This window comes from Gilliamella sp. wkB292 (genome assembly GCF_001690235.1).
Classification (GTDB): domain Bacteria; phylum Pseudomonadota; class Gammaproteobacteria; order Enterobacterales; family Orbaceae; genus Gilliamella; species Gilliamella apicola_F.
Genome location: NZ_LZGO01000048.1, coordinates 57,672 through 173,014, shown reverse-complemented (window position 1 = coordinate 173,014; position 115,343 = coordinate 57,672). Strand labels below are relative to the sequence as shown.

The following is a 115,343-nucleotide window of genomic DNA, read 5'->3' as shown; positions in this document are numbered from 1 at the left end:
TTTGATTACGGTAAAACTGACAATGAAAATCGCGTAGGGCAAGTTATTGGCCTCGCATGGACAGAAGTTGGTGGTGATTTATTGACAATTGAATCGGTAAGTGTTCCTGGTAAAGGAAAACTAACATATACAGGCTCGTTAGGCGATGTTATGCAAGAGTCTATACAAACGGCATTGACGGTTGTACGTTCTCGAGCAGAAAAATTAGGCATTAATAGCGATTTTTACGAAAAACGCGATATACATGTACATGTTCCTGATGGTGCGACACCAAAGGATGGGCCAAGTGCTGGTATTGCCATGTGTACATCATTAATTTCTACACTAACCGGTAACCCTGTCCGATCAGATGTTGCCATGACAGGTGAAATAACTTTACGGGGTGAAGTGTTACCTATCGGTGGGCTAAAAGAAAAATTACTGGCAGCACATCGCGGTGGCATTAAAACAGTAATTATACCAAAGGATAATGTTAAAGATTTAGAGGAAATTCCTGATAATGTAAAATCAGAAGTTGATATCAGACCTGTCCAATGGATTGATGAAGTGATCACCGTTGCATTACAGAATAATCCATTTGGTATCGAACCACTGAAAAAAAACATTAAATTAAAACCTTCTTCAAAAAAGGCTACAAAAGTAGTGAAAACTAAAATTCCTACACATGCCCAATTGAATTAATAGTCCTTAAAATTAAAAAGATCAACTGATGTTGATCTTTTTTTTATCTCTTATAATTCCGATAATAGCCAATTTAACTAAATATGCTATACTTGCCAAATTAAAACTTAAGGTGTATGGAGAAAAGCAAGAAATGATGGATACAATCCGTAAAGCGGCAAATAATATTGTCGTTAAGATTATTTTTGCAATCATTATTTTATCTTTTATATTTACAGGGATTGGTTTTTTTGGGTTTGGTGGTAGTAACAAAGCTAACGATGCTACACTATATATTGCAAAAGTTGATGGAGAAGGTATTAGTCGAGCTGAATTTGAAGCACGCGCAAAAGAAGTTACCTCAACGTCAATGGGTGATCCTGCATTTATTAAACAACTTCGTCGGAACGTATTTTATTCTGAAATTACTAACTATTTAGCCTATAAATTTTCTCAACAACTTGGTGCAAATATAAGTAATGACCAAGTAAAAGAGTTTATAAGACAGCAAAGAGTATTTTTTGACAATGGTAAATTTAGTAATGAAAAATATTTAGACCTCTTAGCTGCCAATGGTTACACACCAGATACTTATGGTGAAGGTATAAGATCATCTTTACAACAACAACAAGTCATAGACGCTCTAATCAATTCGAGTTTTGTTTTACCTGTGGACTCAGAAATTTCTAAATTGAAGGAGCAAACTCGAACCATTTATACAGCAGCGATTAATCCCAATATTGTTAATCTCGATGATGTGAAAATTACGTTAGAGGATGAGCAAAAATATTATGACGAACACCAAAGTGAATTTTATAAAAAAGAGAGAGTGAAATTTAATTATATTTTAAATGAAGAATATCAATATAATAAAAAAATTCATGTTAGTGATGATGAGGTAAAACAAGAATTTAATCACAATATTAAAGATTATACTTTTCCTGCAAAAAAATCTTATAGTGTTATTTATATCAAAGATAAACAACAGGCTGATGATATTGTTAATGAATTAGCATCAGGTAGCAATTTTGAAAGTGTTGCTAAAACTGTTAATCAAGATAATGCATCTCCATATGGTAAAAATGGTTCATTAGGTTGGTTTGTTGATGATGATTCTTTACCACAGGCATTTAAAGATGCACACTTGGATACAATAGGACAAATATCTAATCCTATTGCTGTTGATGAAGGATATCTTATTGTCAAATTAGATGATATTCAACCCGCTAAAGCAATGGATTTTGATTATGCTAAGTCTATTATCGAATCAAAAATTAAGCATTCGAAAATAAAAAATGCATTTGAAATTGTAGAACAGAAAATCCAAGCTGCAGTTAACAAAAATCCTAATTCATTAGAATTGATTGCTAAAGAGTCTGATTTACCACTATTTAATTCTGATTGGGCCTATTTTAATGATGTATCAACTATTTTACGTTATCCTGAAGTTAGAGATGTTGCTTTTAGTGATGAAATGATAGTTGATGGTAAAGTAACAGGTAAAGTGTCTGAAATGATAACCGTCGGACAAGGTTTAGATTTGTCTGATTTTGTCATTCAGGTGGTTGATTATCGACCAGAAGGTATTGCACCTTTTGATGAAGTTAAAGATGAAATTAATAAAAAATTACATCAAGATATTGCTAATAGCCGTTTCCAAGCTACTGTTAATAGCACAATGGAACAATTAAATGATAAAGGTAGTTCTGCAAATGTGCAATTTTCCAAAAATTATACCCTGCATCGTAATGACAATGATCTCGATGCGCGTGTTATAAATATGGTGTTTGATCTGGTACCATCAACAACATCTAAACGTGTGTATGGCGTAGAATATTTAAATGATAAAAGTGCGACAGTTGTTGTGTTAACGGGTGTTAATACTCCTAGCGAATCGAAAGACATATCATCAGAATTATTACCATTATTCATGAATAATACCTATTATTATTTAGCTGAAGATATCCGTTCTAAAGCTAAAATTGAAATAATGCCGGATGCGAATTTGTGATGTAGTTCGTAAAATTACAGACAATTTGTTTAATTTAGAAAAGTCACTTAGGTGACTTTTCTCATTTTTTAAATGATTAACGCCATATAGTTTTATTCAATGACATAGTAATAAAGCATATTAATTGCATAACTATATTTAAGAGGTTAATCAAATGAAACTATTTTCCCTAGTCTGTCTTTTATTATCGAGTCTAGCATTTTCTAATGTAAGTTTAGCTGATAAGTTACCTAATGAAGCAGCTAAGCAAAATCAGCAACAAATAACTCAAGTCAATATCAATACCGCTTCGGCTGAGGAACTCACAAAAGTATTAACAGGAATAGGCGCAAGTAAAGCTAAAAAAATTGTTGAGTATCGTGAAAAATTTGGGCCTTTTGTTTCAGTAGAACAATTAAAAGAGGTATCAGGTATTGGTCAAGCAACATTGGATAAAAATGCTGGTAAAATAGCATTATAAGTTAATTAGGCAGTCGACGGCCAACCTCGTCGGCTGTTTATCTAGATGGCTTCGATTAATTATCTATAGGATCAACATCTATGCTCCACCTAACTTTGCTTGATTCATTCCATTTTTCTATTGCTATAATCAATTGGTCTAAAATCGTTTGAAGCTTTTGCCGATTAGTATGTTGTACTAATAACTGCCAACGATGATAGCCCGCTTTTTTGGCTTGATTTGCTGGCATAGGACCAAGTAACCATAAAGCAGGATCGTCACAATACATTTTTAACCAGTCATATATACGTTGTAAAAATGTTGGTGCATATTGATTATTACGATCTGCTGCACGAATTAATGTTTGGTAACTAAATGGTGGTAATAAGGTTTTTTGACGTTCTAACAACGTCTGTTTGGCAAACTCTTGATATCCTTGATGAAGCAAAATATTTAATAAAGGGTGATCTGGATGATAGGTTTGTAAAATTACCTCACCCGCTTTGGCCTCACGTCCCGCTCTACCAGATACTTGCGTATAGATTTGTGCAAATCGTTCTGTTGCCCGAAAATCACTTGAAAACAATGCACCATCAACATCAACAATACCAACTAAAGTAACATTCGGAAAGTGATGGCCTTTAGCTAAAATTTGGGTACCAACTAAAATGTGGGCACCACCTTTTTCAATAGTTTGTAAATATGTATCGAGTGCACCTTTTTTAGATACAGTATCACGATCAATTCGACTAATTTTTATTTCTGGAAATAATATTGCTAATTGTTTTTCAAGTTGTTCTGTACCAAATCCAACAGGTACTAAGTGCGTTGAACCACATTTAGGGCATTGTTTAGGTACACCCCTTGGGGTATCGCAATAATGGCAGCTAAGTTTATTTTGCTGTTGGTGAAAGGTATACGGTCTATCACAACGTGGGCACTCAGCAATCCAACCACAATCATGGCATATCAATAAAGGCGAAAAACCTCGTCGATTTAAAAATAACATGACTTGATTGTTATTGTTTAAATGTTTTTTTATTTGTTCAATAAGTGGTTGAGATAATCCTGCCGATAGGACTAATCCTCTTATATCTAAAATAGATTGTTTTGCTAGCTGCGCATTTCCTGCTCGTTTAGTTAACTGTAATAATTGATAACGATGATTTTGGACATTATTTAAGGTTTCAAGTGACGGTGTTGCAGAACCTAGTAATATAGGAATATTATCGAATTTGGCACGAATAATGGCTAAATCTCTTGCATTATAACGCCACCCTTCTTGTTGTTTGTAAGAGCTATCATGTTCTTCATCAATAATTATTATGCCCAGATCTTTAAACGGTGTAAAAATTGAAGAGCGAGTACCAACGACAATGGCATTTTCACCATTCTTACTCCTTAACCAAACGTTCAATCTTTGCTTATCAGTTAATCCTGAATGTAAAATATCAATCGGTGCGTTAAAGCGTTGTTCAAAACGTCTAATGGTTTGTGGCGTTAAACTAATTTCGGGTACTAATACTAAAGCCTGCTTGCCTTTTGCTAAAATGCCAGTAAGGACATTTAAATAAACTTCCGTTTTACCTGATCCAGTGATCCCTTCTAACAAAAATACTGAAAAATGATCATTTTGTTGATTGATTGTATTAATGGCTTGGATTTGTTCATTATTTAAAACAATAGTATTACGATTAGTTGAAAAATTAGATTGCCATGGAATGTTATTTGGTTGTTGACTGATTTGGGTAATCAATTGTTTTTTTTGTAATTGATGATATATAGTCAAGCTTAAGTCTGAATCATGCAACTGGTTATTTCTAAATAAAGATAATAACAATTTTTGTTTTGGTGCTCTTGATAATGTATTTAAATCAATATCTTGACCTAATTGCGTCAGTTGCCATTGTTTAATTTCATCTTGGCAAGCTTTGCGACCTTGACGTAACAAAATAGGCATAGCGTGAAATAAAACTTCGCCAACGGGATAATGATAGTAATTAGCTGCCCAATTTAATAATTTCCAAATTGAATTTGTAAACAACGGTTGCTCGTCAATTATTGAGACAATTGATTTTAAGTGTTCAATTTCAATGTCGGTTTGCTGATCTATTTTAACAATAATACCTATAGCAAAACGTTTACCAAAAGGGACTTTTACCCGCATACCCACTTGAGCAGGAGAGGTTAAAAAATAGTCATAAAGTTGGTAAAGCGGTACCGGTAAGGCTACATGAGCGATCAGCATTAAGTATCACAATTAAAATTAATCAAGGTCAATATTGTACTGAGTTTTTATATAACTCGCAAAAGCTAGCTAACATCATTTGTTTTTATGGATTTTATCTAATAAGTTATCGATTAAACTTTAAAATTTAAACGGTAACCTATTGATTGACATATGGTATCGTTTTATAAAATTTGTTATCCTCAGATTAGAATAAGTAATATTTTTTAAGGAATACAAAATGCCAGAAAACTTTTCACATATTAATCATAATGGTGATGCACATATGGTTGATGTGTCTAATAAACAAATAACGGCACGGGAAGCAAGAGCTGAATCACAGGTTTTGATGAACTCAGAAACACTAAACATGATTATTGAAGGTAAACATCACAAAGGTGACGTTTTTGCCACTGCTAGAATTGCAGGTATTCAAGCTGCTAAAAAAACTTGGGAACTTATTCCCCTTTGTCATCCGCTTTTACTGAGTAAAGTTGAAGTTAATATTGAAGCTGATATTGTTAATTCTTGTGTTAGAATTGAGTCCGTATGTCGATTGCAAGGTCAAACAGGGGTTGAAATGGAAGCACTTGTCGCCGCATCTGTAGCGGCTTTAACGATATATGATATGTGTAAAGCTGTCCAAAAAGATATGGTTATTAGTCAAGTAAGATTATTAACTAAAACCGGTGGTAAATCGGGTGATTTTGCCATCTAATAATAAAATAGTCATAGTATGAATAGAATTATTTTTTTTGCTCAAATAAGAGAGCTCATTGGTGTTGAAAGTATCTTATTAGATGTTAGTCAACTGTCGATATCTGATCTATTACAAAAATTAAGCCAGCAAGGCAATAAATGGTCAATGGCATTAACAGAAAAAACTGTATTATGTGCCGTTAATCAATCATTGGTCGATTTTGATTATATAATACAGCCTGATGATGAAATCGCTTTTTTTCCTCCAGTGACAGGCGGCTAAAAAAATGGATATTATTCAAGTTGGTGATGAACAAATAGATGCCATCAAATTAAATACTTGGTTATCTGAACTATCACAAGACGGTGCGGTTGTAACATTTATAGGTAAAGTTCGTTCAGTTGACGAGCAGCCCCTTAGCCTTTTTTTAGAACACTATTCTGGCATGACAGAAAAAGTACTACGTCAAATTGTTAATCAAGCTCGTGAGCGTTGGCAATTAAGTCGTGTGGCGGTTATTCACCGAGTAGGTGAAATAAGTACTAATGAACAAATCGTTTTTGTTGGAGTCAGTAGTGCCCATCGTGCGGATGCCTTTGCTGCGGCTGAATTCATTATGGATGTGTTAAAAACTCAAGCTCCTTTTTGGAAAAAAGAACGTACAGGTAATGGGGATAATTGGGTCGAGCCTAAAAATTCTGATATACAAGCATTGAAAAAATGGCTTTAATCTCCATTTAATATATAATAGATAGAGTATGTTACATAATATTTTATAAGAGGTAAAGGATGGCAAATTATTCATCTAATAGTTCAATAATTGAAAAATCGACAAGTCGTGTACAAACCTATATGAGTCATGTTTACGGATGGATGACTGTTGGACTATTATTAACAGCTTTAGTTGCATGGTATGCATCAACTAATCTGCAATTATTACAGTTATTATATCGAGGTATGTGGGTATTATTAATTGCTGAGTTAGGGCTAGTTTTTGTTATTTCTGGTTTTATCAATCGTTTATCTGGCGCAGCGGCAACCACATTGTTTATGCTCTATTCAGTTTTAAATGGTTGCACGTTTTCTATCTATTTTATAGTTTATACTTCGTCCTCGATTGCTAGTGTATTTTTTATTACAGCAGGCATGTTTGCTGCGATGGCTTTTTATGGCTATACCACTAAACGTGATTTATCAGCCTTCGGTCGCTTTTTATTTATGGGACTAATTGGTATTGTAATTGCCTCATTGGTTAATCTCTTTTTGCAGAGTGAGCCATTAATGTGGGCTGTAACTTACATTGGCGTGTTTGTTTTTGCAGGATTAACTGCTTATGATAATCAAAAACTCAAAGAGTTAGGCGAAAATATATCTTATGATGATCAAAATGTATTTAGACGCTTTGTCATTTTAGGTGCATTAACTTTATATCTTGATTTCATTAACCTGTTCATTATGCTGCTAAGGATTTTTGGCGATCGTCGATAATGGTATTTTTATAGATTTAAAGGGCTCTATTAAGAGCCTTTTTTTGTTAGTTGTTTATTAGTAATTTATTTTTTAGTTTTTTATATTAAAATTTTCGCAGAAAATACTGTGTTTTAATATAGAATACCTTTTTTTATTTCTTATATACTTAGTATTAAGTTTAATATTAGAGAATTACTGTGAAAAAATTATATTCCTTTGTTCTAATAAACATTTTTATTTCATCAATCATTGCCATTCGTTATTTTGTTGTTCCTGGAGCATTATTTAATTGGGCCGGAATTACCTTTTCAATTTTTGCAGTAATTGGACACTTTTTCTCAGTTTATTTATTGCTTTTACTTATTTGTATTCCGCTGCTTTGGATAAAACCATGTCTTCGTAATCTCATTTTGATAATATTATTTGGTTTTTTCCAAATTGGATTATTTATCGATACTATTGTTTTTCAACAATACCGATTTCACATAAATCTCTCTGTTTTATCAATGGTATTTTCTGGGCAGGTGGTGGATTTCTCTTTATTCACTTATTGCTTAATGTTTGCATTAATCATTGCTTCACTTTGTCTAGAGTACTTTATTCTTTATTGGATTAATAGCAAATTTGCAATAGCACAGACTAAGTCTAAATTTCTACGTTTATCTACTATTTTTCTTATTTTTGCTTTTTTTATTAGCCATATTGTGCACATGATTGCTTTTTATTATGCTTATTCTCCAATTATGGTAGTAAAAGAATATATTCCCTTATATCGTCCGTTTACGTCCAAAAAAATAATGGAATTTTTTGATAAACAAGGGCAACGTAAAGTTATTTATGAAAAAGATGATGAACATACAGGTATTCATTATCCTAAACATACACTTGTTATTAATTCTGATAACAATAAACCTCAAAATATTATGTTTATTGTATTAGACTCCTGGCGTTATGATACGTTTAGTGAGCAAATTTCACCTAATACTTATCGTTTTACACAACAAAATAATGGGGTTATTTTCAATAATCATTATTCAACGGGTAACGCTACTCGGACGGGTATCTTTGGGTTATTTTATGGCATCCCTGGTACTTACTGGGATGCATTTTTGCGTAATAGTGTTCCATCTTTGTTCGTTACGACATTACAAAAAGAAAATTTTAATATTGGTATTTTTACCTCAGCTAAGGTGACTGCCCCAGAATTTGATCGGACAGTATTTGCAACCATTAAAAATTTAAGAATAAGTAGTCACGATGGCCCAGCTTCAAGTCGCGATAAACAGATCACAAATGATTGGTTAGCTTGGTATAAACAACGTGATACCTCTAAACCAAGTTTTTCATTTTTGTTTTATGATGCACCTCACGCTTATGATTTTCCAAATGATTTTGAGGTAAAATTTAAGCCAATTGGCGATCTTGATTATATGACATTAAATAATAATACTGATCCTGTGCCAATTTTTAATCGTTATAAACAAAGCGTCTATTATGATGATTATTTATTGCAAAATGTTTATGATGAACTACTTAAATCAGGAACGTTAGATAATACCTTAATTATTATTACTGGTGACCATGGTCAAGAAATGAATGATAATAAGCTTGGTTTTTGGGGGCACAATGGCAATTATACTGATGCTCAAACCAAAGTTCCGTTTATTATTATTGGCGCTAAAAATTTAGAGCAATTAAAAGATAATGCCGCTAAACTGACTAGTCACGAAGATGTAGTTCCGTCATTAATGAAACATTACTTATATGTGGAAAATGATATAAGTGATTATTCAACAGGGTATGATTTATTTAACCCAATCACTAATCGTAATTGGTTATTGATGTCAAATTATAGTTCCTATGCAGTTCGTACGCCGGATAATATTTATCTTGTTAATAGACTCGGTATTAGTCATTATATGGATTCGCACAATCACGAGATTGATGCAACGCCTAACTATAGCTATATCCAAGCGGCGATAGGTAATATGCGTTATTTTTATCAACCGGCTAATTAGTTAGTTCTCTATCCTTTTATTCAAAAGGATAGAGAAGAATTCTTAACGAACATCAGCGCAGTTTAAACAATAAATATAGCGATTTTGGCTATCGTGAAATTTATTCCATAAAGACACTTGTTGTTTTAACTGTTTAGCTTGTGGTAATTGATCAAAAAATATTTCAGCAGTTGATTTTGGCAGCATTGTTAGCATCTCAGAATAAAAACTATTGAACCAACTTACATCTGGTTTAAGCCAGTCAATTTTATAATCCGTTAAATTAGCTAATGTAACTGCTGTTTCAATAGCGTCATCAAAATCACCAAGTTTATCAACTAAACCAATGTTGCTTGCTTCTGAACCTAACCAAACTTGGCCTTGAGCTATTTTATCCACTTGTTCTGTTGACATATTTCTTGCTTTGGCAACTAATGAAATAAAGGTATTGTATCCATTATCAATATTCATTTGTATTAGTTGGCTCATTTCATCCGGTAGATTTCGAGTAACACTATTATTTGCAAGTGGTGATGTTGTTACACCATCATTGTAAACACCAATGTGAGATAATGATTTTTCAAAGGTTGGAATGATACCAAAAATACCAATAGAGCCGGTGATTGTATTCGGGCTAGCAATAATGTAGTCTGATGCTGTTGATATCCAATATCCACCAGATGCAGCCATTCCGCCCATAGAAACTACTACAGGAATTTGATAACTGCGTAGTGCTTCTAACTCACTACGAATCGCTTCAGAGGCATCAACACTTCCGCCAGGACTGTTAACTCGTAATATAACAGCTTGAACATTTTGATTATCCAAGTTGTTACGGATATTTCTAAGCTGTTCAACAATATCTTGGCTGCCCGCTATATCAGTATTATTTTCACTGTCAGTTATCGTACCATTGACAAAAACAACAGCGATTAATGGTTTATCGTCAGTTTGTTCATCTTTTTCTGTCAATTTATAGTCATAAATACTTAATTGATGTTGATTCTGAACAATATCGAGATCATATTGATAATTGGATGCAACAACGTCTACTAAACCAGTAGATAACGCATATTGACTCATACTTCCTTTAGCTGCTTTTAACTCTGACAACATATCAGTAGGATTTGGAACTAATTGACTAGGGGCTTTTTTACGTTGTACCGAAATATCATTAAGATAATTTTCCCACATAGCTGAAAGCCAGCGCGTCGTATTGCTTTTTGCTGCATCTGACATATCGTCTCGAATGAATGGTTCAATTGCAGATTTGTATGTGCCTACTCGGAAAACATGAGTATTAATTTTTAAGTTATCTAATAAGGTTTTATAATATAAATTATTCGCTGATAGCCCGTATACATTTACTGCACCTAATGGTGTTAAATAAATTTTATTAGCATAACTAGCTAGGTAATATTGGCTTTGGTTAAAATTAGAACCAATTGCATAAATTGGTTTGTTAGCCTCTTTAAATTTGGATAAATATTTACCCACATATTGTAATGAGCTCATATCTGCACCAACAAAATTATCCAATTTTAAAACCATACCATCTATATTAGGATCTGTTGTTGCTTGCGCTATTTTTTGTATTAATTCAAATAAACTATTTTCACGAGAAGTATTTACTTTTTTGCCATATATTTTATTTTGTAATGCATAAATCTCATCGTCATATCGCGTACTATCAACTATAACACCTTCTAAATCAAGTACAAGCGTGCCATATTGTGGAACGACATCCTGTTTTTTCAAATCTTTTATCAGTTCAATACCACTAAAAATAAGAATAATAGCAATAAAAAATATTAGATTTAGAAAAATTTGTCTAAAAACGTTGATGGTTTTCCAAATTAATTTTATGACTGATAATACAGATATCATAATTAGCCCTTTTAGTCGTAATGTTAGCTTTTCGCTTCTATATTTCGTTTTTTGAAATATTTTTTATCTTCAAAACGCAAGCAGGTTAATTTACCGCCCCAACAACAGCCAGTATCGAGAGCATAGATATTATCAGGAGTACCTTTACCATTTAAAGCGGCCCAATGGCCAAAAGCGATACTGTATTGAGCTGGAATTTTTGAAGGTAATAAAAACCAAGGTTTTAGTTTTGAAGGCGCTTGATCTGGTGATTTTTTGAAATAAAAATCAAGTCGTCCATCTTCATAACAAAACCGCATTCGTGTGAGTGCATTAGCAATGTAACGTAACCGATCTAATCCTTGTAAATCACAAGACCATTCATCAGGGAAATTACCGTACATTTTATCGAGAAAAAGTGGATATGAATCACTCGATAACATAATATTTAAATCATTAGCACATTTTTTTAATGTATCGAGATCCCATTGAGGCGAAATACCCGCGTGGGTCATAATCAGTTTTAACTTTTCATCTATTTGAACTAATGGTTGTTTACGTAACCAATTCATTAATTCATCGTAATCAGGCGCATTGATCACACTGTCAAGATTATCTTTCTTTTTTGCTAATGTTACATTGGCATAAATCGATAATAAATGTAAATCATGATTACCTAAAACTAAGCGAATTTGGCTACTTAAATTTTTTACAAATCTGAGCACGTCTAACGATTTTGGTCCTCTGGCAACCAAATCACCGGTTAACCACAAAGTATCAGATGATGAAAAACTCGCTTTATCAAGCAAACGCATGAACTCATCATAACAACCATGAATATCACCAATGATTAGGTTTGCCATAGTATTATTTCCATGCGTTTGCGAGTTTACAATATTGTTGTACTGACAAATTTTCAGCACGTAAATTAGGATCAATATCTAATTCAATTAATTGGTCCGTTGTAAACATATTACTTAAACTATTGCGAATCGTTTTGCGCCTTTGATTAAAGGCTTCTGTAGTGATGCGAGAAAGTATTTTAACATCATCAACTAAATAAGGTTTTTGTTTGTAGGGAATTAACTTGACAACAGCAGAGTTAACTTTAGGTGCCGGTTTGAACGCGGTAGGTGGAACTTCTAACACAGGAATAATTTGGCAATAATATTGTGCCATTACACTTAATCTTCCGTAATCTTTACTATTTGGTGCCGCGACAAGTCGCGTGACTACTTCTTTTTGTAGCATAAAATGCATATCATCAATGATATTGGCATATTCAAATAAATGGAACATTAACGGTGTAGAAATGTTATAGGGTAAGTTACCAAATACTCTTAATGGTTTACCTAATTGTTGATTTAACTCATTAAAGTTAAAGGTTAGAGCATCTTGTTCAATAACAGTTAATTTATTTTTTAACAAAGGATTATCAATCAATCTACTGGCTAAATCTCTATCAATTTCTATAACTGTTAAATGGTCAACATATTTACTGACTGGAACTGTTAATGCAGCTAGACCAGGACCGATCTCTACAAGAGCCTGATCTGATTTAGGTTGAATAGCTGCGACAATACTTTCAATAATATAATCATCATGTAAAAAGTTTTGCCCGAATCGTTTACGGGCAAAGTGACCTTGGTGTACACGGTTAGTCATGTTTTTCTTCACCTGTGATTTTGATATAAGCATCGCCTTTTAATTCTTGGATCCATACTTGCGCTTCTTCACCAAATTTACGGTTGAAAATTAATCGATAGGCTTGATCTTGTTTAACTGCATTTGTACCATCAGTCTGTTTAGTATCGATTAATTGGATCAAATGCCATCCAAACGATGATTTGATTGGTTGACTAATTTCGCCTTTCTTTAATTGAACTAAAGCATTTCTAAAACCAGCGTCATAAACATCGGCTCGACTCCAACCTAAATTACCGCCATTTTCAGCAGAGCCAGGGTCTTGAGAATTAGCTTTAGCAGCTGCTTCAAAAGTTGTCGCTCCACTTACTATAGATTTACGGATATCAGACAGTTTTTGTTTGGCAATTTGGTCTGTTACAAGCACATTAGTTTTAACTAAAATATGGCGAGCATTAAATTCATCAATGGTGAATTTTTTCGGTGCTTCAGAACGTGTATCATCAACTTTTAAAATATGTAATCCAACACCGGAGCGAATTGGACCAATAATACTTCCTTTTGGTGCTCGAATTAATCTTTCTTCAAAAATGGTAGGTAATTCATTGAGTTTATGCCAGCCCATATCACCACCTTTTAAAGCAAGATCATCATTTGAATATGAGGTAGCTAATTTCGCAAAACTTTCACCTTTTTCGGCTCGACGGATAATGTCGGTTGCTTTGTTAGTCGCATCATCTATTTGTTGTTTAGATGCTTTTTCTGGAACGGATATAAGAATATGGCTTACTTTAACATCTATATTGTTAGAAGTTTGTTGAGACATATTTTTAGCTAAGTTTTCGACCTCTTTTTCAGAGATTTTAATTCTTGGTCTGACTTCATTCATTCGGGCTTGGTCTATTAACATATCGTTATGTATACGTTCACGATAAGCGCTATAACTTATCCCCATTGTTGAAAGTTTGCTTCTAAGTTGATCGATTGTCATACCATTTTCTTCTGCAATTTTAGCAATCGCATTGCTAACTTGATCATCACTCACTGTAATTTTAGCTTTAGCGGCTTTTTGCAAGATTAGATTTTCAACAATCAAACGATCAAGAATTTGTTGCCTCAATACTTTATCATTTGGCAAATTACGTGGATCGGTGCTTGCTTTTATGGTTTTTAACATATCATTAACGTCACTTTCTAATATGACATTGTTATTAACTACTGCAGCAACTTGCTCAACGACTTTAGCGGCAGCATTAGCTGATAAAGGATTAATCACTGCTATACTTAAACTTAAGTTTAAAGCGATAAGTAATTTAGATATTTTCATATTATTCAACTCATTTTATTTGCTACAGTTGATAATAACTGTAATTAAGTTAATTAGTTATGTTGTGCGTTACTAATATAATTATTCAAATGCTGTTGTATAAGGTAGTTTACCAAAATTCAACATTTTTGCTTTTACATCACGATTATGGCCTAGACCCATTAACTCAAAATTAACTGAAAGTTTATTTTCATATTTACTATCATGGGATATCCAATCCCAATCTGTCAATTTACGTCCATATTGAACAGTCATACCCCAACAGCAGTCACTATAATGTAATCCAACTGAACCATCTGCGGTTTGCCCTAATTTAATATCATAATAATAAGAACCAACAGCATCTATAGTTTGAGATAATGGCCAAGTAGTCACAATACCTGCTTGGGAAATATCTTGTTTATAGCCTCTATATAACGAACTTTTATCTACCGTATTAATATAGTTATGATTAGCATAACGATAAGATAGCTGTAGTAATTTCTCACTTGAAGGACGATACTCAAGTATCGTGTTGGCTAAAGAAATAGTATCAATACGGGTATCGTATTGTACACCACTTCTAAAAATCACATCGTCAGTAATACGCCAGAAATTATCCGATGCCCAAGTAATACTACCTGTATCAGAATTTTTATCTATTTCGGTATTGTGTTCACTGGTTTTTGATTTAGTAAAATAGGTGATTTGTCCGATTGATAAATTAAATTTTTCTACCTTGCTTTCATCGTAAAAACGAGTCGTCACACCAGTAGCGATATTATTAGCTGATGCAATGCGATCTAACCCACTATAAGGGAGATCTCTAAATAGACCGATATAATCGTATTGTAAGAAAGTAGAATCATAGCTGCCAATATTTGACTGATTGCGATATGGAATATATGTATATTTTACTCGTGGCTCTAAAGTTTGGGTATAACCCTCAATCAGATCAAAATCACGCTCAAAAATCACTTTTCCATCGATACTAAATTTAGGCATAAAACGATTAACACTTTTGTCTAAGTTTTGGTATCTTTCAATAGATTTTTTAATATTATCTTGGTTGTAGTGCGTTGCCATTAAACCACCAGACGCACTTAATGAAGCCCATGTATTGGTGATAGTATAATCAAGAGTAGGTTCAATATGTGCACGCCAAGCTTTCGGGTTATTTTTGCCTGAACTTAAAAAGCGTGATACTTGTGAAAAGGTTTTGAATTTAAATGGACCAAAATCATAATTATAATAGTTCATATTTAATTGTGGTTGAGTTTGGTATAGTGAATCTCTAACTTCATCATGGAATGCTTGGAAGTGTCTATAACCCAGAGTAATATCCCAGCTAGTATCATTGTAGCCAATTTTATAAAATTGAGTTAAATATCCAGCTGTTTGTGATGCATATTTAGAGTTCAAGTCTGTCAAATATTGATTATCACTTACTCGTGTAGCATCTGCCTTAAAACGCCAATTGTAATTAATTAACTCATCGTTTTTCCAGTAGAATAACCAACGATGGCGGTTATCATCATAATTTTGACCATTTAATAATCTATCTCGATCTTCATCGTATTTGTTATCATGTTGTAGCCAGTCAAAGGCTACAGTACCTAAACCTAATTGATTTAAATAGCGGAACTCTGTCTGTAACTGAACGCCTCTACGTTGTAATATTCTTGGGGTAAATGTGGCATCATAGTTGGGCGCAATATTCCAATAAATTGGTAACGAAAAATCAATGCCATCGACACTATCATAAGTTAAATTAGGCATTAGCAAGCCTGAACGGCGTTTATCACCAGTTGGTAACTGTAAATAAGGCGAATATAAAACCGGTACTTTCCCAATACGAAATACTGCATTCCATACTTCAAGTAATTGCTCTTCATTATCATGAATCACTGTACTACCTTTTACACTCCATGTGCTGTCATCGACAGGACAAGATGTAAAACTACCATTTTTCAAAATAACATAGCGATTTTTTTCAAGCTTCATCTCGTCAGCTTTACCGCGGCCTAGTCGGTTAACCAGATGATAATCACTCGGTGTAATATTCGCATCATTATTATCAAGATTCATCAAGGCATCATTGCCTTTAATTCTTATCAAATTATCTTGATAAGTAATATCGCCTTGCAAAGTAACAAGTCGATTATTTTTATCATGAGAATCAATCGTTACTCTATCTGCTTGTACGGTACGATTGCCTTGTTCGACAACTACATCACCTTGATAAATTATTTTGTCTGGATAACGTGCTTCAAACTGGTTTGCTTCGGCATCAACAGGCAGTGTTTGGATATCACCCTCAACTAACGGGCGATCAAATTTAGGCACATCGATGAGGCATTGTGGATTATTAATAACAGCTTTAGGTAATCCGGTAGCATAACTGCTACTATTATATAGACAAAGAGTAACGGTTATTGCAATAAATGAAGGCGCTAATTTTTTCATTAATGATTAAAAGTAATGATGATTATTTTAATTTAAGCATTATAGCGGTTATTTATAAAAGTGCGAATGAAAAATTAATGTTTAGCCCTGCGTTTATTTCTTTTACTCAACTGGTTAACCATGCTAATTCTTTTCTCAATTGAGGTATGTTGAAATTCATCCCACCATTTAGCTAAATCTAATAATTCCCCTTTTTCAATAGATGCCCGCATTTCTAATAAATCATAAGCCGCTCGGAATTTAGGATGTTCTAAAATGGCAAATGCACGTTTACCTTCACGCTTTTTCATGCGTAATTGTAGTCGCCAAATATCACCCATTATCGATGTTAAACGTTTTGGAATAGCAATAATTTGACATTGTTCACTTAAAATATCATTGATAGCCATCGAAAAAGCATCATGGAATTGTAAGCCACTTTCAACACACGTTAATTGTGTTTGTTCCATAATTGGATACCAGAAGAAAGCAGCAAATAAAAATGCTGGATTAATACGTTGATTATGATCAATTCGGTAGTCAGTATTTTTTAAAACCTGTTCAATCATCTTTTCTAAATAGCTATTGTTATTTCCGGTAAATAATCGTTGAATAACTGGAAATAATTGTTCAAACAGATGATACTCTTTCAATAATAGGTAGGTTTTGTATCCATGACCTGATTGCAGTAACTTTAATGATTCATCAAATAAACGAGCTGCAGGAATATTTTTTAATAACGGCGCAAGCGCTTTAATTGGTTCTGCTGTTGCTTGCTCAATTGTCATGTTGAGTTTTGCTGCAAAGCGAATTGTTCTTAACATTCGCACAGGATCTTCTCGATAGCGAATTTGCGGATCACCAATTAAGCGAATAATGCCATTTTGTAAATCTTTTATGCCTCCACAATAATCGCGCAGTGTAAAATCTTTAACACTGTAATAAAGCGCGTTCATTGTAAAATCACGTCGCAAAGCATCTTGTTCAATCGTACCATAGACGTTATCACGTAATAACATACCGGTTTGCGATCGTTTGGCAACATTACTTTGCTCATCTTGAGAACTATGTTCGCCACGGAAGGTAGCAACTTCGATAATCTCTTTACCAAACATAATGTGTGCAAGACGAAAACGGCGGCCGACTAAACGGCAATTTCGAAATGTTTTTTGCACTTGTTCAGGTGTCGCATTTGTGGTGATATCGAAATCTTTTGGTATTTTTCCTAATAAAAGATCGCGAATACAACCACCGACTAAATAAGCTTCATATCCTTGTTTGTTTAAACGATAAAGAACTTTTAATGCATTTTCACTGATATTTTTACGAGAAATATTATGTTCATTACGTGAAATAGAAATATAGCGAGATTGTTTGTGTTCTTCATGGCGAAACATTTTGCGATAAAAGCGAGAGACTTGTTTAAAAATAGTGCACCTCAAACGTGTATGAAACAAAATGGCAATATAGCGCGCGATTATATAATAATTGCTTATAACTTTCCATTTTTCTTATTATCCGAATTTTAATTGGATGAAAAGCAGGTATTTTCTAATTTTAAATGAATATTCTATTTGATTTTTTGGCAATAATTATCAACAATAGCAGTTTATAGAGTAGAATTAGTCAAATAGCTTTAAAAGGCATCAATACCTGTTTATACATATTTCATGCATTATTTAACAAGCTGATTAAGGTTTACTACAACCTATGCTCAAAACTTCTTTTTTAATTCATTGTAGAAAACAATAGATATAGGAAGCAAATTAAACATTTTGCTTAATTTTTGTGAGTAACATGAGTAATAGTAGTTTAACAAATCGCTACTGACAAAAAGTCGATTGAGTATATAACATTAACTGATAACTTATTGGGGGACATTATGAATATTCGTGATTTGGAATATTTTGTTTCGTTAGCTGAATTTCGTCATTTTCGTAAAGCCGCTGATGCTTGCAATGTGAGTCAACCAACATTAAGTGGACAAATCAGAAAATTGGAAGATGAACTTGGTGTAATGTTGCTAGAACGTACTAGTCGTAAAGTACTATTTACACAAACAGGTATGATGCTTGTTGAGCAGGCTAAAGAGATCTTACGCAATATCCAAATTTTAAAAGAGATGGCCAGTCGTCAAGGTGAAGAGATGTCCGGTCCGATGCATATTGGCTTAATACCAACAATTGCACCTTATCTATTACCACATGTAATAACGGTATTACACGAATCTTTTCCGCAACTTGAACTCTATTTACATGAAGCACAAACTGCCAATATAGTTGCTCAACTTGAGAGTGGTAAGCTCGATTGTGCCATTGTTGCACAGGTTAAAGAAACATCACAATTTATAGAATTACCATTATTTGATGAACCTATGTTTTTAGCGGTTCCGGCTACCGACGAATTAGCCAGTAAAAGGACAATTAAACTTTCTAGTTTAAAAGGGCATAAGTTTTTGATGTTAGAAGATGGTCATTGTTTACGTGAACATGCAATGGGATATTGTTTTCAAGTCGGCATTGATGAAGATAAACAATTTAAAGCGACAAGTCTTGAAACATTACGCAGTATGATTTCTGCTGGGCGAGGTATTACGTTGTTTCCTGAATTAGCAGCACCAAATGAACGTATTCGTGATAATATTTGCTACATTCCTTGTACAGATCCTGTTCCAGTGCGAAGCATTGCTCTGATATATCGTCCGGGATCGCCGTTACGTTCCCGTTATGAAACCATTGCTAAAACAATTCGAGATCACATGCCAAAAGTATTTGCTGAGAAAGAGCGTTTGTTAGAAAAAGCGAATTAATGATTGACTAAGTTAAAATTACCAAAATCGACTGAAATAATGAAAAATGCCAAAACTTCGGGGGTTCGTGCTCAGCAAAAAGAGCGAACTCGTCGTACATTAATAGAAGCTGCATTTAATCAACTTAATGCTGAGCAAGGTTTTGCTAGTTTAAGTTTGCGTGAAGTTGCACGTGAAGCAGGTATTGCTGCTACTTCTTTTTATCGGCACTTTCGTGACATGGATGAATTAGGTTTGGCGATGGTTGATGAAAGTGGTTTAACTCTTCGTCAACTTTTGCGACAAGCACGTAAACGTATTGAAAAGGGCGGAAGTGTGTTACGAACCTCTGTAACAACCTTTATTGAATTCATTGATAAAAATCCTAAAGTTTTTTTATTACTACTGCGTGAAAAAGCGGGTACATCATCGGCTTTTCGTTCTGCTATTGCTCGAGAAATTCAACATTTTATTGTCGAATTGGTTGATTATTTGGATAATGCTAATGACATGCCTCATCAATATAACGAAGTTCAAGCGGAAGCAATGGTTACCATTGCTTTTAATGCAGGAGCCGAGGCTTTAGATTTTGACCTAATACAACGCCAAAAATTAATCGAAGATCTTATATTCCAACTTCGTATGGTTTCGCGCGGTGCCTATTACCTTTATCACAAAGAGTTAATTAAGCAAGAAAATCACTGATTTTAAATTTTTATACTGACATGTAGAGTGAATTTACTGTTTTTAATAAACTAACGTGTCATATTATTTGTTAAATACCTAATTTGATAAATTCAAATATTGATTAACAAATTGTATTATTTATTCTATTGTTAAGTCTTCATATTCATTCCAATTGCAAATAGGCAATTTTTTTAATAGGGATAAATTGAATGACTAAATTCTACATTGGCTTAATTTTTTATTTTATCTTTACCCTTAGCAATTATGCATATTCAGATGTAGGGTTTAAGCAAATCTATTACGATAAACAAAGTAGCCGACCGTTGAATATAGCAATATGGTATAAAGCGAATAATCAACAAGATAGCGTAATGGTTGGCGATAATGCTATTTTTTATGGTTATAAAGTTCTATTCAATGCAACCCCTGTTTTAGATTATCGTAAGCATCCCTTAATTGTTCTCTCGCATGGTTATGGCGGCAGCCAGCAAAATTTAAGTTGGCTTGCCTATGAACTGGCCGAAAAGGGGTATATTGTCGCCGCACCAAATCATCCAGGTACAACTGCTTTTGATAAAGATATTCATCAATCTTCTAAATTATGGTTACGCCCACAAGATTTGAGTAGAACAATTGATTATTTGAAAGAAGATGAGACTTTAGCAAACTCGATTGATATGAATAATATATCAGCGATTGGGCATTCCCTTGGTGGTTGGACGGTAATTGCACTTGCTGGAGCAAAATTTGATACAGAGCTTTTTAAGCAAGACTGTACAATTCATTCCCATTTAAAAGCTTGTCAATTAGTGACTGAACTCGGCCTTGATAATCCAAAATTAAATCAAAGTTTATTCGATCCAAGAATAAAATCATTTATCTCTTTAGATGCAGGATTAGCCAGAGGTTTTACTTCGGAAAGTTTAAAAGATATTAGCATCCCTTCTTTAATTATTGGTGCAGGAATTGATGTAGGTGATATGGATGCAGAGCTTGAATCAGGCTATTTAATGCAGTTCCTGTCAAAATCACTATCTACTTATACGGTGATACCAGATGCGATGCATTTTAGTTTTATACAAGTTTGTAAACCACAGGCGATAGAAATATTAGAGCAAGAAGCTCAAGGCGAAGGTATTATTTGTAAGGATGGTGGGGAACGAACTCGAGCCGAGATTCATCGTGAAATAATTAAACAAATTACTACTTTTTTAGCTCAAATAAATTTAACCCCTTAACTCTTATAAAATTACTGCGGCTAGGCCGCAGTAATATTTTGTATTCTCTATAAGACTAATTATCATTAAAGATTTTGTAACACTTTTTCAACACTATCTTTGGCATCACCAAATAGCATATAACTATTTTCTTTGAAGAATAGTGGATTTTGAACGCCGGCATAACCGGTATTCATTGAACGTTTAGAAATGATAACCGTTTTAGCTTTCCAAACTTCAAGAACTGGCATACCTGCGATAGGGCTATTTGGATCTTCTTCCGCCGCTGGGTTAACCGTATCATTTGCACCAATGACCCATACAACATCCGTATCAGGGAAGTCGTCATTGATTTCGTCCATTTCAAGCACGATATCGTAAGGTACTTTAGCTTCGGCTAATAATACATTCATATGCCCCGGTAAACGCCCTGCTACAGGGTGAATACCAAATCTTACTTCAATACCCATAGCTCGTAGTTTTTCAGTAATGTTACTGACTGCACCTTGTGCTTGTGCAACCGCCATACCATAACCAGGAACAATAATAACTGAGCGTGCTTCTTTTAAAGTTTGTGCAACTTCAGCAGGTTGAATTTCACGGTATTCACCTTGTTCTTCTTCTGAAGAGCTTGATGAACTGCCATCACTACCAAAACCACCGGCAATTACGCTAATAAATGAGCGATTCATTGCTTTACACATAATGTAAGAAAGAATTGCGCCTGAAGAACCAACTAAAGCACCAGTTACAATGAGCAAATCATTACCTAACATAAATCCTGCCGCAGCGGCTGCCCATCCAGAATAGGAGTTAAGCATTGAAATAACAACTGGCATGTCTGCGCCACCAATTGATGCAACAAGATGGAAACCAAAGACTAATGCTATAAGTGTCATAATGAGTAAACAAAATAGCGCGCCAGCTCCTGTTTGCAGATTGACAAATGTAAACATAAGTATTACAGATACTACAATAGCAGCAAGGTTCCAATAGTGTTTATTTGGAATAGATAATGGTTTTGAACTAATACGACCATTTAGTTTGCCAAAAGCGACAATCGAACCAGAGAATGTAACCGCACCAATAAAAACACCAACAAATATTTCGACCAAATGAACGGTAATTTCACTCGATGAGAAGGTAAAAATATGTGAGTCTAAAAAGCTATTAAAACCAACTAGTACCGCAGCCATACCAACAAAACTATGAAGTAGTGCAACAAGTTCTGGCATTTGTGTCATTTCTACTTTTTTGGCTAAATATAAACCAATAGCCGCGCCAATAATCATCGCAATGATGACCCAATGTAATCCACCATTGATGCTAGCAATCGCGGCAACAAGTGCAATTGCCATACCGATCATACCATAGATATTACCCGATTTAGCAGATTCTTGATTGGAAAGACCACGTAGACTGAATATAAACAGTAAGGCAGCAATTACATAAGCTGCTTGAATAATTCCATTACTTAACATTATTGATACTCTCCTTTATTTGCCACGTTGGAACATTTTTAGCATTCTTTGGGTAACAAAGAATCCACCAAAAATATTGATACTAGCAATTAAAATAGCAACAAAGGCAATTGCCGTAGTTAAGCCATTATCATCACCGACTTGTAATATTGCACCAACTAAAATGATACCTGAAATCGCATTAGTTACTGACATGAGCGGTGTATGTAAAGAATGAGTTACATTCCATACTACGTAATAACCAACTACACATGATAGAGCAAATACGGTAAAGTGACCTAAAAAGCTTTCAGGAACAGAATTAGCCAACCAGAAGAAAGCAATGATTATTAACGCTAAAATGCCATATTTTTTGCGCGGATCCATTGGTTTAGGTTCAGGTTTAGCAACCGGCGCTGCAACTTTTTTCTGCGGCTGTGCTGATACTTGAATTGGTGGTGCAGGCCATGTTATTTCTTTATCTTTAACTACCGTTACGCCACGAATAACCACATCGTCAAAATTAATGTCGATGTTGCCATCTTTTTCTTTGGCAAGTAGCTTTAATAAGTTAACAATGTTAGTTCCATATAATTGTGATGCTTGGGCCGGCATGCGATTTGCCAAATCAGTATAGCCAACAATTTTTACATTGTTATCTGTTTCATAAACTTCACCTGGCTTAGTTAATTCACAGTTACCACCGGTTAAAGCCGCTAAATCAACAATAACGCTACCTGGTTTCATTGATTCAACCATCTCTTTCGAAATCAGTTTTGGTGCTGGTTTACCTGGAATTAATGCTGTAGTAATGATGATATCAACATCTTTAGCTTGTTCTGCAAATAATGCCATTTCAGCTTCAATAAAGGCAGCAGACATTTGTTTTGCATAACCATCTCCAGAGCCGGCTTCTTCTTCAAAGTCTAACTCTAAGAAGTCAGCGCCCATACTATTAATTTGTTCAGCAACTTCAGGGCGAGTATCAAAAGCTCGAACAATTGCACCAAGGCTTACCGCAGCGCCAATTGCTGCAAGACCAGCAACACCTGCACCAATGACTAATACTTTTGCTGGTGGCACTTTACCTGCGGCAGTGACTTGACCTGTAAAGAATCGACCAAATTGATTGGCAGCTTCAATCACAGAACGATAGCCAGCAATATTTGACATAGAACTTAGTGCATCTAATGATTGAGCACGAGAAATACGTGGCACACAATCCATCGCCATGACTGTAATATTTTTGGCTGCTAATTTTTCTAGTAGTTCTTTATGTTGGGCTGGATAAATATAACTGATAAGGGTTAAACCCTCTTTCATTAATGCGATTTCATCATCTGTTGGTGCATGAAATTTTAAAATCAAGTCATTTTGCCAAATGTCATGTGTGTTTTGAATTGTTGCTCCAGCATCAATAAATGCTTGATCTTCAAAGTGAGCAGCATGCCCTGCACCCTGTTCTACAGAGACTGTAAATCCAAGTTTTAACAGTTGTCCAACTGTTTGTGGAGTTGCTGCAACTCTAGCTTCATTGGCTAACCGCTCTTTTGGTATACCGATATGCATTTCGTTACATCCTTATGTTTAGTGTTTATTAATGATTTTCGATTTTAGCATAAATTAGCGGCAGTGCGAGTAAGGAATTTATTTTTTATCTACCAAGTCACATTATTATCATAACTAATAAGTAGCTTGTCGATTCTTTCTTAAATGGAGCAATAATCAATTTATTGTTTGCCGATTCATGGTTATTACCTACTGATTTAATTAATTATTTAAGTTTTGTTTTTATTTTCTAAATTATGATGTTTATCACTCTTTTTATCATCTAGCTCCGTTATACTGATCAAATAATACTCAAAGAATAAGTCTATTTTTTCGAAAAAATATAAAGTTATTCTGGGATATTTAGATGAACATAAATCTAAAAAAATTTATTTTATTTCAACTGGTTGCAATGAGCTATAAATAGTAAAGATAAAATGCTAAAAGCAAAAAGAAAGTTATAGAGAAATATCGGTATTTTGTGTTATGTGAATTGTGAATATTGTTATCGCTACACAACTAACTAGAGTGAATATATAAAAGTATAAGTAAAAAAGTATTAATAATTTAGTCAAAACTTAATTGGATTTGATAACTTGATGTAACGAGAACTATTTAGTTAGCGTCCTGATTATTTGCTATCAAGTATGAATTTTTTTGCTTTATCTCATTACGGTAATAAAGCGACCAAAGATACTTTAATTAACTTTGGTAAAGATAATAATCAAATTAAGTGGTTTATTTAATCAAGGATTGATAAAAAATTGTAATGTTAGAAACGAACTTAAAAAAATCTGATATCTTATTAGCGCAACTTGCAAAATCTAGTGATGCTGTTTTTAATGTAATAAAATTAGCTAAAGCTTTAGGCATTGAAGTCATTGTTAATCCTATTGCTTATTTTAACAAGATGATACAACTATTACTTTATATTAATAAAATTACATCTAATAAAATTCAAACAAGTTTAATGTTTGGCATTAACGTAAATAGTTTTGATACGATCAAACTAATTGTTAGTAAAATTCATTCCTTTGATATTCAAACCATTATCACCCTATTCAATAGTAATGGTCCTCTCGCTTTTTATGTTAAAAATTATAGATATATTCAAATTTCTGGATTTGCCTTATTTAGCATGTTCGAAATGGCCAACAATTTTATTTACGCTTTAAGTTTATCACAAGCTGACGGAAAGTTTTTTTACCCGATAGCCGATGGTGCTGTTGCATTTTTAGTGGTTGAACGTGAAGGAACATCAACTATGTCATCTTGTCAAAATGTACTTGATAGAATGGCGAATTAAAAATTTACTAGAGGAAAACGCTTAATGACAAATCAACCTAAAAAAATCATTCTTGATTGTGATCCAGGTCATGATGACGCTATTGCCATTTTATTGGCGCATGGTAATCCTAATATTGAATTATTAGCGGTAACAACTGTAGTTGGGAATCAAACATTAGAAAAAGTGACCCGTAATGCTTTATCAGTTGCCCGTATTGCTAACATAACTAATATTCCTTTTGCCGCTGGTGCTGTTCGACCACTAGTGAGGAATGTTGAAATTGCACCAGATATTCATGGTGATTCAGGTTTGGATGGTCCTGTATTACCCGAACCCGCTATTCAATTGGATTCTAGGCATGCTATTGATTTAATTATCGATACAATTATGTCTCATCCACCCAAAACTATTACCTTGGTCCCAACTGGTGGCTTAACTAATATTGCGATGGCTGCACGCAAAGAACCCAAAATTGTCGAAAGAGTCAAAGAAGTGGTTTTAATGGGCGGCGGCTATCATGTAGGTAACTGGAGTGCAGTGGCTGAATTTAATATAAAAATCGATCCAGAAGCCGCCCATATAGTATTTAATGAAAAATGGCCTGTGACTATGGTGGGATTAGATTTAACTCATCAAGCTCTCGCAACGCCTGAAGTAATTGAAAAAATCTCAGCAATCAAAACAAAACCAGCAACATTTGTACTTGAAATGCTTGAATTCTTTGGAAAAATGTATAAGCAAGCACAAGGTTTTACTTATCCACCAGTACATGACCCTTGTGCTGTAGCTTATGTTATTAATCCGGATTTAATTAAAACTCGACGAGTTCCTGTTGATATAGAGCTTACAGGAACATTAACTTTAGGTATGACCGTTGCTGATTTTCGTTTTCCAGTCGATGAAACTTGCCATACACAAGTGGCAACAAAACTTGATCATGCAGGTTTTTGGGATTTAATCGTTGATGCATTAAAGCGAATTGGTGAGGTAAATGTATGATTGCACAAAGCAACGATAAAAAAAGTATTTTAACATTAATGATTGCGTTACTTGCAGCTTGTGTTGCTTTTCAGCTCAATGCAAGTATGTTAAGCCCTGTATTAGTGACTATAGCCAAAGAATTAGGCACCAATGATGCAGCTGTTGGATTTTCACAAACTGCTTTTTTTACTGCGGCAGCGCTGTTTTCACTCTTTCTTCCGCGCTTGAGCGATATCAAAGGTCGTAAAAAAGTATTAACGGTTATGTTATTGATTATGACAATAGGAACAATATTAGCTGCTGTTGCACCTAATATTGAAGTTTTATATGCAGCGCGCATTATTCAAGGCGTATCTGGTCCTGTTGTTCCACTTTGCTTACTTATGCTTAGTTACGAAGTAAAAGATGTCAAACAATATGGCATGTTAATGGGTATTATCACCGCAGTGAATGGTGGTATTGCTGGTGTCGATGCGATAGCAGGTGGCTTACTTGCTACTTATTGGGGCTTTCGTTCTGTATTTTGGGTAATTGCTGTGGTAGCCGCTATTTCAACTTATCTAGTCTTTCGTTTTGCTCCTGAATCTAAGCCTTCAGCAGGAACTAAAATGGATTGGTTAGGGGTTATATTAATAGTCTTAACGCTTGCTGCATTATTATTGGCACTGAATGAAGCAGGTAATTTGGCTAATGCAAATTGGTTAATTGTTACTGGCTTAACCGTATTTGCCATTGTTTGTTTTATTGTATTTTGGAATGTCGAAAAACGAAATAAACAACCTTTGGTGACAACAACACATCTGAAAAAACGTGCTACTTGGGCTTTATTGTTAACAACCACCTTAACTATGACAGGTATTTTTGCCATAGTAAATGGTTTAGTTATGTCACTTGCGCAAAATCACGATATAGGATTTGGTTTAAATCCTGATTGGGCGTCATTAATTTTGCTGACACCTTATGCTTTAATTGGTTGGTTTGTTGGACCATTTTCTGGTCGCTTAGCACCAACGATTGGATATAACAATGTCCTCAAATTGGGTTTGATTGGTTGTATTGTTGGTATCTTAGTGATCTTATTTTATGGTGTGCATTCCTTACCTATCTTATCAATCGGTGTAATTGCACTGGGCGTCTTTTACGCAGGAATGGCCAATATTATCTTAAATGGTTTAGGTGTTGTCTTATCACCTGCCGATAATCAAGGATTTTTACCTGGAATGAATGCCGGTGCGTTTAACTTAGGTGCAGGATTAAGTTTTGCGTTATTACCCGCAGTTCAAATGATAAATGGTAATACGATGACGGGGTATTTTAATGGTATTTTAGTAGGATTAGTGATTACTATTTTAGCGTTATTTAGTAGTTTCTTAATTCCTCGACCAATCAATGCAGAAGTAACGCAGTAATTAAAAAACGGGATAACCCATCCCGTTTTTACTCTTTCAAAAATACCACAATCAAATTCAACTTTATTAGTCTTGTTCTGTGCATAAGTGTAGGCACTAAGCTGTTAAAAATTTGTCTTGAGTGGCTAAATGTTTTTTCAAATTGAAAACTAGTTACAGCAACAATGATATTTAACACTCAATTAAATAGCGCGATTATGACTTGTTCTTTATCATTTGATTATTTGCTTTATCTACATTATTCACAATATCAATAATAGTAAGCATGTTGTTGATTAGATTATTCTCTTTTAAAACTATAATAAAAAAGCATTGGTAGATTTTAATTTTGGGGAATGGATAGTTCAGCTATTGGTCATGCTATATCTTAGGCGATTTTAGGTTTATTTATTGACACGTGGTAAACAACAGGCTTACCTTGCGTGTCCTCAATTCAATATCCACAATTAAACCTAACTGCTACAACAAGCAGCTGTATTATCAACACGCCAATTATCACAAAATTAACGTGCAGGCATTACGAGATCAACAATCCTAGCTAATCATGATAGTAATGACTGAACTGTCAGAGACTATTTAGTTTATCACCACTATCCAAATGGCTTTCACTTAAAACTCCTTGGTGTTGAACAACACGGTGCGTTGTATCGATTTCGTTTGCAGAAACGGCTTTTGATACAACATATGCAATAAATCCAGCTAACAGTATGTATAATAGACTTTTCATTTGTTTTCTCCCTTATAAAAAGATAACCATTATTATTAATATAACTATAAGTCAAGAAAATGGTACAATAATTAAACAATTAATTCCATAACATATCAAGATCATTTAAGATTAAAATTTAATCATGATAATTATTTTTTTGTTGTCGTTGATCTTTTCAACGACAACAAATAGGATTAATCGAAAATAAAAAAAGAAAATCTCAATTATTATATGTATTTTTAATTAAATTGACTTTGTTGCTTTTTAATTAAGTTAAATGATAAATCTCAAACTTAGTTATTTTTAACTACTACAAATTGTTATATAATCGATAATATTTTGTCTTTAGCACAATATATTGTGTTTCTCATATTATTTCTAAGATACGTTTAAAAATTTAGTGTCTTTAATTAAGGAACCGCTATGATGGATTTTTCCCAATCAGTGCCAGAATTGGTCTCTTGGGCAAAAAAGAATGATTTTTCAATTAATTTGCCGGTAGAACGGCTTGCATTTTTATTGGCGATTGCCGTATTAAACAGCGAGCGTTTTGATGGTGAAATGACCGAATCTGAATTAATTGATGCTTTCAGGCATGTTTCACAAATTTTTGAACAGAGTGAAGATACCATCACTGTTCGAGCAAATAATGCCATTAATGACCTAGTGCGTCAGCGGCTAATTACGCGTTTTGCTAGCGAAATGACTGATGGATATTCTATTTATCGTTTGACACCGTTAGGTATTGGTATTTCTGATTACTATATTCGCCAGCGGGAGTTTTCAACGTTACGTTTGTCTATCCAATTATCCATTGTTGCTCAAGAGTTAAAACGAGCCGCTGATGCAGCATTGGAAGGAGGGGATGACTTACACTGGCATCGAAATGTGTTTGCTCCACTAAAATATTCAGTTGCTGAAATATTTGATAGTATTGATATTACTCAACGTGTGATGGATGAGCAGCAAGCCGATGTAAAACAAAATATTTCGGCATTATTAAGTCAAGACTGGCAAGCTGCCATTACCAGTTGTGAAGGGTTATTAACCGAAACTTCGCAAACCTTACGAGAGTTGCAAGATACGCTGGCCGCAGCGGGTGATAAGCTTCAAGCAAGTCTATTGTTAATTCAAGATGCGACGTTAGCTAATCCCGATTTAGATAAAATTAATAACGTGGTAATCGATCTACAAGGTAAACTAGATCGTATTATTGGTTGGGGGCAAAAAGCGATAGATCTTTGGATAGGTTATGACCGACATGTTCATAAATTTATCCGTACAGCAATTGATTTAGATAAAAATCGTGTATTTTCTCAACGATTACGTAAATCGATTCAGAGCTATTTTGATTTACCTTGGTCCCTGACTTTTGCTAATGCCGACCGTCTACTTGATATGCGTGATGAAGAACTTGCTTTACATGAAGCTGAAGTCACAGGTGAATTACCATCAGAACTTGAATATGAAATGATTGAAGAACTTCAAGAACATATTATTGCGCATATTGAACAAAATTTATTGGTTTTTAAACAACAAAATAAACCACTTGATATAAGTGTTGCCATTCGTAGCTATTTAGCACAGTTCCCACGCGAACAACATTTTGATATTGCAAGATTATTTATCGATCAAGCTATTCGTCTAGGTATTGCCGAAGATGATTTGCTCGGTATCCCTGCCGAATGGAAACCTATCAACGATTATGGAGCTAAGGTACAAGCACATGTCATCAACAGATATTAAAGAATTAGAACAAACCGCTCATCATATTGATGAGGTTATCGGACGTATTGCAGCGAGCTCTCAAGCGTCAATCGATAAATACATGCCGGTAAAATTAGCTCAAGCAATTGCTAATCCTATTTTTCCTGAATTGGATAGTTTGCTTCGTTCTGGGCGTCATATAGGTATTGATGAACTCGATCAACATGCTTTTTTAATGGATTTTCAACTTGAGCTTGAACAATTTTATCAACGCTATAATGTTGAGCTAATACGCGCACCGGAAGGGTTTTTCTACCTTCGCCCTCGATCAACAACATTAATTCCTCGTTCTGTTCTATCGGAGTTAGATATGCTTGTTGGTAAAGTGCTTTGTTACCTCTATTTAAGTCCTGAACGGCTAGCTCACGAAGGTATTTTTACCTTACAAGAGTTGTTTGATGAACTGGTGTCTTTAGCTGATGAAAGCAAACTATTAAAGTTGGTCAACCAGCGTTCAACTGGGTCTGATTTAGATCGGCAAAAACTCTTTGATAAAGTTAAAACGGCCCTAAATCGTCTGCGCAGATTAGGTATGATCTTTTTTATTGTCGGTAATGACAGCAGCCGTTTTCGAATTAATGAATCTATTTTCCGTTTTGGCGCTGACGTGCGCAGTAGTGACGATGCCCAAGAAGCACAATTACGCCTAATTCGGGATGGTGAAGCGATCAAAATTGAATCGTCACTTATCTTAGATGATAATAATGAAGAACAAGATGATGAAGTTAACGAGGAGATTGAATAATTATGATTGAACACGGAAAATTTCACTCCTTAACCTTAATCAACTGGAACGGTTTTTTTGCCAGAACATTTGAGTTAGATCAACTTGTCACCACACTTTCTGGGGGGAATGGGGCAGGTAAATCAACCACCATGGCGGCTTTTGTTACTGCATTGATTCCAGATTTAACCTTATTACATTTTCGTAACACTACCGAAGCTGGTGCAACTTCTGGTTCTCGAGATAAAGGTTTACATGGTAAATTAAAACCTGGTGTTTGTTATTCGATGCTTGATGTGATCAATTCACGTCATCAACGGATTATATGTGGTGTTCGATTACAGCAAGTTGCGGGTCGTGATAAAAAAGTCGATATTAAACCTTTTCTAATACAAGGTTTACCTGTTGAAATCAAACCAACAGAATTAGTGACAGAAAGGGTAAACGACAAACAAGCACGAATTTTATCACTGCCTGAATTAAAAGATAAAATTGAATCAATAGAGGGCGTGATTTTTAAACAATTTAACTCTATTACTGATTATCACTCAGTGATGTTTGATTTTGGTATATTACCAAAACGATTACGTACCTCATCTGATCGTAGTAAGTATTACCGATTAATTGAAGCGTCACTTTATGGTGGGATTTCAAGTGCCATTACTCGTTCATTGCGTGATTACTTATTACCTGAAAACAGTGGTGTACGTAAAGCTTTTCAGGATATGGAGGCGGCACTACGTGAAAATCGCATGACATTAGAAGCGATTCGCGTTACGCAATCTGATCGCGATCTATTTAAACACCTCATTACTGAATCAACTAATTATGTGGCAGCGGATTATATGCGCCATGCTAATGAGCGCCGTGTTCATATTGAATCGGTACTTGGTTTGCGTCGAGATATGTTTAAAACGCAAGATTTGTTAATCAGTCATCAATATCGTCAAGTTGAAATGGCAAAAGAGCTCAAAGAGTTTCAAGAAGCCCAAAATGACCTAGAAACTGATTTACAAGCGGCAAATGACCATCTTAATCTAGCGCAAACAGCTTTACGCCAACAAGAAAAAATTGATCGCTATCAAGCGGACTTAGATGATCTTAATCTAAAACTTGAAGAACAAAATGAAGTTGTTATTGAAGCGAATGAACAGTACCAAAGCTACCGTGATCAGGCTGAACAAACTGAACAAGAAGTTGATGAAATAAAAACGCAATTAGCTGATTATCAACAAGCTCTTGATGTGCAGCAAACACGGGCAATTCAGTATCAACAAGCTTTGCAAGCGTTAAAAAATGCACAGTCTTTATGCCATTTACCAAAATTGGGGATCAGTAATATCGAAAATCACTTTGACGTTTTTTCTGAAAAACAAAAAGAGATTACCGAGCAAGTTTTAGAACTTGAGCAAAGATTAAGTGTTTCTGATGCCGCGATTAATCAGTTTGATCGTGCTTATCAACTTGTAATAAAACTGGTTGGCGATGTTGTTCGTAGTGAAGCATTTACTGCTGCTAAAGAAGCACTAAGACAATGGCCTTCACAATGTTATCAAGCTGAACAAGCTGAACATTTACAATTACAACTTGATGAGCTTGAACAACGCTTTTTTGAACAAAAAGAAGCAGAATCACTATTAAACCAATTTTGCAAACGTATTGGTCGACATGTTAATTATGATGAACTTGATGAACTAAAACAGGAACTTGAAGTTCAGTTAGATGAAAATGCGGAACTTGCTAATCAATCTAGTGAAAAACGCATTGAATTTAGACAAGAACTTGAACAAATTCAATCTAAAATAGCGGATTATCGACAAAAAGCACCAATGTGGATAAAAGCACAAGATGCTTTAATTGCCTTACAAGAACAAACCGGACAAAGTTTTACCCACAGTCAAGCTGTCACGCAACATATGCAGCAGCTGCTTGAGCAAGAACGAACATTGGTTACAGAGCGCGATCAGATAACCTTTAAACGAACTCAATTAGATAAACAAATAGAACAACTCAATCAACCTAGTGGTGTTGATGACGGTCGTTTATCGGCATTAGCTGAGCGATTTAATGGTGTACTTCTTTCTGAAATTTATGAAGATGTGACTATTGAAGATGCGCCTTATTTCTCGGCATTATATGGTCCTTCAAGACAAGCGATTGTGGTACCAGACTTGTCGTTAGTCAAAACGCAGCTTGAAAATCTTACAGCTAGCGAAGAAGACTACCCTGAAGATATCTATTTTATTGAAGGCGATCCTTCTTCATTTGACGACAGTGTATTTGATTGTGAAGAGATGAATAAAGCGGTATTGGTTAAAACTGGTGATCGTCAATGGCGCTTTTCCAGTTTTCCAACAGTACCATTATTTGGCCGAGCTGCTCGTGAAGTTCATCTGGAAAAATTATCGGCAGAGCGTGATGAACTTCATGAACGTTATGCCACTATCTCGTTTGATTTACAAAAATTACAACGTATAGAACAAAATGTGGGTCAATTTATTGGTGAATATTTATCCGTTGCCTTTGATATTGATCCAGAAGCAGAAGCACAAAAATTATCAACAAGACGCAACGAGATTGAGCGTCAATTATCCTCTCAAGAAGCGATAGATAAGCAGAATCAACAACAAGTAGCTAATTGCAAAGAGCAGTTAGCAACGGTTAATCGTCTAGTTGCGCAAATGCATTTATTAGCTGACGAAGATTTAGCGGATCGGGTTGATGATTTACGTGAACAAGTTGCCGAAGCACAAGATGCTGCACAATATGTTGGTCGCAATCGTCACACTGTTTCTGAGCTTGAGCCTATTGTGGCCGTTTTACAAAGTGACCCAGAACAGAACGAAGCGTTACGTGAGCAATATAATACCGTTAAGTCGCAACAACAGACTATTCGTCAACAAGTGTTTGCACTTACTGAAGTTATGCAACGCCGAGCCCATTTTAGTTATGAAGATTCAGCCGGCATGTTAAATGAAAATGCCGATTTGAACGAAAAGTTACGTGCTCGTTTAGACGTTGTAGAAGCACAGCGAACCGATGCTCGTCGTCAAATGCAGCAGTATCAAGATAAGTATAATCAATACAATCAAACATTAGCTTCATTAAAAAGTGCATTTGAAACTAAACGTGACATGCTTAATGAACTGCATAAAGAGATTGAACAAATTGGTGTTAAAGCTGATGCCATCACGGAAGAGAGGGCTAGGGTACGTCGTGATGAGATCCATCAAAAATTAAACAGCAACCGTCAGCACTGTAGTTCGCTCGAGAAACAACTGATTATGTGTGAAAGCGAAATGACGCAAATGCAAAAACGTTTAGCTCAAACACTCCGTGATTATAAACAATTACGTGAACAGGTTGTTGAAGCCAAAGCTGGTTGGTGTTTAGTTTTACGGCTCGTCAAAGAAAATAGCGTTGAACGACGATTACATCGTCGAGAATTAGCTTATTTAAGTGCTGATGAACTGCGCTCAATGTCAGATAAGGCGCTAGGTTCACTACGTTTGGCTGTGAATGATAATGAACATTTACGTGATGTATTACGATTATCTGAAGATCCAAAACGTCCGGAACGTAAAATTCAATTTTATATTGCGGTTTATAAACATCTTCGTGAACGAATTCGTCAAGATATCGTCAAAACAGATGATCCAATTGAAGCAATTGAGCAAATGGAAATTGAATTATCACGTTTAACTGAAGAATTAACCTCGCGTGAGCAACAATTAGCGATAAGTTCGAAAAGTGTGGCAAACATTATTCGAAAAACTATACAGCGTGAACAAAATCGTATTCGTATGCTTAACCAAGGTCTACAGGCTGTGGCATTTGGACAAGTTAACGGTGTACGCTTGAATGTTACCATTCGTGAAGCTCACTCATCATTATTAGCTGCATTAGCCGATGATCAAAATGAGCATCAAGATCTGTTTAGCAATAATCGTATTACCTTCTCAGAAGCGTTAGCTAAACTTTATCAACGTTTGAATCCACATATTGATATGGGGCAACGAACTGCACAAAATATTGGGGAAGAGCTGTTAGATTATCGAAACTATCTCGAGCTGGATGTTGAAGTTAATCGTGGTGCTGATGGTTGGTTACGCGCGGAAAGTGGCGCATTATCAACTGGTGAAGCAATTGGTACTGGTATGTCAATCCTCTTGATGGTCATTCAAAGTTGGGAAGAAGAATCAAAACGTTTACGTAATAAAGATATTTTACCATGTCGCTTATTATTCTTAGACGAAGCTGCCCGATTGGATGCTAAATCAATTGCCACATTATTTGAGCTGTGTGAACGACTCGAAATGCAGTTGATTATTGCAGCACCAGAAAATATCAGCCCAGAAAAAGGGACTACTTATAAACTGGTGCGTAAAGTAATGAATAACCAAGAACATGTACATGTGGTTGGTTTAAAAGGTTTTGCGTAACTATTTTTTAAGGTTAACATCTTCGTCGATTTTAATCGACGAAGATGTTATTTCTAATTTTCTATTTGTTAATTAACAAGTAATAAATCCTTGTCAATATCTAGCATTTTAAAAAGTGTTCTACTCTTATTTTTGGATAACTGATATTTAATCAGTGATAATTAACTTTTTTCTTTGTTTTTTAACAAAGTTAATGCTAAATCATAGCTTGATAGATATGATAATTTTCAATATCAAAGCAGACAATATTCACTTTTGTGATTATTGAATATTGCATTAAACACTGATTTATTGTTGATAATGCTATTTGTGCTGCTTTTGGTTTAGGAAAGCGATAAATACCAGTACTAATATTAGGAAAAGATATACAGGTAATTGGATACTGAGATGCCAACTTAAAACTATTTAGATAAGCTTGTTTTAATAATTCTTCTTCATTATTTTTACCTCCATTCCAGCATGGACCAACGGTATGTATAACATATTTAGCTGGAAGGTTACCAGCCGTTGTGATAACGGCCTCACCAACTTTACAACCGCCTTGTTTTTCTCTGATTTTTATACATTCTTCAAGGATGGTTTTACCGCCAGCTCGGTGTATTGCTCCATCTACGCCACCCCCACCTAGCAATGAGGTATTAGCAGCATTAACAATAGCATCTGTCGAAATTTTAGTAATGTCAGCTTGCAGTAATTCAATTTTATTCTTCACGGTATGAACGCCAATTCTGATTTTTCACATAGGTAGATTCTTAAATTTTAGAGTTTGAGATTTACACTTATCTGTCAACAAGTAATATCTATCAATCGCTATAACTTCTAAAACATGAATGAAATTTGATATTGCTATTTGAACTTTATGGTATTTTATATAGAAAATTTTGCCTTGCTATTCTAAAGCAGCAAGGCACCTTATGTTAATCAGGGATTAATTGATTATTTGTCAGCTATTTTGTTTAAAGCCAATGGCAAAAATTCATTTAATTGACTTTCTACTTTGATATAAGCTTCTAAAGGTTTTTGATAGGGATCAGAAAGATCTTCATTTTTACCTGTAGAAAACTCAGATAATGTGAAGACTTTACCTTTTGCTTGTGGATATTGTTCTAAAATTTTTGCTTTATGTTTTTGTGTCATAGTCAGCAAATATTCTGATTTATCAATATCCTCTTTTGTTAATTGTGTTGCTTTATGTGATGAGATATCAATACCATGTTGTTTTAATACCGTCACTGTCCCTTGTTCTGGTGCGGTTTCTTTAGGATCAACATTCACACCTCTTGATTGCACGATAATATTTAGATTATGTTTTTTTACATAATCATTTGCCAAGGCTTCAGCCATTGGACTACGCCCCGTATTACCAGTACAAACAAATGTAACAATATGATCTAATGCAAAGCAAGAACTACTAAAAAATACAAATAAACAAACTAAAAATTTTTTTAACATAGACATTCTATTTCCTTTATCCTTTATCAATGGCTTATTACAATTTTAAGCAAATTTTATACTAAATAACATTAAATACAATGTTTATCATAGTGTTATAACTCATTAGCTTTCGATTTATCAAATAACAATATAATAAAAAAACAATAAGCCGATTATGTTTACCTGTTGTTGTTTTGTTTAACTAAATACAAAATATTATTTATGGCGGTTTTAGCTTGTTGGCTGTTTTTCCAACAAGTTGATCCTGTTAATAATGCGCCTTTGCTTAGAATTTCATCTAAAGTGGCGTGGCGTAATTTATCAAAAGAATCAAGTTCCATTTGTTCAAGTCTGTCAATAATTTTGCTACCCACAAATTTTAGCTGTAACAATTGTTGTCGCTCTGTTTCTGAAAAAGCCATATCATTCCTATTTGGATTACATTGATATTAATTTTAAGTTACATTTAAACTTGTTCGCTTAACTTTTTCCACTTTCTGATTTTGGTTCGAAATGATTTAAACGGTGCCACAGAATTAATATGAATAAAGTGCGCTACGGTCCAAGATTCTGGGAAAGGTTTAGTCCAATTACGTCTGTCTTTAATAAATAACGTATCATCATCCAAAGATTCAATCCAATTATTCCAGATAGCAAGTTTCTCGTTAAATAATGTAATCAGTTCTTGTAATGAATAATCCTGATAAATCTTATAAAAGTGTTGATATAATGTGCCTAACTGATTCCATTTGTAGCCTTCTGCTGGTAATGTTGGGGTTTGTCCTGCAAGTTCATCATCATCCCAAGACTTAACAAGATCCAACCATCCTAACTGATAAGCAATCATTTGCGCAGGAGTACGATCGACACCATGAATTAACTGATCTTTTTGAGATTCTGTTAACGTATCAAATTCTTCAATAAACAATTTAGCTGTTTTGTTTATTTCATTCAATAACTGTTGTTTACTGGTATAAGCCATAGGCAAACTATCCTTATTTCTCTTTATTTTTAAATTGCTTTAATTCTTCATCAATAAAATAACGAACCAAATTAGCATATAACGCTTTAATAATATCGCCATTTAGTCCTAACTCATTGGCCCAAAGCTTTCGTTGCTCAAGCATAGTGTCAACACGGGCTTTGGCTTGTACAGCACTAGCACTTTTTTTAAATTCACTAGCAGCTTTAACATATTCAAAGCGAGCTGCAAATAGCTTAATAACAGTGTAATCAATCTGATCTATCTCTGAACGAATATCGTCCATATTACAGCATTGTTTGGGTGTTAACTTAGGATTATATTGCATGATATTTATCTTGTTAAAAATTAATCAATGACTATCCTAACATTATGCTGTTTTATATAAAACTATTAATCATAATTTTTAATTTTGAATTATATCTTTGTAGCTTTTTGGGGGGATTATTTTTACTATAACTCGTTTTAACTCGTAAATATCTATTCCACTGTCAAACAATGAGTAATTTTTATCGCTAGGCTTGCTTTGGTGTGGCTATCTGTCAAAGGGTGGTTTGAATAGCCACTTTTCACCTTTGGGGGTATCTAATTATAAAGGTACTTTATCCTACCCCAAGATATACTCCCATTATTTTGGTTGTAAATGTGTCCTACTAATGCTTACGAAATAGTAAAATAGGCTTTAAGCCTTGTTTCTACTAGTTTTGATGTGATTTAAAGGATTTTAAAGAATGTTACTGATTATTGAATTGGTGCCGTGGGCGGGACTTGAACCCGCATGCCCTTAGAGCACTACCCCCTCAAGATAGCGTGTCTACCAATTTCACCACCACGGCGCCGTTTTTATTCTGGAATATCTGATGTTGGGTTCTTATTCTCAGATTTGATAACAGGATCTACTGTCGGTGCTTGACCTGTAGTTTGTTGCGTGGTTACAGGAGCATTATCTTCAATATTATTGAACTCACCACTAGAAGTGATATGGCTGCGACTGCCCAAATTAGACAAAATAATACTTAGTATAAAAAATAAAACACCGAGTAACGTTGTTGTGCGAGTTAAAAAATTACCGCTTCCAGATGAGCCAAACAAAGTTGCAGATGCACCAGCACCAAAAGACGAACCCATATCGGCGCCTTTTCCTCGCTGGATTAAAACTAAAACGATGATCGCAACTGCGATAATCAAATAACTGATAATCAAAAGTTCGTACATTTCAACCTGTCAATTTTTATGTGTTATACAACAGAATTTAATTTTGCGAAATATTAGCGAAAGACTCGCCAACAAGCAAGTAAAATTTAAGTTATTGTTGGTATAATTTAAGATTTAAGTGTTTAAATCGATGACTACTAATATTTTTTAGCGTTGGTATTAAAATTAATAAAAATCTTTTTTTACTAAAAATTTAAATTAATCTTTATATTTTTTATATAATCAATACAGTAAACAGTTTTCAAAACAATTTTATATTATTGGCTAAGTCTAATTTAATGATATTGCCGACCGTTTAAATTGATATCGCGATATTCGGTTGTGTGTTTTTTGTGAAAATCAGTATAATAGACGCCATTTTTATTTATAGTCCATGCTCGTTTTATGAAATTTATTGTTAAGCTTTTCCCTGAAATTACCATCAAAAGTGATTCTGTACGTTTACGTTTTATTAAAATATTAACCAGTAATATTCGTAATATTCTTAAAAATCATATTAAAGACGTGGCGGTTATTCGTCACTGGGATTATATTGAAGTTCGCCCAAAAATAGTCGATAGTGAAAGTCAAATTTTAGAATACCTAATGCGTATCCCTGGTATTCATCATATCTTAGCGGTTGAAGAGCTTACTTATGTTGACGTTCATGACATCTATGAAAAAGCATTAAATTACTATGCTCCTCTTATTGAAAATAAAACGTTTTGTGTTCGAGTTAAACGTCGAGGAAAACATGATTTTACTTCAATTGATGTAGAGCGTTATGTCGGTGGAGGATTAAATCAATATGTTGAATCAGCCAAAGTGAAATTAAATCGCCCTGATATTACCGTTAATTTAGAAATTGATAAAGATAAGTTGCTGCTTGTTAAAGGTCGATATGATGGTATTGGTGGTTTTCCAACAGGAACTCAAGAAGATGTCTTATCACTTATTTCGGGGGGATTTGATTCAGGTGTTTCCAGTTATATGTTAATTAGGCGTGGCTGTAGAGTACATTATTGCTTTTTCAATCTAGGGGGAAAAACTCACGAAATTGGTGTTAAACAGATGGCTCACTATTTATGGGAACGGTTTGGTTCATCTCATAAAGTTCGTTTTATTGCCATTGATTTTTCTAACGTTGTGGGTGAAATTCTAGAAAAAATTGATGATGGTCAAATGGGCGTTATCTTAAAAAGAATGATGATTCGTGCCGCAGCAAAAATAGCTCAGCGTTATAACGTTGAAGCGCTTGTTACCGGCGAAGCGTTAGGGCAAGTATCAAGTCAAACATTAACAAACTTACGTTTAATTGATAATGTTAGTGATACATTGGTTTTACGTCCGCTAATCACGCATGATAAAGAAACCATTATCAATCTTGCTCGTCAGATTGGCACAGAAGATATTGCTAAAACCATGCCAGAGTTTTGTGGTGTGATTTCGAAAAGTCCAACAGTAAAAGCCGTAAAAGAGAAAATTGAAGCAGAAGAGCTAAATTTCGATTTTTCAATACTTGATAAGGCTGTTGAACAAGCTGAAAATATCGATATCCGTGAAATAGCCAAACAATCAGATACTTCAATTGAGCGAGTTGAGACCGTTTCTACCTTGCATAATAATCATGTTGTTATTGATATTCGTTCATCTGAAGAGCAAGAAGACAATCCTTTACAGTTAGCCGATGTTGAAATTAAGTTGATACCTTTTTATAAGTTGGCAACGCAATTCGGTGATTTGGATCAGAGCAAACAATATTTGCTTTATTGTGCAAGGGGTGTAATGAGCAAATTACAAGCACTGTACTTAATTGAACAAGGTTTTCATAATGTAAAGGTGTTAAATTATGCAAATTAACAATTATTTACCATATTGTTAACCAGACTATCATTTTTTGCATATATAATAATTGAGTGAAAATACAAATTTTATATTTAATCAAAAAAATAAATGCGATAAATGAATAAAAGAGGATTGCAATGAGTAAATTGCTTGTAGTTGATGATGACCCAGAAATTGCCTCATTACTATGCGAACTACTAGAATTAGAAGGTTTTCAAGTTGAAACGGCAAATAATGGTAAAGAAGCTTTAGAGAAATTTGATACAACTTTTGATCTGATTCTACTTGATATAATGATGCCAGAAATGAATGGGCTTAATGTATTATCCCAACTTAGAAGCAAGTGTACTGTTCCTGTTATATTTTTAACAGCAAAAGACGATGAAATGGATAAAATTATTGGTCTTGAACTGGGTGCCGATGATTATATTTTAAAGCCGTTCAATGATAGGGAACTTATTGCAAGAATAAACGCATTATTACGAAGAACGCGCTGGGATAATATTGCAAATGATGACAGTAATTTACCTTTACAATATACTGTTGATAAACTTACGGTAAATCGTAAACAGCAATCAGCCTATTATGATGATCAATATATCGATTTAACGGGTACAGAGTTTCAAGTTTTACTTAAGCTTCTTGAGAATGGTGGTAAGATAATATCACGAGATACACTGAGCGAAACCGTGTTAGGTAAAGAATTTATTCCACTCGCACGTTCGATTGATGTACATGTATCTAATTTGCGTAAAAAACTTCCACCACGTAGTGATGGATTGCCTTGGATCAAAACGCTACGTTCAAAAGGATATTTATTTATTATTGATAGTCACGATGATTTGTTACAAAATTGACGTAATATTTTAACTTAGGTGTGGTGGTATGTGGATTTTTGATCGTTTAACTATTCGGATATTCACTATCTTCCTACTTACTATCGCATTTTTTTTGGCACTTATTGTATTATTGCCGAGTTTAGATTCGAGAAATTTGACTTATTTATCAAATAGAGAAAAAGAATCAGGTAATATACTTGCTAATCAAATTGAACAAGAGTTTACTCATATCCCTAAGGATAGTTTTCGTTGGTGGATGCGTTTTATTGTTGTGATGGATAATTATCAAAAGCCTGGGCAATTTTTATTTATTCTTACACCTAATGATCAATTTATTACTGCTGATACTAAAAATATTGATTTAGTTAAAAACTTTAGTGAAATATCGCATAATATTGCAGATCCGGCTAAAAAAATTTATGACTCACAAGAAATCATTGGCCCTTTTTTGATTAACTATGCCAATGATCAATATCGATTGTATGTTTTACAACCTTCCTCGGATGCTCAGTCACAATTTGTTAATCTGATTTTTGATCATCCTCTTTTGTTATTAACTCTCATGATGTTAATAAGTTCGCCATTTTTACTATGGCTATCTTGGAGTATTGCAAAACCAGCGAGACGATTAAAGCAAGCAGCAGACGAAGTTGCCAAAGGAAACTTGCAACAATGGCCAGAACTTGAAACGATTGGTTCTTCGGAATATAAAGCAACAGGTGCAAGTTTTAACCATATGTTAAGAGAGTTAAAACGAATGCAGGAATTACAGCAGCGTTTGTTTTCCGATATTTCTCATGAATTACGTACACCATTAACTCGATTACAGCTAGCTGTTTCTTTATTACGTCGTAAACAAGGTGAAAGTAATGAAGTAAATCGAATTAATAATGAAGCGATTAAACTTGATGCAATGATTGGTGATTTATTATCTTTATCAAGACAACAATATAAAAATAATGAAGTGCGAGAATATAAACAAATTAATCTATTGTTTAAGCAAGTTTTAGAAAATGCCGCTTTTGAAGCTGAACAAATTGGTAAGACTTTTTCAATTGCTAAAACGCTTCCTAATGTGGGTATTTTATGTTATCCCATCGCATTATGTAGTGCTGTTGAAAACGTGATTCGTAATGCTTTTCGTTATTCCCATCATCAAATTATAGTTAGTTTTACTGTTCAGCAGGCAGACATAATCATTACTATTGATGATGATGGTCCAGGTGTGGCCGACAATGAGCTGCAACAAATTTTTAGACCATTTTATCGAACAAGTGAGGCCCGTGATCGGGAATCGGGCGGGACTGGTTTAGGTTTATCTATTGCTTCTAATGCTATTACACGAGATAACGGCACAATTAAAGCTGAAAAAAGTCACTTAGGTGGATTAAGAATTGTGATAGTATTGCCAATTCAAAAACAAAAACACTAAAGAGATATTGTTGTGTCTAATGTTGCATTAAATATTGTTTTATTTGAGCCCGAAATTCCAGCTAATACTGGAAATATTATTCGACTTTGTGCTAATACCGGCTTCAATCTACATATTATAGAGCCTATGGGCTTTTTTTGGGATGATAAAAAATTAAGACGAGCAGGACTTGATTATCAAGAGTTTGTTGATGTTAAGCGTTATAAAAATTTAAATCATTTTTTAGATAGTAATCAAATTGATTTACTTACTCAAATTTATGCTTTGACAACTAAAGGGCAAAAACCACATAGTGATGTTAGTTATAAACCCAATGATTTTTTGATGTTTGGGCCTGAAACACGAGGTTTGCCAGCGACCATTCTTGATGTTTTACCTCAAGATAAAAAAATTCGTATTCCAATGTTAGCTAATAGTCGTAGTATGAATCTATCTAATTCTGTTGCGGTGGTGGTTTATGAATCTTGGCGTCAGCTGAATTATATTGGTGCTAAATAATCATTTAAAGTTTGATTAAATGTTGTAGCTAATTGAATATTTGAGATTAGTTAGTGTATTTAAAATAAAGAGGTCTAATTAGACCTCTTTATTCATTGATTTTACAAAAACAAGTTTTATGTTTAAGTAAATCCGTATTATTTAACTCGTGAAACGTATTCGCCAGAACGTGTGTCTATTTTAAGAACTTCACCAATCTGTACAAATAGTGGTACACGTACTACTGCGCCAGTTGATAATGTTGCTGGTTTACCACCTGTTCCTGCTGTATCACCTTTTAAACCTGGATCGGTTTCAACAACTTCGAGTTCAACAAAGTTTGGTGGTGTGACAGCGATAGGTTGACCATTCCATAAAGTTAAAATACATTCTGCTTGATCAACTAACCATTTTGCATTATCGCCTACCGCTTTAGCATCGGCAGATAGTTGTTCGAATGTTTCATTATTCATAAAATGCCAAAACTCACCATCAGTGTATAGATAAGTTAAGTTCATATCGACGACATCAGCGCCTTCAACCGATTCACCTGATTTAAATGTTTTATCGACAGTTTTACCTGAAAGTAATTTTTTAATTTTAACGCGGTTAATTGCTTGTCCTTTACCGGGTTTATAAAACTCATTTTCAACTATTACACAAGGCTCGCCATCTTGCATTATTTTAAGACCGGCTTTAAACTCATTAGTACTATAAGATGCCATAAAAGCTCCAACTATCATTCTGAATTACAAAAAATGAGCCATATTATACAGCAAAAAGTTGAACTACCAAACAAAGATGACTGGATTTTTGATCTTGCTAATGTCGTAACCGATATCCAAAAGCTTTATCGTTATCTTGATTTGGATCCGAACGCTATTTCGTTATCAATGTTACAGGCGAAAAAACAATTTCCGCTGCGTGTCCCCATGGCATTTATTCATAGAATGAAAAAAGGTGATAAAGACGACCCTCTTTTACTGCAAGTGCTTTGTAGTGACAGCGAAATGTTAAAAGTTGATGGATATAGTGAAGATCCTTTACAAGAACAAAATAATGACATTGCTGGACTCTTACACAAATATCATAATCGTGCGCTTTTAATCACTAAAACGGCATGTGCTATTAATTGTCGGTACTGTTTTAGACGACATTTCCCTTACTATGATAACCAAAGTACTAAAAAAAATGTTAGTACAGCACTAGACTATATTGCTAATCATCCTGAACTTGACGAGATTATTCTGTCAGGCGGTGATCCATTAATGGCAAAAGATAACGAACTGGCTAATTTAATCGATGCGTTATCAAAAATTCCCCATATTAAGCGGTTACGTATTCATACTCGGTTGGCTGTGGTTATTCCTTCCAGAATCACTACCACACTTTGTCAATTGTTTATGCAAAGTCGCTTACAAATAATAGTGGTTACTCACATCAATCATCCAAATGAAATAGATAATAATGTTGCTGATGCAATTAAACAGTTAAAACAAAATAGGGTTACGGTACTTAATCAAAGTGTGTTGTTAAAAAAGATTAATGATAATGCAGACATTTTAGCCGAGCTGAGTAATAAACTTTTTGATATCGGTATTTTACCTTATTACATTCATTTACTCGATAAAGTGCAAGGTGCGGCGCATTTTTTAGTTGAAGATAAGCAAGCCAAAACAATAATGAAACAATTAGCTGAAAAAGTCTCGGGTTATTTAGTACCTAAATTAGCGCGTGAAATTGGTGGTGAAAAGAGTAAGCGCGTACTTGCTATTGATGATTAGTATTTTCCTATTGGTATTTATTCATGATTAAATATCTTTTAGGCTAAATATCATTAATTCAAACCATATTGCCTATGTTATTAACAGGCTAATATTGACATTATGTGCAAAATGAATAAGGCTTAAGTGTTGTTTTACGCTATAGCAAATAGCTATCTTTTTTATTATCAATAATTGTGATAAAAATATCACGATAATATATCATCTATAAAATTCTCTATGAAAATCTCATTGACGATATCCAAAATAGATTCTATAATTCCGACCTCTTTAATTAATGCTGTAGGGTTTAAACTCTACAACTTGTTGATAAATTAGATTTGGATATAAATCGTCATGAAACGCACATTTCAACCATCAGTATTAAAACGCAATAGAACTCACGGTTTCCGTGCTCGTATGGCAACAAAAAATGGTCGTCAAGTTCTTGCTCGCCGTCGTGCTAAAGGCCGTGTTCGTTTAACTGTTGCTAGCTGATTTAAAGTTGAGTGATTAAACTCACTTTTCCTCGGGAGTTACGTTTACTAACTCCCTTCGATTTCAATTATGTATTCCAAGAATCTGTTCGAGCGGGTTCCCCATTCCTTACTTTAGTCGCACGAAAAAATACTTTAAACCATTGTCGTTTAGGTTTTGCCATAGCTAAAAAGCAGATCAAACGATCGCATGAACGTAATCGTATTAAGCGGTTAGCGAAAGAGTATTTTCGTCACCATCAACATCAGTTTCCTAATATTGATTTTATTTTGATGGCTAAATCGCCAGCGATAGAATTAGATAATCAAAAACTTGTTGCAACACTAGAGAAACTATGTCAACGAATCATCGAAAAACAAAGCGTCTAGATAAAATTGTATCAATTATAAAACAACACATTGTTGCATGTAAGATTCTGATAATTAATATTTTTATTTTTTTTATTCGTTTTTATCAGCGTATTATAAGCCCACTATTAGGCCCTAAATGCCGCTTTACGCCAACATGTTCACAATATGCAATAATTGCACTAAGACGCTTTGGAGTGATAAAAGGTGGTTGGCTAACGGTCAAACGTGTATTAAAATGTCACCCTTTACATGAAGGAGGAGAAGATCTTGTTCCTCCAAAAACTAAAACCAATAGAGAAAAACACTAATGGGATCTCAACGTAATATTTTAGTCATTGTTTTACTTTTTGTATCTTTTTTAATTTGGCGAGCATGGGAAGATGATCATGCACCTAAACCGCCGATTACGAATCAATTAACTCAGCAAGTAAGTGAAGAAGATTCCAATACAAATTTTGCATTAGGTAAGACAATTACTGTAAAATCTGATGTACTGTCACTAACTATTAATACCTATGGTGGTGATGTGCAGGCGGCTCAATTATTAAAATATGAGCAGACTTTACATTCAGGTACACCTTTCCAATTACTGACTTCACGACCTGATTTTATTTATATCGCTGAAAGTGGCTTAACAGGTAAAGATGGTCCAGACAACGCATCTCAAGGTTCAAAACGTCCGATATATCAAACTGAGCAAACAGAATATGTTTTAGCTGATGGACAAGATGAATTACGTGTACCACTTACTTATCAAGTCAATGGTGTAACTTATACCAAGTACTATATCTTACATCGCGGTAATTATGCTATCGATGTTCAATACGACATTAACAACCAAAGTGGTTCACCTGTTGAAGTTTCAATGTACGGTCAATTAAAACAAACTATAAAATTACCTGATGATGCAACAACTGAAGGTGGCGGCGGCTTAGGGTTAAGCGCGTTCCGTGGTACTGCTTACTCAAGCTCTAGTACCAACTATAGCAAATACAGTTTTGATGATATTAAAGATAAAGCATTAGCGGTCGAGACTCAAACAGGTTGGGTTGCAATGTTGCAACACTATTTTGCGTCAGCTTGGGTGCCGGCTCAAGATCAGAGCAATCTTTTTTATTCACGTGCTACAGCTAAAAATTCACAAGCAACAATTGGTTTTAAAGGGCAATCGACGGTAATTCAAGCGGGTAGCTCTGAATCGATTGCAGCTAAATTATGGTTAGGTCCAGAAATTCAAAGTCAATTGAAACAAACAGCAAATCACTTAGATTTAGTTGTTGATTATGGTTGGTTATGGTTCTTATCACAACCACTATTTTATTTATTAAAATTTATCCATAGTTTTATTGGTAATTGGGGCTTTTCAATTATTGTTATCACCTTTATTGTACGTGGTATTTTATTCCCATTAACGCGTGCTCAATATCGTTCTATGGCAAAAATGAAGTTGCTGCAACCTCGCTTACAAGCTTTAAAAGAGCGTTATGGTGATGATAGACAAAAAATGAGCATGGAAACCATGGCACTTTATAAGCAAGAAAAAGTGAATCCATTAGGCGGGTGTTTACCTTTAATTATCCAAATGCCGATTTTCTTGTCATTGTTTTATATGTTAGGTAATACTGTTGAATTGCGTCATGCACCGTTTGCACTTTGGATTTATGACTTATCCGCACAAGACCCATACTATATTTTACCGTTGTTAATGGGCGGAACTATGTTCTTGATTCAAAAAATGTCACCAACACCAGTGACTGATCCATTGCAACAAAAATTAATGACTTATATGCCATTAATCTTTACAGTATTCTTCTTATGGTTCCCGTCAGGTTTAGTCTTATACTATATCGTGAGTAACTTATTTACGATTGCTCAGCAACGTATAATTTACTGGGAACTTGAGAAAAAGGGACTTCACGAAAAGAAAAAGAAATAATATTAATTGTAAGGAGGGGTAAAACCCTCCTTTTTAATTGTTATTTTTGGTGTAATTGATATGAACATTCAGCAACAATTTAAGTTAACTGGTAACGAAAAAGGTTATTGGTTTGTGAGTAAAAATGGACGACTATGGTTACCTAATGGAGAGGTGCCAGTTGGTGGTGCAAATGATTTCTGTTTTAATGGTTTACTTGCTCAGCCGATAGGGGAATGGCAAGGACAAACGGCATGGTTAATTTGCCAAGAAATGAACCATTCAATGAGTTCAATCAGACCATTGTTGGACAATAGTGATCAGTCATTATTTAACATGGCTGGTCGTGCAGTACAATTGTCCGAATTTTATCGCTCACATAAATTTTGTGGTTATTGTGGACATGAAATGTATATCAGTAAGACCGAATGGTGCTGCTTATGTTCAAATTGTAAAGAGCGCTATTACCCACAAATCTCACCCTCGATTATTGTCGCTATTCGCGATAAAAATAAAATTTTATTAGCTAAGCATGTCAGACATAATCAAGATAATTTATATACGGTATTAGCTGGCTTTACAGAAGTTGGTGAAACGATGGAAATGGCCGTTGAGCGTGAAGTATTTGAAGAATCACAAATCAAAATAAAGAATATTCGTTATGTCGGATCCCAACCTTGGCCTTTTCCTAATTCACTTATGATGGCTTATTTAGCTGATTATGAAAGTGGCGAGATCACCATTGATAAAAATGAACTTGTCGACGCTGCTTGGTATCACTATACCGAGTTACCTAAAATTCCGGAATATGGCACCATAGCTAGAAGGTTGATTGAAGATACTATTGTACTTTGCCGTGAATATGACGAATTTGGTGAAAATTAATCATATTCACGTTAATATCAATAGGCATATTGTCTATTGATATTCAATTGTTCTTGTTAAGTTAATGGTTTTGGATTCTTCGCCTGATGTAACGCACACCGCTTTAGTCCAGTCGCTGTTTTCATTATAGTCAGAGTAAGTACATGTTTCAGTTAATTCAACTTCTTGTTGGTTCTTATCGTTAATAATGATGTCACCATTTGATGCTAATTTAAATGTTTTGGTAATCGTTTTTTCAAGTTGATTATTGGCGTTGTAAACGATGTCTTTTTCTTGCGCTAAAACAGGAAATCTTGTTTTGTTATCAACAGGTACATAGGCATTATACAACACGAGTTCGACACGATCGTTTTCATAAACAATTTTACTATTGAAAATAACGTTATTTTCGGCGAAATGTGATAGATTTGTTTCAATCAGATGCCCTTGTTCATCAAATTCAGAACTGGCAACAATATCGCCATCATTGTTTTTCATACCAAGAATATTTTTTTCTGAATCAAAAGTAATATCATATTCATTTTTGGTATTGTTCATGCCATAAATGTATTTAGCTGTATCATAATTGACTTCACCATTAAGACCTTCTAAATTGTAATTAGCCACATAACCTTGCGTATTATAGTTAATGATTTTATTGCTCTTTGCTGAACTTTGGATTTTTTGTTGTTTGAACAGTTTATTGTTGGGTAATAATTCTGGCTCAGTATGAAAAAGATAACTATTAATAATTGCGACCGTTAATTTTGGAGTAGATTGTTGTGATGGCTGGGTTGTTTGTTCATCTGAGTTTGCCGTTGAAGGCGCATTGGATGTCGTTACAGTATTTGTGGTATCAGCAGATGTGTTTTTATCGGCATTACTTTTGCTATTGTTGTTAGTCTCAACACTTTTATTGGTTGTTGTGTCGGTTGTTGTGCCATTTTTTTTATCATCACAGCCTATTAATAATGAGGTGCCTAATAAACAAATGGAGATATAAGTTATGTAATTTTTCATATTATTGGCTCTATTTATGTTAATGTTTAAAAGATATTATTTTCTTTAGTTTCAATTGGTAATATTTCAAATCATCTATTCTTTTTAATGGCTTTGACACCAGATCGCCAGAGCATCACAGTTCCATTGTTTCATCATGGTGCACCATGTTGATCGCCAGCTCCTTATTGTGTTATCGGTTAATTTTAGTTTTTTCTCAAGTTGCGCGTTAGTTTCACCCGCAACAAGTAAATCGATAAATTGCAACCATAATTCGGGTTTAGGTAAACGATTTAATTTGGTGCCGTTTAAAATATTAAAACTATGTCGGCATCGCTTGCAACGATAACAAGTTCGATTGCCAACTTTGGTCGTATCGGTTGAACCACAGTGTATACACGTTGGGTTCTGTACATTGAGCAAAGCTGTTATTTTTGCATTTATCACTTTGTGTTGTTCAATTAAAACTGGATTTAGGCAGCTCTGTTGTTTTTTGGTATACCATTGATACAATGAGTGATAGTGCGATTTTAAATAATCAATCATTGCGTGATCACGTCGCATCACTTTCTCAATTGAGCATCCCAAATTGTTAGCTATGGTATTATAGCTTTGATTTTGAATACGGTTAATAAAAATAATTTCTAGCCAATTAAAGGGCGTTAGCCGACTAAAAGGTGTATTGACTGCTACAGTAAAATATTTATAACACGCTTTACATCGATAAGTTGTGGTAGGTTTGGAGCGAATCAAATAAAATTCATTTTTGCCACAAAATGGACAAGCATCAATATGTTGAGATGTTATTTTTTCTAGATCGTGACGAAAAGCATTTAGCTCCTCATGCAATTCTAGTGGTATGAGTTCATCGATCATTGTTTACTCCCTTATCCCTTATCTACCTAAATATTATCAGATTTTTACATAAACATATAGCTTCCCTTAAACTTTTTTACATTATTTAATTTGCTGAAGTCACGAAAGTTATAAATAGCTTGAGCAAGTGATTAAAGAAATAAAATTAGCCTATGCATAGCATATTAGATTGGTAAGTAAATAAAAAGGTAGTATTGAGTATTGATAACGGTAAATTGCTTTAATTTAACCCAAAAAACGGCAACTAAAATCGACATTAACATTTGAATATTAATAGTCGATTTTAGTTAATTTGAAAAAATTATTGATGATTTAACCATTCTGCTACTTGTTTAGCAAAATAGGTTAATATGCCATCAGCACCTGCGCGTTTAAAGCAAAGTAACGATTCCATTATGGCCGCTCTTTCATCTAACCAGCCATTGTCAATAGCTGCTCTTAACATGGCATACTCTCCGGATACTTGATAAGCAAAAGTCGGTACGGCAAAATTGTCTTTTACTCTTCGTACAATATCAAGATAAGGCATACCGGGTTTTACCATAACCATATCAGCACCTTCACTAATATCTTGATAGATTTCTTGTAGTGCTTCATCACTATTTGCAGGATCAAGTTGATACGTTTTTTTATTGCCACCTCTGATATTTTTGGCAGAACCAACCGCATCGCGAAAAGGTCCGTAAAAGCTAGATGCATATTTGGCGGAATAGGCCATTATTTGTGTATTAACTAATTGCTGTTGTTCTAATGCATCACGTATAGCGCCGATACGCCCATCCATCATATCGCTTGGTGCTATAATATCCGCACCTGCTTGTGCCTGCATTAATGCCTGTTTAACTAAAGCTTCAACCGAGATGTCATTTTGTACATAACCTTGTTCATCAATGATGCCATCTTGACCATGAGTTGTATAAGGGTCTAACGCGACATCTGTTAATATACCAAGTTCTGGTACTTCTTTCTTCAAAGCCCGTATCGCTCTTGGCACTAATCCATTTTCATTATAAGCTTCTTCTGCAAGTAAGGATTTTTGCGAAGGGTCAATGGCTGGAAAAAGTGAAACAACAGGAATACCTAATTTAGCAATTTCTTGCGCTTCTTTTAATAAGACGTCAATACTCATACGATTAACTTTAGGCATTGATGAAACGGGTTGTGTAATGTTTTTCCCTTCCACAATAAAAACAGGATAAATTAAATCGTTCACGGTCAGATGATTTTCAGCCACTAAACGTCGACTAAAATCCTGATAACGATTGCGACGTAAACGTCGTTGCGGATATTGACCAGTAAAATATAATGACATAACACTACCTAACTATCTTTGTGAAGAATTGCTTTATTATCGGACTGTGTTACGAGATTAGCAAATTAATTTGTTATGGCGTAATAATTCGATATTTTACTTTACAACATAGTTATATTAGAGGTAAAATTGCGCACTAATTTTTAGTCCTTTGTGATATTAAACAAATTTGAGGTGAGAGGCACATGCCAGTAATTAAAGTACGTGAAAATGAACCTTTCGATGTAGCTTTACGTCGTTTTAAACGTTCTTGTGAAAAAGCAGGAATTTTAGCTGAAGTTCGTAACCGCGAGTTTTATGAAAAACCGACGACAATTCGTAAACGCGCTAAAGCAGCAGCTGTTAAACGTCATGCTAAAAAATTAGAAAGAGAAAACGCTCGTCGCACTCGTCTATACTAATATTTATACAGAAAATTATAATTGATATAAAAATCAATTTTATCTATTTTTGATATAAAGAATTTTTAACAAGCCGTACCCATAGATACGGCTTGTTGTCTTTGTGTAATGCCAACATTGATATCGGTTGAATTTTTATCATGAAAGGTCTTATTCCTCGCGATTTTATTTTAGATTTGATTGCTCGCACCAATATTCTTGATGTGATCGGTAAACGCGTTAAAATGAAAAAGAAAGGAAATAACTACTTTGGTTGTTGCCCTTTCCATGATGAAAAAACAGCCTCTTTTTCACTCAGTGAAAAAAAACAGATTTACTATTGTTTTGGTTGCGGTGCATCTGGCTCTGTTGTTAATTTTTTAATGCAATATGATCGCTTATCGTTTCCTGAAGCGATAGAAGAGTTAGCCAGTATGCAAGGCGTTCGTGTTCCTTATACCGATACGGATAATAAGCAAGATGATCAAGCGAAACACATTGAATCACGTAATGTCCGTAAAGACCTGTATACACTGATGGCAAAAATCACTCATTTTTACCAACAGCAGTTAGCATTACCTACCTCGATTGATGCACAACATTATCTTGAGCAACGAGGCCTAAATCATGAAATTATCGCGAGATATAAAATTGGCTATGCACCTAATGAATGGCGTTTAACTTCGCAAAATGTGGTTAAAAGCAATGCAGAGTCAACATTATATAATCAGGCCGGAATGTTAGTTACAAATGATAATGGCAACCAATATGATCGTTTTCGAGGTCGCATTATGTTTCCTATTCGTGATAGGCAAGGTAATGTGATTGCATTTGGTGGGCGAACGATCATTAATGATTCGGCGAAGTACATTAACTCACCCGAAACACCAATCTTTCATAAAGGTTTTCAACTCTATGGACTTTATGAAGCGCAAGAAGTCAACCGAAATCCTGAAAAACTTATCGTTGTTGAAGGATATATGGATGTGGTTTCGCTAGCACAATATGGCATAGATTATGCGGTAGCTGCGCTGGGTACTTCGACGTCGGAAGAGCATATCAAATTATTGTTTAGAGCAAGCGATTCCGTCATATTTTGTTATGATGGTGATAATGCCGGACGAAGTGCTGCTTGGCGGGCATTGAATGTTTTACTACCTTGTCTGATTGATGGTAAAAAGATTACTTTTGCTTTCTTACCACAAGATGAAGATCCCGATAGTTTTGTACGTAAAGTTGGCAAAGATGGATTTGAAGATTATCTGAAAACCGCGCCAACCTTATCAGAATTCTTATTTGATGAATTGCTTAAACAAGTTGATTTGAAAACAGCAGAAGGGAAAGCTAAATTAAGTTCTTTAGCGATTCCTTTGTTAGATCAAATTAAAGCAAAAGCGTTTCGATTAAATTTATTGCAACAACTTGGGCGTTATTTGGGGTTACTTGATGTATCTCAAATAGAGCAATTACTAGCGGCAAGCCGTCAAAAAAGTGAAGAGAAAGTAACCGAGATAGCGCCTGCATCTCAGATGAAATTAACAACTATGCGTATTTTAATTGGTTTATTGATTCAATATCCGAACCTTGCCAACCAAGTGACTGATATTGCAGTGATGCGCCAAGTTAAATTAGCTGGCATTGATATTTTTATTGAATTGCTTGAATTGTGTCAGCGCTACCCAAATATAACTACTGCGCAAATATTGACTGAATGTATTAATAGACCGTTTTATAAGCAATTAAACCGGTTGGCGACATTTGAGTACCATTATCAAGATGAGGAAATAAGCTCAATTTTTTCTCATACTTTAAAAGAGTTGTATGATAATATACTCACCCAAAGACAAGATGAACTTATCGCAAAAGAAAGAGTCTCAGGCTTAAGTACTGCAGAGAAAAAAGAATTAGCGACGCTTATACTTGTTTTATCGAAAAAAGACTAAATATACTGGGTATAGGTAATATAAAACTTTTTAAGTTGCACCTATACAATATACATGACCGAATAACTAAATGTGGACACCTTTTATGGAGCAAAATTCTCAATCACAGTTAAAACTCCTGATCATCCGAGGTAAGGAGCTAGGATACTTGACCTATGCTGATGTCAACGATCACTTGCCAGAAGAAATTATTGATTCAGATCAGATTGAAGATATTATCCAAATGATTAATGACATGGGGATTCAAGTACTAGAAGAAGCCCCAGATTCTGATGAGTTATTACTTTCAGATAATGTCCCTGATGAAGAAGCGGTAGAAGCGGCGACAGCATTAGTATTATCAAATGTTGAGTCAGAAATAGGTCGAACAACTGATCCTGTGCGCATGTATATGCGTGAAATGGGTGCGGTTGAACTATTAACTCGCGAAGGCGAAATTGACATAGCAAAACGCATTGAAGATGGGATTAACCAAGTTCAAACTTCGGTATCAGAATACCCAGAAGCTATCACTTATCTTTTAGAGCAATATAATCTAATTGAAAGTGGTGAAGTTCGTTTATCTGACCTCATCACTGGTTTTGTCGATCCTAATGCTGAAGAGTCAACAGAAGAGTTACCTGAAGAACTTGAAGACAGTGAAGCAGAAATCGACCTTGATGATAGCGATGATGAAAACGAAGAAGAGGGAGACTCCTCGGCTGATGATGATGCGTCTATCGATCCTGAAGTTGCTAGGGCTAAATTTGCTGAATTAAAAGAACAGCATGATAAAACATCTGAAGCTATCAAAAAGTATGGCCGTGCGCATAAAAAAGCACAACAAGAGATCGAAAATCTATCTGAAATTTTTAAACAATTCCGTTTAGTTGGCAAGCAATTTGATATTCTTGTTAACAATATGAGAAGTATGATGGATCGTGTCAGAGCGCATGAACGTGCGATTATGAAGATCTGTGTTGAGCAATGCAAAATGCCGAAAAAGCAATTTATGACGCATTTTACTGGCAATGAAAATAATATGAGCTGGTTCAATATGGCATTAACTGCTAAAGGCGCTTTTGCAGCAAGTTTAAAAGAGTTTGAAGAGCCAATCCAAGCTGAAATTAACTTATTACAGCAAATCGAAATTGAAACCAATCTTTCGATAGAGCAAATTAAAGATATTAATAGACGAATGTCGATTGGTGAAGCTAAAGCTCGTCGTGCTAAAAAAGAGATGGTTGAAGCCAATTTACGTTTGGTAATTTCTATCGCGAAAAAATATACCAATCGTGGATTACAATTCTTAGATCTTATTCAGGAAGGTAATATTGGTTTGATGAAGGCAGTTGATAAATTCGAATATCGACGCGGTTATAAATTTTCAACCTATGCAACATGGTGGATTAGACAAGCGATTACCCGTTCAATTGCTGATCAGGCAAGAACAATTCGTATTCCGGTTCATATGATTGAAACTATTAATAAATTGAACCGTATTTCACGTCAAATGTTACAAGAAATAGGGCGTGAACCAACACCGGAAGAGTTATCAGAACGCATGCAAATGCCAGAAGATAAAATCCGTAAAGTACTTAAGATTGCTAAAGAACCAATTTCGATGGAAACACCAGTTGGTGATGATGAAGATTCACATTTAGGTGACTTTATCGAGGATACTGCACTTGAGCAACCATTGGATGCGGCAACTTCTGAAAGTTTACGTAGTGCAACACGTGATATTTTATCTGGATTAACACCTAGAGAAGCAAAAGTATTACGTATGCGATTTGGTATTGATATGAATACCGATCATACGCTTGAAGAAGTTGGTAAACAATTTGATGTAACACGTGAACGTATTCGTCAAATTGAAGCTAAAGCTTTACGTAAACTACGTCACCCTAGTCGCTCTGACGTACTTCGTAGCTTCTTAGAATAATTATTTTTACCCATTTATATCGCCACTTTTGTGGCGATTTTTTTGACTTATTATGCTCAACGTTATGAATATACTACAGCGTTTTAAAATTGATCCTTTTTTGCTAACACTGATTTGTGTTGTTATTACGGCTAGCTTTTTTCCTTGTGAAGGGCAAACAAAAGTTGTGTTTCAATACCTGACCACATTTGCAATTGGTTTGCTTTTTTTTATGCATGGCGCAAAACTTTCATTAGATGCCATCATAACTGGCATAAAAAATTGGCGTTTACATCTATTCATTTTTAGTACCACTTTTATCATTTTTCCTATACTCGGAATAATGATGCAATTTTTAGTTCCCACTTTTTTATCGCAAGAACTTTATCTAGGATTTGTTTACCTTTGTGTATTACCTGCAACGGTGCAATCTGCAATTGCGTTTACTTCAATAGCAAGAGGCAATGTTGCTGCTGCCATTTGTAGTGCATCGGCATCGACATTATTGGGTGTGTTTATTACTCCACTATTAGTCGGTTTATTGATGAATACACAATCATCAGGCTCTATGAATATGCTTGATGCAATTTCATCTATTATGTTAAAGCTAATGTTACCTTTTATTCTAGGTCATTTATCCAGACGCTTTATTGGTAAGTGGGTAGATAAGTATAAAAGTGTCATTTCTAAAACAGATCGTATTTCGATTTTATTGGTGGTGTATGTTGCTTTCAGTGATGCGGTGGCAAATGGTATTTGGTCTGAAATTAGCTTACTATCACTTGTACAAATTATTTTCTATTCAATTGCGTTATTAACAATTGTATTACTTATTACCACGTATGGTTCACGGTTGCTTGGTTTTAATAAAGAAGATGAAATCACCATTGTGTTTTGTGGTTCGAAAAAAAGTCTAGCAAGTGGTATTCCTATGGCTAGTGTTATCTTTCCTATTTCTGTCATGGGGATAATGATTTTACCATTAATGATTTTCCATCAAGTTCAATTAATGATTTGTGCAGTATTAGCTGCCCGCTATGCCAAACGAAAAATATAAAAATTGTTTTGCTCATTGCTTAATTCTCAAGGATAATAGAAGCGCTATTAACAACAGAAAGATATATTATGTTACATCTATTTGCTGATTTAGAATTTTCCACTATTGTATTATTAGTTTTGGCGCTATTTTTTGTGCTTTTTTATGAAGCAATTAATGGCTTTCATGATACAGCTAATGCGGTTGCAACAGTAATTTATACTAGAGCATTAAAAGAGCAACTTGCCGTTTTTATGGCAGGAATGTTCAATTTTTTTGGTGTTTTGCTCGGCGGTCTTAGTGTTGCTTATGCTATAGTCCACCTATTACCAACTGATTTATTGCTTAATGTAAGTTCATTACATGGGCTTGCGATGGTGTTTTCTATTCTGTTTGCCGCTATCCTTTGGAATTTAGGTACCTGGTATGTCGGTCTTCCTGCATCGAGTTCACATACATTGATTGGCTCAATTATTGGTGTGGCAATTGCAAATGCATTTATTATGGATACCTCAATTATTGATGCATTAAATATTCCGAAAATGCTGCAAATCTTCTTGTCTTTAATTATTTCTCCTGTTGTTGGGCTTGTGCTTGCAGGATTAATGATTTTTTTACTGCGAAAGTATTGGACTCGTAAAAGCCAAAGTAAAAAAAGCAGTAAAAAACGAGAACGTATCTTTATGACACCAGAACAACGTGAAAAACTTTATGGTAAGAAAAAACCTCCATTCTGGATCCGCATAATGCTTATTATCTCTGCCGCTGGTGTGAGTTTTTCACATGGTGCTAACGATGGTCAAAAAGGTATTGGCTTATTAATGCTGGTATTAATGGGCATTGCTCCTGCTGGTTTTATCGTTAATATGGGCGCATCTACTTATGAAATTACCAATACTCGTAATGCGATTCATAATATTCAAGAGTACTTTGTTACACATAATGATGATCTGATGAATGTTATTGGTAAACAACCCGCTTTAGATACCAGTATCCCTGAAGGCGATCTCAATAAATATCATTGTGATTATTCGCGTTCATTTATTACTTTAGGCATTGCGAATAATTTATTTAATAAAATTAATGATTATGAATCCTTAACCGTAGAACAACGTTCACAAACCCGACGTATATTATTATGCTTATCTGATACGGTTTCGCACGTGGCTAAACAACCAAATGTCTCTTCACAAGATAAACAGTATTTAAAATCATTAAATGATGATTTACTTAAAACTATTGAATACGCGCCAATTTGGATAATTATTGCAGTGGCTTTAGCATTAGCGGTTGGAACAATGATTGGTTGGCGACGTGTGGCTATTACTATTGGTGAAAAAATTGGTAAAAAAGGCATGACTTATGCACAAGGCGTATCGGCACAAATTACTACAGCGTTATCTATTGGTATTGCGAGTTATACCGGTATGCCAGTATCAACTACTCAAGTACTTTCTTCATCTGTAGCAGGTACGATGATCGTTGATGGTGGTGGTGTGCAAAGTAAAACAATTAAAAATATTGCGTTAACTTGGATATTAACACTACCAATATCGATTTTGTTATCTGGCTCACTTTTTTGGCTTGCTCAAAAATTAATTTAGTAGTAAAAATAGAGTACTGATTTTAACTTAACTAGGACGTTAACAATAAAAAGGAGTAAAGTATCATGGCTTATAAACATATATTAGTCGCAGTTGACTTATCACCTGAAAGTGAGGTTCTTGTCGAAAAAGCAGTCTCTATGGCTAGACCATATAATGCACAAGTATCCTTAATTCATGTTGGTATTAACTATTCAGATCTTTACACTGGTTTAGTTGATATCAATATGAATGATATGAAAGATCGTATTACTGAAGATGCGCATCTTGCATTGAATAAACTAGCTGATGATGCTGGATACCCGATTGCACATACTCTTTCTGGAAATGGCGAGTTTGGTCAAGTCTTAATTGAAGCTATTCATGAATATGGTATTGATTTGGTGGTTTGTGGTCACCATCAAGACTTTTGGAGCAAGTTAATGTCTTCTGCTCGTCAACTTATCAACAATACCCATATTGATACATTGATAGTTCCTTTAAAAGATGAAGAGCCTTCTGAAGAGACAGCCAAATGAACAGCTAAATATCAACCCGCTTAACTAGCGGGTTTTTTATATTTTAGCAATCCTTTTATTTCAACAAATTATATAAAAATATGGCTTAATCTAGTTATTTAATTGCCACTTTTTGCCTATTCATTTAATTATTTAAAGAATATACTCAGATCCAATATTTAGAATATAAGGAGATTGATTATGAATATCGCATTAGTTACTGGTGCTTCTTCTGGGTTTGGTCAGGCTATTTGTCGTAAATTGATTGACGATGGTTATAAAGTCATTGGTGTGGCAAGGCGCGCAGATAAATTACAAAAGTTAGCAGAAGAATTAGGTGCTAATTTTTGTGCATTGCCTTTAGATGTCACTAAAAAAGATGCCGTAGAATCAATATTGTTACAATTGCCTAAAGAATTTCAACCTATCGATATTTTAATAAACAATGCCGGATTAGCCTTGGGATTAGAACCCGCTTACCAAGCTAATTATGAAGATTGGGAAACTATGGTTCAAACTAACATAGTTGGCTTAATTCATCTGACTCACCATCTTTTACCTGGCATGGTTGAACGAAACTTTGGTTACATAATTAATCTTGGCTCTGTCGCAGGGACTTATGCTTACAAAGGTGGAAATGTATATGGCGCAACAAAAGCCTTTGTTAAACAGTTTAGCGCTAATTTACGTACAGATTTGTTAGGTAAAAAAATTAGAGTCACAAATATAGAACCTGGACTATGTGGCGGTACTGAATTTTCTAATGTCAGATTTCATGGCAATGATGAACAAGCAGCCGCTGTGTATGAAGGGGTTGACTATATAACACCTGATGATATTGCTAACACTGTTTCATGGCTGGTTAACACGCCAACACATTTTAATGTCAATGCACTCGAAATTATGCCAGTTGCTCAAGCTTCTGCTGGATTAGCCGTTTATAAAGAAACCAAATAGATAATTGACGTCGATATTAGATAAACAATATCGACGCGGTTTAATGTTAAAAAAATAGATATGGTTAACAAAATAGACTTGCACTTCTGTCAATGGATTGCTATCCTTTTCCCTTGTAATTTTGATTGAGGTTAATGGTAATGACATTTACTGAAGTAACTAAAACATTTGCGACAAGCTTGCCAGGTACAGATAGTTATGTAAAACTGCGTAAAGCTATGCGTACATTAATTCAAGAAGATCCAAATAATGCTTCAGTTTATTTTTTGATCTTTGGTTTTGCGCGTACTTATGTCATGTTATATGAAGATCAGGAAGTCTCACCAAAATTTGCCGAAGAGAATCAAAAGGTTATGCTATCTTATCTTAATATTCTTGATGAAGCGTTAAAAAAACAAGACGCTAAAACTCTTTATCAAGCTTTAAATAAGGTAGTTAATGAGTACGAAAATAGCAAAAAAGTATTTTAAATAACAGCCTGACATGAAAGTGTCGGGCTGTTTTGTTTAGAGTAAAAACTAATTAGGAAAAATGATGACAATGTTAATGATCATTTCAGGCATTATTGGCACCTTAGGCACTATTATTCACTATAGGGCGGGTTGATTTTTCCTTAAAAAAATATAAAAAACCCGCTGAAATAAGCGGGTTTTTAGTTTATATAAAACATGTTCAAGAGCCTTAAAAATAGGAATTTGAAAAAAATAATATAGTTCAAATTGATACGCCTGTTTTCAAAAACTATTCATTAGTTCAGGTAAACGGGTATTTTGAATTTTAATTGGCATAAATTAGGATAATAAGTAAAGGTGTGATATGAAAGTTTTGAAATTTGGCGGGACCTCTGTCGCTAACGCAGAACGTTTTTTGCGAGTTGCAGAAATTATTGAAAATAATGCTAAGCAAGAACAAACTGCAACAGTTTTATCTGCACCAGCTAAGATTACTAATCATCTGGTTGCGATGGTTGAAAAAACCGTAGCAGGGCAAGATATACAAAATAATATTTATGATGCTGAAAAAATATTTGCTGATCTATTAGCCGGTATCGCAAAAGAACAACCTAATTTTGCCTACGATAAAATGAAAAGTTTTGCTTTAGATGAATTAAATAATATAAAGCAATTATTAGAAGGCATTCGTTTATTAGGGCAATGTCCCGACAGCATTAACGCTTCAATTATTTGCCGAGGTGAAAAACTATCGATTGCTATCATGCAAGAGTTGCTCAAGGCAAAAGGGCACTTAGTCACGGTAATTAATCCTGTTGCAATGCTAATTGCCGAAGGCGGTTATCTAGAATCAACTGTTGATATAGCAGAATCCTCACATCGCATTAGTGAAATGCATATTCCACAAGATCATATTATTTTAATGCCAGGTTTTACCGCTGGAAATGATAAAGGTGAACTTGTTGTGCTTGGCCGTAATGGTTCAGATTATTCCGCATCGGTATTAGCCGCCTGTTTGCGCGCAAGTTGTTGTGAAATTTGGACCGATGTAGATGGTGTCTATACCTGTGATCCGCGAATTGTACCAGATGCTAAATTGCTTAAAACCATGTCTTATCAAGAAGCGATGGAACTGTCTTATTTTGGTGCCAAAGTGCTTCACCCTAGAACTATTTTACCGATTGCGCAATTCCAAATCCCATGTTTAATTAAAAATACCAATAACCCAGATGCACCCGGCACGCTCATTGGTGCAAATGTTGTTGATTCAACAACCCCAGTAAAAGGCATCACTAACCTAAATAATATGGCGATGATCAACGTATCAGGTCCAGGCTTAAAAGGTATGGTTGGTATGTCCGCGCGTGTTTTTTCAGCTATGTCTTACGCGGGTATTTCTGTTGTTCTCATTACTCAATCTTCCTCAGAATATAGTATTAGCTTTTGTGTACCACAAGCAGAGCTCTATCGAGCAGAAGAAGCATTAGGTGATGAATTTTATTTAGAATTAAAAGATGGATTATTAGAACCAATTGAAGTCATTGAAAAACTAGCGATTATTTCAGTTGTGGGTGATGGAATGCGCACTTTACGCGGACTTTCTGCTAATTTCTTTACAGCATTGGCTCGCGCCAATATTAATATTGTTGCCATTGCCCAAGGTTCATCTGAACGCTCAATTTCGGTTGTAGTCGATAATGATGTTGCAGTGATGGGCGTAAGAGTTACTCATCAAATGTTATTTGGTACCGATAAAATGCTAGATGTTTTTGTAATTGGTGTTGGCGGTGTGGGCGGTGCGCTTATTGATCAAATTGAGCGACAACAAAAATGGCTCAAAAATAAGCAAGTTGATCTGCATGTTTGCGGGCTATTTAACTCTAAGCACAGCGTACTTAATCGAGATGGTATCAATCTGACAAATTGGCGAGAGCAAATAAAACAGAGCGAAACAAGCTATACTTTAGATAGTATAATTGAATTTGCTAAGAATAACCGATTACTCAATCCAATTTTAGTTGATTGTACATCAAGTAGTGAGGTTTCTGATAAATATGCTGACTTTTTAGCTAATGGATTCCATGTCGTTACACCAAATAAAAAGGCTAATACCAGTTCAATGGCTTACTATTTACGTTTACGCCAAGAAGCCGCTAAAAGTAAACGTAAATTCCAATATGATACCAATGTTGGGGCAGGACTACCTGTTATTGAAAATTTACAAAATCTACTTAATGCCGGCGATGAGCTAATTAGATTTTCAGGCATATTGTCTGGTTCATTATCCTTTATTTTTGGTAAGCTTGATGAGGGTATGTCACTATCTGAAGCAACAAAACTTGCTAAAGAAAAAGGTTTTACTGAACCCGATCCTCGTGATGATTTATCAGGTACCGATGTAGCAAGAAAATTATTGATTTTAGCCCGAGAAGCGGGTTTGCAGCTTGAGCTTGATCAAATTAATGTTGAATCTGTTTTACCAGAACAATATGCACAAGGTAATGTGGATGAATTTATGGCTAAATTACCGCAACTTGATGCTGAGTTTAAATTAAAAGCTGAGCAAGCAGCTAAACAAGGCAAAGTATTACGTTATGTTGGTAGTATCGAAAATAATCAATGTAGCGTTAAAATCGAAGCTGTTGATAGTGATGATCCACTTTACAAAGTTAAAAATGGCGAGAATGCATTGGCATTTTATACCCGTTATTATCAACCTATTCCACTGGTATTACGGGGTTATGGTGCAGGCAATGATGTAACCGCAGCCGGTGTCTTTGCTGATATTTTACGTACGACATCAGGCAAGATTGGAGGTTAAATGAAACAGCAATCTTTAACGGTTTATGCCCCTGCATCAATGGCAAATATCAGTGTAGGTTTTGATATTTTAGGCGCGGCAATTCACCCAATTAGTGGGGCGATGCTAGGTGATTGTATTACTGTTGCGCCCGCTGAGGAATTTACCCTTACCAGTAAAGGGCAATTTGTAAAAAAATTACCGCGTGATCCAAAATACAATATCGTTTATCAATGTTGGCAACGATTTTGCCAAGCTATGGGTAAAACGTTACCGGTGCATATGACCCTTGAAAAGAATATGCCAATTGGTTCCGGTTTAGGTTCTAGTGCTTGTTCTGTAGTTGGCGCTTTTGTTGCTTTAAATGAATTTTTTGATAAACCATTTAACGAGTTTCAAATGCTGTCAATGATGGGTGAACTTGAAGGTCGAATTTCAGGTAGTGTACATTATGATAATGTAGCGCCTTGTTATTTGGGTGGTTTACAACTTATTATTGATGAAATTGGGACAATCAGTGAGTCGATTCCGCACTTTAACGATTGGTACTGGGTAATGGCTTACCCAGGGATTAAAGTGTCGACAGCTGAAGCTCGTGCGATTTTACCTGCTCAATATCAAAAAGCTGACTGTGTTGCGCATGGTCGCTATGTAGGTGGATTTTTGCATGCTTGTTATACTCAGCAACCAAAATTAGCGGCGGCAATGTTGGTTGATAATATTGCTGAACCTTATCGTAAACAGTTACTACCTAACTTTGATCAGACGCAAAAACGTGTTAAACAGCTAGGTGCGTTAGCATCGGGTATTTCGGGATCGGGTCCAACAATGTTTGTCATTGCTGATAAACTTGAAATTGCTCAGCAAATTGAAGCATTACTCAAAAGTGATTATTTACAAAATGATGAAGGTTTTACACATATCTGTAAAATAGATACACAAGGTGCAAGAGTTATTTAAAATCCTATAAAAAGCGTAATTGAAAAAATTACTTTTTTGATTGATAGATAATAAAACGAATAAATTATTACAGCATAAATATAACTGGAACATATTATGAAATTGTACAATTTGAAAGATCATTCGCAGCAAGTTAGCTTTTCCCAAGCTGTGCAACAAGGATTAGGAAGAGGACAAGGTCTATTTTTCCCGCAAGAATTACCAAAATTTTCTGAAAATGAAATTGAAGCATTATTAAAACTGGATTTTATAACTCGTAGCGCCAAAATTTTATCGGCGTTTATTGGCGATGAAATTAGTCAGGATGATATGTATCGATTAGTTAATAATGCTTTTCAATTTCCAGCGCCGGTCAAATCGGTTGAAGCAGATATTGGTTCATTAGAGTTATATCATGGTCCAACACTTGCATTTAAAGATTTTGGTGGACGTTTTATGGCACAAGCGTTAGTGCAAGTGGCTGCGGATAAACAAATTACGATATTAACAGCAACATCGGGTGATACAGGTGCCGCAGTTGCGCATGCTTTTTATCATTTACCTAATATTCGTGTTGTAATTTTATATCCAGAAGGAAAAATTAGTCCATTACAAGAAAAGCTATTTTGCACCTTGGGCGATAATATTCATACTATCGCTATTGAAAGTGACTTTGATGCGTGCCAAGCCTTAGTTAAAAAAGCATTTGATGATGAAGAGTTAAAAGCGCTAATTGGATTAAATTCTGCAAATTCGATTAACATCAGCCGTTTACTGGCACAAATTTGTTACTATTTTGAAGCTTATGCTCAACTGACACCAGCGCAACGTCAACAATTAGTGATTTCAGTGCCTAGTGGTAACTTTGGTGATTTAACAGCCGGTTTATTGGCTAAAACAATGGGATTACCAATTAAACGCTTTATTGCTGCAACGAATGCAAACGACACGGTGCCACGCTATTTAGAAACTGGAAAGTGGGAGCCTCATGCAACAGTTGCTACGCTTTCTAATGCTATGGATGTGAGCCAACCGAATAACTGGCCTCGTATTGAAGAGATCTATCATCGCGAAGGCTGGGTGTTAAAATCACTTGGACATGCGGCGGTGTCTGATGAAGTCGCTTCACAAACGGTAAGAGAATTAGATAAAAAAGGTTATTTGTCTGAGCCTCATGGCGCGATTGCTTATCGGGCATTGCGTGATCAGCTGCAAGCAGGTGAGTATGGATTGTTTTTAGGAACGGCTCATCCAGCGAAATTCAAAGAGGTGGTTGAAGACATTCTTGGTAAATCAATTCCACTGCCTAAAGCATTAGCTGAACGTGCAGATATGACACTACTTTCGCATCATATGCCAAATGATTTTGCCAAATTACGTGATTTTTTAATTAATTTAACTTGGTAAAATTTGTTCCGCTGCCAATCGGTGGCGGATCATTCTTTATCATCAGATATGGTTTAGCTAATTTCAGTTGTTTATTTTGCTATTAAATTTATCTTCACGATTTTTACATTCAATCACATATACATTATTTTAGTAAATGCTAATCAATAGTATTTATTTTGCTGTTTAGACATATCTTGTTTAAATCACTATTTTCAGCTATTGTAATATCAATTAGGCCATTATAAGGATATTGTTATGTACTGTCCGTTTTGTAATGCAGATGATACAAAGGTGATTGATTCGCGTCTTGTTGGTGAAGGTTATCAAGTCCGTCGTCGTCGTCAATGTGTTGAGTGCAATGAGCGTTTTACCACATTTGAAGTGGCAGAATTAATTATGCCTAATGTGATTAAAAGCAATAAAGTTCGAGAACCATTTAATGAAGATAAGTTGCGTAATGGAATAAAACGAGCACTAGAAAAACGTCCAGTTAGCTTTGATGCAATCGAAGATGCAATTACGCGCATAAAATCAAAAATCAGAGCTACCGGTGAACGTGAAGTGCCAGCAAAATTAATTGGTAGTTACGTTATTGAAGAGCTAAAAAACCTCGATAAAGTCGCTTACATACGTTTTGCATCTGTTTATTTTAGTTTTGATGATATAGAACAATTTAGTAATGAAATTGCTAAATTACAACAAAAATAATGACCTTTATGACAGTGCCTTACGATACCGATCAACTTTATATGAATCAAGCCATTGAGCTTGCTAAACTTGGTCGTTTTACCACAACGCCCAATCCCAATGTTGGCTGTATTATCGTTAAAGATAATCAGATTATTGGTAAAGGGTACCATCAAAAAGCGGGGCAACCCCATGCGGAAGTTTATGCTTTACAAATGGCGGGTGCTAATGCCGCCGGTGCAACTGCATATGTAACATTAGAGCCTTGTAGCCATTTTGGACGCACGCCCCCTTGTGCTAACGCCTTAATTAAATCAGGGATTAAGCGTGTTGTGATTGCTATGCAAGATCCTAATCCTAACGTGGCTGGTAATGGTATTAAACGTTTACAAGATGCTGGTATAGCGGTAACTGTCGGTGTTTTAGCTGACCAAGCGGAAGCGATTAATCAAGGTTTTTTAAAACGTATGCGCACAGGCTTACCTTTTGTCCAACTTAAACTGGCTACTTCGTTAGACGGAAAAATCGCCATGGCATCAGGCGAAAGTAAGTGGATAACCTCAAATAAAGCCAGAGAAGATGTACAACAGTTTCGTGCTCAAGCCAGTTGTATATTAAGTACCCGTAAAACAGTACAAACCGATAATGCAAGTTTAACCGTTAGATATCACCAATTACCCGATGACATACAGAAAATCTATCCTATCGAAAAGATAAGACAACCCATTAGAGTAATTATTGATGGTCAACATCAATTAACTGGCGATGAAAGTATTTTTCAACAACTCGGTGAAACTTGGGTTGTGCGAAAGCAAAATTTATCGATTGCAATGCCTAATACATCGTTGATTGTAGAGCCTTCAGCTAATCAGTATATTGATTTAAAAATTTTACTCGAAAACTTAGCGCAAAAGCAGATAAATAGTGTTTGGGTTGAAGCAGGTGCACACCTTGCTGGTGCGTTAATTGAACAAAATTTAGTTGATGAACTGATTATTTATTATGCGCCAAAATTGCTAGGTCATAATGCTAAAGATATGTGTATTTTACCCAATTTGCAAAAATTATCCCTAGCTCCTCAATTTCAATTTGAATCAGTTGCAGCAGTTGGTGAGGATATGCGCGTTATTCTAAAAAGAAAATCATCTGCAATTTGATGACAGTTCAATTCCCTATTTTAAAAAAGGAAACGTTAATTTGAATAGTGAACGGGGCCTTTTGTATGAAAAAGCAAGCTTTAACAAGCTGGATATCGATTGTTTTTTTACTTTAGATGAGTATCAAATTATCGACGATTTTATTTATGCGGATATATCAGGAATAGCAAAAGTTTGTGGTTATCAAATTCTGTTTTTTTATATTTTGGGGCATGTTGAAGTATTATTACTGGAAGATGTGGTGGAGAACACGTTTTTACGTGATAAAGCTAATCAAATTTTAACTTATTTAGGTTTTGATTTTAAAATGGGTCATCCGTTTGAGTTAACAGATGAGTTTAATCATAATTTTAAGTTTAAAGACTCTATTAATAACGATCAGGTGCGTTTTTACTATGACTTTAACGAGATGTTAATTGTTTTAGGTATTAATTGGCAGGGATTTTTAGTTTCATTCGAAATGGTAAAAGATAAGACAATTATCCATAATCGCCTGAAAAATTTTTATTCATAAATGAACTGTATTTTCTATTGCAAAAACGAACTGTGCTCAGTTGAGTAACGGCATCTATTGTTAATAAGATGCCGATACCCCCCATGAGTTAAATGTGAATACTTCATTCGGTAATTATCATTAATTACCTTGAAGAATGGCTAATAGTTGTTCTGGTGTTTTTACTGCTAAGATGCGCTCAAGTGTATCGTCTGCAATCACGGCACGCGTTAATTTACGCAAGATATCTAAGTGCTCATTTGATTTAGCTGCAATGCCAATGACAACATAAGCAATATTATTATCTTCATCCCATTTTATACCTTGTGGGTAATAAATCACTTTAAGCCCCGTTTCGATAACACTATCACGTTTTTCGGTTGTGCCATGTGGAATTGCTATACCATTACCCAAAAAAGTCGAAATTTGTGCATCACGATCGAACATTGCTTGAGTATAATCATTCTTGACTAATCCCGCGTTAATCATCTTTTCAGATACCGCTCTTATCGCATCTTGTTTAGAAAAAGAGCCATCTATGATTGAAATATCATTTGCATTAAGTTTTAAATCGCTCATTTGTTATCCTTATTTTGTTAGTCTACCGATAATGAGTGGTAGACTAATTTGTTGATTATACTGTTGCTTTAGTTGCTAATTTTCTGTTTTGTGCAATACGAACTAAACCTAATAAAATGGCGCCAACTATTGCACCAGCGAAAATACAACCTACCCATAAAAATGGTTTATTAACCAGTGGTAGCACTAAAAAACCACCATGTGGTGCAGGGACTTGAATTTGGCATAAAAATGTCAATACAGCTGCAATGGCAGACGATAACATCATAATTGGAATCACACGTAATGGATCTTTTGCTGCAAAAGGTATTGCTCCTTCTGTGATATGTGTTGCACCCAAAATATAATTGACCAGTCCAGCTGCACGCTCTTCTTCACTAAAGGCTTTATTGCGGAAGATTGTTGTTGAAAAAGCAATAACAAACGGTGGTGCAATACAAGCTGCAGAAACACCAGCCATAAAATAGAAATTACCTTCACCTAACAACATGGTACCTGTTACGTAAGCGGCTTTATTTACTGGGCCACCAAAGTCGAATGAACACATAGCACCAATAACAATACCCAATAAAACAGGATTAGCAGATTGCAGTGATTCTAGGAAAGACTTCATGGCATTATTTACTGTCGCAATCGGACCACCGAGTAAAAACATACCTGCACCAATCACAAATACGCCAATGAGTGGCATAATGAAAATGGATTTAAGCCCTTCAAATGAGCGTGGAAGTCCATCTAACAATTTTTTGACAAATAGCATTAAATAACCGGCAGCAAAACCAGCAATAATCCCACCAAGGAACCCAGCTCCGGTGATATTAGCAATCAGTCCACCGACAAACCCAGCAACCATTCCTGGTCGGCCAGCTATAGAGTACGCTAAGAAACCCGTAAAGATAGGAACCATAATGCCAAACGCTTGCCCACCAATTTTCATTAATAACGCGGCAAACTCATTATATTGAGCATTATCAGGGTTAGCTGAATATATCCCCCATAAAAACGATAACGCAATCAAAACCCCGCCAGCTACCACAAAAGGTAACATGTTCGAAACGCCGCTCATTAAATGTTTATAAATTTGACGACCAATGGATTCTTTAACTTCTATCGGGTTAGATGATGAATTGGATTTGTCTGTATTGTTATTTTTGCCTTTACGGATGGGAACAGCGCCAGATGTGATTTGTTCAATAAGTACTTTAGCTTTATGAATACCATCTTTAACAGGTACTTCAATAACAGGTAAACCATTGAAGCGGTCAGGGTTGACATCTTTATCAGCAGCAATAATTACCCCAATTGCCTCGTTAATATCTGCGTCTGTAATGGCGTTATCAACACCGCCAGCGCCATTGGTTTCTACTTTTATTTCAAAGCCTGCTTTTTCGGCTGCGCTTTTTAAGGCTTCTTCCGCCATATATGTATGTGCAATACCAGTTGGACATCCTGTGACAGCTAATATTTTTTTCATAATGCTCTCCTATTTACTTGATTTGGGTAACGACAACTTGATCCATATAAATGTCAATTTTGTCTAATTGACCTAATCCATCTGACTCGGCAACATTAGCGCCTGTTGCTGAGGCTTTTTTCATGGCTTTTTCAATACTTTGTTGTTCAAAAAGCCACTCACTAATAAATGCAGCAAGCGATGCGTCACCAGCACAAGCCGAACTAACTAGATTTATTTTCACCGCATTACAAAACCAAATATGCGTTCCGTCTGAAAAGTACATTCCTTTGTCACCCATTGTTAATAAAATGTTTTGTGCGCCTTGTGAATGAACAGTTTCCAGTGCGGTTATGATTTGCTGTTGGGTATTGGTTTCAAGTCCAAAAATTTCTTTTAGTTCATCGTCATTAGGTTTAATTAATAATGGCTGATACTTTAATAATTCACTTAATTTGGGATGACTAATATCAAGAATGACTTGGATATTTTTGGACATACATAAATCTAAGATAGACTGATAATAATCTGGCTCAATATTATTTGGCAGACTTCCGCTGATCACTAAATAACTGTTATTGGCTAGCGAACTAATAATCTCTAGCATTTCGCTTTTTTTGTTATCAGGAACAAACGGTCCTTTCCCCACCAATTTATATTCATTATGCCCATCGTTGACAAAAACATTGATACGCGTGATGTCATCAATAAAGCAAGGTTTGGTTTCAAGTTGTAATTTAGTTAATTCATCAACAATGTACTTACCCGAAAAGCCACCAAAGAAACCCAAAGCACAGGTTGGTTTATTGAATTTATGTAATACAATCGATACGTTGATAGCTTTACCATTTGGGCTATATTCAGTATGCGAAGTTCGATTGACGCAATTGGGATAAAGCCCTTGGCAACGAATATTCATATCAATGGCGGTATTGAGTGTTAAGGTATAGATCATCATGCTTAGCCTCTACAATTTTCCTGCACATCCGCATGTTGTGATGATTTTTTTGACGATCTCTTTCATTGCTGCTTTTGCAGGTTTCATATAGTGGCGAGGGTCATTTGCATCGGGATGTTCAATAAAATATTGTTTGAGGGCATCAGAAAACGCTATTTTTAATTCTGTCGCTACATTGACTTTACAAATACCGCGTTTAATACATTCACGTACATCTTTATCTGGCACGCCTGATGCGCCGTGTAATACTAGTGGAATATCGACCATAGAACGTATTTCAGATAAACGATCAAAGTCTAGTTTGGGTTCCGATTTATAAAGGCCGTGCGCAGTGCCAATTGCAATTGCCAGTGAGTCAATACCTGTCTTTTCTATAAATTCAACTGCTTGTTTAGCATTAGTGTATAAAGCATCTTTAGCATCAACAACTAAGTCATCTTCAACGCCACCTAGTCGTCCTAATTCTGCTTCTACACTGACATCGTAACGGTGAGCATATTCAACGACACGTTTAACAATGGCAACATTTTCAGCGAATGGAAAATGAGAACCATCAATCATCACAGAACGAATACCCGCATTGATTTTAGTTGTTATATCCTCATAGTCTTCATGGTGATCTAAATGAAGTGCTAAAGGAACATTATGTTTTTTCGACAACTCATAAGCAATGGCGACAATATTTTCTGTTCCTGCATAACTATAGGTTCCTGGGGTTCCTGCTAAAATGACAGGGGACTGTAATTCAGCAACTGTTTCTACAATGACTTGCATTGTTTCTAAATTATGGATGTTAAAGGCGGGTACGGCATAGTGCTCTTTTTGCGCTTTTTTTAACATATTGTGGCTGGAAATAATTGACATATAACTTCTCCTCAAATTTTTATTAACTACTTAATTTTTTAACTTTCGAATTGAAAGTTATTTTTTTAAATTATGATTGCAAAACGAAAGTTATACTAGTGTTAATAGCGTGAGGTGGATCACAAAAATAGATTTTAATATGTCGAACAAGATAAACTTGTTGCTAAAGTTTCATTTTAACGTTTAACTGGTCAAGGCTGATTTAAGACTACTAAATCGCGATAATTAACATTGATTCATGTTTAGGAATAAATTTCTTCACTCAATTGATGTTGACCACTTGTATGATAAATTTTATTATCATCGTTAGATATTTATCAGTTATATAGGAAATAAAATTTGGCTAGAGCGTCTTCAGCCCTACTAAAACGTAGGTTAGATATTGCCGAAATCGTACGTAAACAAGGTGAAGTAAAAGTAGATGACTTATCTGACAAGCTTCAAGTGTCTAATGTTACTATTCGGCAAGATTTAACATATTTAGAACAACAAGGTTATTTAAAACGATCCTTTGGTGGAGCAATTTATATTCCGCCTGAAAGTTTAGCTAACCAAACTTCTTTCGACTCTGTAAATTATAGTAATACCAATTTAAATATCAGTGAAATCGATATCGTTAAAAACTGTTTAGATTATATAAATGATGGCGATACACTTTTTTTAGGTCATGGCACTTTAATTCGAAAGCTCATTCCTTTTTTGCATAATAAAAAATCCCTACGATTGATTATGAATGATATTCAAAATGCTCAATTGGTTAAGGAGTTTTCAGATGCCGAAGTGATATTAGTTGGCGGTATGCTTTTAGAGGGTAATTTTTTGCAAAATAATAATGCGCTAACTGACATTGTTAACCAATTTTCTATTACCCATTTTATTGTCGAATTGGCAGCTATCAATGCTAATAATCATTTAATTATTGCTAATATTGATCAACAAAAAACGTATCAACAAATATTTAAAAATGCTGACCATACAATTGGCCTTTTACCTCAACGATTGGTAATGAATGATGAACACAGTATTGGAAAATTGAAGCATTTAGATACTGTTATATTATCAAGACCTGTTGTCACCGAATATCATCAACAATTATTAGATTCTAATTTTAAACAAGATGCGGTTAACAAATTTTGCGTGATCTATCGTAATGCAAAGGGGATGTAATATGCAATTTAAAATTTGTACTATTGGAGAATTGCTAGTTGAGTTTTTAGCTAAAGAAAAAAATCAACGTTTTGACGAACCGGGTGAATTTGTCGGACCTTTTGTCAGTGGAGCCCCAGCAATATTTGCAGATCAAGTTGCGAAATTAGGTTTTCCCGTTGTTTTTTTTGGTTGCGTTGGCAAAGATGCTTTTGGTCACATGTGCACGAAGCGATTAAAACAAGATGGTGTGATTATTGAGGGTATTACAACGCATTATAAAGCCAATACAGGCAGTGCATTTGTAACCTATAAAGGCTTAAATGAACGTGATTTTATTTTTAATATCCCAAATAGTGCCTGTGGCCTACTTTCGTTCAATCATATAAATGAAAGTTTATTAAAAGATTGTACTCATTTACATGTGATGGGCTCTTCACTTTATTCTTTTCGCGCTATTGATGCTATGCGTAAAGCACTTGATATTATTAAGAGTAAAGGCGGCACAATTTCGTTTGATCCAAATTTACGTAAAGAGATGTTTAATATTCAGGAAATGGAGCAATCGTTTGATTATATCATGGAGTATACCGATATATTTTTACCAAGCGAAAGCGAGGTGAGTTATTTTGCGCATAGCCATGATGAGAGTGAACAACAGACCATGTTTTCATTACTCGAAAAAGGAATTAAACATATTGTGGTGAAAAAAGGTAGTAATGGTGCAGACTATTATGGTCACGATGATAAAAATAAATTATATACACTTCATGTAGACGGTTTTGCCACAAACGTAATTGATCCAACTGGAGCGGGAGACTGCTTTGGTGCAACCTTTGTTAGTTTGATGTTAGCGGGATATTCTGTCAAACACGCTTTACGCTATGCTAATGCGAGCGGTGCTCTAGCCGTATCTAAAAAAGGTCCAATGGAAGGGACATCGACAATAGATGAATTAAAACAATTTATTTCTGAATATAAATAAATCTATTAAATACAATTGGTTGATTAAATTTGCAAAAAAAATCCCAATAACATGGTTATTGGGAAAACATAAGGAATAGGAAAACAATGAAATAAATGCATTGTCGAGTGTTAGTATGCACCTTTTTTTTAAAAATGTATGTAAAGATAACTAAATGATTGCTTAAATAGATTGTATCTATCTTGTTAAATAAATGTAAATGGCTTTGTTTTTATTAATAACTCATTATTTTTTAATGTGTTATCTATAAAAAGATCTCTAATAATGAGTTTAAAAACAGCTTGCCGTGCTCGGTTATTTGCCAATTATGTTTATTTTCAATTAAATAGTTTTGCTCTATGGCAAGGTCAATCTGCTTACTTACCGATTGCAAGGGTAAAAAAGTACGTTGTTCAAATTCGTGCTTTGGCGTTGCTTCAAATAATCGGAAACGATTCATAAAATATTCAAAGGGTAGATCTTGCGACGCTACTTGATAAGAGTTTTCTAAATATCGACCTTCTAAATACCCTTTGGGGTGACGTGTTTTTACTGTCCGGATAATTTTGCCATTCGATTGTGTAATTTTTCCATGTGCTCCGCAGCCAATTCCTAAATAATCGCCAAACCGCCAATAATTTAAATTATGTTCGCATTGATAGCCGGGTTTGGCATATGCTGAAGTTTCATATTGTTGATAGCCTTGTTCAGTTAAAAGTTGATGCCCTTGTTGATAAATTTCCCATAAATTATCGTCATCAGGTAAAATCGGTGGTTTGGAACCAAATAAGGTATTGGGTTCAATGGTTAACTGATACCAAGACAAATGCGGAGGGGCTAGCTTAATGGCTTGCTTTAAATCATACAATGCATCATCAATGGATTGATTCGGTAAACCATGCATTAAGTCTAAATTAAAACTATGTAAATGTAGGCTATGGGCAAGAATGGCTGCATTCATGGCTTCTTCTGGGTTATGTATCCGTCCTAAATTTGCTAGTTTAGTCGATTGAAAGCTTTGTACGCCAATTGAAATACGATTAATTCCTGCTTGCTGATAACCCTTAAACCTCTCTACATCAACAGAATTTGGATTTGCTTCAATCGTTACTTCTGCTTCATTTTCTATTGGAATAATTTTATTAACTTCGATTAATAACTGATTAATCAATTCCGCTGAAAATAGGCTTGGTGTGCCTCCACCGATAAAAATAGAGTGAATTGATCGATCATGACACAGTTTTGCATCTTGCCGTAAATCTTCAATAAGATGTTGAATATAGGCTTGATAATCAGGTGTTTTTTTCACCGTATGTGAATTAAAATCACAGTAAGGACATTTTTGAACACACCAAGGCATATGGATATATAAGCTAAGAGGAATTTTATAATCAAACATATGCCTTTCCATAAATTTTTGTCAAATACGCAGAATAAGTTTAAATGAGCTGGGTATATTACTCTCATTTATTAAAAAAAGCTTTTTTACCTTTATTCTATTTCTAGAATGTGTTGAAAAAGCGTAAAATAAAAACAATTTTAGATTTAGTTTATGACATTGATTGTCGATCAAATTAAATATTATAGGAGTAATTATGAGTATTTTAAAACAACTATTGGATAGCGCTAAACAATCTCAGTCTTTAAGCCCATCTGTTAAACAAACCACCTATGGTGAATTACCTATTTTAGTCATTAATCACCAAACTTGCACTGCCGCGGTTTCACTACAAGGTGCACATTTATTATTTTGGCAACCGACAACTGAAACTGCACCAGTCGTTTGGTTAAGTAACAACGCTGTATTTAAAAAAGGTACCGCTATTCGTGGTGGCGTACCCGTTTGTTGGCCTTGGTTTGGTAAATTAGGTGATCCTATGCATGGTTTTGCCCGTATAGTGCAGTGGACTTTAGATTCATGCAACGAAAATAATGAGGGTGTTGATCTTGTTTTATCGTTAACCAATAATCAACAAACTGAGCCGTTTTTTTCAAAACCTTTTCATGTTTGGTTACAAATTCACATTGGTACTACTTGCCAAGTCACGTTAACTTGCCAAGGCAATTTTGAAGTAACTAGTGCATTACATACCTATTTTGGTGTAGATAATATTAACAATGTACTTGTTAAAGGTTTAGGAGACAGCTATCAAGAACGTTTAACAAATGAAAATAAACCGACTACCGCAGGTCAGCTGACTTTCAATCAAGAAGTCGATCGTATTTACACTCATGCCGATAATAAGTTAATCATTAAAGATGGGCAACGTACTATTGAGCTAACTAATAATCATTCGACCGATGTTGTAACATGGAATCCATGGATAGATAAAGCAAAAGCAATGGCTGATTTTGCTGATAATGAATATCAATCTATGGTTTGTGTCGAAACTGCGTGTATTACTCAACCCCTAAAACTTTCGCCAACAGAAAAAGTGTCTTATGGTTTTAAGATAGAATTAATAAAGTAAATGGTAAACTGGTGTTACAAACTTAATCGATACTTGGTTTTGATTAATAGTAGTATGATTATTTGATTGCGTTTAATTGCATAACGCTTTATAATCGCTAGCGCTTTTTAAGCAACTATTTGATAGCCAATTACTGGGTCGCCTGTAATTGGTTTTTATTTGAAATTACTAAGAGAAATTAAAATGTTTACATTAAAAGCAGAAGTTAGAAAAGAGCATGGTAAGGGTGCGAGCCGCCGCCTGCGTCACGCTGGTCAATTCCCAGCTATTATCTATGGTGGAAGTGAAGCAGCAGTTTCTGTTGTGCTTGATCACAACCATATTTTTAATATGCAAGAAAAACCAGAATTTTATTCTGAAGTATTAACTATTGAAGTTGATGGCAAAGCAGTTAAAGTAAAAGTACAAGCAGTACAACGTCATCCATTCAAACCAAAATTAGTGCATATGGATTTTGTTCGCGTATAAATTATCCATCAGTTGGGTCGCACCCAACAATTACTAATTCACGCAAAAGGTCGCCTTCATGGTGACCTTTTGTTTTCGTATCAAATAAGGCAAATACCTATTGTTATGATTAACTCCACTAACTGAGTGTACATAGGTAGGACAACGTAATAAAATAGATAATATGCTTTTTTTAGGAGAAAATTATGTCTGATATCCCAGTTTGCGATTTAGTTATTTTTGGTGCTAAAGGGGATTTAACGAGACGTAAATTATTACCGTCTTTATATCAATTAGAAAAATATGGTAAGTTGCCAAAACAAACTAAAATTTTAGGCGTAGGTCGTGCTGATTGGGATCATGCTGCTTATTGCGAAGTAGCCAAAGAAGCATTGTCTACTTTCATGCCAGAACCTATCGACGAGGCGATTTGGCAACGATTTAGTCAACGACTTAATTTTCATAAATTAGATGTCAATAATCTTGCTGGTTTTAGCGCATTAAAGAGTGAACTTGACCAAACCAGACCAACTATTTTTTATTTTGCCATGCATCCTGGTGCGTTTGGTACTATCTGCCAAGGTTTAGCTGAAGCTGGATTAAATCAAATACAAAACCGAATTGTGATGGAAAAACCACTCGGTACCGACTTACAATCATCGCGTGAAATTAATGATTCAGTTGCGAAATATTTCAATGAGTCACAAGTTTATCGTATTGACCACTATTTAGGTAAAGAATCCGTTTTAAATTTATTAGCATTACGTTTTGCAAATCCTGTATTTGCCTCATTTTGGGATCGAAATTCAATAGATCATGTTGAAATTACTGTTGCTGAGCAAGTCGGTATTGAGGGACGTTGGGGATATTTTGATAAAGCTGGTCAAATGCGTGATATGGTACAAAACCATCTATTACAAATTTTAACTATGATTGCGATGTCTCCACCATCTAACCTTGGTGATGATAGCTTGCGTAATGAAAAAATAGCAGTACTTAATGCTCTTAGACCAATTAATAAAACCAATATTCGTGACAAAGTTGTTAGAGGCCAATATACCTCAGGATTTGTTAACGGTATTAATGTACCGGGATATTTAGAAGAAGATGGTGCAACTCCAGACAGCCATACTGAAACCTTTGTGGCTATCCGTGTCGATATTGATAATTGGCAGTGGGCGGGAGTCCCTTTCTATTTGCGTACAGGTAAGCGTTTACCAAGCAAATGCTCTGAAGTGGTTGTTTATTTTAAACCATTACCACTGAATTTATTTAGTGAATCTTATCCTGAACTGCCACAAAATAAGTTAACCATTCGATTACAACCTGATGAAGGTATGGATATTGAAATCCTTAATAAAGTGCCAGGGTTAGATAGTACCCATACTTTACAAACAACTAAACTTGATTTAAGTTTTAGTGAAACTTTCCATCAACATCGTGCCGATGCTTATGAACGCTTGCTACTTGAAGTGATGCGAGGACGACAAGCACTATTTGTTCATCGTGACGAAGTCGAAGCTGCTTGGAAATGGGTTGATTCTATTATCAATGCATGGGATGCTGATAATGACACACCAAAAACTTATCAAGCTGGTACTTGGGGACCGGTTGCATCAGTCGCTTTAATTACTAAAGATGGCTATTCATGGCATGAATTTGAATAAAAGGAATATCAAATATGGTTACACTAAATAAATATGCAACAAGTGAGTTATTAGTTGAAGACCTGACTTCACACATCGTGAATGAACTTACCAAAGCGATTGAAATTAAAGGACAAGCTTCGATAGCCGTATCAGGGGGTAAAACGCCTATTCCTTTATTTATTTCTCTTAGTGAGCAAAATTTAGATTGGAGCCGAGTATTTATTACTCTGGTTGATGATAGATGGGTTGATGATACTGATGATGCCAGTAATGAAAAATTAGTCATGACTTACTTATTACAAAATAAAGCAAAGTTGGCTAATTTCGTCGGTTTAAAAAATAGCTGTAATAATCCATTTGATGGCGCGTCAATTACTGAAAAACAGTTAGACAAAGTACCAATGCCGTTTGATGTATTAATTCTAGGTATGGGGGAAGATGGTCATACTGCGTCATTATTCCCTGGTGCTGCGAATTTAGCTGCCGGTTTAGATATGAAATCAGGCCATAAAGTTGTCGGTATGACACCATTAACAGCGCCTCTAGATCGAATTACTTTAACGCTGCCTACTATTTTAAATAGTCACAATATCTATTTACATTTAGTTGGTGATAGTAAAATGTCAGTATTAGAACAAGCCGAACAAGGTAAAGATATTAACCAAATGCCAGTTAGAGCAATTTTACAGCAAGATAAAGTCAATGTGACCATATTTTGGACTGCTGCATAAAAACCTATTGATTGTGCCGACTTATGTCGGCCACAATCTTTCTTTAAAGCCTTAATCATTATTCATCCATTATTAGTAATATTTAATCCCATTACTTTATTCACAACACCTCTTAATCATATTTTTTACTATTTTAGTACGAGCGTTATTAAAAAAATAACTATTTAACAAATTGATTTAAAACAATATTTTTAATATTTAAAGTTGGAGCTATTTTTAGTAAAAATAGCGTGCACTTATTTTTATGCGTATTTGCGAAATTAATTGATTAAATACCTATTATTTTTGTAACTTTTGTGGTAAAAAGTGGGTTTAAGTGGTAAAAAAGTAAGAATTATTTAACCATCTGATTTTAATCAATAAAAAAATAATAAAAATTTAAAGAAAACGGTGCTTTCATGTTCAGTGGTGCAACTTCAGTCAATTTAGATAGTAAAGGGCGGATGGCTATTCCTACTCGCTATCGTGATTCTTTGTCTGAAGGCATGGTTTGTACAATTGGTTTATACCATTCTTGCTTGTCACTTTACTCAATTTCTGAATGGAAAAGTATTGAAAAGCAACTATCAACACTTTCTACTATTGTTGAGTCAGAGCGTCGAATAAAACGATTATTATTAGGCTATGCAATTGAGTGCCCTATGGATAATTCAGGTAGGATTCTATTACCGCCTACATTACGCACATACGCAAAATTAGAAAAACATGTCATGTTTGTAGGTCAATCTAATAAATTTGAAATTTGGGATGAAGTCATCTGGTATCAACAAATTAGTGAAGATATTGCTGAGCTATCGGCTGATATTACAAACTTATCCGATAATTTAAAAAATTTAACGATTTAACTAAATAATAGAGTACAAGACTAATGAGCTATCTACATACAACTGTTTTACTAAATGAAGCTATTGCAGCATTAAATATAAAAAAAAACGGTATTTATGTTGATGGGACTTTTGGTCGAGGCGGTCATTCTCGTTTAATTCTCGATCATCTAGGTAATCAAGGAAGATTAATTGCCATTGATCGCGATGCCAAAGCTCAACAGGCAGCGAGTGAAATAATTGATCCGCGATTTACCTTTATTCGTGGTGAGTTTTCTAATGTATATCAATATATTGATAATTTAGGCTTACTTGGTAAAGTTGATGGTTTTTTATTGGACCTTGGGGTTTCTTCTCCGCAACTTGATGATCCACAAAGAGGATTTTCGTTTATGCGCGATGGTCCGCTTGATATGCGGATGAATAATCATCAGGGCATGACAGCAAGTGAGTGGCTATTAAATAGTGATGAAGCCGATATAGCATGGGTATTAAAAACATTTGGTGAAGAAAAATTTGCTAAACGTATTGCGCGAGCTATTGTCGAAAAAAACAAAATTATGCCCATTACTCGCACATTAGAATTAGCCAATTTAATTGAACAAGCAACACCTAAAAAAGATAAACATAAACATCCAGCAACACGGAGTTTTCAAGCAATTCGTATATATATTAATAGCGAACTTGAAGAAGTTGAACAAGCGTTGAACGCCAGTTTGTCGATACTTGCCAACCAAGGACGGCTTGCCGTAATTAGTTTTCATTCTTTAGAAGATCGAATAGTTAAGCAATTTATTAGCAAACAGAGTAAAGGACCTGAGTTGCCAGCAGGATTACCACTAACTGAACAACAAATTAAACAATATGGTGGTGCCCAGTTAAAATCACTTGGCAAAGTAAAACCAAGTATGGATGAGATTAATCACAACCCGCGTTCAAGAAGCGCAATATTAAGGGTAGCTGAAAGGAAAAATGAACAGTAATCAAGCAAATGATAGCGAAAATTTTTATGCTGAAATCGACAATCAAAAGCGGCCAAGTAAAAGTTTATTTGGCTTAATTGTTGGTGATTTGCTAGGCCATCAAAAAATTTCATTATTATTACTTATACTTATCATTATTACAGCTGGAGCAGTATTAATCACAACGCAACAAGTTCGTAAGCAACTATTTGAACGTGAGCAACTTTTACTAGAACAAGATGTTTTAGAGAGCGAATGGCGTAATTTAGTTATTGAAGAAAATGTACTTGCAGATCCGAAACGTGTTGAAGATAAAGCTAAAAATCAATTGGGTATGTCATATGTGACGCCTCAAAATGAAACCGTTATTGTGATAAAGAGTAAATAATGAAACCTGTAGTGAAAAATAATAAAGATAAAACTAAAAAGGTTGTAAAAACAAACAAAGCAAATAAACCGAACAAAAAACAGTTTTTTACACCTAACCGTTTTTATGTTGTCTATGGTTTTATTATATTTGCTATTGTGTGTTTAATTATTCGAATGGCAATATTGCAGATAATAGAACCAGATAAGCTTATTGCTGAAGGTAATAAACGCTCCATTCGCCATCAAGAAATGGATGCGCCGCGTGCCATGATCACTGATCGTAATGGTCGAGCGCTTGCTGTAAGTGTACCAATGTTTGATGTATGGGCAGATCCTAAAATTGTTGTACAAAAAGGTGGTGTAAAGGCTGATGATATAAGGTGGCAAGGTTTAGCCAAAACGCTCAATATTTCAATGTCAACCTTACAGCAAAAATTGAGTAATCCATCTATGCGTTTTGTGTATTTAACTAAGCAAATTACACCAACAATAGCGGATTATTTAAAACAGTTAAAATTACCGGGTATTTCGTTTGCTAAAACATCCAAACGTTATTATCCAGCAGCTGAAAATATTGCGCAGCTAATTGGTTTAACCGATATCGATGATAATGGAACCGAACGGGGTTCTGAAGGGATAGAAAAAAGCTTCAATAAATGGTTAATTGGTGAATCAGGACAACGAATCGTAAGGCGTGACCGAGTAGGTCGGGTTATTGAAGAGTTAGAACGAACTGATAGTGAAGCCGCATCCGATTTAACGTTAAGTATTGATGAACGCTTGCAATCTTTAGTGTATAGCGAATTAAGCCAAGCGGTTGAATTTAATAAAGCAGATAGTGGAACGGCTGTTTTAATTGATGTACATACAGGTGAAATTTTAGCGATGGCAACTAGCCCATCTTATAATCCTAATAATCGTTCTTCTATTGATTATAACTTATTACGTAATAGAGCTGTCACTGATGCGTTTGAACCTGGTTCAACAGTTAAACCATTAGTTGTTATGGCCGCATTAGAGAAAAAAATTGCAGATGTAAATACTATCATTGACACCCGACCATTTTTTGTTAATCGGTACGAAATTAAAGATGTGTCGTATCAAAAATCATTAAATCTAGCGGGCATTTTAGAAAAATCAAGTAATGTTGGGGTCAGTAAATTAGCATTACAAATGCAGCCAGGCGAGTTAGTTGAATTTTATAGTCGTTTTGGTTTAGGTCAGCCAACGGGATTAGGATTAGGTGGTGAAGTTAGTGGATCTATTGCTGCTGATCGTACCAGAAAATGGGCGGATATTGAGCGAGCCACCTTTGCATTCGGGTATGGTTTAAGTGTCACACCGTTACAATTAGCCAGAGCTTATGCAACTATTGGTAGTTACGGTATATATAGACCTGTTTCAATTTTAAAAATAACAGAACCGGTTAAAGGTGAACGCGTAGTACAAGAAAAAATAGCCAAAACGGTAGTGCAATTGATGGAAGCTGTGGCTGTGACAGGTGGGGGAACTAAAGCTTCGGTACCTGGTTATAGTGTGGGTGTTAAAACAGGTACTGCAAAAAAATTATCGGGTGGACGCTATGTCAATCAATATCTAGCTTATACCGCAGGAATTGCACCGGCAACCGGCCCTAAATATTCATTAGTTGTCGTTATTGATAACCCGAAAGCTGGTCAATATTATGGTGGTTCAGTATCCGCACCAGTTTTTAGCCGAATTATGGGGGGCGTTCTTCGAACAATGAATGTGAAGCCAGATCGTCAAGTTGATGGGCAAATGATTATTTATTAACAGGTGGTAAATGATGTCTACAAGCACATTTAAAACATTATTTGAATTATTAGGTGGAACTAGCAAATTAGAATTAGCTGATTTTCCGCTTAATCATTTACGTATCGATAGTCGTCAAGTGGAAAAAAACGATGTGTTTGTTGCGATCAAAGGGCATGCCGTAGATGGTCGTAATTTTATTCAACAAGCTATTTTGGCGGGTGCCGTTGCGATACTAATTGAAACTAATCGGAAATCAAATAATTTAAAAATTGATTATCTTAAGCAAGATGATAAGTCTGTAATACCACAAATAAGTATTTTTCAATTGTCACATCGTTTGTCGATGATCGCTAATGATTTTTATCATTCACCTTCCAAAAAATTGTCAGTGATTGGGGTAACCGGCACTAATGGTAAAACCACAGTGACACAACTTATTGCTCAATGTACTACATTATTAAATGAAAAAACCGCTATTTTAGGTACTATTGGCAATGGTATTTATAATAATCAGCTTGAACCATCAAACAATACCACGGCGTCAGCTATCGATGTACAAACTTTATTAGCGGATTTTGTGAAAAAGCATGTCAAAGTTGTAGCAATGGAAATTTCTTCACATGGTTTAGCCATGGATCGCGTTAAAAGTTTAAATTGTGTCGCAACCGTATTTACCAATCTTAGTCGAGATCATCTTGATTATCATAAAACTATGAGTAAATACGCGAAAGCAAAATGGTCATTATTCACTCCAGAAGAAAAGCAAAAGCAAGTGCTAAATTCGGGCAAATCAATTGTTAATTATGATGATAAATATGGCAAGCGATGGATTGAAAAACTGACACAAGTAACAGCGGTATCATGCCAGCCTAAATCGTTACGTCGTTTAAAAGCATTAAATATACCTTATGCTGGCGTATCGATGATTGAATACCACGATAAAGGTGCCAAAATTCATATGGAATCAAGTTGGGGAAATGCCATTATCAATAGCCGATTATTAGGTGAATTCAATGTTGCTAATCTGCTTTTGTCTATTGCAACCTTATTAACTTTAGATTACCCATTTTTTGCTGTCGTGAATATGGCCTCTTTTCTTAAACCAATTTGTGGACGAATGGAAGTTCTGCACGAAAAAAATAGTCCTACAGTCATTGTTGATTATGCGCATACGCCAGATGCATTACAAAAAGCGTTACAAGCTAGCCGAATTCACTGCAAAGGAACGTTATGGGTGATTTTTGGTTGTGGTGGTGATAGAGATAGTGGAAAGCGTCCATTAATGGCTGAAGTGGCTGAACAATTTGCTGATCAAATTGTACTGACTAATGATAATCCGCGCACTGAAGATGAAATGAACATTATTCATGATATACAACAAGGGTTACATGATGGTACCCATGTAAAAGTCATCCCTGATAGAAAACAAGCGATTACTTATACACTAAAACAAGCTAAATCTAATGATGTAATATTAATTGCAGGCAAAGGGCACGAGGATTACCAAATTGTAGGTAAAACCAAATATCACTATTCCGATCAAGAAACAGTGAAACAGCTTTTAGGAGTAGCGAATCAATCATGATTCCATTACAAATTAAACAAATCAAAAAAGTCGTAAATGGTGAATCTTATCATATCTTAAATGAAGATATGATGATTGACGCTATTTGTACAGACTCCAGAAACATTATCAAAAATGCAGTATTTATTGCCTTAGTGGGTGATCATTTTGATGGACATGTTTTTGTTGAACAAGCAATAGAACAAGGCGCTAGTCTGGTTATTGTTGATCATAAAATTGACAATAATGCTATTGCTCAAATTGTTGTTGAGGATACAAAAATTGCGCTTGGGCTTATTGCGGCGGCCGTTCGTCAGTTAAGTCATGCTAAAATTGTTGCGCTCACTGGTTCCTCGGGTAAAACCTCGGTTAAAGAAATGACTGCCGCAATTTTACAACATTGCGGTCAAACACTTTATACTCAGGGCAATTTTAATAATGATATTGGTGTACCATTAACGTTATTTCGTCTAACTGAGCAAGATCAATATGCAGTAATAGAATTAGGCGCGAATCACATTGGTGAAATTGCGTATACAACTAATATTGTTAAACCCCAAAGTGCTTTAATTAATAATATTGCACAGGCGCATCTTGAAGGCTTTGGTTCGCTTGATGGAGTAGCAACCGCTAAAGGTGAAATTTTTGCAGGATTAGCGAATAATGGTATTGCTATCATCAACTTAGATAGCTGTAGTGATAAGTGGTTTAATTCGCTAGGTAACAAAACGGTCTGGACTTTCTCATTATCTAATCCATCTGCTAATTTTTATGCCAGTAATATTCAAATCGCTCAGACCACTTCATTTATCTTACATACGCCTAATGGTCAATGTGAACTAGAACTTCCCTTGATTGGTGAACATAATGTTTCTAATGCGGTTGCAGCGTCAGCTTTAGCGATTTCTGTAGGCGCAACGTTTAATCAAATTAAGCAAGGTTTAGCTACCTTAAAACCGGTAAAAGGTCGTTTGTTTCCAATACAATTAAATCAAACCCAGTTAATTTTGGATGATTCTTATAATGCCAATGTTGGTTCAATGTCGGCTGCTATTAAGGTTTTAGCAAAACAACCTGGCTATCGAATTTTAGTCGTTGGTGATATGGCTGAATTAGGCGAAGATGCCGAAAAATATCATCAGCAAATAGGTGAGCTTGCTCATCACGAAAAGCTTGATTGTGTCATTAGTGTCGGTAATTTAAGTCAATTTATTAGCCAGTATAGTGGTGTCGGCCACCATTTTAATCATAAACAAGATGCAGTAAATTATCTGTTAATGTTACTACGTCAACATCCAATTTTAACCATGCTAGTTAAAGGATCACGTAGCGCTAAAATGGAAGAACTCATCGAAAAAATTCAAATTGAACAATGTTGATTCAGGATTAAAATTATGTTGTTTTTAATATCAGAATATTTAGTTAAATATTTTACTTTTTTTAATGTCATTTCTTATTTAACGGTCAGGGCTATCTTAGCGCTGTTAACTTCATTAGCCATTTCATTAATTATGGGGCAAAAGGTCATTGATTGGCTACAAAAATTGCAGATTGGTCAAGTTATTCGTAATGATGGACCAGAATCGCATTTAAGCAAAAAAGGGACGCCAACAATGGGGGGAACCCTTATTTTGGCATCAATATCGATTTCAGTTTTTTTATGGGCAGATCTACGTAATCCTTATGTTTGGGTAACCTTATTTGTTTTAATTGGTTACGGCATTGTTGGTTTTGCTGATGACTATTTAAAAGTTATTCGTAAAAATACAGCCGGCCTTATTGCTAGATGGAAATACTTTTGGCAATCGGTTATTGCCTTAATTGTTGCGTTTGGCCTTTATGCCTATGGTAAAGATACTGCGGTAACCGTATTAGTCGTTCCTTTTTTCAAAGATGTGATGCCACAATTAGGATTGTTCTTTATTTTGCTAACCTATGTGGTCATCGTTGGTGCCGGTAATGCAGTTAATTTGACGGATGGACTTGATGGACTTGCAATCATGCCAACAGTATTTGTTGCAGCGGGTTTTGCTTTGGTATCTTGGGCTACAGGTAATGTTAATTTTGCAGCTTATTTACATATTCCCTATATTAAATTCAGTGGAGAACTCATGATTGTTTGCACTGCAATCGTCGGTGCAGGGCTTGGCTTTTTATGGTTTAACACGTATCCGGCAATGGTATTTATGGGCGATGTCGGTTCTTTGGCTTTAGGTGGTGTGTTTGGCATCATCTCAGTATTATTACGCCAAGAATTTTTATTACTGATAATGGGCGGTATATTTGTTATTGAAACATTATCGGTAATTTTACAGGTTGGTTCCTATAAGTTGCGTGGTAAAAGAATTTTCAGAATGGCGCCAATACATCATCATTATGAACTTAAAGGTTGGCCAGAACCTCGGGTGATTGTTCGTTTTTGGATTATTTCATTAATGTTAGTATTAATTGGGTTATTAACATTGAAATTACGTTAATTAATAAGATCAGGATTAAATCATGATTAGCTATCAGGGCAAAAACGTTGTAATTATTGGCTTAGGCATCACAGGGCTTTCTTGTGTTGACTATTTTCTTGCTCAAAATGTGATTCCCAAAGTCATTGATACACGTTTAAAGCCACAAGGATTAGAACTATTAGACAGTCGTATTGAATACCATTTAGGTGATCTAAAGCTTGATTGGTTGTTAGATGCTGATTTAATTATCGCAAGTCCTGGTATAGCTTTATCTACGCCACAATTACAGCAAGCGGCAAATCAAGGTATTGAAATTATAGGCGATATAGAACTTTTCTGCCGCGAGGTTAACAAGCAAGCCAATAAGCAAGTAGTTGCCATTACTGGAGCCAATGGTAAAACAACCGTCACAACATTGGTTGGTGATATTGTTAAATCATCAGGTATTAAGGTTGGTGTTGGCGGTAATATTGGTGAGCCGGCATTATCACTTTTAAAACAAAATGCTGATGTGTATGTGCTTGAACTGTCAAGTTTCCAATTAGAAACAACTTATAGTTTACAAGCAACTGTAGCGACGATTTTAAATATATCCGAAGATCACATGGATCGCTATCCGCTAGGTTTAATGCAATATGCTCAAGCTAAACAACGCATCTATCATAATGCAAAATATTGCGTATTTAATCAAGATGATAAATTAACAATACCCGAGTCTAATGAGCAAAATTGTGTCTCATTTGGGGTAAATAAAGGCGATTACCATTTAGATAATAATTGTGAACACTTAATTGCACAAAACGAAGTGGTTTTATCGACTAAAGAGATGAAACTAATTGGGCGTCATAATTATTTAAATGCGTTGGCTGCGTTGGCTATTAGTGATCGATTAGGTATTCCCAGAGCATCAAGTTTAGCAACCATAGCTACCTTTCAAGGTTTAGCTCACCGATTTGAATTGGTATATGAACAAAATGGTGTGAAATGGATTAATGATTCAAAAGCGACCAATGTTGGAAGCACTGAGGCAGCGTTAAATAGTGTAGTTTGTCAAGGTAAGTTATATTTATTATTAGGTGGTGATGGAAAATCTGCCGATTTTACCCCTTTAATTCCTTACTTACAAAATAACCAGATTGAAGTTTTTTGTTTTGGACGAGACCGTCAGTTACTTGCAAAATTAGCTCCGAGTAAAACTACAATGACAGAAACCATGGCAGATGCAATGCAACTAATCGCTAATAAAGTTAAGGTGGATGATGTGGTATTGCTTTCTCCTGCGTGCGCCAGTTTAGATCAATTTAAAAATTATATTGAGCGCGGTAATCAGTTTGCTCAACTGGCAAAGCAATATGCTCAAAGGAGTGAAAAATGACGTTTTTTTGGATAAAAAAACAGGTAAATCCAAATATACCGTTTGATAATTCATTACTATGGACAGTATTTGGTTTAATGATTTTTGGTTTAATTATGGTGACATCTGCATCGATGTCATTTAGTGAAACTAATCCTTTTTTCTATACCCAGCGTGAATTAATTCAGTTGGCTATGTCCCTGTTTTTAATGTTTGTGACATTGTATATTCCTATGCAGCGCTGGCAACAATTTAGTACCGCTCTTTTAATTGTTGCTATTATTATGTTAGTTATTGTTCTAGGCATAGGCTCTTCAATCAATGGTGCATCGCGTTGGATCCCACTGGGCGTTTTTAATTTCCAACCGGCTGAGTTAGCCAAATTATCTTTATTTATTTTTCTAGCAGCCTATCTATCACGCAAATCAGATGAAGTGCAAAATCGTTTTTGGGGATTTTTTAAACCCATGGTGGTGATGGCTGTTTTATCAATTCTACTCTTAAAACAACCCGATTTAGGTACCGTGATTGTGCTGTTTATGGTAACCATTGGTATTTTATTTATTGCCGGTGCTCAGTTGTGGCAATTTATCGCTATTTTGTTAACGGGTGTTGGTGCTGTGATATGTTTGATTTTATATGAAGCTTATCGTTTAACCCGTTTATTAACTTTTCTTGATCCTTGGCAAGACGCAACAGGATCGGGTTATCAGTTAGTTGCCTCATTGATGGCCATTGGTAGTGGTGGTATTACCGGTCAAGGAATGGGCAATTCAATTCTTAAATTGGGCTATTTACCCGAATGTCATACAGATTTTATTTTTTCCATTATTTCTGAGGAATATGGTTATATTGGGGTTGTTGCTTTATTGATGTTGTTATTTTTTCTCACATTTAAAGCATTAGCTATTGGATATAGAGCACTTAATGATGGTTCGCAGTTTTCAGGTTATTTAGCTTGTGAAATTGGTATTTGGTTTGGCTTTCAAACTTTCGTTAACATAGGCGTAACATCAGGTATGTTACCAACTAAAGGGTTAACATTACCATTTATTAGCTACGGTGGTTCAAGTCTTATTGTAATGAGCATTGCTGTTGCTATATTACTACGAATAGACTATGAGTTTAGACAAAAACAAGCACAAGCAAGAATAAGGTCAATAAAGTAATGAAAAAATTATTAGTGATGGCTGGTGGCACAGGCGGTCATGTATTTCCAGGTATTGCCGTTGCACATTATTTGATGAAACAAGGGTGGCAAGTTAGGTGGCTTGGTACGGCAGATAGAATGGAAGCGCATTTAGTTCCTGAAAATGGTATTGATATTGATTTTATCCAAATATCAGGTTTACGCGGAAAAGGGATAAGCGCTTTATTAAAAGCGCCTTATAAAATTGTTAAAGCGGTTTTGCAAGCAAGAAAAATTTTGAAAGCTTATCGTCCTGATGTAGTGCTTGGTATGGGCGGATATGTATCAGGTCCAGGTGGCATTGCAGCTAAAACTTTAGGTATACCTATTGTATTACATGAACAAAATGGTATTGCTGGTTTAACTAACAAATGGTTAGCGAAAATAGCAACTAAGGTGCTTCAAGCTTTTCCTACTGCTTTCCCCCACGCTGAGGTTGTGGGTAATCCGGTTCGCAATGATTTATTGCAACTAGCTGATCCTATTGAAAGATTGAAAGATAGACAAGGTCCGATTCGAGTATTAGTAATGGGCGGTAGCCAAGGTGCTAAAGTGATTAATGATATTGTGCCTAAAGTGATAACCAAATTGTCCGATAAATATGTAGTTTGGCATCAAACAGGAAAAGGAATGCTAGAATCAGTTTCTCAGTCTTATCAAGATTGTGATATGACAAACAATAAAATTACTGAATTTATTTCAGATGTTGCCGAGGCTTATAATTGGGCGGATATTGTCATTTGCCGAAGTGGGGCACTAACAGTGAGTGAAATTGAAGTGGTCGGAATAGGGGCGATTTTCGTGCCATTTATGCATAAAGATCGCCAACAATATTGGAATGCCAAATCTTTAGCCGATATTGGTGCTGCAACAATTATTGAACAACCCGATTTTAATGTTGCGTCGCTTTCTCATTTACTTGAAAATTTAAATCGATCTGAGTTAATAGATATGGCCGTTAAGGCTAAAAGTTTAGCTATTGTGAATTCGACAGAAAGAGTGGCTCAAACCCTGTGTTCAGTAGTAAAATGATTAATTTTTTATATAATGTGATGTAATCATCTTACTTAAGGTGTGTAAGGTTAATAATATCGTTATGTCCTATCAATCATTGAGTTAATTAATAATAACCATAATAGAATGCTCAATAAAGTTATGACATAACACGTAAATAAAAACAGAATAATTAGGAGTTAGATTGTGAATACGAAGGAATTAGCTGAATTAAGAGCAATTATTCCCGAAATGAAACGCGTCAAACATATCCATTTTGTTGGGATTGGTGGCGCTGGCATGGGAGGAATTGCCGAAGTTTTGGCTAATGAAGGTTATCAAATTAGTGGATCGGACATTGCAGAAAATGCAGTAACACAACATTTAGAGACATTAGGCGCAAAAATTGTTATTGGGCATGCGGCTGAAAATATACTCGATTCAAGTGTTGTTGTGATATCTTCAGCTATTTCGCAAGATAACATAGAGGTTGTTGCGGCGCGTGAAGCGCGTATTCCTGTTATTCAACGGGCAGAAATGTTAGCCGAACTAATGCGTTTTCGCTATGGTATAGCCATTGCTGGTACACACGGTAAAACCACAACAACAGCCATGGTCACAGCCATCTATGCTGAAGCAAAACTTGACCCTACTTTTGTTAATGGTGGATTGGTTAAAGCAGCAGGTACACATGCGCAACTAGGTAGCAGCCGTTATTTTATTGCCGAAGCAGATGAAAGTGATGCTTCATTTCTTCATTTGCAACCAATGGTATCGATTGTCACCAATATTGAACCTGATCATATGGATACTTATCAAGGTAATGTCGAAAATCTTAAACAGACATTTATCTCATTTTTGCGTAATCTTCCTTTTTATGGTTTAGCAATAATGTGTTATGACGATCCATTTAATCGTGATTTATTACCTATTGTAGGGCGTAAAATTATCACTTATGGATTTAGTGAAGAAGCGGATGTCGTCATTAAAAATTATCGTCAGGAACAAGGTATCAGCTATTACACGGTGTGCCGACCAAATCATGAAGATTTACAGATAGAATTAAATGCACCAGGAAAACACAATGCGTTAAATTCAGCTGCTGCAATTATTGCTGCCACAGAAGATGGTATTGACGATGAGTCAATTATTCATGCATTAGCTAAATTTGCGGGCACCAGTAGACGGTTTGATTTATTGGGGGTATTCCCTCATGTCAATGGCAGCGATATTATGATGGTGGATGATTATGGTCATCATCCAAGTGAAGTTAATGCAACAATACAGGCAGCAAGAAATGGTTGGCCCGATCGTCGATTAGTCATGCTATTTCAACCCCATCGATATACTCGAACACGGGATTTATTTGATGATTTTGCGCAAGTACTTTCTCAAGTCGATGCGCTGGTTATGTTGGATGTTTATTCCGCCGGTGAGCAACCTATTGCGGGAGCGGATAGTCGATCTTTATGTCGTTCGATTCGTAATCGCGGTAAAGTTGATCCGATTTATGTTTCCGATTTAGATCTTCTACCTGAGATTATGCAGGAATTATTGCAAGGTGGTGATTTATTATTAACACAAGGTGCTGGTAGTGTGGGTCGCATTGCTCGACAATTGGCCAGTGCTCAATTATATTCAAAAGAGGTATAATAATCATGAACGATAAAGTAGCTGTATTATATGGTGGTACCTCTGCGGAACGTGAAGTATCGATTAAATCTGGTCGTGCGGTGCTAGCCGGATTATTGGCCAGTGGGATTGATGCTCATCTTATTGATACTAAAGATCATGCAATTACGGATCTAAAACAACAAGGTTTTAATAAAGCTTTCATCATACTGCATGGACGTGGCGGTGAAGATGGTATTGTTCAGGCCATTTTAACTTATCAAAATATTCCTTATACAGGCAGTGATGTGTTGTCATCTGCATTGACAATGGATAAATTAAAAACCAAATTAATTTGGAAAGCAATGGATTTGCCGGTTGCCAATTATGTTATGGTTAATAAAACCCAACCTGTTGATGTTGAGTCTATTGTTAAACAACTTGGTTTACCGCTATTTGTAAAGCCAATTCATGAAGGCTCAAGCGTTGGGATGGCAAGAGTTAATGAAATCTCTGAATTGAAAGATGCTATAGATGTTGCTTTTCAATATGATGATGCGGTGATGGTTGAGTCATTTTTATCTGGACCAGAATTTACAGTAGCAATTGTTGGTGAAGAAGTTTTACCTGCAATTTACATTAAACCCGCTACCAAATTTTACGATTATGATGCAAAGTATCTATCTGACTCAACACAATACTTTTGTCCAAGCGGGTTACCAGAAAATAAAGAACAAGAAATTCGTAAATTGGCGCTTGATGCTTATAAAGCAGTAGGATGTCGAGGATGGGGAAGGGTAGATATTATGTTTGATGATAATCAAAATCCCTATTTACTTGAAGTCAATACTGCTCCAGGTATGACAGATCATAGTTTAGTGCCAATGGCAGCCAAGCAATACGGTTGGTCATTTAGTGAATTAGTTACACGAATTTTAAAACTGGCAACTATATAAATGGCCCTATTTTTATGAAACAAGTTAGGCAAGCAGCACATCGACGAGAAGACAAAAAAAGAAGGCGGCTGCTTATATTTCGTAGTACAGAACAATTAATGGGATTTTTGTTCTTTATTATGATTATTTTAATTAGTGCTTGGATTGTGCAAAGTATTAAAGACTGGATGGATGATCCTGAACAAATGGTATTGTCCCAGTTAACATTGAGCGGAGAACACACTTATACAACGGAAAATGACCTTCGTGAAGCGATTTTAGGTTTAGGTCTACCTAATACTTATATTGGACAAGATGTTGATGATATTCAGCAAGAGGTCATGCGCTTTCCATGGGTTAAGCATGCCAGTGTACGAAAACAGTGGCCGGATCGATTGATTGTTTATGTCGAAGAGTATAAACCGGCATTTTATTGGAATGATTTATTTTTACTTGATGAAAATGGCGTTGTATTTAGTGTACCTTTGGATCGTATTAGCGATTTAAAATTGCCAAGGCTATATGGTCCTGAAGGTAAAGCAAAATCAGTACTTGAAACATACTATAAATTAGATAATTTATCTAAAAAACTGGCTAATAATCAGTTGGCATTAAAGATTGACGCGGCAATATCCGATGAGCGAAATGCTTGGCAACTGATGGTAAAACAATGTATTGCTGGTATATGTGTTGAAGATCAGGAAATAAAATTGGTGTTAGGAAGTGAAAACATCGAAGAGCGTTATCAACTATTTATGAAATTATTTCCTGAAATACAATCAAGAATACCAACAAATGAAAGAATAACGGTCGCTGATTTACGTTATGAAAATGGTATTTCAGTAACAAGAGAAAAAATAGCGCAGTAAGGAATAAATAAAGGCTGAAGTATGAAAGCAACAGAAAAAAAATTGGTTGTAGGACTAGAAGTTGGTACATCAAAAGTACTTGCTCTTGTTGGTGAGGTTCTTCCCGATGGTATCATTAATATCATTGGTGTAGGGCATTGCCCATCAAAAGGCGTTGATAAAGGTGGTGTTAACGATCTAGAATCTGTGGTGAAATCAATCCAACGAGCTGTTGATCAAGCTGAGCTAATGGCAGATTGCCAAATATCTTCGGTTTATTTAAGTCTTTCTGGCAAACATATTCGTTGTCAAAATGAGATTGGTATGGTGCCAATTGCAGATGAGGAAGTGACCGCCGAAGATGTTGAAAATGTGGTGCATACAGCAAAATCAGTCAGAATTTTAGATGAACATCGAATCTTACATGTTATTGCCCAAGAATATTCCATTGATTTACAAGAAGGGATAAAAAATCCGATTGGTTTGTCTGGCGTACGTATGAAAGCTAAAGTGCATTTGGTCACTTGCCATAATGATATGGCCAGAAACATTGTAAAAGCTGTTGAACGTTGTGGTTTAAAAGTTGATCAGCTTATTTTTTCTGGTTTAGCATCGAGTTATGCAGTATTAACTGATGATGAAAAGGAATTAGGCGTCTGTGTTATTGATATGGGCGGCGGCACAATGGATGTGACGGTGTATACGGGTGGTGCTTTACGTCACTCTGTTGTCATTCCTTATGCGGGAAATGTTGTCACTAGCGATATCGCTTATGCTTTTGGTGCACCGCCAATGGATGCTGAAAATATTAAAATTCGCTATGGTTGTGCTGTCGGTTCATTAATCGGTAAAGATGAAGTCATCGATGTACCGAGTGTTGGTGGTAGGCCATCTCGTTCTTTACAAAGACAGACACTTGCAGATGTCATAGAACCTCGTTATTCTGAACTTCTTTCCTTAGTTCAAAAAGAATTACTTTCGCTACAAGAAGAACTCAAAAAACAAAATGTCAAATATCAACTCGCAGCCGGTATTGTATTAACTGGTGGTGCAGCTCAAATTAAAGGTATGGTTGAGTGTGCGGAAAAAGTTTTTCAAAATCAAGTACGTATAGGTCAACCTTTAAATATTTCGGGTCTAACTGATTATGTACAAAAACCTTATTGTTCAACGACAGTTGGGTTATTACACTATGGGAAACAGAGTTTATTAAATGATGATGGCAAAGATAGTGACAAATCATCATTAAAAGGGATAGCTAAACGTTTGACCGGTTGGTTTAAAAAAGAATTTTAGCTAATATATTTCAAGAACTTCGTGGACATTGTAGACGGTTATCTGTACAATGTTCTAAGATCGTAAAATTGGAGATAAGTTATGTTTGAGCCTATGGTTGCAGATGATGAACCAGCAGCAGTCATTAAAGTTATTGGTGTTGGTGGTGGCGGTGGTAACGCCGTTGAACACATGATTGCTGAACATATTGAAGGTGTAGAATTTTTTGCGGCAAATACAGATGCACAAGCATTAAAAAGAATTAAGGTAGGTCAAACTATCCAAATCGGTACCAATGTAACCAAAGGACTTGGTGCTGGTGCTAATCCTGAAGTGGGTAGAAATTCTGCCGAGGAAGATCGTGAGGTCATTCGTAGTGCTATTGAAGGCGCTGATATGGTATTTATCGCAGCGGGAATGGGCGGTGGAACAGGTACAGGTGCTGCCCCAGTCGTTGCTGAAATCGCTAAAGAATTAGGTATTTTGACCGTTGCTGTAGTGACAAAACCATTTGGTTTTGAAGGTAAAAAGCGTATGGCTTTTGCTGAGCAAGGTATTGCTGAATTAGCCAAGCACGTTGACTCGCTTATTACTATTCCCAATGATAAATTACTAAAAGTATTGGGTAGAGGCGTTAAATTATTAGATGCTTTTGCGGCGGCAAATGGTGTGTTAAAAGGTGCGGTGCAAGGTATTGCAGAATTAATTACTAAACCTGGCCATATCAACGTGGACTTTGCCGACGTTAGAACAGTGATGTCAGAAATGGGATATGCCATGATGGGATCAGGTCGCGCAAGTGGTGATAATAGAGCTGAAGAAGCTGCTGAAATGGCTATTTCTAGCCCATTATTAGAAGATATTGATTTATCTGGTGCGCGCGGCGTCTTAGTTAATGTTACAGCCGGTTTAGATCTTGGCTTAGAAGAATTTGAAACAGTGGGTAGTACAGTTAGAGCATTTGCTTCTGATAATGCAACTGTTGTTGTCGGGACAACTTTTGATCCTGATATGTCAGATGAAATTCGTGTTACTGTTGTTGCAACAGGCATTGGTATGGATAAGCGTCCAGAAGTTAAAATTGCTAAACCAATTTCACAAAACTCACTATTTGGTCAAAGCAGTAATTTAGGACATCAAGAAGAGAAATTAGCTAAAGTGGTTAACGAGCAGAGCATTTCTCCTCTGGAAGAAAATAAAATTTTAGATATTCCTGCTTTTATCCGTAAGCAAGCGAATTAATGTTGAACTTATTTGGTTTTTTATTGTCTAATGTCAATAGAAACAAATAGAATAGTAGGTGTAAAGTGAAACAAAGAACATTAAAAAGGACAATACAAGCAACAGGTGTTGGTTTGCATACCGGCAAAAAAGTTACTTTGACGTTACGCCCTGCGCCTGAAAATACAGGTGTTATTTATCGTCGTACTGATTTAAATCCATATGTTGATTTTCCGGTGGATGCAAAATCAGTGCGTGATACTATGCTTTGTACATGCTTAGTGAATGAAGATAACGTTCGTATCTCAACTGTTGAGCATATTAACTCAGCGCTAGCAGGTCTTGGCATCGATAACATTATTATTGAAGTTGATGCACCTGAAATTCCAATTATGGATGGTAGTGCAAGTCCGTTTGTATACTTACTGCTTGATGCAGGTATTACCGAACAAAATGCACTTAAACGATTTTTACGCGTTAAAGAAACCGTTCGCGTTGAAAATGGTGACAAATGGGCTGAAGTTAGACCATATAATGGGTTTAGATTAGATTTTACTATCGATTTTCATCATCCGGCAATTGATAGTAGTTCACAACGTTATCAGTTGGATTTTTCGTCTGAATCATTTATTCGTCAAATTAGCCGAGCAAGAACATTTGGTTTTATGCGTGATATCGAAGCATTACAATCAAAAGGTTTATGTTTAGGCGGTAGTTTAGATTGTGCAATTGTGGTTGATGATTATAAAGTCCTTAACGAAGATGGTTTGCGTTTTGAAGATGAATTTGTTCGTCATAAAATGCTTGATACTATCGGTGATTTGTATATGTGTGGCCATAATATGATTGGCGAAGTAGTTTGTTATAAATCTGGTCATGCTTTAAATAATCAATTATTACAAGCTTTATTAGCAAAACAAGATGCGTGGGAATATGTCACTTTTACCGAAGAGCAAACTGTTCCACTTGCTTTAGGTACGCAGCAACTTGTTTTAGCTTAAAAATTTAAATACATTTATTTATCTAATAAGCGCTTCCATATATTAATGGAAGCGTTTTTTATTTTTAAATCAAAAAGAGTTTTCCATATGAATACTAGTCATTTTTTTGCTCATTTGTCACGATTAAAATTGATTAATCGCTGGCCTTTAATGCGTAATGTGAGAACTGAAAATGTATCTGAACACAGTTTGCAAGTGGCTTTTGTTGCACACGCCTTAGCTATTATTAAAAATAAACGATTTAATGGTAATGTTAATCCTGAAAGAATTGCCCTATTAGCTATGTATCATGATGCATCAGAGGTTATCACGGGTGATTTACCCACACCAACAAAATATTACAATCCTCAAATAACGGTTGAATATAAAAAAATTGAAAAAATAGCACAAAATAAACTCATCAATATGTTACCCAAAGAGTTACAAGACGATTTTAGATGCCTAATTGATGATGATTTTTATACTGAAGAAGAAAAAAGCATTGTGAAACAAGCTGATGCTTTATGCGCATATCTTAAAACAATTGAAGAGTTAAGTGCGGGTAATAACGAATTTAAACTGGCAAAACAACGCCTTAAAAAAACTTTATCTGAGCGAAGTAGCCCTGAAATGGATTACTTTTTAGATGTTTTTGTACCGAGTTTTAATCTTTCTTTAGATGAGATCACCGCATAGAGGATTATTGCTATGTCGATTTGATGATGCTCTTTTTTGAAAAAACAGTAGAGCATCATCTTTGTCTAGTTAGTTTCAGTGATTAAAAACTAATTTTTGTAAGAGCCGTAATATAATTTGAATTTCTTTTACTCTCACCAAAGTATTGATAATTAATATTTACATCAACTAAATTATATTTATAGGTGATGCCGCTAGCAAAGTTATATTGATTTTTGCTACGGTTGGATGAGTAGGCACGCATTTTAGATAAATTATCAATGCCATTAATAGTGATATCACTATCAAATTCATCATTACTCAAATTAAATGCATAACCGGTTTTTGCGGTTAACAATAATTGACTATCCTGATTTTGCCAAACTAAATAATTCGCTGTTAAATCGACAGGAATCAATAATGATGAATTAGATGATTTATCATATTTAACTAAATCAATACTGTTATAACTGACATTATGTGCGCTATTTTCAGTATACACATAAGTTAAACCAATCGCAGGTGTTAATGTTAATTGATCAGTACTTTGCCAGTCATAACCAATCGAACCACCAATATTCCACGTATTACTATGGAATTTTTCCTTGAAAGTATTGTGATTGTCGTCTGCTTTTAATCGGTTTTTTCCATAAGAGTAGCCGGCGTAAGTTGATGCAATGATATTTGTTGGTGATTTATAAGTAGAATAAAGCTGAATTTGATAATTATCGATATCTGAATCATTGGATGAAGCTGCTTTATTTTTATAATCACCTGACGAATAACCGATTGCTGAGCCTACTAGTAGGTTATCTAGCAACTCTTTGTCGTATCCCATCATAAATCCGTTAGAAGAGTATTTATAACCAGAAATACCATCATGGTTATCGGTATTTTCATCATGATGGGTAAGGTTTATCCATAAATTATCATCATTACCAGCTAATTTTTTATTTTGAAAATATTGTCCAACTTGTTTGTCTAAGATTGATTTAGTGTAATTGAAGTTGTTAAGTGCAATTTCAGACAAGTGTAAACCTTGATTATTATTATATAATCCAGCTAAAGCGCGATTAAATTGTAACGTCGTGCCACGATTTTCAATAGCTAAATTACCTCGTCCTATTGCGCTTAATACTGCCCAGTTTAAATCGCCAGCTAACGATTTATCAGAAATAACACTGCCATTGTTAGTCGGATTATAGAATGATTCATACGAAACTTTAGCTACATTTTGTGCAAATCGTTTTGCTACATTTTTTGAATTAGTACCGACTTGTTGATAATAACGGGAAATTTGACGATCAGCAGCAGCTTTTGTTTGAGCGGCATTACTAAAGTCAGTGACATTAGTCGCGTTAACAAATTTTAACTCATTGCCTGTTAATTTGAAGTTCAGATCGCCATAAATGTTTTGAATAAGTGCTTTTGTTTCATTATTTTGAATATTAGCAATTTTCAAAGAATTATTTGCTGATAACACGGTGGCATTAGCTTCAGAAGAGGTATATTTAAATGCGTTCTTTATAAAGTCATCTGTAGCAGAAAATTTTGCTGTTGCATTAACATTGACATTATCACCATTAATTTCATTAATCTGTTTTGTATCAGAAACCCCAAAACTGATAATGCCATCAATATTTAATTGTGATGTTTGGTTATTTTGATCACTAATGAAAAGAGAACCTTTAGATGATTCGATTGTAGCATTTTTACCGATATATACCTGTCCATTTGATGCCAGTTTGACAAAACCATTACCTCGGCTAGCACTTAAAATACCTTGATCAATCACGTTGAAATTACCACCAATGCTGACATCAACAGTTCCCCCTCGCATAATAATCATTTTACCGGTCTTACCTATGGTCACAGAAGACTTATTAATATCGTTATTGGTTGTTTCTAGTACTGTTTTTGCTCCGATGATTTCAATATCACCACCGGTTAAATTAAAGCTACGAGTGATTAACTTAGCTGGTGCTAAAGCGGTACCGGCTAAATGATTATCGCCACTGCGAATATTGGTATCGCCATCTACTTTTACGGTGGTTTTACCTGTCGTATTTACTCCTGTACCCATGACATTACCAGCCAATATCATGAGTCCGCCTCTTTCTTTATCTGCACCTAATTCAACATTAATATCGCCTGTTACATGGACATTAATGTCTTGATTGATAGGGTTAAATGGATAATCTTTATGCAACCCTAAATATTGAGTAAAGAATTTTGTATCAAATTTACCAATCCAAGTATCATTATAAATTTGAAAGTTACCGTTGATATTCATATTGATATCACCTGCAGCAAGTGAAGCTGCTTCACTATCGGTTTTACCACTAAAACCTAAGTGAAATGAACCATCACTATTAACAGTCAAACCGTCAGGAACGCTAATATTAATCGCATTAGTACTATTGTTAGTTATGAAATAACGTTCATTAATTTGGTTGAAAGGTAAAATGACATCAGAGGAAGCGTTATAGTTGTAAGCTTGTGCTTGATTGGCACTAAATACTGTGATTATTAATAAAGAAATTGATTTGAGTTTCATGGTTGATCTAAAAAATCCTTTTAAAAATGAGAATAATAAACTATCAATAATAATCAATAATCTTTATTTTTGACAATTAATATTTATTATCAATATGTTAAATAAAAATGATCACAAATTACTTTTGATAAGTATAACGTTTTACAGGCCTACCAATGGATAAATAGGTCAAATAACTTTCAATTTCACCTAGATCTTCTAAATAATCAAGATATTTTTTTAATGATATGCGTGATAATGGTATTAACTCGACAATATCGCTCATCGAAAACTCATGATTATAGTTAATAATAGTTTCACGGACTTTTTTTAATGTTTGGCTATCAATTCCTTTGGGTAATTCTTTATGGTTTATCGGTGGTTTAGCAAAAATACGATCGTCTAATTGATGTTGATTAAGTATTTTTGATGAGGACAATAAACGTACTCGTTCTTGATATGAAATAAGTGCAGTTCTTAAGCGTTCAAAGGTAAATGGTTTGACAATATAATCAATTACGCCCAAACGTAATGCGGTTTGGATATCACTGGTATTACATGCTGCTGTCACCATAATAATATCAATTTGAGGATAACTGATACGAATATGTTGCAACAATTCAAGCCCATTAAGTTTAGGCATAAAGACATCGAGTAAAATGAGATCTACGTGATTGTCATGAATAAAATGTAGTGCTTGTTCGCCATTACTGACATTGGCCATTAAATGAAATCCTGTCATCCTTTGTAGGTATTTTTTATTTAACTCTGCCACCATTGGATCGTCTTCAACAATCAATACATCAACCATTACTCTTTCTCTCTATAAAGTTCACAAAGTGGTAATGATACTTTAAAACAAGCTCCTTTTTTATTAATTGGATCACACAATTGAATATGTCCACCAAGCTCATCAAGGCTAGCCAAAACTAAATAAAGTCCTATACCTCGGTTATCTCCTTTGGTTGAATAGCCTTTGTTGAAAATATATTGTATATCTTGTTGCGCAATACCTTCACCATTATCAATGACTTCAATTTCAAAAATTTCATGGCTTATCAATAAATTAATAATGATCTGTTTATCATCTAAAAATTGAATCGCATCTAATCCATTATCGATGAGATTGCCAAGAATGGTAATTAAACTGTGAGTCACAGAGATATTCGGGATGAGTTTTAATTCACCTTTAACATTTAAAGATAATGATATACCTAGCTCACGAGCTCGACTAAATTTGCTATTTAAAAATCCCGCAATAATGGGGTCTTTTATCGTTTGACTAATTAGCTTAGATTCAGCTTGTTTGTTACCTATTATTTCTTCAAGATAATCGATTAATTCTTGTTTATTATCATTAAATGCTAACCCATAGATAACATGTAATTTATTATTAAATTCATGAGATTGTGAACGTAATGCATCAGCATAACGATTCACCCCCGTTAGGTTTTCGGCTAATTGGCGTACTTCAGTCATATCCCTAAATGAGGCAATAGCGCCAACAAGTGATTCTTTTACAAATAATGGTGTTCGGTTAGTTAAAATAACAACACCATTGATGTTTTGTTCACAATCATATTCAGGAATACCTGTCATCATGACATCACATAATCGAGTATTAGGAATAATCTTTGCAATTGGATAGCCGATAATATTATCTTTACTATCTGGTAAGCGTAATATTCTTCTCGCTTCATCGTTAATTTGAGTTATCAGCCCTTCACGATTAACAACCACAATCCCTTCTTTGACTGTTCGTATAATTGCATTTCGTTCTTCAAATAAGTGAGCCATCTCTAATGGTTCAAGTCCATATAATATTTTTTTTATGTTTCGAGATAGTAAAGAGGCTAAGATAATGGCGATGATTAATGATGCGACTAATGATAACCAAATAGGTTGACTGGTTTTGGCTGCAGAATGATTAATTTTTTTTAACGTTTGTCCAACTAGCACGCCACCAATTTGCTGGTGTGATTGATTAAAAATAGGTCTAAAAGCACGCACTGAATCGCCTAAGGTTCCCTTGGCAATTGATGAATAAGATTCACCTTTTAGTGCTGGTTGCTCATCGCCGCCAACAATAAGTTGCCCAATTTTGTTTTTATCTGGATGGGAAAGGCGTATGCTTTGCATATTAAAAATAACCACAAAATCGACTTGAGTCATTATCCGTGCTTGTTCAGCAATAGTTTGAATGGATGCTAGATTTTCTGGTGTTGGAACTTGCATTTTATTGATAATATCATCGGAGGTTGAGATGATATTAGCAATATTTTCAACCCCTTGACGTGAATGCATTAAATATTCGTCATTAACAACATGTACAATATAAATATTTTGGGCAATAACCGATAGTATAAATACCAAACAAATTAAGCTAATTAATTTAATTTTTAGTGTTAATCGATTAAAAAGATACTTCATATTCATTATTCATGTTAAATCACTAATAGTCTGATTATATTAACTTATTAATGGTAAAAACCTACTACCCAATTATTTTGATAGTAGGTTTTGATTGTTAAGTTTATTTATTAATTCTCTATTACTTATTCACTTTTAGCCGCATTTTTTACACTTTCGGCTACGACTTTGGCGACATTAGGCTCAAAAGCGTTGGGCAATATACACTCAACAGAAAGTTTATCTGGCGTAATAATGTTGGCTAAACCTTTAGCTGCTGCTAACTGCATGGCTAATGTAATATTTTTGGCTCTCGCGTCAAGCGCACCTCTAAAGATGCCTGGAAAAGCCAGTACATTATTAATTTGATTTGGATAATCACTGCGCCCTGTCCCGACAATGTAAGCGCCAGCGGCTTTTGCTTCATCAGGAAAAATTTCGGGTGTCGGATTTGCCATTGCAAAAATAATTGATTTTTCTGCCATGGTTTTGACCCAATCGGCTTTTAAAACCCCAGGTGCAGATACGCCAATAAAAACATCGGCATTTTTTACTGCATCTTCAAGTGTTCCTTTTTGTTTTGATTTATTTGTTCTTTTGGCTATCGCTAAATGATGAGGAGGTAAACGTTGATCATCTTCAGATAAAATACCAATTTTGTCGACGATTTTTAGATCGGTAACACCTGCCGCTAAAAGCATATCGGCAATAGCTAAACCGGCAGCTCCACCGCCGTTAATAACAACTTTGGCCGATTCAATTTTTTTACCCGCCACTTTTAATGCATTATATAACGCGGCTAAAACAACAATAGCTGTGCCGTGTTGATCATCATGGAAAACCGGGATATCTAATATTTCTTGCAATCTTTTCTCAATCTCAAAACACCTTGGTGCGCTAATATCTTCAAGATTAATTCCGCCAAAAGATGGGGCTAATGCTGCAATATGCTTAACTAACTCATCAGGATCTTGAGTATTGAGTGATAATGGAATGGCATCAACATTGGCAAATTTTTTGAATAATATCGCTTTGCCTTCCATGACGGGTATTGCCGCTTCAGGTCCTATATTTCCTAGCCCTAATACCGCTGAACCATCAGTTATAACCGCAACCAGATTGCGTTTGCTGGTATACTCATATACTGATTCAGGATTTTTAGCAATTTCAGTACAAACTGCAGCAACCCCAGGGGTATAAGCCACACTCAAATCCGACATAGAGTTAACCGGGACTTTAGCATTTATTTCAAATTTGCCATGCATTTGTTTGCTGATAGCTAAGGCTTTTTCTTGCACTGTTGTCATAATTATTCCTTTTTAATTATACTCAATCAATTTTTTATAAGAGGTTAGATAATTGGATATCTAAACTGTTAACCTAATCATGTAACATGATAATTATTACTTATTTTAACTCATCTTTTTTGCTACTACATATGTAAATATCTTAATAGTGCTGTTGTGCATATCACCATTAATGCGCCTCCTAAACGTGTTGCGACTTGCGCAAAAGGCATTAGGTTCATTCGATTAGCGGTTGAAAGTATCGCAACATCGCCTGTTCCCCCCATACCACTTTGACAAGATGAAATAATCGAGGCTTCAACAGGGTACATTTTTAGGAAGAAACTACATACAAAACCGGTCATCGAAACAGTTAATACAACCGAAATGATGGTAATAAAATAAGGCACGGTTAATACATTGACTACACTGCCTAAATCAATATACAACAATCCTAATCCTGCCATTAATGGGAAGGTAAAATTACCAGAAATAAACTTATACCATTGCTGGCTACCCCGTTCTACACTTTCAGGTAGCAAACGGAAGTATTTCACTATTGCCGTAGCAATGATCATTAAAACTGGTCCAGGGAAGTGAGTTATCTTTTCTAAAATCATACCGAAAATAAATAAGGTAGCTAGAATCATTATCGCACCGCTCATGGCTCTAGCATCTAATGGTGTTTTATCCTCTTTTAATGCGTCGGCAAGTCCATCAAATTCAATTTTGACTAACTGACCATGACCACTTAACTGCGGTTTTAACTCACCAACTCGACTCATAATAGCGGTGAAAGTAATAGCAAAGAAGTTGCCTACAACTGTTGCTGGGATTAATGCACTCACAAAGGAATCATAATTTTGATTCAGGATATTACTATAAGCATTAGAGAGCTGTAACACACCTTCACCGATTCCGCCAGCCATAACTGGGGATACTGTGTAGAAAAATGCATGTTCCCATGTATCACCAAAAGCGACAGCTACTGCAACGCCAACAACGGCTGCAATGCACATGCCAAGCAGCATAGGAATCATCATACGAATAAAACCTTGAATCAAAATGACTCGATGCATACCAAGAATGCTACCACAAACTAAACTTGCAATATAAAATAGGAGGAAATTAGAATCCTTCATTAACATTTTTGTGGCGGCTAACGTGTTTTCATCAAAAACGCCATAATATACAAGGATTGATGGCACAATTAAGGAAAGTATAGCTGGCGCACCAAATTTTTTAAAAAAAGGAATATTTTGCCCAATAGTGCCTAAACACCATCCAAGGGGTAAAATCACTGCAAAACCACCAATTAATGTTTTAGGTAGCATGTTTAACTGGGCTGCAATGATAACAATAATTGAGCACACAATAAAAATTGGTAAGGGTAACGAACCTACATAAATTTTATTTTCTTGTATTTTCTGCATCATGCCCATAACTGTATCTCTCCTTTCTGTCATTTTATTATTTCTCTAAATAACAGTAGTATAGTTATACAGATAGAAATCAGAAGAATATGAAACTTATCTAACTAGTTTTGTAATTAATGTAAGTAGTTAATTTGTCTTTATGTTCGTTATTTTACTAAAGCCATTAGCCATCAAGCAGTTTTGGCCTTTTTCACTAAGTAAAAAACCAATAAATAATTTCGCCATTTTATGAGCCGGTTTAAGTAAGGCAATACTATAATCTATAGCAGGATTAAACTTGGCAGGCAGATTAATAATAGCTAATTTCGGATTTTGTAAAATTGTTTGTGCGTAATTAGCATAACCAATATAGGCGTCAACGGTGTTGTTTAGTAAAAAAAATTCAGCCGGATGCATCGCTTTAGGGATATGACTCTCTAGTGATCCCCCGACTAATTGTTTTGCGCGGTGTTTTAATTGCTCACCCATACCCGCATAGCAGGTACCTATGTTATCAAATAGCTGAAAAGTATAATCTCCAGATGGATCTTTTTGCGGAGTAGACATACCAATACGTGTTTCAGGATTTAATAATAATTTGATGATATCGCTTGATGTCCATTTTGATTCATTTCTTACTGTTACACATAAGCGATTATGAGCAAAAACATAATCAGATATAGCCTTTCTGTGATCTATGAGTGTTTTAGGATGCAACGTGTTAGCCGATGCAAATAAATGAATATTATCGTCAGGGGTTTTCTGCAATAGTTTTTCACATAGTAATCCAGCCGGTCCAAATTTTATATGAATTTCGGTTGAAAAGCTTTGTTTGAATAGTTCGGCTAATGCAGGAAATGCAATACGTAAACTTCCCGCTGCATAAATATTAAGTGTTGTCATAATGATTACCCATTGTGTAAAGGGGAATTATGGTTTGGCAGTCAGAAAAAACTATTTTTTTCATTGTGATGTTATATAACTGGGTTAATTGTGTCTCGGTTAACAACGTTTGGGTAAGACCATATTGGTAACCTGTTTCATCAAGTAATAATACTTTGTTAGCTAAACTCATTGCATGAGCTGGATCATGAGTCGTAAACACAATAGTTAAATTTTGTTTCTGTACTAATGATGACAAAATGTTTAACACTTTATTTTGATTATGTAAATCTAAGGCACTTGTTGGCTCATCGAGTAATAAAATTTTCGATTCACTCATTAATGCACGGGCAATAAGCACTAACTGTTTTTGACCGCCAGAAAGCTGTGAAAATAGGTGATGACTATAATGTGCTAATCCAAATTGGGCTAACTTATCTTCAACTAACTGCAAAGTGTGTTTATCGGGTTTTCCAAATAATCCCCACTTTTTAGCGCTTCCCATTACTACAATTTCCCATACTTTATAATCTATATTGGGCATGAAATTTTGTGGAACAAAGCTACAATAATAAGGATTGGTGATAGTGCCACTTAAAGGCTTAAGGGTTCCCATTAATGTATTGAGCAAAGTACTTTTTCCTCGGCCATTCACGCCAAGAATGGCGATAATATCATTGGTATGAATTGTAATATTTATCGCTGTAGTTAAGGGCTTACTCTGTTGATAACCACAAATTAAGTTATGTGTTGTTATAATGGCTGATGTCATATTAGGATTTCTGTAAAATTTGATGTCGTAATAACAAAACAAAACATGGTGCACCAACCAGCGCTGTAATAATACCGAGTGGTATTTCAGCCGTGTTGATGGTTCGTGCAATATCGTCAACAATAATCATAAAAGTACCGCCGAACCAAAATGTTATAGGCAGTAGTCGTTGATGATTACTACCGACCAATAATCGCGCGGCATGAGGAATGATTAATCCTACCCAGCCAATGCAACCACTAACTGCAACTTGCATAGAAATAATTAAGGTACACAAAATTAAAATTAACCATCGAGAGAAAAGAATCGATATACCTAAATTTTTAGCTTCACTGTCCCCTAATGATAAAATATTTATCCGCCAACTTAACTGGATTAAAAAATAGCTAGCAATAACAATTGGAATGGCTAATGTCATTAATTTATCCCAATTAGCTGTTGAAAAACTCCCTAATAACCAAAATACAATATTGGGGAGTGTTTCTTCACTATCTGCGAGGTATTGTATTAAACTCACCAGTGCATTAAAAAAACCACTTAATATTAATCCAACTAATACTAGAACTAGCACATTGTTTTGTTTAATAACGTGAGTTAATAATAAGATTAAAAAGAGTATTAATAGCCCAAATGAAAAAGCTGAAACCATCAGTCCAAACGTTGAAAAATTTAACAAAATGGCTAAAGTCCCACCAAAAGCTGCACCTGATGTCACACCAATGACATGAGGATCAACAAGCGGGTTATAAAATAACCCTTGTAATACTGCGCCACAAATTGCTAATCCTGCACCAGCTAGAAAAGCTAATAAAATACGTGGCAACCTTACTTGCCAAATGACTTGATTATCAACCACCATTGTTTGATCTATTTGTGATGTTGGCAATGAAAGCAATACATGGATAACTTGGCTAACAGATATTGAATAGTGTCCAATAATTAATGAAACAACTATTAATATTATAGTTAATATAATCAGGCCAACATGTAAATGGCGATAGGAAAAGCCGATCATATTATCTTGCTATTCCCCTTGATAGTTGACGCGGTAAAATCGCCAGTAATAATCATTGGCTTGTTTTTGCATATCAATATCTTTAAACAAATCTGGGTAAAGTTTTTTTGCCATCCAAAGCTCACCGATAGCTAAAGCTTCAGGCATAGGATATCCCCATGCTTTTGCGTATTCGGGCATTAAATAAACTTTTTTTTGCTTAACTGCATCAATATTTTTCCATAAATCATCGGATAAAATTGTTTCAACGACTTGTGGATATCGATCTTGCACAAAAATAACTTGTGGATTCCATTGTATGACATTTTCTATCGAAACTTGTTTAAAGCCCTGAATCGTTGCCGCAGCAACATTAATGGCGCCTGCATGTTCCATCATTAATCCAGTATATTTGCCCGAACCATAGGTAGTGAGATCTGGGTTAGCCATATAAACGCGTATGCGTTTTTCAGGTGCTATACGTTGTAATCGATCTGTGACAATTTTTCGATGCTCAAAAGTATAGTTGATTAAGTCCTCGGCTTCATTGTTAGCATTAAGCACGTCACCAATTAGGCGTATTGCTTGTTTTAATCCTTCATTGTAAGTTGTCTCTTCATCAACCATAATGGGATTTAGTTTATCTGCCTGCGAGGCTATATCTTTGCGTAACGAGATAGCAATAACCGGAATGTTGAGTTTTTCAATTTGATCGATAACCGCTTTGGGCATGTAGTTTGTGACAAAGACAATTTGCGGTTTGAGAGCAAGTAAACTTTCGATATTAACCGAAGTTAGATCGCCCGGTGTCGGTAGGTTAGATAAAGTTGGAGCAAATCTGACAAAGTCTTTTCCTAATAATTTTTGCCAAGAAGACAAAACACCTACAAGGGTCTGTTGACGGTTTAGTTGTACAATTAGATTTAATGTTTGATGTTGCAAAACGACTACTCTTTCCACTTTATCAGGGATTTGAACAGTGCGGTTAAGTTGATCAGTCACTTGTTTAGCTTCACAGGTGACTGTTAAGCAAAGTGATAAAAACAATCCAAATAGTAGTAAAAACTTTTTATAAATTTCCATCGTTCATCCTAATAGACATATAATGTGTTAATTAATAATTAATTAGTTTAAAATTATATTCGCTATATAATTTTAAATATAGCGAAATTTTAGTTTAATAACAATTAATATTCATTGATGTTTGGTGATAATGGGTTTATGAAAATTCTTTAGCTTCAGATGGGAGAAGTATAAAATCAACGTTATACTGATTCTAAATTAAGCAACTGTAACTAAGGTGAATTATGCTATGTGTTAACGGAGTAAACCTTTACTATCTAAAAACGGGTACAGGTGAGCCTTTGATTCTATTGCACGGTAATGGGGGAGATCATCGGGTTTTTTTGCCTCTCATTGCCAAATTAACATCACATTATACTATTTATGCAGTGGATAGTCGTAATCATGGACGCAGTGATAAGACTGATGTTTATGATTATAACGTTATGGCTGATGATGTTGAGGCGTTAATTGACAAACTAAGTCTTAAGTCAGTGAATATCATCGGTTTTAGTGATGGCGCCATTATTGCATTATTGTTAGCATTGCGTAATAAGGGAATGATTAAAAAAATGGCATTATTGGGGGTGAATTTGAAACCATCCGATTTTACTCAACAAAGCTATCAATACGTACAACAGCACTACGAACAAACAAACGATCCATTATTTAAAATGATGCTTGAACAACCCAATATCGAACTCAGTTCGTTAACTAAAATTACAATACCAACTTTAATTATTGGTGCAGAAAATGATATTTATAATCCTGCAATGTTCGTTGAAATTGCTGACAATATACCCAATTCGCAATTGAAAATTATGACAAACCATGATCATGGTAGCTATATCATTAATAATGATATGTTATATCCTGATTTGGTTAAATTTTTTGAAACAGATTAAGATGTCATTATTTAAAATAAAAGATTGGAAGTTTTAAAAAAATAGTAAGTTAATGTTTATAAAAATAAAACTAGTCAATATCGAATAATGACTAGTTATTTTTGTTACAAAATATGTTGAAACGTATAATCTTTAAAACATATCTTTACAAGATAAGTGTATTGCTTAATTTTGTATTATCGCAATAAGCAAGCTTGAATTTTATCAACCTCTTTGTTTAATGCATCAATAACTAAGTTTGGATGCGCGCTTTCTAATGTTTTTACGTTTTCAAAGCCGTCATTGACCACTGAACCAGTAAATTGCTGGGCTTGTTTAATATTACTAAACAGATAACGGATATCATTTTGATTGCGTGTTGTTGTCAGGGTATAACTAACAAAATACTTAATATAATATTCGTAGTCTGTAACTGCGTTAGCGACAACACTATTTCCTTCAACTAATTTAATTGTATCACCACCACTGACTGTGACGGCCTGTTGTTGAACTGGCATGTTATAGTATGACCACCAGCGAGAGCCAAAATAGTTATCACTGGTTAATACCACAGGGCTATTATCAAGTTCTTGAGCTATACACAGAGCTAAAGAAGAGTGAAGGGCAGTAATAGGGCGTGAGGTAGTATATTTATTCACTATATCAACACCAGATGAATTTTGACCGATTTCTACACCTTGCGTTTGATAAATTGACATCATCTTTTGAGATGTACACCCAGTTAGCATCGTAAATATTGTCACAATACCAATTAACTTTTTCATACCACACCCTTATTAGAATTAACTGATTAATTCTAGCTGGTTATACATAGATTTGCTAGTGTTTCTATGGTTTGAAAAACGAATAAAATGATAATCTATAAACTAGATGGAGGGCTAATTTTTGCTAATTAAGTCTTCAAAGGCAACAGTATGTATTAATAAATTAAGAGAGAAGATTGACCTTCTCTCATCTGGTTAATTTAATCTTTTTTACCACGTATTTTTCGTGATAATTTTTTAAAGCCATGGGTAAATTTTTTAATTGCCATTGCTAAAACAGGGACTTTGATTTTGATATTGAAGCGTTCTTTTAATTCAATAGCATCATTTGCTTTCGTTAACCAAATAAAACCAGAATTAGTTAAATCAATCGCTTTAATTTTGCCGTCAGGTGTTAAAATAAAATTACCGCCATGTACGTCATTAGAAACTAAATTATAACTGTGTAATTTTTCAATACAGTCTTTTATTTGATCGCCATACTGCTCCATTTCTTCCCATTTTAATGAGCGGCCTTCAATAAAATTGAAAATCATATAATGGCGCTGTGTTTTTTTGTCAAAAGCAACCAAATAAAGCTCATAAGCAATATCACATTTATCTAATGATATTTTTGCCAACTTTCGAATGAGGTTGAAATAAAAATCGCCAGTAATTTTGGCAATAAGCTTGCGCTCTAAACGATGTTCGATCCCACCATCAATTTTAAAGATAAATTTGCTTTGATTGTGATTGATCAAATAAGTATATCGCTCTAGTTTATCACTGGGGTCGAGGAGTTCGCGATGCCCTTCTTCTGCCAGAAATTGGTCAAAAAGGTCTAAATAATTAATTTCATCATTATCAACATAAGCGAATTTCATATCGCCACGTTCAACTTCAATAATTTTTGCAAAGTTATTCAAATTTTAACGCCTCAAAATATATAACATGGGGACTATCTAGAACAGTAAGTTAAATAAAGTAAAAGAAGTAGTAATCTTACCTAAGTGACTATTCTAACAAAATTCACGCAAATAGGCACATGCATATAATGAATTAATAATGATAAACTATAAAAGATAAATGAATTTATCAAGTTGAGATAACTATGAATAGTAAATCAGTTATGTGGTTTTTATATATTATTAGAACCGCTAAACAATCATTGTACACCGGTATCACAACAGATACGAGCCGACGTTTACATCAACACCAAAGCGGTAAGGGCGCAAAGCATTTAAAAGGTCATCAAGATCTTGCAATTGTGTATCAAGTTTGTGTAGGTGATAGATCAACAGCTTTAAGGCTTGAGTATCGGATTAAACAACTTTCCAAACCCAAAAAAGAACAATTAGTTCAACTTCAGCCTAGTTTAGAGGTGTTATTAGAGAAGTTAGGACTTTAACATTACAGTGACACTGGCTGTTTTTTAATTTTAGTTTGTCTATTTTATTTACCTAACCGAAAGCAATTGAATTGCTGGTGATTTGATAGCAATAATTTGCTGTCTAAATGTTGCTAATTGTTGAAGCCAAAAATCCTCATCTGTTATCCATGTAAAAGCGGGCGGAAAAGCGGGATCTTGCCATCGCATTATAATCCAAGCTAGATGATGCACCATACGCATTGCTCTTAAAGGCTCGATTAATTTGAGCTGTGCAGTGTCGAAATCATAAAATTCTTGATAGATTTCAATCAAGGTATCTAATTGTAAGCGTTGTTCTTGCTCGGTTCCATAAAGTAGCATCCACATATCTTGGACTGCCGGTCCATTACGCGCATCATCAAAATCAACAAACATAGCATTATCACGCCATAAAATATTACCAGGATGACAATCAGCGTGAATACGAATAGGTTGCCAATCGTTATGCCAATGCTGTTCGATTGTTTGGGTTAATGTTGATAACGTTTCCGTGAGTTCAAATCGTACTTTATTGGGGACCAGATTACTCGATAATAGGATTTCTTTTGGGTGATATAAATACTCGTCTAATCCGATAGTTGGACGATGTAAAAACAGTTGTTTTGCGCCAATTTGATGAATCCGTGCAAGTAAGGTGGCAACCGATTCCATTTGGTTAATATTATCCATTTCATATTGCCGCCCACCTACGCTAGGAAAAACAGCAAACAAATAGTTTTGATTTTCATGTAATGTACAGCCATTGAGTGTTAATGGTGCAATAGCTGGAATTTCTGCGTCAAATAGTTGCTTAGTAAATTGATGCTCTTCAAGGATCTGCTGCCGATTCCAACGATTGGGCCGATAAAACTTTACTACATAGCGAACACGTTGTTCATCCATAAATTGGTAGACACGATTTTCGTAACTATTGAGCGCTGTTAAGCCTGAGTCAACATCAATACCAATAGTTGCCAAACTATCGATGATCAATTCCGGTGATAATGATTGAAATGAAAAATCTAATTGACTCATCAAATGGTTTCCTTACTGTTGATTAAACCATTGATCTAGTTTTTGCTTTAATGCATCTAATCCAATTCGTTTAGGTGATGAAAAAGGCGCAACAGTAATATCACCTTGAAAAGGTAGGATTGCCTCTTTAACCATATTGACTTGTTTTTTTAACGCGCCAGACGCAAGCTTATCGGCTTTAGTTAGCAATAACATCACCGGAATTTCAACCGATACAGCCCAATCAATCATCTGTTGATCGAGATCTTTGAGTGGATGTCTGATATCCATCAGTATGACTAACCCTTTTAGGCTTTCTCGTTTTTGTAGATATTCACCCAGTGATTTTTGCCATTTTCGTTTTATTGCTTCAGGCACTTGCGCATAACCATAGCCTGGTAAATCGACCAAACGGCAATTTTCTTCTACTTCAAAAAGATTAATTAATTGGGTTCTACCGGGTGTTTTACTGGTTCGGGCTAATGTTTTTTGATTCGTTAGTGTGTTGAGCGCACTGGATTTACCTGCGTTAGATCTACCAGCAAAAGCAACTTCAACGCCACTATCAGTTGGTAGGTGTGATATATCTGGCGCACTTAAAATAAAGTGTGTTTTTGCGTAATTTAAAGGGCGAATATCGGTCATAACAAAGTATCCTTTAAGTGCATTAACGGCACCTAATTGATTAAAATGCCGTTACTGTATAGAAAAACTTAAGCGTTGACAACCTTTTCGACGGCTTTTGCAAAGCGCATCATGCCTTCTTGTATTTCATTTTCAGAGATGATTAGTGAAGGTGTAAATCTTAGTACATTGGT

The 115,343-nt window shown here is 35.1% G+C and carries 104 protein-coding genes, 1 tRNA gene and 1 pseudogene (2 of these 106 cut by a window edge); 66 read left to right on the top strand and 40 right to left on the bottom strand.

The genetic code is table 11. From position 1 onward, the window contains the following. The 3 genes and pseudogenes from lon to A9G09_RS05820 form a co-directional block, all read left to right on the top strand. Positions 1–588 (top strand): annotated as a pseudogene (gene lon / locus A9G09_RS05830) (endopeptidase La) (its annotated part extends 1,755 nt beyond the left edge of the window); the annotation flags it as partial. A gap of 226 nt (positions 589–814) precedes the next feature. Then, positions 815–2,671 (top strand): SurA N-terminal domain-containing protein, encoded by a 1,857-nt coding sequence (locus tag A9G09_RS05825; protein WP_176700953.1) that lies wholly within the window; start codon positions 815–817, stop codon positions 2,669–2,671. Positions 2,672–2,825: 154 nt separating this feature from the next. Further along, positions 2,826–3,131, top strand: a complete 306-nt coding sequence (locus A9G09_RS05820) for a helix-hairpin-helix domain-containing protein (RefSeq protein WP_065633947.1) — start codon at positions 2,826–2,828, stop codon at positions 3,129–3,131. A gap of 55 nt (positions 3,132–3,186) precedes the next feature. On the opposite strand, the gene priA is transcribed toward A9G09_RS05820, so the two are convergent. Further along, entirely contained in the window at positions 3,187–5,358 is a 2,172-nt protein-coding gene (gene priA, locus A9G09_RS05815; RefSeq protein ID WP_065633946.1) for a primosomal protein N', read from the bottom strand. Positions 5,359–5,578: 220 nt separating this feature from the next. Between priA and moaC the strand changes: the two genes are divergently transcribed. The 5 genes from moaC (at position 5,579) to A9G09_RS05790 (ending at position 9,525) form a co-directional block, all read left to right on the top strand. Next, the gene (gene moaC, locus A9G09_RS05810) at positions 5,579–6,055 is read left to right on the top strand and encodes a cyclic pyranopterin monophosphate synthase MoaC (RefSeq protein WP_065633945.1); all 477 of its coding nucleotides are present in this window, start codon (positions 5,579–5,581) and stop codon (positions 6,053–6,055) included. 18 nt (positions 6,056–6,073) lie between these two features. Beyond that, positions 6,074–6,319 carry a molybdopterin synthase sulfur carrier subunit gene (moaD, locus tag A9G09_RS05805; protein ID WP_065633944.1) on the top strand — a complete coding sequence of 82 codons (246 nt, stop codon included), beginning with the start codon at positions 6,074–6,076 and terminating at the stop codon, positions 6,317–6,319. Positions 6,320–6,323: 4 nt separating this feature from the next. Continuing rightward, a complete protein-coding gene (moaE, locus tag A9G09_RS05800) occupies positions 6,324–6,767 on the top strand; it encodes a molybdopterin synthase catalytic subunit MoaE (RefSeq protein ID WP_065633943.1) in 444 nt (147 codons plus the stop codon). Between the two features lie 59 nt (positions 6,768–6,826). After that, positions 6,827–7,525: a Bax inhibitor-1/YccA family protein gene (locus A9G09_RS05795; RefSeq protein WP_065633942.1), complete on the top strand. Its 699-nt coding sequence runs from the start codon at positions 6,827–6,829 to the stop codon at positions 7,523–7,525. 179 nt (positions 7,526–7,704) lie between these two features. Then, positions 7,705–9,525 (top strand): sulfatase-like hydrolase/transferase, encoded by a 1,821-nt coding sequence (locus A9G09_RS05790; RefSeq protein ID WP_065633941.1) that lies wholly within the window; start codon positions 7,705–7,707, stop codon positions 9,523–9,525. A gap of 42 nt (positions 9,526–9,567) precedes the next feature. Here the strand turns inward: A9G09_RS05790 and sppA are convergent, their stop codons facing one another. The 6 genes from sppA to pcnB all read right to left on the bottom strand — a co-directional run bounded on the left by sppA (position 9,568) and on the right by pcnB (position 18,162). Then, the gene (sppA, locus tag A9G09_RS05785; protein WP_065633940.1) at positions 9,568–11,391 is read right to left on the bottom strand and encodes a signal peptide peptidase SppA; all 1,824 of its coding nucleotides are present in this window, start codon (positions 11,389–11,391) and stop codon (positions 9,568–9,570) included. 23 nt (positions 11,392–11,414) lie between these two features. Next, positions 11,415–12,233 carry a bis(5'-nucleosyl)-tetraphosphatase (symmetrical) ApaH gene (gene apaH, locus A9G09_RS05780; RefSeq protein WP_065633939.1) on the bottom strand — a complete coding sequence of 273 codons (819 nt, stop codon included), beginning with the start codon at positions 12,231–12,233 and terminating at the stop codon, positions 11,415–11,417. A 4-nt stretch (positions 12,234–12,237) separates the two neighbouring features. Beyond that, entirely contained in the window at positions 12,238–13,035 is a 798-nt protein-coding gene (rsmA, locus tag A9G09_RS05775; protein WP_065633938.1) for a 16S rRNA (adenine(1518)-N(6)/adenine(1519)-N(6))-dimethyltransferase RsmA, read from the bottom strand. Next, positions 13,028–14,341: a peptidylprolyl isomerase SurA gene (surA, locus tag A9G09_RS05770; protein ID WP_065633937.1), complete on the bottom strand. Its 1,314-nt coding sequence runs from the start codon at positions 14,339–14,341 to the stop codon at positions 13,028–13,030. Before surA ends, rsmA begins: the two co-directional genes overlap by 8 nt. A gap of 81 nt (positions 14,342–14,422) precedes the next feature. Beyond that, on the bottom strand, positions 14,423–16,786 hold the full coding sequence (gene lptD, locus A9G09_RS05765; protein WP_065633936.1) for an LPS assembly protein LptD: 2,364 nt from the start codon (positions 16,784–16,786) through the stop codon (positions 14,423–14,425). A gap of 74 nt (positions 16,787–16,860) precedes the next feature. Next, positions 16,861–18,162, bottom strand: a complete 1,302-nt coding sequence (gene pcnB, locus A9G09_RS05760; RefSeq protein WP_065633935.1) for a polynucleotide adenylyltransferase PcnB — start codon at positions 18,160–18,162, stop codon at positions 16,861–16,863. A 485-nt stretch (positions 18,163–18,647) separates the two neighbouring features. On the opposite strand from pcnB, the gene oxyR reads away from it, so the two are divergent. The 3 genes from oxyR to A9G09_RS05745 all read left to right on the top strand — a co-directional run bounded on the left by oxyR (position 18,648) and on the right by A9G09_RS05745 (position 21,478). Further along, the gene (oxyR, locus tag A9G09_RS05755) at positions 18,648–19,574 is read left to right on the top strand and encodes a DNA-binding transcriptional regulator OxyR (protein ID WP_065633934.1); all 927 of its coding nucleotides are present in this window, start codon (positions 18,648–18,650) and stop codon (positions 19,572–19,574) included. A gap of 39 nt (positions 19,575–19,613) precedes the next feature. Further along, on the top strand, positions 19,614–20,258 hold the full coding sequence (fabR, locus tag A9G09_RS05750) for an HTH-type transcriptional repressor FabR (RefSeq protein ID WP_065633933.1): 645 nt from the start codon (positions 19,614–19,616) through the stop codon (positions 20,256–20,258). Between the two features lie 191 nt (positions 20,259–20,449). Beyond that, complete coding sequence (locus A9G09_RS05745) at positions 20,450–21,478, top strand: prolyl oligopeptidase family serine peptidase (protein WP_065633932.1); 1,029 nt, start codon at positions 20,450–20,452, stop codon at positions 21,476–21,478. A 65-nt stretch (positions 21,479–21,543) separates the two neighbouring features. Here the strand turns inward: A9G09_RS05745 and pntB are convergent, their stop codons facing one another. Further along, positions 21,544–22,938: a Re/Si-specific NAD(P)(+) transhydrogenase subunit beta gene (pntB, locus tag A9G09_RS05740; protein WP_065633931.1), complete on the bottom strand. Its 1,395-nt coding sequence runs from the start codon at positions 22,936–22,938 to the stop codon at positions 21,544–21,546. 15 nt (positions 22,939–22,953) lie between these two features. Further along, positions 22,954–24,486 (bottom strand): Re/Si-specific NAD(P)(+) transhydrogenase subunit alpha, encoded by a 1,533-nt coding sequence (gene pntA / locus A9G09_RS05735; protein ID WP_065633930.1) that lies wholly within the window; start codon positions 24,484–24,486, stop codon positions 22,954–22,956. A gap of 748 nt (positions 24,487–25,234) precedes the next feature. On the opposite strand from pntA, the gene A9G09_RS05730 reads away from it, so the two are divergent. Genes A9G09_RS05730 through A9G09_RS05720 form a run of 3 tightly spaced genes read left to right on the top strand, consistent with a single transcriptional unit; the run spans position 25,235 to position 28,143 of the window. Further along, positions 25,235–25,771, top strand: coding sequence for a hypothetical protein (locus A9G09_RS05730; protein WP_065633929.1), 537 nt, complete (start codon positions 25,235–25,237; stop codon positions 25,769–25,771). A gap of 24 nt (positions 25,772–25,795) precedes the next feature. Further along, complete coding sequence (locus A9G09_RS05725) at positions 25,796–26,752, top strand: nucleoside hydrolase (RefSeq protein WP_065633928.1); 957 nt, start codon at positions 25,796–25,798, stop codon at positions 26,750–26,752. Further along, the gene (locus A9G09_RS05720; RefSeq protein ID WP_065633927.1) at positions 26,749–28,143 is read left to right on the top strand and encodes an MFS transporter; all 1,395 of its coding nucleotides are present in this window, start codon (positions 26,749–26,751) and stop codon (positions 28,141–28,143) included. The genes A9G09_RS05725 and A9G09_RS05720 overlap by 4 nt, the downstream gene beginning before the upstream one ends. A gap of 565 nt (positions 28,144–28,708) precedes the next feature. Here the strand turns inward: A9G09_RS05720 and A9G09_RS12870 are convergent. Beyond that, entirely contained in the window at positions 28,709–28,870 is a 162-nt protein-coding gene (locus A9G09_RS12870) for a hypothetical protein (RefSeq protein WP_176700952.1), read from the bottom strand. Positions 28,871–29,275: 405 nt separating this feature from the next. On the opposite strand from A9G09_RS12870, the gene mukF reads away from it, so the two are divergent. From mukF to mukB, 3 genes are read left to right on the top strand one after another with little or no spacing between them, the layout of a single operon-like run. After that, positions 29,276–30,598, top strand: coding sequence for a chromosome partition protein MukF (gene mukF, locus A9G09_RS05715; RefSeq protein WP_065633926.1), 1,323 nt, complete (start codon positions 29,276–29,278; stop codon positions 30,596–30,598). After that, on the top strand, positions 30,579–31,364 hold the full coding sequence (mukE, locus tag A9G09_RS05710; RefSeq protein ID WP_081297492.1) for a chromosome partition protein MukE: 786 nt from the start codon (positions 30,579–30,581) through the stop codon (positions 31,362–31,364). The genes mukF and mukE overlap by 20 nt, the downstream gene beginning before the upstream one ends. Positions 31,365–31,366: 2 nt before the next feature. Beyond that, entirely contained in the window at positions 31,367–35,785 is a 4,419-nt protein-coding gene (gene mukB, locus A9G09_RS05705) for a chromosome partition protein MukB (RefSeq protein ID WP_065633925.1), read from the top strand. Between the two features lie 196 nt (positions 35,786–35,981). Here the strand turns inward: mukB and A9G09_RS05700 are convergent, their stop codons facing one another. The 7 genes from A9G09_RS05700 to secG form a co-directional block, all read right to left on the bottom strand. Further along, complete coding sequence (locus A9G09_RS05700; RefSeq protein ID WP_065633924.1) at positions 35,982–36,497, bottom strand: O-acetyl-ADP-ribose deacetylase; 516 nt, start codon at positions 36,495–36,497, stop codon at positions 35,982–35,984. 224 nt (positions 36,498–36,721) lie between these two features. After that, a complete protein-coding gene (locus tag A9G09_RS05695; protein WP_065633923.1) occupies positions 36,722–37,243 on the bottom strand; it encodes a low molecular weight protein arginine phosphatase in 522 nt (173 codons plus the stop codon). Positions 37,244–37,398: 155 nt separating this feature from the next. After that, complete coding sequence (locus tag A9G09_RS05690; RefSeq protein WP_065633922.1) at positions 37,399–37,641, bottom strand: hypothetical protein; 243 nt, start codon at positions 37,639–37,641, stop codon at positions 37,399–37,401. Between the two features lie 44 nt (positions 37,642–37,685). Further along, a complete protein-coding gene (locus A9G09_RS05685; protein ID WP_065633921.1) occupies positions 37,686–38,201 on the bottom strand; it encodes a ClbS/DfsB family four-helix bundle protein in 516 nt (171 codons plus the stop codon). A 13-nt stretch (positions 38,202–38,214) separates the two neighbouring features. Next, positions 38,215–38,529 carry a chorismate mutase gene (locus tag A9G09_RS05680; protein ID WP_065633920.1) on the bottom strand — a complete coding sequence of 105 codons (315 nt, stop codon included), beginning with the start codon at positions 38,527–38,529 and terminating at the stop codon, positions 38,215–38,217. Between the two features lie 422 nt (positions 38,530–38,951). Continuing rightward, positions 38,952–39,037, bottom strand: a tRNA-Leu gene (locus A9G09_RS05675). A gap of 7 nt (positions 39,038–39,044) precedes the next feature. Beyond that, positions 39,045–39,416, bottom strand: coding sequence for a preprotein translocase subunit SecG (secG, locus tag A9G09_RS05670; RefSeq protein WP_065633919.1), 372 nt, complete (start codon positions 39,414–39,416; stop codon positions 39,045–39,047). Between the two features lie 384 nt (positions 39,417–39,800). Between secG and thiI the strand changes: the two genes are divergently transcribed. The 4 genes from thiI to trmL all read left to right on the top strand — a co-directional run bounded on the left by thiI (position 39,801) and on the right by trmL (position 44,009). Continuing rightward, complete coding sequence (gene thiI / locus A9G09_RS05665) at positions 39,801–41,255, top strand: tRNA uracil 4-sulfurtransferase ThiI (protein WP_065633918.1); 1,455 nt, start codon at positions 39,801–39,803, stop codon at positions 41,253–41,255. A gap of 122 nt (positions 41,256–41,377) precedes the next feature. Then, positions 41,378–42,097, top strand: coding sequence for a response regulator (locus tag A9G09_RS05660; protein ID WP_065633917.1), 720 nt, complete (start codon positions 41,378–41,380; stop codon positions 42,095–42,097). A 34-nt stretch (positions 42,098–42,131) separates the two neighbouring features. After that, positions 42,132–43,511: an envelope stress sensor histidine kinase CpxA gene (gene cpxA / locus A9G09_RS05655; RefSeq protein ID WP_065633965.1), complete on the top strand. Its 1,380-nt coding sequence runs from the start codon at positions 42,132–42,134 to the stop codon at positions 43,509–43,511. A gap of 12 nt (positions 43,512–43,523) precedes the next feature. Continuing rightward, positions 43,524–44,009 (top strand): tRNA (uridine(34)/cytosine(34)/5-carboxymethylaminomethyluridine(34)-2'-O)-methyltransferase TrmL, encoded by a 486-nt coding sequence (trmL, locus tag A9G09_RS05650; RefSeq protein WP_065633916.1) that lies wholly within the window; start codon positions 43,524–43,526, stop codon positions 44,007–44,009. A 137-nt stretch (positions 44,010–44,146) separates the two neighbouring features. Here trmL and efp read toward each other — a convergent pair whose 3' ends face one another. Further along, entirely contained in the window at positions 44,147–44,713 is a 567-nt protein-coding gene (efp, locus tag A9G09_RS05645) for an elongation factor P (RefSeq protein WP_065633915.1), read from the bottom strand. A gap of 33 nt (positions 44,714–44,746) precedes the next feature. Here efp and epmB point away from each other — a divergent pair, with 33 nt between their 5' ends. The 6 genes from epmB to nudC all read left to right on the top strand — a co-directional run bounded on the left by epmB (position 44,747) and on the right by nudC (position 49,399). Next, positions 44,747–45,772 (top strand): EF-P beta-lysylation protein EpmB, encoded by a 1,026-nt coding sequence (gene epmB / locus A9G09_RS05640; RefSeq protein ID WP_065633914.1) that lies wholly within the window; start codon positions 44,747–44,749, stop codon positions 45,770–45,772. 336 nt (positions 45,773–46,108) lie between these two features. Further along, positions 46,109–46,249 (top strand): 50S ribosomal protein L34, encoded by a 141-nt coding sequence (gene rpmH, locus A9G09_RS05635; RefSeq protein WP_025314679.1) that lies wholly within the window; start codon positions 46,109–46,111, stop codon positions 46,247–46,249. An 11-nt stretch (positions 46,250–46,260) separates the two neighbouring features. After that, positions 46,261–46,617, top strand: coding sequence for a ribonuclease P protein component (gene rnpA, locus A9G09_RS05630; protein WP_065633913.1), 357 nt, complete (start codon positions 46,261–46,263; stop codon positions 46,615–46,617). Then, positions 46,584–46,907: a membrane protein insertion efficiency factor YidD gene (gene yidD / locus A9G09_RS05625; protein WP_081297491.1), complete on the top strand. Its 324-nt coding sequence runs from the start codon at positions 46,584–46,586 to the stop codon at positions 46,905–46,907. The genes rnpA and yidD overlap by 34 nt, the downstream gene beginning before the upstream one ends. Next, positions 46,907–48,535, top strand: coding sequence for a membrane protein insertase YidC (gene yidC / locus A9G09_RS05620; RefSeq protein WP_065633912.1), 1,629 nt, complete (start codon positions 46,907–46,909; stop codon positions 48,533–48,535). The genes yidD and yidC overlap by 1 nt, the downstream gene beginning before the upstream one ends. A 60-nt stretch (positions 48,536–48,595) precedes the next feature. Beyond that, positions 48,596–49,399, top strand: coding sequence for an NAD(+) diphosphatase (gene nudC, locus A9G09_RS05615; RefSeq protein WP_065633911.1), 804 nt, complete (start codon positions 48,596–48,598; stop codon positions 49,397–49,399). 33 nt (positions 49,400–49,432) lie between these two features. On the opposite strand, the gene A9G09_RS05610 is transcribed toward nudC, so the two are convergent. The 3 genes from A9G09_RS05610 to hemB form a co-directional block, all read right to left on the bottom strand. Continuing rightward, positions 49,433–50,398, bottom strand: a complete 966-nt coding sequence (locus A9G09_RS05610; protein WP_065633910.1) for a hypothetical protein — start codon at positions 50,396–50,398, stop codon at positions 49,433–49,435. An 84-nt stretch (positions 50,399–50,482) separates the two neighbouring features. Further along, complete coding sequence (locus tag A9G09_RS05605) at positions 50,483–51,253, bottom strand: hypothetical protein (RefSeq protein ID WP_065633909.1); 771 nt, start codon at positions 51,251–51,253, stop codon at positions 50,483–50,485. A gap of 301 nt (positions 51,254–51,554) precedes the next feature. Beyond that, positions 51,555–52,565: a porphobilinogen synthase gene (hemB, locus tag A9G09_RS05600; protein ID WP_065633908.1), complete on the bottom strand. Its 1,011-nt coding sequence runs from the start codon at positions 52,563–52,565 to the stop codon at positions 51,555–51,557. A 185-nt stretch (positions 52,566–52,750) separates the two neighbouring features. Between hemB and rpsU the strand changes: the two genes are divergently transcribed. From rpsU to A9G09_RS05530, 14 genes are all read left to right on the top strand, one after another. Next, complete coding sequence (rpsU, locus tag A9G09_RS05595; protein WP_024495180.1) at positions 52,751–52,966, top strand: 30S ribosomal protein S21; 216 nt, start codon at positions 52,751–52,753, stop codon at positions 52,964–52,966. Between the two features lie 140 nt (positions 52,967–53,106). Continuing rightward, positions 53,107–54,888 carry a DNA primase gene (gene dnaG, locus A9G09_RS05590; protein ID WP_065633907.1) on the top strand — a complete coding sequence of 594 codons (1,782 nt, stop codon included), beginning with the start codon at positions 53,107–53,109 and terminating at the stop codon, positions 54,886–54,888. An 85-nt stretch (positions 54,889–54,973) separates the two neighbouring features. Next, complete coding sequence (gene rpoD, locus A9G09_RS05585) at positions 54,974–56,812, top strand: RNA polymerase sigma factor RpoD (RefSeq protein ID WP_065633906.1); 1,839 nt, start codon at positions 54,974–54,976, stop codon at positions 56,810–56,812. 64 nt (positions 56,813–56,876) lie between these two features. Then, on the top strand, positions 56,877–57,848 hold the full coding sequence (locus A9G09_RS05580; protein ID WP_065633905.1) for a bile acid:sodium symporter family protein: 972 nt from the start codon (positions 56,877–56,879) through the stop codon (positions 57,846–57,848). Between the two features lie 68 nt (positions 57,849–57,916). After that, entirely contained in the window at positions 57,917–59,431 is a 1,515-nt protein-coding gene (gene pitA / locus A9G09_RS05575) for an inorganic phosphate transporter PitA (protein ID WP_065633904.1), read from the top strand. A gap of 65 nt (positions 59,432–59,496) precedes the next feature. Beyond that, positions 59,497–59,949, top strand: coding sequence for a universal stress protein UspA (uspA, locus tag A9G09_RS05570; RefSeq protein ID WP_065633903.1), 453 nt, complete (start codon positions 59,497–59,499; stop codon positions 59,947–59,949). Between the two features lie 180 nt (positions 59,950–60,129). Next, positions 60,130–60,885 (top strand): SDR family oxidoreductase, encoded by a 756-nt coding sequence (locus A9G09_RS05565; protein WP_065633902.1) that lies wholly within the window; start codon positions 60,130–60,132, stop codon positions 60,883–60,885. 140 nt (positions 60,886–61,025) lie between these two features. After that, positions 61,026–61,355: a hypothetical protein gene (locus A9G09_RS05560; protein ID WP_065633901.1), complete on the top strand. Its 330-nt coding sequence runs from the start codon at positions 61,026–61,028 to the stop codon at positions 61,353–61,355. Positions 61,356–61,701: 346 nt separating this feature from the next. Continuing rightward, positions 61,702–64,158, top strand: coding sequence for a bifunctional aspartate kinase/homoserine dehydrogenase I (gene thrA, locus A9G09_RS05555; protein WP_065633900.1), 2,457 nt, complete (start codon positions 61,702–61,704; stop codon positions 64,156–64,158). Continuing rightward, positions 64,159–65,097, top strand: a complete 939-nt coding sequence (thrB, locus tag A9G09_RS05550; RefSeq protein WP_065633899.1) for a homoserine kinase — start codon at positions 64,159–64,161, stop codon at positions 65,095–65,097. It begins immediately after the preceding gene. Positions 65,098–65,193: 96 nt separating this feature from the next. Then, positions 65,194–66,483: a threonine synthase gene (gene thrC / locus A9G09_RS05545; RefSeq protein WP_065633898.1), complete on the top strand. Its 1,290-nt coding sequence runs from the start codon at positions 65,194–65,196 to the stop codon at positions 66,481–66,483. A 237-nt stretch (positions 66,484–66,720) separates the two neighbouring features. Then, a complete protein-coding gene (gene nrdR / locus A9G09_RS05540) occupies positions 66,721–67,173 on the top strand; it encodes a transcriptional regulator NrdR (RefSeq protein WP_065633897.1) in 453 nt (150 codons plus the stop codon). Positions 67,174–67,181: 8 nt separating this feature from the next. Beyond that, positions 67,182–68,309, top strand: coding sequence for a bifunctional diaminohydroxyphosphoribosylaminopyrimidine deaminase/5-amino-6-(5-phosphoribosylamino)uracil reductase RibD (ribD, locus tag A9G09_RS05535; protein WP_065633963.1), 1,128 nt, complete (start codon positions 67,182–67,184; stop codon positions 68,307–68,309). Between the two features lie 40 nt (positions 68,310–68,349). Beyond that, on the top strand, positions 68,350–68,823 hold the full coding sequence (locus A9G09_RS05530) for a hypothetical protein (protein ID WP_065633896.1): 474 nt from the start codon (positions 68,350–68,352) through the stop codon (positions 68,821–68,823). Between the two features lie 120 nt (positions 68,824–68,943). Here A9G09_RS05530 and A9G09_RS05525 read toward each other — a convergent pair whose 3' ends face one another. The 4 genes from A9G09_RS05525 to A9G09_RS05510 are packed head-to-tail and all read right to left on the bottom strand — an operon-like array spanning position 68,944 to position 72,656. Continuing rightward, on the bottom strand, positions 68,944–69,381 hold the full coding sequence (locus A9G09_RS05525; RefSeq protein WP_065633895.1) for a PTS sugar transporter subunit IIA: 438 nt from the start codon (positions 69,379–69,381) through the stop codon (positions 68,944–68,946). Between the two features lie 55 nt (positions 69,382–69,436). Next, positions 69,437–70,855, bottom strand: a complete 1,419-nt coding sequence (locus A9G09_RS05520) for a PTS fructose transporter subunit IIC (protein ID WP_065633894.1) — start codon at positions 70,853–70,855, stop codon at positions 69,437–69,439. A gap of 13 nt (positions 70,856–70,868) precedes the next feature. After that, the gene (gene pfkB / locus A9G09_RS05515) at positions 70,869–71,789 is read right to left on the bottom strand and encodes a 1-phosphofructokinase (protein WP_065633893.1); all 921 of its coding nucleotides are present in this window, start codon (positions 71,787–71,789) and stop codon (positions 70,869–70,871) included. Between the two features lie 12 nt (positions 71,790–71,801). Beyond that, positions 71,802–72,656 (bottom strand): tagatose bisphosphate family class II aldolase, encoded by an 855-nt coding sequence (locus tag A9G09_RS05510; RefSeq protein WP_065633892.1) that lies wholly within the window; start codon positions 72,654–72,656, stop codon positions 71,802–71,804. 339 nt (positions 72,657–72,995) lie between these two features. Between A9G09_RS05510 and A9G09_RS05505 the strand changes: the two genes are divergently transcribed. Then, positions 72,996–73,823, top strand: a complete 828-nt coding sequence (locus tag A9G09_RS05505; RefSeq protein ID WP_065633891.1) for a DeoR/GlpR family DNA-binding transcription regulator — start codon at positions 72,996–72,998, stop codon at positions 73,821–73,823. 1 nt (position 73,824) lies between these two features. Then, a complete protein-coding gene (locus tag A9G09_RS05500) occupies positions 73,825–74,787 on the top strand; it encodes a sugar kinase (RefSeq protein ID WP_065633890.1) in 963 nt (320 codons plus the stop codon). Positions 74,788–75,031: 244 nt separating this feature from the next. Here the strand turns inward: A9G09_RS05500 and hemW are convergent, their stop codons facing one another. Further along, positions 75,032–76,165, bottom strand: a complete 1,134-nt coding sequence (gene hemW / locus A9G09_RS05495; RefSeq protein ID WP_065633889.1) for a radical SAM family heme chaperone HemW — start codon at positions 76,163–76,165, stop codon at positions 75,032–75,034. Positions 76,166–76,361: 196 nt separating this feature from the next. Between hemW and A9G09_RS05490 the strand changes: the two genes are divergently transcribed. The 21 genes from A9G09_RS05490 (at position 76,362) to yfbR (ending at position 99,120) form a co-directional block, all read left to right on the top strand. After that, positions 76,362–77,237: a D-hexose-6-phosphate mutarotase gene (locus A9G09_RS05490; RefSeq protein WP_065633888.1), complete on the top strand. Its 876-nt coding sequence runs from the start codon at positions 76,362–76,364 to the stop codon at positions 77,235–77,237. A gap of 183 nt (positions 77,238–77,420) precedes the next feature. Continuing rightward, entirely contained in the window at positions 77,421–77,705 is a 285-nt protein-coding gene (gene rplY, locus A9G09_RS05485) for a 50S ribosomal protein L25 (RefSeq protein WP_065633887.1), read from the top strand. Positions 77,706–77,890: 185 nt separating this feature from the next. Beyond that, positions 77,891–79,351 (top strand): glucose-6-phosphate dehydrogenase, encoded by a 1,461-nt coding sequence (zwf, locus tag A9G09_RS05480; protein ID WP_065633886.1) that lies wholly within the window; start codon positions 77,891–77,893, stop codon positions 79,349–79,351. Between the two features lie 14 nt (positions 79,352–79,365). Beyond that, the gene (gene pgl / locus A9G09_RS05475; RefSeq protein WP_065633885.1) at positions 79,366–80,064 is read left to right on the top strand and encodes a 6-phosphogluconolactonase; all 699 of its coding nucleotides are present in this window, start codon (positions 79,366–79,368) and stop codon (positions 80,062–80,064) included. A 398-nt stretch (positions 80,065–80,462) separates the two neighbouring features. Further along, positions 80,463–80,909 carry a division/cell wall cluster transcriptional repressor MraZ gene (gene mraZ, locus A9G09_RS05470; protein ID WP_065633884.1) on the top strand — a complete coding sequence of 149 codons (447 nt, stop codon included), beginning with the start codon at positions 80,463–80,465 and terminating at the stop codon, positions 80,907–80,909. A gap of 23 nt (positions 80,910–80,932) precedes the next feature. Next, on the top strand, positions 80,933–81,871 hold the full coding sequence (rsmH, locus tag A9G09_RS05465; protein ID WP_065633883.1) for a 16S rRNA (cytosine(1402)-N(4))-methyltransferase RsmH: 939 nt from the start codon (positions 80,933–80,935) through the stop codon (positions 81,869–81,871). Continuing rightward, complete coding sequence (gene ftsL, locus A9G09_RS05460; protein WP_065633882.1) at positions 81,861–82,238, top strand: cell division protein FtsL; 378 nt, start codon at positions 81,861–81,863, stop codon at positions 82,236–82,238. The genes rsmH and ftsL overlap by 11 nt, the downstream gene beginning before the upstream one ends. After that, on the top strand, positions 82,238–84,013 hold the full coding sequence (gene ftsI / locus A9G09_RS05455) for a peptidoglycan glycosyltransferase FtsI (protein WP_065633881.1): 1,776 nt from the start codon (positions 82,238–82,240) through the stop codon (positions 84,011–84,013). The genes ftsL and ftsI overlap by 1 nt, the downstream gene beginning before the upstream one ends. A 13-nt stretch (positions 84,014–84,026) precedes the next feature. Beyond that, positions 84,027–85,580 carry a UDP-N-acetylmuramoyl-L-alanyl-D-glutamate--2,6-diaminopimelate ligase gene (gene murE / locus A9G09_RS05450; RefSeq protein ID WP_065633880.1) on the top strand — a complete coding sequence of 518 codons (1,554 nt, stop codon included), beginning with the start codon at positions 84,027–84,029 and terminating at the stop codon, positions 85,578–85,580. Further along, positions 85,577–86,938 (top strand): UDP-N-acetylmuramoyl-tripeptide--D-alanyl-D-alanine ligase, encoded by a 1,362-nt coding sequence (gene murF / locus A9G09_RS05445; protein WP_065633879.1) that lies wholly within the window; start codon positions 85,577–85,579, stop codon positions 86,936–86,938. The genes murE and murF overlap by 4 nt, the downstream gene beginning before the upstream one ends. Positions 86,939–86,953: 15 nt before the next feature. Continuing rightward, positions 86,954–88,036, top strand: coding sequence for a phospho-N-acetylmuramoyl-pentapeptide-transferase (gene mraY, locus A9G09_RS05440; RefSeq protein ID WP_065633878.1), 1,083 nt, complete (start codon positions 86,954–86,956; stop codon positions 88,034–88,036). Positions 88,037–88,058: 22 nt separating this feature from the next. After that, complete coding sequence (murD, locus tag A9G09_RS05435; RefSeq protein WP_065633877.1) at positions 88,059–89,393, top strand: UDP-N-acetylmuramoyl-L-alanine--D-glutamate ligase; 1,335 nt, start codon at positions 88,059–88,061, stop codon at positions 89,391–89,393. Then, a complete protein-coding gene (gene ftsW, locus A9G09_RS05430) occupies positions 89,390–90,541 on the top strand; it encodes a cell division protein FtsW (protein WP_065633876.1) in 1,152 nt (383 codons plus the stop codon). Before murD ends, ftsW begins: the two co-directional genes overlap by 4 nt. Next, positions 90,541–91,593 (top strand): undecaprenyldiphospho-muramoylpentapeptide beta-N-acetylglucosaminyltransferase, encoded by a 1,053-nt coding sequence (gene murG, locus A9G09_RS05425; RefSeq protein WP_065633875.1) that lies wholly within the window; start codon positions 90,541–90,543, stop codon positions 91,591–91,593. Before ftsW ends, murG begins: the two co-directional genes overlap by 1 nt. A 168-nt stretch (positions 91,594–91,761) precedes the next feature. Further along, positions 91,762–93,207: a UDP-N-acetylmuramate--L-alanine ligase gene (murC, locus tag A9G09_RS05420; RefSeq protein WP_065633874.1), complete on the top strand. Its 1,446-nt coding sequence runs from the start codon at positions 91,762–91,764 to the stop codon at positions 93,205–93,207. Positions 93,208–93,212: 5 nt separating this feature from the next. After that, positions 93,213–94,121, top strand: coding sequence for a D-alanine--D-alanine ligase (locus A9G09_RS05415; RefSeq protein WP_065633873.1), 909 nt, complete (start codon positions 93,213–93,215; stop codon positions 94,119–94,121). Between the two features lie 14 nt (positions 94,122–94,135). After that, positions 94,136–94,969 (top strand): FtsQ-type POTRA domain-containing protein, encoded by an 834-nt coding sequence (locus tag A9G09_RS05410; RefSeq protein WP_081297490.1) that lies wholly within the window; start codon positions 94,136–94,138, stop codon positions 94,967–94,969. Between the two features lie 21 nt (positions 94,970–94,990). Beyond that, the gene (ftsA, locus tag A9G09_RS05405) at positions 94,991–96,244 is read left to right on the top strand and encodes a cell division protein FtsA (RefSeq protein WP_065633871.1); all 1,254 of its coding nucleotides are present in this window, start codon (positions 94,991–94,993) and stop codon (positions 96,242–96,244) included. 81 nt (positions 96,245–96,325) lie between these two features. Continuing rightward, on the top strand, positions 96,326–97,465 hold the full coding sequence (gene ftsZ / locus A9G09_RS05400; protein ID WP_065633870.1) for a cell division protein FtsZ: 1,140 nt from the start codon (positions 96,326–96,328) through the stop codon (positions 97,463–97,465). A 65-nt stretch (positions 97,466–97,530) separates the two neighbouring features. Next, the gene (lpxC, locus tag A9G09_RS05395; RefSeq protein ID WP_065633869.1) at positions 97,531–98,445 is read left to right on the top strand and encodes a UDP-3-O-acyl-N-acetylglucosamine deacetylase; all 915 of its coding nucleotides are present in this window, start codon (positions 97,531–97,533) and stop codon (positions 98,443–98,445) included. 87 nt (positions 98,446–98,532) lie between these two features. Then, positions 98,533–99,120, top strand: a complete 588-nt coding sequence (yfbR, locus tag A9G09_RS05390; protein ID WP_065633868.1) for a 5'-deoxynucleotidase — start codon at positions 98,533–98,535, stop codon at positions 99,118–99,120. Positions 99,121–99,202: 82 nt separating this feature from the next. On the opposite strand, the gene A9G09_RS05385 is transcribed toward yfbR, so the two are convergent. The 9 genes from A9G09_RS05385 to A9G09_RS05345 form a co-directional block, all read right to left on the bottom strand. Then, positions 99,203–101,656, bottom strand: coding sequence for an autotransporter outer membrane beta-barrel domain-containing protein (locus A9G09_RS05385; RefSeq protein ID WP_065633867.1), 2,454 nt, complete (start codon positions 101,654–101,656; stop codon positions 99,203–99,205). A gap of 118 nt (positions 101,657–101,774) precedes the next feature. After that, positions 101,775–102,446, bottom strand: a complete 672-nt coding sequence (locus A9G09_RS05380) for a response regulator (protein ID WP_065633866.1) — start codon at positions 102,444–102,446, stop codon at positions 101,775–101,777. Continuing rightward, complete coding sequence (gene dcuS, locus A9G09_RS05375) at positions 102,446–104,065, bottom strand: DcuS/MalK family sensor histidine kinase (protein ID WP_065633865.1); 1,620 nt, start codon at positions 104,063–104,065, stop codon at positions 102,446–102,448. Before dcuS ends, A9G09_RS05380 begins: the two co-directional genes overlap by 1 nt. Positions 104,066–104,190: 125 nt before the next feature. After that, a complete protein-coding gene (locus A9G09_RS05370; protein WP_065633864.1) occupies positions 104,191–105,351 on the bottom strand; it encodes an NADP-dependent malic enzyme in 1,161 nt (386 codons plus the stop codon). A 125-nt stretch (positions 105,352–105,476) separates the two neighbouring features. Next, positions 105,477–106,772 (bottom strand): 2-hydroxycarboxylate transporter family protein, encoded by a 1,296-nt coding sequence (locus tag A9G09_RS05365; protein ID WP_065633863.1) that lies wholly within the window; start codon positions 106,770–106,772, stop codon positions 105,477–105,479. A gap of 120 nt (positions 106,773–106,892) precedes the next feature. Further along, complete coding sequence (locus tag A9G09_RS05360) at positions 106,893–107,648, bottom strand: substrate-binding domain-containing protein (protein ID WP_065633862.1); 756 nt, start codon at positions 107,646–107,648, stop codon at positions 106,893–106,895. Beyond that, positions 107,635–108,399: an ABC transporter ATP-binding protein gene (locus A9G09_RS05355; RefSeq protein WP_065633861.1), complete on the bottom strand. Its 765-nt coding sequence runs from the start codon at positions 108,397–108,399 to the stop codon at positions 107,635–107,637. Before A9G09_RS05355 ends, A9G09_RS05360 begins: the two co-directional genes overlap by 14 nt. Position 108,400: 1 nt before the next feature. Beyond that, a complete protein-coding gene (locus A9G09_RS05350) occupies positions 108,401–109,414 on the bottom strand; it encodes an iron ABC transporter permease (RefSeq protein ID WP_065633860.1) in 1,014 nt (337 codons plus the stop codon). A gap of 9 nt (positions 109,415–109,423) precedes the next feature. Continuing rightward, the gene (locus tag A9G09_RS05345) at positions 109,424–110,476 is read right to left on the bottom strand and encodes an ABC transporter substrate-binding protein (RefSeq protein ID WP_141671533.1); all 1,053 of its coding nucleotides are present in this window, start codon (positions 110,474–110,476) and stop codon (positions 109,424–109,426) included. A 224-nt stretch (positions 110,477–110,700) separates the two neighbouring features. Here A9G09_RS05345 and A9G09_RS05340 point away from each other — a divergent pair, with 224 nt between their 5' ends. Further along, positions 110,701–111,360 (top strand): alpha/beta fold hydrolase, encoded by a 660-nt coding sequence (locus tag A9G09_RS05340; protein WP_065633859.1) that lies wholly within the window; start codon positions 110,701–110,703, stop codon positions 111,358–111,360. Positions 111,361–111,536: 176 nt separating this feature from the next. Here the strand turns inward: A9G09_RS05340 and A9G09_RS05335 are convergent, their stop codons facing one another. Both A9G09_RS05335 and A9G09_RS05330 read right to left on the bottom strand, forming a co-directional pair. Then, positions 111,537–112,124: a hypothetical protein gene (locus A9G09_RS05335; protein WP_065633858.1), complete on the bottom strand. Its 588-nt coding sequence runs from the start codon at positions 112,122–112,124 to the stop codon at positions 111,537–111,539. A gap of 200 nt (positions 112,125–112,324) precedes the next feature. Continuing rightward, entirely contained in the window at positions 112,325–113,029 is a 705-nt protein-coding gene (locus tag A9G09_RS05330; RefSeq protein WP_065633857.1) for a lipopolysaccharide core heptose(II) kinase RfaY, read from the bottom strand. 185 nt (positions 113,030–113,214) lie between these two features. Between A9G09_RS05330 and A9G09_RS05325 the strand changes: the two genes are divergently transcribed. Next, positions 113,215–113,511 carry a GIY-YIG nuclease family protein gene (locus A9G09_RS05325; RefSeq protein WP_065633856.1) on the top strand — a complete coding sequence of 99 codons (297 nt, stop codon included), beginning with the start codon at positions 113,215–113,217 and terminating at the stop codon, positions 113,509–113,511. 48 nt (positions 113,512–113,559) lie between these two features. On the opposite strand, the gene A9G09_RS05320 is transcribed toward A9G09_RS05325, so the two are convergent. From A9G09_RS05320 to A9G09_RS05310, 3 genes are all read right to left on the bottom strand, one after another. Further along, positions 113,560–114,546 carry a serine/threonine protein kinase gene (locus A9G09_RS05320; RefSeq protein WP_065633855.1) on the bottom strand — a complete coding sequence of 329 codons (987 nt, stop codon included), beginning with the start codon at positions 114,544–114,546 and terminating at the stop codon, positions 113,560–113,562. Between the two features lie 12 nt (positions 114,547–114,558). After that, positions 114,559–115,170, bottom strand: a complete 612-nt coding sequence (yihA, locus tag A9G09_RS05315; protein WP_065633854.1) for a ribosome biogenesis GTP-binding protein YihA/YsxC — start codon at positions 115,168–115,170, stop codon at positions 114,559–114,561. 68 nt (positions 115,171–115,238) lie between these two features. Continuing rightward, on the bottom strand, positions 115,239–115,343 hold the final stretch of the coding sequence (locus A9G09_RS05310) for an aspartate aminotransferase family protein (protein ID WP_065633853.1). It continues 1,107 nt past the right edge of the window; the window shows 105 of its 1,212 coding nt (coding positions 1,108–1,212); the start codon falls outside the window, past its right edge; it ends in the stop codon at positions 115,239–115,241.

Excerpts from the sequence above, each read along its gene's own strand:
- ftsL (WP_065633882.1), top strand. The coding sequence starts at position 81,861 with ATGAACAGTAATCAAGCAAATGATAGCGAAAATTTTTATGCTGAAATC.
- surA (WP_065633937.1), bottom strand. The coding sequence starts at position 14,341 with ATGAAAATATCTAAATTACTTATCGCTTTAAACTTAAGTTTAAGTATA.
- sppA (WP_065633940.1), bottom strand. The coding sequence starts at position 11,391 with ATGATATCTGTATTATCAGTCATAAAATTAATTTGGAAAACCATCAAC.
- A9G09_RS05500 (WP_065633890.1), top strand. The coding sequence starts at position 73,825 with ATGCAATTTAAAATTTGTACTATTGGAGAATTGCTAGTTGAGTTTTTA.
- rpsU (WP_024495180.1), top strand. The coding sequence starts at position 52,751 with ATGCCAGTAATTAAAGTACGTGAAAATGAACCTTTCGATGTAGCTTTA.
- A9G09_RS05685 (WP_065633921.1), bottom strand. The coding sequence starts at position 38,201 with ATGGCTTATACCAGTAAACAACAGTTATTGAATGAAATAAACAAAACA.
- A9G09_RS05415 (WP_065633873.1), top strand. The coding sequence starts at position 93,213 with ATGAACGATAAAGTAGCTGTATTATATGGTGGTACCTCTGCGGAACGT.
- A9G09_RS05340 (WP_065633859.1), top strand. The coding sequence starts at position 110,701 with ATGCTATGTGTTAACGGAGTAAACCTTTACTATCTAAAAACGGGTACA.
- hemW (WP_065633889.1), bottom strand. The coding sequence starts at position 76,165 with ATGTTTGATTATAAAATTCCTCTTAGCTTATATATCCATATGCCTTGG.
- zwf (WP_065633886.1), top strand. The coding sequence starts at position 77,891 with ATGTCTGATATCCCAGTTTGCGATTTAGTTATTTTTGGTGCTAAAGGG.
- ftsA (WP_065633871.1), top strand. The coding sequence starts at position 94,991 with ATGAAAGCAACAGAAAAAAAATTGGTTGTAGGACTAGAAGTTGGTACA.
- A9G09_RS05370 (WP_065633864.1), bottom strand. The coding sequence starts at position 105,351 with ATGACAACAGTGCAAGAAAAAGCCTTAGCTATCAGCAAACAAATGCAT.
- pitA (WP_065633904.1), top strand. The coding sequence starts at position 57,917 with ATGTTACATCTATTTGCTGATTTAGAATTTTCCACTATTGTATTATTA.
- pfkB (WP_065633893.1), bottom strand. The coding sequence starts at position 71,789 with ATGATCTATACCTTAACACTCAATACCGCCATTGATATGAATATTCGT.
- A9G09_RS05325 (WP_065633856.1), top strand. The coding sequence starts at position 113,215 with ATGAATAGTAAATCAGTTATGTGGTTTTTATATATTATTAGAACCGCT.
- A9G09_RS05355 (WP_065633861.1), bottom strand. The coding sequence starts at position 108,399 with ATGACATCAGCCATTATAACAACACATAACTTAATTTGTGGTTATCAA.
- ftsW (WP_065633876.1), top strand. The coding sequence starts at position 89,390 with ATGACGTTTTTTTGGATAAAAAAACAGGTAAATCCAAATATACCGTTT.
- A9G09_RS05825 (WP_176700953.1), top strand. The coding sequence starts at position 815 with ATGATGGATACAATCCGTAAAGCGGCAAATAATATTGTCGTTAAGATT.
- A9G09_RS05725 (WP_065633928.1), top strand. The coding sequence starts at position 25,796 with ATGACAAATCAACCTAAAAAAATCATTCTTGATTGTGATCCAGGTCAT.
- pgl (WP_065633885.1), top strand. The coding sequence starts at position 79,366 with ATGGTTACACTAAATAAATATGCAACAAGTGAGTTATTAGTTGAAGAC.
- A9G09_RS05365 (WP_065633863.1), bottom strand. The coding sequence starts at position 106,772 with ATGGGCATGATGCAGAAAATACAAGAAAATAAAATTTATGTAGGTTCG.
- A9G09_RS05690 (WP_065633922.1), bottom strand. The coding sequence starts at position 37,641 with ATGGCTTTTTCAGAAACAGAGCGACAACAATTGTTACAGCTAAAATTT.
- A9G09_RS05610 (WP_065633910.1), bottom strand. The coding sequence starts at position 50,398 with ATGAAAAATTACATAACTTATATCTCCATTTGTTTATTAGGCACCTCA.
- A9G09_RS05380 (WP_065633866.1), bottom strand. The coding sequence starts at position 102,446 with ATGGTTGATGTATTGATTGTTGAAGACGATCCAATGGTGGCAGAGTTA.
- mukB (WP_065633925.1), top strand. The coding sequence starts at position 31,367 with ATGATTGAACACGGAAAATTTCACTCCTTAACCTTAATCAACTGGAAC.
- mukF (WP_065633926.1), top strand. The coding sequence starts at position 29,276 with ATGATGGATTTTTCCCAATCAGTGCCAGAATTGGTCTCTTGGGCAAAA.
- epmB (WP_065633914.1), top strand. The coding sequence starts at position 44,747 with ATGAGCCATATTATACAGCAAAAAGTTGAACTACCAAACAAAGATGAC.
- dcuS (WP_065633865.1), bottom strand. The coding sequence starts at position 104,065 with ATGAAGTATCTTTTTAATCGATTAACACTAAAAATTAAATTAATTAGC.
- mraY (WP_065633878.1), top strand. The coding sequence starts at position 86,954 with ATGTTGTTTTTAATATCAGAATATTTAGTTAAATATTTTACTTTTTTT.
- A9G09_RS05345 (WP_141671533.1), bottom strand. The coding sequence starts at position 110,476 with ATGGAAATTTATAAAAAGTTTTTACTACTATTTGGATTGTTTTTATCA.
- A9G09_RS05795 (WP_065633942.1), top strand. The coding sequence starts at position 6,827 with ATGGCAAATTATTCATCTAATAGTTCAATAATTGAAAAATCGACAAGT.
- murE (WP_065633880.1), top strand. The coding sequence starts at position 84,027 with ATGTCTACAAGCACATTTAAAACATTATTTGAATTATTAGGTGGAACT.
- fabR (WP_065633933.1), top strand. The coding sequence starts at position 19,614 with ATGAAAAATGCCAAAACTTCGGGGGTTCGTGCTCAGCAAAAAGAGCGA.
- A9G09_RS05730 (WP_065633929.1), top strand. The coding sequence starts at position 25,235 with ATGTTAGAAACGAACTTAAAAAAATCTGATATCTTATTAGCGCAACTT.
- A9G09_RS12870 (WP_176700952.1), bottom strand. The coding sequence starts at position 28,870 with ATGAAAAGTCTATTATACATACTGTTAGCTGGATTTATTGCATATGTT.
- dnaG (WP_065633907.1), top strand. The coding sequence starts at position 53,107 with ATGAAAGGTCTTATTCCTCGCGATTTTATTTTAGATTTGATTGCTCGC.
- moaD (WP_065633944.1), top strand. The coding sequence starts at position 6,074 with ATGAATAGAATTATTTTTTTTGCTCAAATAAGAGAGCTCATTGGTGTT.
- thiI (WP_065633918.1), top strand. The coding sequence starts at position 39,801 with ATGAAATTTATTGTTAAGCTTTTCCCTGAAATTACCATCAAAAGTGAT.
- A9G09_RS05745 (WP_065633932.1), top strand. The coding sequence starts at position 20,450 with ATGACTAAATTCTACATTGGCTTAATTTTTTATTTTATCTTTACCCTT.
- A9G09_RS05580 (WP_065633905.1), top strand. The coding sequence starts at position 56,877 with ATGAATATACTACAGCGTTTTAAAATTGATCCTTTTTTGCTAACACTG.
- yidC (WP_065633912.1), top strand. The coding sequence starts at position 46,907 with ATGGGATCTCAACGTAATATTTTAGTCATTGTTTTACTTTTTGTATCT.
- A9G09_RS05660 (WP_065633917.1), top strand. The coding sequence starts at position 41,378 with ATGAGTAAATTGCTTGTAGTTGATGATGACCCAGAAATTGCCTCATTA.
- murF (WP_065633879.1), top strand. The coding sequence starts at position 85,577 with ATGATTCCATTACAAATTAAACAAATCAAAAAAGTCGTAAATGGTGAA.
- rplY (WP_065633887.1), top strand. The coding sequence starts at position 77,421 with ATGTTTACATTAAAAGCAGAAGTTAGAAAAGAGCATGGTAAGGGTGCG.
- lptD (WP_065633936.1), bottom strand. The coding sequence starts at position 16,786 with ATGAAAAAATTAGCGCCTTCATTTATTGCAATAACCGTTACTCTTTGT.
- ribD (WP_065633963.1), top strand. The coding sequence starts at position 67,182 with ATGACAGTGCCTTACGATACCGATCAACTTTATATGAATCAAGCCATT.
- A9G09_RS05695 (WP_065633923.1), bottom strand. The coding sequence starts at position 37,243 with ATGTCTATGTTAAAAAAATTTTTAGTTTGTTTATTTGTATTTTTTAGT.
- A9G09_RS05820 (WP_065633947.1), top strand. The coding sequence starts at position 2,826 with ATGAAACTATTTTCCCTAGTCTGTCTTTTATTATCGAGTCTAGCATTT.
- pntA (WP_065633930.1), bottom strand. The coding sequence starts at position 24,486 with ATGCATATCGGTATACCAAAAGAGCGGTTAGCCAATGAAGCTAGAGTT.
- moaC (WP_065633945.1), top strand. The coding sequence starts at position 5,579 with ATGCCAGAAAACTTTTCACATATTAATCATAATGGTGATGCACATATG.
- A9G09_RS05560 (WP_065633901.1), top strand. The coding sequence starts at position 61,026 with ATGACATTTACTGAAGTAACTAAAACATTTGCGACAAGCTTGCCAGGT.
- yihA (WP_065633854.1), bottom strand. The coding sequence starts at position 115,170 with ATGACCGATATTCGCCCTTTAAATTACGCAAAAACACACTTTATTTTA.
- yidD (WP_081297491.1), top strand. The coding sequence starts at position 46,584 with ATGTCAACGAATCATCGAAAAACAAAGCGTCTAGATAAAATTGTATCA.
- rpmH (WP_025314679.1), top strand. The coding sequence starts at position 46,109 with ATGAAACGCACATTTCAACCATCAGTATTAAAACGCAATAGAACTCAC.
- A9G09_RS05520 (WP_065633894.1), bottom strand. The coding sequence starts at position 70,855 with ATGAAAAAAATATTAGCTGTCACAGGATGTCCAACTGGTATTGCACAT.
- A9G09_RS05335 (WP_065633858.1), bottom strand. The coding sequence starts at position 112,124 with ATGAAAAAGTTAATTGGTATTGTGACAATATTTACGATGCTAACTGGG.
- rsmA (WP_065633938.1), bottom strand. The coding sequence starts at position 13,035 with ATGACTAACCGTGTACACCAAGGTCACTTTGCCCGTAAACGATTCGGG.
- ftsI (WP_065633881.1), top strand. The coding sequence starts at position 82,238 with ATGAAACCTGTAGTGAAAAATAATAAAGATAAAACTAAAAAGGTTGTA.
- hemB (WP_065633908.1), bottom strand. The coding sequence starts at position 52,565 with ATGTCATTATATTTTACTGGTCAATATCCGCAACGACGTTTACGTCGC.
- mukE (WP_081297492.1), top strand. The coding sequence starts at position 30,579 with ATGTCATCAACAGATATTAAAGAATTAGAACAAACCGCTCATCATATT.
- rpoD (WP_065633906.1), top strand. The coding sequence starts at position 54,974 with ATGGAGCAAAATTCTCAATCACAGTTAAAACTCCTGATCATCCGAGGT.
- pntB (WP_065633931.1), bottom strand. The coding sequence starts at position 22,938 with ATGTTAAGTAATGGAATTATTCAAGCAGCTTATGTAATTGCTGCCTTA.
- murG (WP_065633875.1), top strand. The coding sequence starts at position 90,541 with ATGAAAAAATTATTAGTGATGGCTGGTGGCACAGGCGGTCATGTATTT.
- A9G09_RS05320 (WP_065633855.1), bottom strand. The coding sequence starts at position 114,546 with ATGAGTCAATTAGATTTTTCATTTCAATCATTATCACCGGAATTGATC.
- A9G09_RS05565 (WP_065633902.1), top strand. The coding sequence starts at position 60,130 with ATGAATATCGCATTAGTTACTGGTGCTTCTTCTGGGTTTGGTCAGGCT.
- A9G09_RS05490 (WP_065633888.1), top strand. The coding sequence starts at position 76,362 with ATGAGTATTTTAAAACAACTATTGGATAGCGCTAAACAATCTCAGTCT.
- efp (WP_065633915.1), bottom strand. The coding sequence starts at position 44,713 with ATGGCATCTTATAGTACTAATGAGTTTAAAGCCGGTCTTAAAATAATG.
- mraZ (WP_065633884.1), top strand. The coding sequence starts at position 80,463 with ATGTTCAGTGGTGCAACTTCAGTCAATTTAGATAGTAAAGGGCGGATG.
- A9G09_RS05410 (WP_081297490.1), top strand. The coding sequence starts at position 94,136 with ATGAAACAAGTTAGGCAAGCAGCACATCGACGAGAAGACAAAAAAAGA.
- A9G09_RS05510 (WP_065633892.1), bottom strand. The coding sequence starts at position 72,656 with ATGTCAATTATTTCCAGCCACAATATGTTAAAAAAAGCGCAAAAAGAG.
- ftsZ (WP_065633870.1), top strand. The coding sequence starts at position 96,326 with ATGTTTGAGCCTATGGTTGCAGATGATGAACCAGCAGCAGTCATTAAA.
- murD (WP_065633877.1), top strand. The coding sequence starts at position 88,059 with ATGATTAGCTATCAGGGCAAAAACGTTGTAATTATTGGCTTAGGCATC.
- thrC (WP_065633898.1), top strand. The coding sequence starts at position 65,194 with ATGAAATTGTACAATTTGAAAGATCATTCGCAGCAAGTTAGCTTTTCC.
- A9G09_RS05605 (WP_065633909.1), bottom strand. The coding sequence starts at position 51,253 with ATGATCGATGAACTCATACCACTAGAATTGCATGAGGAGCTAAATGCT.
- rsmH (WP_065633883.1), top strand. The coding sequence starts at position 80,933 with ATGAGCTATCTACATACAACTGTTTTACTAAATGAAGCTATTGCAGCA.
- A9G09_RS05385 (WP_065633867.1), bottom strand. The coding sequence starts at position 101,656 with ATGAAACTCAAATCAATTTCTTTATTAATAATCACAGTATTTAGTGCC.
- pcnB (WP_065633935.1), bottom strand. The coding sequence starts at position 18,162 with ATGTTTCGCCATGAAGAACACAAACAATCTCGCTATATTTCTATTTCA.
- oxyR (WP_065633934.1), top strand. The coding sequence starts at position 18,648 with ATGAATATTCGTGATTTGGAATATTTTGTTTCGTTAGCTGAATTTCGT.
- thrB (WP_065633899.1), top strand. The coding sequence starts at position 64,159 with ATGAAACAGCAATCTTTAACGGTTTATGCCCCTGCATCAATGGCAAAT.
- A9G09_RS05350 (WP_065633860.1), bottom strand. The coding sequence starts at position 109,414 with ATGATCGGCTTTTCCTATCGCCATTTACATGTTGGCCTGATTATATTA.
- nrdR (WP_065633897.1), top strand. The coding sequence starts at position 66,721 with ATGTACTGTCCGTTTTGTAATGCAGATGATACAAAGGTGATTGATTCG.
- secG (WP_065633919.1), bottom strand. The coding sequence starts at position 39,416 with ATGTACGAACTTTTGATTATCAGTTATTTGATTATCGCAGTTGCGATC.
- A9G09_RS05360 (WP_065633862.1), bottom strand. The coding sequence starts at position 107,648 with ATGACAACACTTAATATTTATGCAGCGGGAAGTTTACGTATTGCATTT.
- yfbR (WP_065633868.1), top strand. The coding sequence starts at position 98,533 with ATGAATACTAGTCATTTTTTTGCTCATTTGTCACGATTAAAATTGATT.
- moaE (WP_065633943.1), top strand. The coding sequence starts at position 6,324 with ATGGATATTATTCAAGTTGGTGATGAACAAATAGATGCCATCAAATTA.
- uspA (WP_065633903.1), top strand. The coding sequence starts at position 59,497 with ATGGCTTATAAACATATATTAGTCGCAGTTGACTTATCACCTGAAAGT.
- A9G09_RS05525 (WP_065633895.1), bottom strand. The coding sequence starts at position 69,381 with ATGAGCGATTTAAAACTTAATGCAAATGATATTTCAATCATAGATGGC.
- thrA (WP_065633900.1), top strand. The coding sequence starts at position 61,702 with ATGAAAGTTTTGAAATTTGGCGGGACCTCTGTCGCTAACGCAGAACGT.
- apaH (WP_065633939.1), bottom strand. The coding sequence starts at position 12,233 with ATGGCAAACCTAATCATTGGTGATATTCATGGTTGTTATGATGAGTTC.
- A9G09_RS05680 (WP_065633920.1), bottom strand. The coding sequence starts at position 38,529 with ATGCAATATAATCCTAAGTTAACACCCAAACAATGCTGTAATATGGAC.
- nudC (WP_065633911.1), top strand. The coding sequence starts at position 48,596 with ATGAACATTCAGCAACAATTTAAGTTAACTGGTAACGAAAAAGGTTAT.
- A9G09_RS05720 (WP_065633927.1), top strand. The coding sequence starts at position 26,749 with ATGATTGCACAAAGCAACGATAAAAAAAGTATTTTAACATTAATGATT.
- priA (WP_065633946.1), bottom strand. The coding sequence starts at position 5,358 with ATGCTGATCGCTCATGTAGCCTTACCGGTACCGCTTTACCAACTTTAT.